Genomic DNA, 112424 nt, shown 5'->3' with positions numbered 1-112424 from the left:
GCCAGCCCGTCGTACCCGAACTTCGACCTCGCCTCCGTCTACAATGTGGCCCTGCAATACCAGGGCGTGCCGTACGTGTACGGCGGCGCCACCCCCGCCGGATTCGACTGTTCCGGGTTCGTGATGTACGTCTACGCGCAGTTCGGCATCAGCCTGCCCCACTCCGCCGCTGGACAGGGTGCCGCCGGTACCCGCATCTCGCAGGCCGATGCCCAGCCCGGTGACCTCGTCATCATGTCGGGGCACGACGGCTTCTACGCCGGGAACGGCAACATCCTGCACGCACCGTACGAAGGCGCATCCGTTCGAGTCCAGCCGCTGTGGACCAGTGACTACTACATTGTGCGGTTGGGCATCTGACCGCTGAATCGCTGCTGTACGGGCTGCGAATTCACAGCCATTTCGCGTGCGGGCTCTTCGCGACACGCCGATTGTGGGTTAACCTGATGCCCTGATGTTCTGCGAGTTGGAAGAGCCGATGCGTGACTCCCGCACGATCCACACCATGGATCCGCGGCGGGCCGTCACGTTGCGGCGGAGCAGCCAAACAATCCGGTGTCACGCGTTTCGCCATCCTGCGTGCCCGCGGGCGTTGTCCTTGTGACAGCGCCCTTTTTGTTTGCCCGCGCACTTCCTGCCCGCCGACCCAGGTAGCAGTTCGAATGGCTGGAAGCCGTCCAGCCTTCTTCGAAAGGGAGCGCATGCGCACACTGGTCCTCAACGCCGGGTACGAGCCACTCGCCGTGGTGTCCTTCAAAAGGGCGATCGTGCTGGTCATGAATCACAAGGCGACGATCGTGCAGGCCGATCCGGACCACCCGGTCTACGCGGCATCCGGCTCCTGGGAGCGTCCGAGCGTGATTCTCCTCACCCGGTACGTGCGCATTCCGCGCAGCCGCTCGAACCCGGTCAGCCGGCGCGGGGTGCTGCGCCGCGACGATCACCGCTGTTGCTACTGTGGCAAGTCGGCGACCACGATCGACCACGTGCTTCCGCGTTCCCGCGGCGGACGCGACACCTGGGACAATCTGGTCGCGTGCTGCCTGCGCTGCAACAACCTCAAGAGCGACCAGACCCCGGGCGAGATGGGCTGGGCGATGCGGTTCAGCCCCCGGGTTCCGAGGGGCACCGCGTGGGTCGTGCGCGGGGTCGAACAGCCGCTTCCGCAGTGGGACGAGTACCTGGAACCGGCGGCGTAATTCCGGCCGACTTTCGTGAATGTCACAGGAATGTAACGCTCGGCGTGACAACTGCAACCGGTTCCCGTAATGTGGGGGAGTCCGATTGACCAGCCCCGGCCTTCACGAGGATCAACTTTTGACCGAATCCGACCCATTCCCGTCGCGTCGTGCGTTACGCGAGCAACGGGTGTCGGAAACCTCGAAAAAGGCTGTCACAGCGGGCTCGACTCCGACCGAAGCGGATGCCGCCCAGTCCGCCGCCGCGGACCGCGTGCCCGATGCCGGCTCGGTCGCTGCCTCCGTTGATGCCACGTCCGCTGCAGGCTCGGTCGCCACTTCCGATGCCGCCACGGTCGCTCCTTCCGTCGCCACCGATTCGGCCGCACCGGACTTGGCCGCACCGGACATGGCCGCACCTGGCTTGGCCGCTCCTGACTCTGCCGCTGAGGCGTCGAGTGTCGCTTCCGCTGCCGTGATTGCTTCGGTTGTTGTGCCATCGGCCGCGACCGATCCCATCCCTCCCGCACCGCGACGGCTCCGGGCGCTGCCGGCTGGCGCAACCACTGCGCCGTCGACCGCACCACGCCCACCCCGCGCCACGAAAGGGAAGCGTCGCAATCCGTTCACCGTGGCCATCACGTTGATCGCGATCCCGGGCATCTTCCTCACCACGGCACTGCCGGCTTACGCGTTCGCACCCAATGGCATTGCCGGACAGACCGAGTCGGCGTCACACGCCTACGCCACTGCCGAGGCGCAGGGCGTCACTGTCGCCGCCAGCGCGGCCGGCATCGCCATCGCCCGGGACAGCTTCACGGCGACCAGCCCGGAGGAACTCGCCCAACGGGCGAAGGAAACGGCACGGGCAGCGGCAGCACAGAAAGCCGCGGAAACAGCCCGGGCGTCGGCCGCCGAGTGGGCCGTGTACGGCGTGCGAGCCGAAGGCGACGACTACCCGTGGCCGTACCAGGCCACCGACACGCAGGGTGGCGGGCTCTCACCGCTCGGCTACTACTACCGTGAGTGCGTCGACTTCGTTGCCTGGCGGTTGAACCGCGACGCCGGGTCGTCCGGTTCGCCGTGGCGCTGGACCTGGAGCAGCCTTACTCCCGGCGGCGGCAACGCCTCCAGCTGGGCCAGCGCCTGGAAGAGCCACGGCTGGGCCACCAGCACCACCCCGGTCGTCGGAGCGGTGGCCTGGTTCAACTACAACCATGTCGCCTATGTGCAGTCAGTGCCCGGCGACGGCACCGTCGTACTCGAGGAGTACAACTGGGTGGGCAGCCACGCGTACCACAAGCGCACTGTCTCGACCGGCGAGGTCCCGCTGTTCCTCTACCCGCCGGCGTAGCGCAGGCCGCCTCTCCCGCCCCCGCGCATCCGCTTATCCCGCGCCGTGCGCATCAGCTTTTCACGCGGGTGCGCCCAAAGTGCCGCCCGGCCGGCGTCCGGGGCGGCATTTTGACCGCACGCGTGGCGCCGGCGCACACGAGGAGACGCGGCGAGACGCGGCGCCCCTCGGCGCGGCGCGGCGCCCGTTCACCCACCAACGCGCGGTGCGACCGCGGCGACGGCACAACCGCTAAACTTTCTGAACCAGCCTCTGTAGCTCAACGGAAGAGCAGTTCCGTCCTAAGGAAACGGTTGGGGGTTCGAATCCCTCCAGGGGCACCGTCATGATCTCCCCCCGGATCCGGCATCCGTGACCGTGCGCTGCGGTCCGCCACCCAACAGGCCGCGATCAGCCACGCCTCGTAAGATGGGAGCGAACCGGGCACGACGCCGGGTCGCAGGAGGAAAGATGGGACGAGACGTGGCGGAGGAACCGGAAAACCCGCCCGCGCCCCCGAAACGCCGCCGGTCGAGGTACGCTGTCGCTGATGTCGTGCTCCGCCGTCTCGCGCTCGCGGCGTTCGTCGTCATCGCCCTCGTCGCCGCCATCATCGCAGCCGTCAGCCAGCGCTGAGCCGCCCCGCATTCGGAAGCGACAGCATGGACCAGCAGATCACCGCTCGCACGCTCCAGCCGGCGGGCATCACTGCGGATGACGAGACCTTCTACAAGGCGCTCAGCGGCCAGGTCGCGAAGGGGGTCGCCGTCATCTCGGCGGTCCACCGCGGCCGCGACCACGCCGCAACGGTGACCGACTTCCTCTCCGTCTCCTACGACCCGCCCACGATGGTGGTCAGCATCTATTCGCTCTCCCGGCTGGCCGAGGCGATCGAAACGTCCGGCCGCTGGTCGCTGAGCCTGCTCTCGGCCGAACAGGCATCCGTTGCCGACCGGCTGGGCGAGCCCGGTTCCCCGCTGATCGGCCTCCTCGACCAGACTCCGCACTTCCGCCCGGAGGCGGGTGCGCCGGCGCTGGTGACGGATGCCCTCGCCTGGTTCGAGCTGAAGACCGTCGCGTCGGCTCCGGCCGCCACTCATACCCTCTTCGTCGGCGAAGTGACCTGGATGGCGCGCCCCGACGCCCAGCCCGGTTCACCGCTGGTGCGATACCAGTCCGGGTACCATCGCTGAGGCGGCGCGGATACCAGCCGTGACGCCGGCCACTGGCACACTGGAGTGGCCAGACGAGGAGACCCCATGACGGTGATTGACAACGCGATCTACGTCGACGGGCGTCGCGTGGCGACCCCGGAGACCCTCGACGAGACGTTCGAGGCGATGAAGGCGCAGGGCGGCTTCGCCTGGATCGGCTTGTACCGGCCGTCCGACGATGAGATCCGGTTGGTCGCCACCGAGTTCAGCCTGCACCACCTCGCCGTGGAAGACGCCCTGAAAGGGCACCAGCGGGCCAAGCTGGAGCGCTACGACAACACACTGTTCCTGGTGCTCCGACCGGCGCGGTACATGGACGCCGACGAACGTGTTGAGTTCGGCGAGCTGCACCTGTTCGTCGGGCCGGACTTCGTGGTCACGATCCGCCACGCCGAAGCGCCGGACCTCTCCCGGGTGCGGCACCGGATGCAGGACGCGCGGACGCTCCTCGCGCTCGGCCCGGAGTCGGTGCTGTACGCGATCCTCGACCAGGTGGTCGACGAGTACGAGCCCGTCGTGAAGGGCCTCCAGAACGACATCGACGAGATCGAAGACCAGCTGTTCGACGGCGATCCGGAGGTCTCCCGCCGCATCTACGCCCTGTCCCGTGAGGTGATCGAGTTCCAGCGCGCCACCCAGCCGCTGATCGGCATGTTCGAGTCCCTGCAGAAGGGCTTCGAGAAGTACGGCGTCGACGTCGAGCTGCACCGGCACCTGCGCGATGTCCTTGACCACACGCTGCGGATCGTCGAGCGCGGCGACGCGTTCCGCCAACTGCTGCAGAACGCGCTCACCGTGCATTCCACCCTGGTCGGCCAGCGCCAGAATGACGAGATGCGGAGGCTCTCCGAAACGAGCCTCGCCCAGAGCGAAGAGGTCAAGAAGATCTCCAGCTGGGCGGCCATCTTCTTCGCGCCGACCCTGGTCGCCTCCATCTACGGCATGAATTTCCGGAACATGCCTGAGTTGCACTGGGCGCTGGGCTATCCGCTCGCGCTGGGCCTGATGGTCGCCGGGGCGGCGGCCCTCTACATCGCCTTCAAGAAACGCAACTGGCTCTGATTAGCCAATCCCGGCGGAAATGCCGCGAAACCCGGGCCGCCTAACGTGAAATGGGCCCGCCCCGAATTAGGGTGTGGTTGTGTGGCGCCTCGATAAGAAACAAGATGACGACGATGTACTGTCGCAGTACACGGATGCGCCTGCCCCCGAACCGCAAAACGTGACGTCTCCGCACGCCGTCAGTCTTGGCGATCCCGCGCTCGTCGCGGGCAACATCGCCGAACCGGTGTGGCAGCGCTGGCGCGATGAACTCGCGGAGGTCGGCGGCCGTTCACCGCTCCTGCATTTCAGTGACAGCCCGCGGACGCGGATCGAGCTGAGCGCGACCCACCCGGGTGGCCTGCCCCAGTTCATCACCGGCAAGACCACCCTGCTCTCCAACTTGATCCGCGACGAACTCGCGCTCCGCAACGCCAGGCTTGCGGCCGGCGAGATCACCCAGAAGGGCATCGAACTTCGGTCGATGCGCGGCATCGAGTCCGTGCATCTCGCCATCGGATTGGCAGAGTGGCGCCACGGCGAGGCTGAGTTCACCGCGCCGGTGCTGCTCCGCCCGGTCGCCATCCGCCGCTACGGTCGCGACTTCGAACTCAAGCTCAAGGGCCAGCCGTTCCTGAACCCCGAGCTTGCCCGTGCCCTGCACGACCAGTTCCAAATCACCCTCGACGCCGACGCGTTCGTCGCGCTGGCGATCACCAACGGCGCCTTCAAGCCCCAACCGGTGATCGACCGGCTGCGCGGCCTCACCTCGCACCTTCCATGGTTCAATGTGGTGCCGCGCCTGGTGGTGTCGTCGTTCGCCGACGTCGGCCGGGCGCTGGCGGCCGACGCGACCAAGCTGGAGCATCCGCTGCTCGACGCCGTCGCCGGCAACCCGGCAGCCCGCCGCGCCATCGAGACCGCCTATCACCCGGTCGTACCGATCGGGCAGGACGCCCGCCCGCCGGCCACTGACACGCTGCTGCTCGACGCCGACCCGGAGCAGGAGAACGTCGTCGCCCAGATCGCATCGGGCAACTCGCTCGTGGTGAAGACGTTGCCCGGAACCGGCGGCACCCAGACCATCGTCAACGCGATCGGCTCCCTGGTCTCCCAGCACAAGCGGGTGCTGGTGGTCAGCGCCCGCCGTTCCAGCCTCGACGGCATCTCCCACCGGCTCACCCAGGTCGGCCTGGCCGGAGTCGCGGTCACCCCGCGCACCCTGCGCCGCGACCTGGTCCAGGCGATCACCCGCAACGAAAAGGCCACCCAGCCCAAGGTCGGCGACGTCGACGACGCGCTCGTGCGACTGCGCAAAGTGCTGCTCGACTATCGCGGAGCGCTGACCCGGCGGGACCCGGCGCTTGGCGTCTCGGTGCTCGATGCGCTCGGTGAACTCGCGCGCCTGGCCCAGCTTCCGGCGCCCCCAGCCACTACCGCGCGGCTCGACCGGCACGCCATGGAGCGCCTCGCGCACGACCGCGCATCCGCCGCGGCGACGCTGATCAAGGCCGCGACGCTCGGTGAATTCCGCTACGGCCCGGGCGACTCGCCCTGGTACGGGGCCTCATTCACCTCAACCGCCGAGGCCACCAGCGCGCACCAGCTGGCCAAGCGGGTCAACCAGATCGAACTTCCACGCCTGCTGGAACGGGCATCCGGCCTGATCAACCAGACCAGGTTGCGCCCGTTCGAGACCATCACCGAACTGGGCATCTACCTGCGCCTGCTGCTGGACATCCGCGAGACGCTGGACAAGTTCCAGCCCGCTGTCTACGACCGGTCGCTGACCGAGTTGATCGCCGCGACATCGTCACGGCGTGACTCCTCGGAGATGTCGTCGACCAACCGGCGCCGGCTGCGCAAGCTGGCGGAGGAATACCTCCGCCCCGGCGTGCACGTCAGCGACATGAACGAGAGCCTCCGGCGCATCCAGCAGCAGCGTACGCTCTGGCAGCGGTATGTCGTGGCCGGGGTCAGTCCGGAGGTTCCGGTGGGAATCGCGGATGTGCACGTCGCCTTCCAGCGGGTGTACGAAGACCTCGCCGCGCTTGACGTGCCACTCGGCAACGCCGGCACCACCCGCCAGCTCGCCAACCGGCCGGTCAAGGAACTCATCTACACGGTGTCGGGCCTGGCCGCCGACAGCGAAGTGCTGGCCAACCTGCACGAACGCACTGCGCTGCTGGCCACCCTGCGGGAGCACAACCTCGACCCGCTGATGACCGACCTGTCCAGGCGCCACGTGTCGGAGAAGGACGTGGCAGCCGAGCTTGAACTGGCGTGGTGGCAGTCGGTGCTCGAATCGATGCTCGGCAGCGACAAGGCCCTCCTGAACGCGAACACGCAGGTGCTCGACCGGCTCGAAGCAGACTTCAAACTCGTCGACGAAGCGCACGCCTCCGCCGCCGGCCAGCTGCTGGCCTGGCTGCTCGCCGAAACCTGGAAGATCGGCATCGTCGACTACCCCGAGGAAGCCGACCAGCTGCGGCGCCTGTTGCGGGCCGACCGCGCGACACCGGACCGCATCCACGAGGGCGCCCCGCACCTCGGCCGGGTGCTGGCACCGGTCTGGCTCGCCTCGCCGTACGAGATCGCCGGCCTCACCGACCGGATGACCTTCGACGCCGTCCTGCTGGTGGACGCCGGCGCGACCACCTTCGCCGAGAACGTCGGCGCCATCCGCCGTGCCAAGCAGGTCGTCGCGTTCGGCGACCCCGTCACGCAGACCCCGTCCCCGTTCGAGACCGGCATCACAGAGGTCGGCGCGGAAGCGGATGCCGCCACCCCCGAAGTCAGCGTGGACGCGCTGCACGCAGACTCCGCGCTCGCCCGGCTCGGCGAACTCCTGCCGACGCTGACGCTCACCCGCAGCTACCGGGCCGGCGGCGAGGACCTGGCCGAGCTGGTCAACCACCGCTTCTACGGCGGCCGCATCGACTCGCTGCCCTGGGCTGGGAGCTTCCTCGGCCACGGCAGCCTGACCCTCAACTATGTCGCGGGCGGCCACGGCATGCCCGATCCGGAGAGCGGCGCCGTCGAGAGTGTGGACGCCGAAGTCGCCAAGGTGGTCGAACTGGTCATGGAGCACGCGGTCAAGCGCCCCCGTGAGTCGCTGATGGTCATCACGGCCAGCGCCCGGCACGCCGTGCGGGTGAACCAGGCCGTGCTCGCCGCCTTCGCCAAGCGCACCGATCTCTCGGACTTCATCCTCAAGGATCGCGCCGAACCGTTCACGGTGCTCACCCTCGAGCAGGCCGTCGCCCAGAGCCGCGACCGGGTGATCTTCTCCATCGGCTACGGCCGCACCCCGCACGGGCGACTGCTCTCCAACTTCGGTTCGCTCGGCGAGCCGGGCGGCGAACGCCTGCTGGCCATCGGAATGACCCGGGCCCGTCGGTCGATGGACATCGTCTCCTGCTTCCGGCCCGCCGACATCGACGCGGACCGCCAGCGGCACGGCATCCTCGCGCTGTCCCAGGTGCTCTCCGAGACGGAGGCTCGCGAAGCCGAGGTCGGTGTGCCCGATTCCAGCGAGTCGATGCTGGTCGACCTGGCCGGGCGCCTGGAGCGCCTCGGGCTCACCATTTCGCTCGGGCACCGCGGCAAGCTCGCCCTCGCCGTCTCCCACGCGGGGCGTGCCGTCGTGGTCGAAACGGATGCCGTCGTCGGCAGCGCGAGTCTCCGAGAGTCGCTCAGGCTCCGCCCTGAGGTTCTGCGCCGTCTCGGTTGGCATTACCTTCGAGTGCACAGCTTCGAGCTGTTCAGCTCACCCGATGTAGTGGCCGCGCGGGTCGCGGCGCTCCTCGGCAGGACTCGCACCGAGATCGTGAACACCGCCACCGCGCCGATCGCGGTGCAGCGCCCCGGCACGTAGAGCGGGCCCTGCCCTCACCTCGCGTCGTATCCCGGCGCTCCCGCCCGCTCATGGCCCGCGCTCCGCGCCGGAAACGTCACTCTCGACCGAAAAGGTCACTCTCGACGGGCTAGCCTGAGTAGATGGGCGTCGACAGCGAACCGGACGGACCGCGGCAGTCGGTCGTCAAGGCTCCGGGGCGGGTGCGTCGCGCGAAGCTGACGCCCGCGCCGCACACAGACCCGAGCCCGGAGGCGCCGCGGGAAACGCGCAACGGAACCTCGGCTGATGCCGCGGACGTGGCATCAGCTGCCGGCGCGGCGCACCAGCATGCGTCGAAGCCGGGCGAGAACGATGACCGCCTGCGGCGGGATCGCCCGCCGCACTGGTAGGTCGCGGGCGTTCGAGTGGGGCGGCAGTCAGAGCGTGTGCTTCGGGCCCTGGTTGTTCGAGGCGAGCAGGTCGCGGATCTCGCCCAGCAGGTCGAGCTCGCTGGCGGGGGCGTCGTCGACGACCTCCGACGGCAGGCCGGCGGTGCGGCGGCGCTCCTGGGCTTCCTTCATCCTGTTGATCGGCAGCACGAAGACGAAGTACACCACCGCGGCGATCAACAGGAAGTTGATGATCGCGGCCAGGACCAGGCCGAACGACATCGTCGCGTTCCCGATCTGGACCACCATGGAGTTCTTCAGGCTGTCGGCGTTGAAGATCGCCGCGATGAGCGGGTTGAAGATCCCCTCGACGATCGCGGTCACGACTGCCGTGAAGGCAGCGCCGATGACGACGGCGACCGCGAGATCGATCACGTTGCCGCGCATGATGAATTCTTTGAATCCCTGGATCATGACTGCTACCTCCTGACTAGGACGCGGCAGATGCGACCGCGCCGGTTGACGTGCTTGCCTTTGCGACACTAGTGGAAGGCGCGGTCGTTTTCGCGGCAGGCGCAGTGGCCGCCTTGTCGGTCGAGGACGTGGTCGAACGGGAATCGTTGCGGTAGAAGCCCGAGCCGTTGAACGTCACCCCGATCGACGAGAACACCTTGCGGAGCTTCCCGCCGCAGGTGGGGCAATCGGTGAGACTGTTGTCACTGAACGCCTGGTGGATGTCGAAAGCGGTGTCGCACTCGGTGCAACGGTATGAATAAGTGGGCACTGAATCTCCGTGCTTGGGGGGATCGGCAGGCGGGCGCCTGCCGCAAATCTAGAAGGAAATGATCCGTGTTGGTGTTACCGCGCCGTTCACCGGTTGGTCGTGCACCTCTCGGGGCACGTCGTCAACGACTTCGCTGTCGTACACAACGGCATAGACAGGCGGGCATTTCTCCATTGACCCCAACGTCTTGTCGTAGTAACCCATTCCCCAGCCCATCCGCAGCCCGGTTTTATCCACCGCGGCGGCGGGGACGATGATCAGGTCGACGTCGTTGATGGCGATGGGGCCGAGCAGTTCGCCGGCCGCTTCCGGTACGCCGGCGATGCCCTCCAACTCTTCGTCGCCCTCGCCGACGGTCCAGTCGAGAAGACCGTCGTCTCGGGAGACCGGGAACAGGACCCGGATGCCTTCTGCCTCCGCCCAGTTGAGGAATGGCCGAGTGTTCGGCTCATTCCGGCTGGACAGGTAACAGGAGATGGAGCGAGCGGACAGGTCGAGTGCGAGGCTCTGCAGGTTCTCGGTTATGCCGATCGTGGCCGCGTCCCGCTCGACCGAGGTTAGATTCTGTCGGCGCTCCCGCAGCTCTGCGCGAAGCGCCCGCTTTCGGTGAGCGGTGTCGGAATCCATACAACGATCATAGATGGCGGTCCCGGCCAGCCCTCCGCACGCGAAGGGATGCCGCTAACCTATGGCTCATGACTACTCGCATCTCGAAGGCCGTCATCCCCGCAGCCGGACTCGGCACCAGGTTCCTCCCCGCAACGAAGGCAATGCCCAAAGAGATGCTGCCGGTGGTCGATAAGCCGGCGATCCAGTATGTGGTAGAGGAAGCCGTCGCGGCCGGCCTGCACGACGTGCTGATGATCACCGGGCGCAACAAGAACGCGCTGGAGAATCATTTCGACCGCATGTTCGAGTTGGAGGCGTTGCTCGAACAGAAGGGTGACCGCAACAAGCTGGCCAAGGTGAACGAGTCCACCGACCTCGCCGACATGCACTACGTGCGGCAGGGTGATCCGCGCGGCCTCGGCCACGCCGTTCTCCGGGCGCGTATGCATGTCGGCGACGAGCCCTTCGCGGTGCTGCTCGGTGATGACATCATCGACGAACGCGATGTGCTCCTCGAGCGGATGCTGGAGGAGCAGGAGAAACGAGGCGCCAGCATTGTCGCCCTGCTCGAGGTCGACCCGTCGCAGATCTCGATGTACGGTGCCGCGGAGATCGAGACCACCGACGACCCGGATGTGGTGCGGATCACCGGCCTGGTCGAGAAGCCCGCTGTGGCGGATGCCCCGTCCAACCTGGCCATCATCGGCCGCTACGTGCTTCGCCCCGAAGTCTTCGACATCCTTGAACGCACCCCGCCGGGCAAGGGCAACGAGATCCAGCTCACTGACGCCCTCCAGGAGATGGCGGTGGATGTCGAGGGCACCGGCGGGGTGTTCGGGGTTATCTTCCGCGGACGTCGCTACGACACCGGCGACCGCCTCGACTACATCAAGGCAATCATCCAGTTGGCGGCCGATCGCAAGGACCTCGGGGCGGAACTGCGGCCGTGGCTGCACGATTTCGTCTCAACTCTCGACGCTGAACTCCCCGCCGGCGGCCTCCTCGACTAGATTGGTGAGCACCACCCGGGCCGTGGCCCACGAGTAGACAGGCGCGTTGTGCCGATCGCAATTCCGACGCTGCATGAAGACTCCGTCAGCCTTCGGCCCGTGCGCATCCGTGACGCCAAGGTGCTCGAGCGCGAGCTGATGGAGAACCGTTCCTGGTTGCGGAAATGGGAAGCCACCAGTCCGTACGCGCCGATGTCGTTCGACACGCGGGCCAGCATCCGCAACCTGCTCGCCCATTCGCGCTCCGGCAACGGCCTGCCGTTCGTCATTGAGTACGACGGCGAACTGGCCGGCCAGCTCAACGTCTCGTCGATCACGTGGGGATCGCTCTCCAGCGCGACCATCGGGTACTGGGTGAGTGAGAGGTTCGCCGGAAAGTCGATCACGCCGACGGCGGTTGCGATCGCGACCGACTACTGCTTCTACCAGCTGGGGCTCCACCGGATGGAAATCTGCATCCGCCCCGAGAACGCGCCGTCGTTGCGCGTGGTCGAAAAGCTCGGATTCCGGTATGAGGGGCTTCGGCGCCGGTACATCCACATCAACGGCGACTGGCGCGATCACTTCTGCTTCGGGCTGACTGCCGAAGAACTGCCGCACGGGGTGCTGCGCCGCTGGCGGGACGGCCATGTGCCGGCGGATGCCGCGCGCGTCAACGAAGCCGATCTGGAGGCGGCGTCGCATCCGTTGCCGGTGAACAACCCGCTGAACCGGTCATTCTAGGCGAAACCGGTCGTGACACACCCCCGGTAATGGGAGTGTCCGGGCGCTGTCGCTCCTACGGTAGTGAACATGAGCAGTGAAGCGCTGGGCGGGGGAGTCATGGTGGCGGTCGCCGCTGCCCTCTGGGTGGCGTATCTCATGCCGACATGGTCACGTCGACGGCAATATCTCGCCGTCGAACGGAACGCCGTGCGCCTGCAGCAGACGCTGAGGATTCTTGCCGAAACGGCGGAGGTGCCGGAGCCGGTGCGGCTCGAGGCAAACGCCCGCACGGTCCGCACCCAGCAGAAACTCCTCGCGGAGGCCGAAGAAGCAGCCCGGCTCGAGGCCAAGGCCGCAACGGATGCCGCCCGTGCGGCACGGCGGGCCGCCGCCGCGGCTCGTGCGCCGCTCGTTCTCACCCCCGCCGTCAAGCTGCGACGGCTTCGGAAGTGGCGTGCGCTGTCGTCGATCGTGCTGCTGGCCGGGATCGTGCTCGTGGTCGCCGGCGTGCTCCCCGTCATTCTCAGCGGTTCCTGGCCGATGCTCGCCGCCGGGGCCGTGTCGGCGGTCGCCGCGCTCGTGGCGCTGTCGCGGCTGGCGGTCGCTGCTCGTGCCGCGCGCGTCGTGGTCACCGCTCCGGTTGCCGCTCCCGCGGCCGCCGCACAGCGGTTCGAGCCCGTGCAACTGGAGGAGACGCCCGCTGCCGCCCAGACCTGGACGCCGCAGCCATTGCCGCGCCCGCTGTACCTTTCGCGCGGGTCGATCGCGCAGACCGCGATGGCATCCGTGGACGCCGCCGCGGAGCTCCGCAAGGCCGCCGCGGAGGCCGAGCTGGCCCGCCGCGCGGCGGACCTGGCGGCGCAGACTCCGGTCACGCCGATCGCGCGTCCCGCTGCCCGTGCGGCTGCTGGCGCTGGCGGTGCTGGCCGTGCTGGCGGCGCTGCCGCCGGGGGCGCTGCTCCGAGCCGGTTCGCCTCGATGGGAATCGTCGGCGATACCGAGCCCGGCATGACCGACCTCGACGCTGTGCTCCGCCGCCGTCGTGCCGTCGGATAGCACGAACCGTCCGCCAGCCATCGATCCGCCCGAGCGGGAAGGTGGGGATCCAGCGTGCTGGATCGCCAACGTCTGCCCGGAGTGCGGCGCATACGTCGATGACGTGGCCGTCGGCGTATGCCCCCGTTGCGGCGCTGAACTGCCGGTAGGGGAGTAGGGCCCGCTCGCTCAATGCGCGGCTCTCCGCCGCCGCTCCTGCTCGCGCTGCGGTTTCCTGCTCGCGCTGCGGTTTCCTGCTCGCGCCGCCGTTTCCTCCTCGCGCTGGGGATTTGGCCACCAGGCGTCCGTCGCCCGTCCGTTCGCGCTGGGGTTTCCTGCACGCGCTGAGGGCCTGCCCACCGCGCGTGGTCAGATCCTCAGCGTGAACGGATGCCGGTGCGGTGTCTCTCGGAGTATCTCGGTGCCGCCGGACGGTGCGGGTGCGGCATCCGTTGCCCCTCCGCGTAGCCCGTTGACGCTGAGGTTTCCTGCACGCGCTGAGGGCCTGCCGTCCGCGCGTGGTCAGATCCTCAGCGTGAACGGATGCCGCGGAAGGCGTTCGCGGAAAACTCGGGTCGCCGCGCATGATATTCTGCATAAGCAGTTTGGGGCTATGGCGCAGTTGGTAGCGCGTCTCGTTCGCAATGAGAAGGTCAGGGGTTCGAATCCCCTTAGCTCCACAAACGCAGCACGAACAGTAGGGACCGACCCGCCGGGGCCGGTCCCTACTGTGTTAAGTGTCAAGGCTCCAGGGAGTGTGCGCCCGTCCGAACGACAGGCCACTCAGCTCTCGATGACCGGCTGCTTCGGGAGCTTTCGCACCTTGGCGCGCCGGCGTCGGTTGGGGATCATCGAACGCATCTCCTCGAGCTTCCCGAAGCAGAGCAAGCGGTCGCCGGCCTGCAGGACCTGACTCTGGCGGGGGTTCGGGATGACAGTCGTTCCGCGGTGAAGCGTCAGCACGGTGATATCGCGCTCGGGGAGTCCGGATTCCCCCAGCGCCTTCCCGATGACATCCGCTCCGCCGTGCACCACCAGCTCAGCCACGCCGTAACCGGTCGAGACGGCGAGCCGCTGGCGCACGTCGATGTCGGGGAACGCGACCTCGTTCGAGATGTAGTCGATGATCGCGCCGGCGACGTCGAGTTTCGTAGCCGATTCAATGCCTTCCAACCCGGGAGACGAGTTCACCTCCATCACGAGCGGACCGTCATTGCCTTCGAGCATGTCGACGCCGGCGACCTTGAGCCCCATGATCTGGGCGGAGCGTACGGCAATCCGTTCATACTCCGGCGTCAAGTCGACCGGTTCGACCGAGCCACCGCGGTGCACGTTGGAGCGGAACTCGTCGCCGTTCGCCTTCCGTCGCATTGCGGCGACGACGCGATCCCCGACCACGAGGGCACGGATGTCGCGGCCCCGGCTTTCGGCGATGAACCGCTGGATGAGGACGTTCTGGTTGGTCGAGTGCAGTGTCTCGATGATCGCCTCGGCGACGTTCGCCTCGGGCGCGAGGATCACCCCGATGCCCTGGGTTCCCTCGAGCAGCTTGATGACCACGGGTGCGCCGCCGACGAGCTCGATCGCCGCACGCACATCGGCCCGGTTGCGCACGAAGGCCGTGGCCGGCATCCCGATGTTGTGCCGGGACAGGATCTGCGTGGCCCGGAGCTTGTCGCGGGCGTTACTGATGCCGTTGGCTGTGTTCGGGGTGTAGACATCCATCTGCTCGAACTGGCGCACCACCGCGGTTCCGAAGTACGTGATCGAGTTGCCGATCCGCGGCAGGATCGCGTCGTAGCTCGACAGCGGGCGCCCACGGAACTGCAGGTCAGGCTCCGGTCCGGCCAGGTCGATCGCGAAACGGAGCGTGTTGAGCACTTTCACCTCGTGTCCACGCTGCGCTGCCGCTGCGCGTAACCGCTGCGTCGAATACGAGTGCGGGGCGCGCGAAAGGATGGCAAGTTTCATGGGGTGCCCCTGAGAAGATGGTGGAATGACACAACCTTCCCATTCAATCACCATCGCCGGGTGGCGCGAGTGGGTGAGCCTCCCTGGGATCGAGGTGCCGTGGATCAAGGCGAAGCTGGACACCGGCGCGCGCACCTCTGCGATCCATGCGTTCGACATCGAGGAGTCCGGGGCCGCGGGCTCCGAGCGGGTGCGGTTCTGGGTGCATCCCTGGCAGGAATCGGCCGAGGATGCGGTCATGGTCGAGTGCTTGATCCACGACCGACGGACCGTGCGCAGTTCCTCCGGGCACGAGGAGGAGCGGATCGTCGTGCTCATGGATGTCGCCATCATGGGGCGCACCGTCCCAGCCGAGATGACGCTCAGCAACCGAGACTCGATGGGCTTCCGGATGCTCATCGGACGTGAAGCCCTGCGTCAGGGCTTCATCGTCGACCCCGCCCAGTCATTCCTCGGCGGACGCGCACCCCGACTGGTGAGCCGGGCCAACCGGGGCCGTTGAGCCCCTGCTGACTGCGGCGGGTGCCGGTATCCGGAGCGCCCGCGGGCACGCCCGACTCGCGCTTGCGCGCAACTCCTGCAATTCGGGCCAAGAGCTGTGGAAAGGGCCGGACTTTGCGGGGCACCTCTGCCCAGGTCGGAATTCCAGCAGGAGTTATGCGCGCGGGGCACAGCAGACCGCATTCGGGCAGACCGCATTCGCGGGGGAGTGTCAGAGGGCGCGCCTAGCCTGAAAACGTGACTGAGACAGACGGCAGCGACAACCGCACCGGCGGCGGCGGGGCAGTCGTGCGCTTCCGGTGCGGCCATGGCGCCGCACCGGAAGAGGCGCGTGTCACGCTGCAGCGGTCGTGTCCCCTCTGCATGCTGCTGGCCGAGACCAAGCGCAGCCGAGGGCAGCTGCTGCGGAAGGCGGCGCCCGCCAAGCGGGGCGCCCTCGCGGCCGAAACCCGGATCGGCGCCGAGTACGAGTGGATCTGTGAGCGCGGCCACTCCCGTTACGCGGCGAGCGTCATGGACGTGCTCACCGGTCCCGGCTGCCCGAAGTGCTGGGCAAACGCCCAGGCGCCGTCCGCTCGCCACGAGGGCGGCGTGGCCTTCATGAAGCCCGGGCTGAAGACCCGCACCTCCGCGACTGAGCAACGGCTTCGTGCGCTCCTCGGCGAACGGATCACACTCCCGCACCGGGTGAACGCGATCCGGATCAGTCGCACCTTCTACGGCAAGCCGGAGGTCTGGCCCGACATCATCATCGCCGCCCTGCGCATCGCGGTCGAATACGACGATCCCGGCCGGGACCGCACCGCTCACCGCGGCATGAAGGAAGTCTCCGACCTGGAGAAGGATGCCGCGCTCGCCGAGGTCGGCTGGGATGTCATCCGGGTGCGCGGCGGCGGCCTCGCCGAACTCGGCCCGCACAGCATCGTCTGCACCGCCATCACACCCGCGATCGTCGACGGGATCATGGGGATGTTGCGTGAACTCCGTGGCGACGACGCGGTCGACCGCATCCGCGTCGCCCCCACGACCCTTGAAGCCAGGTCCGAAACCACGAGCTTTGAAGGCAGGTCCGAAACCACGACCTTTGAAGGCAGGTCCGAAACCACGAGCTTTGAAGGCAGGTCCGAAACCACGAGCTTTGAAGGCAGGTCCGAAACCACAAGCTTTGAAGGCAGGTCCGACACCACGAGCTTTGAAGGCAGGTCCGACACCACGAGCTTTGAAGGCAGGTCCGACACCACGAGCCTTGAAGGCAGGTCCGACACCACGAGCTTTGAAGGCAGGTCCGAAACCACGAGCTTTGAAGGCAGGTCCGAAACCACCACTGGAAGGAGCCCCGACGACGATGCTACTTTTGAACCATGACCCCGGAAGGCCTCGCCAACCTTGCACACCTGCGCCGGGCACGTGATCTGATCGATCGGGACTACGCCCTGCCGCTCGACGTGCCGACCATGGCCAGTCGCGCGTTGATGTCGCCGGCGCACTTCTCCCGCCAGTTCCGTGCGGCCTATGGGGAATCGCCCTACAGCTACCTGATGACCCGCAGGATCGAGCGCGCGATGGCGCTGCTCCGCGCCGGCGTGAGCGTGACGGATGCCTGCATCGCTGTCGGATGTACCTCGCTCGGCTCGTTCAGTTCCCGCTTCACCGAGCTGGTGGGCCAGACCCCGAGCGCCTATCGGGCCGGAGAGCACCACGCCGTGTCCGCCATGCCGGCGTGCGTGGCCAAGCAGCACACCCGGCCGAGGCGAGCCGGGCCAGCCGTGCGACGGGAAGGCACCCCGGTCCACAATTCTCAGGCGACTCCCCACGGCGCGACTCCCCACGGCGCATCGCCCCACCTCGCACCGAGCAGGATCGAAGAAGCGACGCCCGACGCTGCTGCCTAGAGTTGCACCATGACAATCCAACTCCAGTACTGCAACATCACCGTGAACGACCCTGAGGAGTCACTGGGCTTCTATCGGGACGCGCTCGGCCTCGAGGTGACGAACGACGTGAAGTCAGGCGACGACCGATGGGTGACTCTCGGCAGCGCCAGCCAGCCGGGCGTGGAAATCGTGCTCTCCGCGCCGCACGCCGGCCGGTCCCAGGCCGATGGCGACGCCATGCAGGAGCTGCTCGCCAAGGGGTCGCTTCCGATGCTGGTCTTTCGCGCCGACGATCTGGACGGCACCTTCGACAAACTGCGGGAGTCAGGTGCCGAAGTGTTGCAAGAGCCGATCACACAGCCGTGGGGACCCCGCGATTGTGCCTTCCGCGACCCCTCCGGCAACACGGTGCGGATTTCCCAGAGTTAGGCGCTCGCGCCGACGGATGTGTCCATCGTCAGCACGGTCGTCCCGTCGGCGTCGGCCGTCGAGAGCACCACGGTGAGGCCGCCCTCCTCGCCCAATTCCCCGAGCGAGTTGAGGTGAGTGCCGCCGCACGGGATCCTCGCCGTCCCGTCCGGCAGTTCGCACACCCACTCGCGACGGTCTGTGAGCCCGTCAGCGGAGCGTTCCACGCGCACCGGGGCATTCGTCGCGAGCCAGGCCGCCAGCGTCGTGTTGATCGCCTGCTGGACCTGGGCCAGGGACTCGACGAGGCCGTCCGTGACGAACCCCTTCTTGCGCAGCGACTTGCCCAGCCGGTAGGTGTCGGTGGATCCGTTCTCGCGGATCAGCGAGACGTCGTTGGCGACGCCGTCGAAGTCGGGCTGGCCGAGCCCGTCGGCACGCACGTCCTTCTTCCACCGGTCGGCCACCGCCCGGTTGAGGGCGAGCGAGGCGAGGTGGCACGCGGTGTGGCCGGCCGAGGTGCGGTGCCGGAACAGCGGGTCGACGGTGACGACGACGGCGTCACCCTCCGCCAGCGACGCACTGTCGGCGACCACGTGCACGACCACGAACGCCCAGCCGTCGGTTCCCTTGGGCACCGGTACCTCGCGGCCGAGGTAGAGCGCCGATCCGTCCGTCGCAGCGACGAGGCAGTCCACGACCGGCAGTTCCAGCGGGCCGGACACGATGACGCCCCGATCGGGACCCTGGTCGGGCCAGCCGGCGTCGACCGGATGCGCACTGGTCGCGTCGAGCACAACGCCGACGCGGCCGTGGGGCAGGGGCTCCACGTGCAGCACGGTCGCCGCCGTCGTGACCGAACCGGCCGGGTAGTCAACGCGGGTGGCACGGGTGGGAAGGGTCATTCGGGCTCCTGACGAACGGCGGCGACAAACGGAGGGGCGACTGGCGGCATTAAACGAAGCGCTGCCCGCCACTTTATAGTGGCGGGCAGCGGTTTCGATCTGAGAAAGGGCAGCGGTCAGCGCTTCCGGGCCTTGACGGAGGTTTCGCTCTCCTTGGCCTTCTTCTCAGCGCGCTTTTCCTTCAGTGAACTGGCGGCAGCTTTCTTGGAAGCGTCCTTCTTGGGTGATTTGTCGGCCATGTGCACTCCTTCGTCCGAGCTGGACTAGATCCAGTCCCTCGACCATAGCTGGCTTCACTGGAAAGAGCATCTTCTCGTTTGGGCTCTGGTCACACGCGTGCCCCGGTCGTAGGCTGCTCTTGACGGGCGCCTCCCCGAATGGACCGCCGCGACCCACGAAAGGCAGGATGACTGTGAACGACAACGCCACCTACCGAGCGGTCCTCTTCGGGCCCGGCACGATCGGCTCTGGTCACGAAATGGAACTCCCGTACGTCGATGGTGCTTATCAAAAGGTCGTGGTGATCGATGCGGTCGAGAACGGTGAAACCATCAGCCGCACCTATCGGCTGGGTCACGTCACCGACGAGCCGATATCGTACCGATTCGTCGAGGAGGACGACACCGGCGGGGAAGCCGACGTTCCCAACTGATGCCGGCCGGTCCCGAGGTCGAGGACTTTGACCTGGTCATTGTCGGCGGCGGCAAGGCCGGGAAGACTCTCGCCATGGACCGTGCCAAGGCCGGCAGGCGCGTCGCCCTGGTCGAGCAGAAGTGGATCGGCGGCACCTGTATCAACGTCGCCTGCATCCCCACCAAGACGCTGGTCACGAGCGCCCGGCTGATCGGGGTCCTCCGGCGCGCCGCGACCCTCGGCGTCCGAGTGGATGGCGCAGAAGTGGATCTCGCGCTCCTCCGCGCCCACAAGGAGGGCGTGGTCTCCGACATGGTGACCATGAACCACGACCTTTTCGTCGCCAGCGGCATGGACTTCATCATGGGCGACGCCCGCTTCACCGGCCACCGGACGGTCCTGGTGACAACGGACGCCGGCGGCCAGCGTCTCTTGCGCGGCGTGCACGTGGTCCTGAACATCGGCACTCGGCCGAAGCTGCCGTCGATTCCCGGACTCGACACGATCACGCCCATGACAAGCGAGGACGTACTGCGGCTGGAATCGATCCCACAGCGGACCGCGCTGATCGGGGGCGGACCGGTGGGGTGCGAATTGGCCCAGATGCTGCAGGCGTTCGGCAGCCGGGTGACGATGCTGGTGCGTGGCGATCGGCTGCTGGCTTCCGAGGAGCCGGAGCTCTCCGCCGCGGTGTTGGCGTCGTTCCGCGCCGACGGGATCGACGTGCGCCTGGGCGCGGCAGCGGCATCCGTTGCCGCGGTCTCACCCGGTGTCGGCGTGGCACTGACACTCACCGACGGCACCACCCTCGAAGCGGATGAGCTCGTGGTCGCGACGGGACGCACACCGGTCACCACCGGGATCGGCCTCGAGCTGGCCGGCATCGACCTCGACGATCGTGGGTTCGTCGTCGTGGACGAAAGCCTGGCGACGACCGCGACGCACACCTGGGCCGTGGGTGACGTGACCGGCCACGTGGAATTCACCCACGCCTCGTACGACGACTACCGAATCGTCAAGGCGAACATGGCGGGCGGTGACCGAGTGACGACGGGGCGGCTGATTCCCGCGGTCACCTTCGTCGAACCGGAGCTGGCACGGGTCGGCCTCACCGAGGCCGAGGCGCTCGCCGCCGGACACCGGGTCAGCGTCACCGTCCAACCGGTGATCGCCGTTCCACGGTCCCGAACGCTCCGCCAGACCGAGGGACTGTGGAAGATCGTGGTCGACCAATCCACCGATCGCATCCTGGGCGCCTCGCTGGCCGGGGCCGGCTCGGGCGAGGTGATCGCAGTCATCCAGACCGCGATGCTCGCGGGCGCGCCGTACACACTCCTCCGCGACTCGATCTTCGCCCACCCGACCATGGCCGAAGGACTGAACACGGCATTCGGGGCGCTGACCCCCGTCACGTGACGGTCGGCCGAACAGCTAGATGCGCTTGGACGGCCCGCGGCCGAGTCGCACCGGCAGCGCCATCAGCGGGCCGATGAAGCGGCGCTGCAGCCGCCGCGCCGGACCCCACACATACTGGACGAGGTACTGGGCCAGGATGGCCCCGGCCGCCAGCGCACCGGCGACCGCGCCCGCGGTGAGCAGGCTGAGGAGGCCGGCGATGTTCCCCTCCGAGAGCTGCAGCAGCCCGCGGAACAGGATCAGCCCCGGCACCAGCGGCACCAGCGCCGACACCACGATCACCAGCGGCGGGGTGCGCACGATCCGAGCGGCGACCGCCGCCAGCAGGCCCACTCCGATGGCGCTCAGCGCCGACGCCCAGACCAGTCCGAACTCCGCGCCGATCCCGGCCAGGTAGAGGAACTCCGCCAGCGCCCCGAGCAGGCACACCACCCAGAACGCGCGCCACGGCACCTGGACGGCCAGTGCAAAGCCGGTCACAATGACAACGGATGCCGCCAGCAGCATGGGCAGGTCGGCGAGGGTCAGCAGCGCGGAGACATCCACCTTCAACCGGAGGCCGAACCGGCCGAGCAGCAGCCCGGAGCCGGCGACACCGGTGACCAGGCCCGCGGTGATCAGCACGGCCTCCATCATTCGTGCGGTCCCGGTGACGTAAAAGCCGGACAGGGTGTCGTGCACCGCGCCGAACGTTGTCACACCGGCCAGGAGCATGATGATGGTCGCGATCACGACGATGGACGGTGACGCAGTCGGATCGACCAGCTGCACCAGCGCCGCGACGATCGGGCCGATCGCCCCGCCGACCACCGTCTGGTAGAACACCGGAACCTTCCGGTTCGCCAGTGCCGACGTGACCAGGTCGACGAAGAAGGTGGCGATGAACGCCGCAACCACGACCACCGGCCCGCCGCCGATCAGCACCGCGGCACCAGCGCCGACCAGGCTCCAGCCGATGCGGCGCACGAGCGGCGGAACCGGCGGCTTGGAGCTGACGATCACCGCGAGCCGCTTGCGGGCATCCGCTACATCGATCGGTTCCTCGATCAGGTCGGCGATGAGCTCGCTGGTCGCGGTCAGCTTGGAGTAGTCGAGGGTGCGGTATTTCACGTTGCGGCTGCGGCTGATGACCTCGTGTGTGACCGGATCCTCCCAGGTCAGCGCGAGCAGGGTGTGGGTGATGTCGGCCTCGGTGCCCTTCAACCCGTAGGCGCGGGTGACGGCGAGCATCGCCGCGGTGGCGTCCTCGGCGCCCGCGCCGGCAGCGAAGATGACCTCGGCCATGCGCATGGTGAGGTCGAGGACGGAGCGGGTGTATGCGGGATCGATGACCGGGATCGAGCTGGTCGGTTCAGCCATCGAGCGGGCCCAGCCAGGCCGTGGCCACCGTGGAGTGCGCCGATTCGGCGTCGGAGGGGTGGAAGATCCCGGCCAGCACGTCCCGGTAGAGGCGTCCGAGCTCGTTGCCGGCGAAGTAAGACGACCCGCCGCTGACCCGCAGCGCCTGGTCGACCACGTACTTCGCGTTCTCGGTGGCGCGGTGCTTGAGCCCGGCCAGCAGGGCGAACCACTGCGAGCCGTGGTCGACGCCGGCATCGACGTCGCCGGCCAGGGTGCTGATCTGCGGGTAGATGCCGTCCATCGCCATGGCGGCGTCGGCGATCCGCCAGCGGATATCCGGATCCTGCGCCAGGGTTCGCCCGTCGTTCTTCATCGAGGTGCGCCGCCCCGCGGCCTCAACGGCCAGTTCCACTGCCCGCCGGCCGATCCCGGTGTACACAGCGGCGAGGAGGATCTCGAAGTTCGCGAAGATGGCGAAGATCAGGGGGTCCGGGTTGGGGCCGGGGTCGAGCCTGCGGAACACGCGTTCCGGTTGGGCATGGGCGCCGTCGAGAACGGTGGACTGGCTCTGGCTGGCCCGCATCCCGAGGGTGTTCCAGTCGTCCTTCGCGGTGACGCCGGGGTCGTCCCGGTCGACGAACGCCCAGACGATCTTCGGCGCGTCGGGTGAACTGCTGTCCAGGCCCATGGTGCCCAGCCGCGTCCAGGCCGGGGAGAGCGAGGTGAAGACCTTGGTACCCGTGAAGCGGTAACCGCCGTCGGGCTGCGGGGCGGCATCCGTTTTCGACCCGAAGAGCACCAGGTCGTTGCCGGGTTCGCTCACCCCGAAACCGAAGACCTCGCCGGTGCCGGCCTCGTGCAGCAGCCACGAGAGTGCGTTGTCGCCGCGGTCGTGCAGCGTGGTGGCGACGCCGGTCCAGACCAGGTGCATGTTGACGGCGAGGGCGGTTGCCGGGGCGGCGGACGCCAGGCGGGTCTGCTCGGCGGCGACCCGCTGCAGGCTGAGCCCGAGGCCGCCGTACTCGATCGGCACCAGCGCCCGGAGGTATCCGGCGGCGGCCAGTTCGGCGAGGTCCTCGTCGAAGAAGGCGTTGTCGGCGTCATACCCGGCGGCGCGCGAGCGGATGCGGCCGAGCAGTTCGTCGCTGAGCAGGTCGTGGTCGGGCAGTTCGAGACGGGGCAGCGGGTTGGCGGGCGGGAGGGAATTCACCCTTCCAGCCTAGGCTTTCGTGGACTCCGAGGCGGCGCGCCGTTCGGCGTTCCGCTTGCGGGTCGATGCCCAGACGATGGCGGCCACGATTAGGCCGGCCAGGGCCAGCGCCACGATCCACGGCAGTGCGTAGCCGAAGGCGACGGCGAACCCGCCGAGCGTCGCGACGAAGGCATTCCAGCCGGCGACGATGGCGGTCCAGAAGTTGTCGGGGGCCCCGGGAGCGATCGTCCCGGTGGAGTAGAGGTCGAGGCCGATCGTCGAATAGTCGATCTGGTCGCCGATCGCGGTGCGCTGTGACTGCATGCTTTCGAGGTTGGCTTGCCGCTCGGAGAGTGCGCTTTCGATGGCGATCAGGTCGGTGGTGCTGGTCGCCTTGGACATCAGGTCGAGCAGCCGGTCGACCGAGGTTTGCAGTGCGCTGATCCGGGCGTCCAGGTCCTGGGTCTGCTGGGTCACGTCTGACGCGTTCAGGGAGACGAAGTTGACGGTGCCGAGCTTCTTCAGTTCGGTCAGCGTTCGGTCGAGGCTGTCCGCCGGGATCCGGAGGGTGAGGTTGGCGCTCGCCGGCTGGTTCGGGGTTCCCGGGTTCTCGGTGCGACTGTCGATGCGGCCGCCGGCCCGTTCGGTGATCCTGACGGCGTCCTGTGCGGACCTGATCGGGTCGTCCACTGTGAGCGAGACCTGGCCGGTGGTGACCACGTCACGGTTCGCCGCCGGCAGGTCCGCCGCCTCACCCTGGACGACGCCGGGGGTGCCCTTGCCGCTGTCCGGGGCTTGGTACGGCGTGACGACCTGGCCACCCGAGGTGGCGGTCTGGGCCCCTGACGTGCATCCGCTGAGCAGCAGGGCGGAGAGCATGACCGCGGTGAGGGCAAGGGTTCGCTTCATGACGCAACCATAGGGCTCGGCCGGAGGCCAGAGTCTGGACGGAGTCTGGGAGTCGCATCACAATAGGGTCTCGGCTCGGGGTAGTCAACGTAGGGTCGGATCGCCGGCCATGCTCGCCCGGTCGGCGCCAATGGGAAGAATACTGGAGGACGATCATGGGATTCGCAGACGACGCCAAGGACGCACTCGACGCCACCGGAAAGAAGATCGGCCGCTCGCTCGATGACGCCAGGGAGCGCATCGAGGACAAGGTCGACGAGGTGAAGGCCGACGCCAAGGTGCGCCAGGCCGAGAGCGACGTGAAGCGCGCTGAAACCGAGCGCGATGTGACCTACGCCAAGAACGAGTTCAAGGAAGATCTCCGCGACGATAATTGACGCATGAGCTGGTGGGTGGAGCGGATGGCGTGGGTGCGCCGCCTGCGCCGCCGCCCGCTCCTGCTGCATGTCGCGACGGATGCCGGGACCGGCCCGGTGGTGATCCTCGTCCACGGCATCGCGTCGTCGTCGGTCACGTTCGCCCAACTCATCCCCAGGCTGACGCCGCACCACCGCGTGATCGCCGTCGACATTCTCGGCTTCGGCAACTCACCGGCACCGGCCGATTGTGAGTACACGCTCGAGGACCACGTCGCGTCGCTGACCGCGACCATCCACTCATTGAACCTGGCTGAGCCGTTCACCCTGGTCGGCCATTCACTCGGCAGCCTGATCGTGAGCCGGTTCGCGGCCATGCGGCGCACCCGCGGGTCGCGGCGCACCCGGGTCTCACACCTCGTGTTGGTCGGGCCGCCGATCTACCTCTCGCCGGCCGATGTCGGGGACCGACGGGTGCGGGCCGGGATCACGGCGTACCTGCGCGCGTATAACTTCATCCGGGCGAATAAGGAATTCACGCTCAGCAACGCGGCGATCATCGCCCGGTTGCTGCCGAAGGGCATCTTCGAGATCACCGAACGCAACTGGACGCCGTTCGTGAAGTCGATGGAGCACTGCATCGAGTCCCAGACCGTCATCTCCGACATCGCCGTAGTGCAGGTTCCGGTCGACGTCGTCTACGGCGCGCTCGACGCGTTCATCGTGCCGGGCAGTATGTCGGTGATCGAACGGATGCGTCACGTCACCATGCACCGGGTGGAGGCCAACGACCACTTGGTGCGCAAGCGGCTGGCGAAGGTGGTCGCCCGCGTGATCGACGGCCCGCCGCCCCCGCCCTCTCTTCCTTCCCCTTCCCCCTCCGCCGAAAACGCAGTAGATGGGGTTATGCGCGACGTTTAGGCCCAACTACTGCGTTCTCGCGCGCGGTTTTCGTGAGCGGATGCCCGTGGCTAGGCTGGGCGGATGCAACAGCGCACCTTGGGCCGTACCGGCCGCACCGTATCCGTGATCGGCCTCGGCACCTGGCAGTTGGGAGCGGACTGGGGCGACGTCAGCGAGGGCGCCGCGGAGGCGGTCCTCGCCGAGGCCGCCGAGTCCGGCATCACCTTCTTCGACACCGCAGACGTCTACGGCGACGGCCGGAGTGAGCGGGTGATCGGGCATTTCCTAGGCCACCACACCGACGCGGAGATCACCGTCGCGACCAAGATGGGCCGCCGCGTCGACCAGCTGGCGGAGAACTACGTGCTGGCGAACTTCCGCGCGTGGACCGACCGCTCCCGCCGGAACCTCGACACCCAGACCCTCGACCTCGTGCAACTGCACTGCCCGCCGACGGCCGTGGTGGAGTCGGGCGAGGTGTACGACGCCCTCGACACGCTGGTCGACGAAGGCGTGATTGCCAACTACGGTCTCAGCGTCGAAACCGCCGACCAGGCGCTCGCAGCTATCGCCCGCCCGAACGTGGCGACGGTGCAGATCATCCTGAACGCGTTCCGGCTGAAGCCGCTGGACGCCGTCCTGCCGGCCGCGATCGGAGCCGGCGTGGGCATCATCGCCCGGGTGCCGCTGGCCAGCGGGCTGCTCACCGGTAAGTACACCCGGGACACCACCTTCGCGGCCAACGACCACCGCAACTTCAACCGGGATGGCAGCCACTTCGACGTCGGCGAGACGTTCTCTGGCGTCGACTATGAGACGGGTCTGGCTGCTGCAGCCGAGTTCGGGGCCCTCGTCGACCGCGAAGCCCCTGGTCTCACACCGGCGCGTGCCGCCCTGGCCTGGGTGGCGCAGCTCGACGGGGTGAGCTCGGTCATCCCCGGGGCGCGTTCGGTGGAGCAGGCCCGCGCCAATGCCGAAGCCGGCGCGGTGGAAGCGCTGAGCCCCGCGTTCACCGTCGGCGTGCGCGACATCTACGACCGGCTGCTGCGGGAGCAGATCCATCCGCGCTGGTAGCCGTCGCCCCTCCGCCGAGAACGCACTTGTTGGGTTTATGAGCGTCGTTTAGACCCAACAAGTGCGTTCTCGACGAGGTGGGGCGAGCCTGTGGGGCGGGCCTGTGAGGCGGGGAGATGCGGGCGGGGGAGGTCAGTCGAGGTCGTCGGGGTCGCGGCCGGTGCGCTCGTCGGACTCCAAGGCGGCGATCATAGCCATGTCGTCGCCGTCCAGGCTGAAGCCGAAGACGTCGAAATTCTCGCGGATGCGACTCGGCGTCACCGATTTGGGGATCACGATGTTGCCGAGCTCGAGGTGCCAGCGGATCACCACCTGCGCCGCCGACTTGCCGTGCTTTGCGCCGAGTGCATCGAGGATCGGGTTGCCGATCGCCCGCCCGCGCGCCAGGGGCGACCAGGCTTCGGTACGGATGCCGTGGGCCGCGTCGTAGGCGCGGGTCTCGGACTGCTGCAACCACGGGTGCAGTTCCACCTGGTTGAGCACCGGCACGACGTCGGTCTCGTCGAGCAGCCGGTCGAGGTGGTGCGGATGGAAGTTCGACACCCCGATCGAGCGCACCAGCCCGTCGGCGCGCAGCTTCTCCAAGGCACGATAGGTTTCCACATAGCGGTCCTGCTGCGGTGCCGGCCAATGGATGAGGTAGAGGTCCACGTAGTCGAGGCCCAGCTTGCGGCGGCTCACCTCGAAGGCGCGAAGGGTGTTCTCGTAGCCCTGGTCGCTGTTCCACACCTTGGTGGTCACGTACACGGCGTCGCGGGGGAGTCCGACGCGGGCGATGCCGCGCCCAACACCGGCCTCGTTCTCGTACAGTGCCGCAGTGTCGATGTGGCGGTAACCGGCGTCCAACGCGACCTGCACGGCCTCAGCGGCCGCAGCATCCGCGATCTTGTAAACACCCAGCCCGAGCTGGGGAATCGTGTGTCCGTCGTTGAGGCTGAGCGAAGTCATGTCCCCATCTAACCCGCCTCTGTCCGCCGAAAACGCACTTGTTGGGGTTATCCGCGACTCTTAGACCCAACTACTGCGGTTTCGGCGAGGAGAACAAGGAGGGGGAAGGAGGGGAAGGAGGGGGAGCGGGTCAGGAAGGCTGCACCTGCACGGGCTCGGTGTCGGCGATCGGGCTGGCATCGCGGCCGCGCAGGTCCGGGTGCCACCGGCGCCCGAGGGTGGGGATGATGCAGCCGAGGGCGGCGAAGCCGGCCGCGACCAGGATGGCCGCAGACGGGCCGTAGTTGTCGATCATGAACCCGGCGACGGCGGAGCCGAGCGCCGCACCGATGAGCTGGCCCGTGCCCACCCACCCGTAGGCCTCGGCGGTGTCGCTGAACTTCACGCTCGCCGACACAATCCCGAACAGCACGGCCAGGGCCGGGGCGATGCCGATGCCGGCCACGAACAGTGTCACCGAGAGCCACCAGAAGCTCGACGAGAGGGCGGCGAATGCGATGCCGACGGTCACGATGAGCATCCGGCTGGCCAGCGCCCACGGTCCGATCGGCACGTGCCCGAGCGCCAGGCCGCCGACCAGTGAGCCGACCGAGAAGATGGCCAGCACCCAGCCGGAGTCCGCACTGCCGTGGCCGAAGCTGGCGACCACACCCGCCTCGACCGCGGCACATGCCGCAATCAGCATGAATCCGACGATCGTGCTGAGCAGCACGGCCGGGCGGGTGAGCACCACACCGAGCTTGCGCCGGCTGCGAGGGATGCGCACCCGGCCGAGCTCCGGGGAGGCCACGAACCAGATTCCGCCGCCGACGATGAAGGCCGCCGCGAGCAGGATCCCGGCGACCGAACTGACCTGCGTGGCCACGAGCGTCGCCACCACCGGACCGACCACCCAGATGATCTCCTGGGCCGACGCGTCGAGCGAGAACAAGGGGGTGAGCTGGCGGGAGTTGACCATCTTCGGGTAGATCGTGCGAACGGCGGGCTGGATCGGCGGGGTCGACAGTCCGGCGAGGAACCCGATCACAATCAGCCCGATGATCGGGAGGGGCAGGAGCGCCATCACCACGACGGATGCCGCACAGACCGCGATGGTTGCGATGATGACCGGGCGCATCCCCAGCCGCCCCATCAGCCGGCTGGTGAGCGGCCCGGCGATCGCCTGCCCGATGCTCATCGCGCCGAGGACGATCCCGGCCGTGGCGTAGGAGTTGTACGCGTGCTCGATGTGGATCAGGAACGCCAGCGAAAGCATCCCGAACGGGAACCGGGCGACAAGCTGGGCTGCGATGATACGGGCAACGCCGGGCGTTCTCAGAAGGCTCCAGTAGCTGCTCACAATCCACCAAGTCTAAGGGAGCCGACGGTGCCCTGGCGGGTACCGTTGAGTTGTGCAGACACTCATCGAAGCGCCCGAATTGGCCTCCTGGCGCGCCGGGCGGAACGACGTCAGGCTGGTCGATGTGCGTTGGGCGCTCGGCGGCCCGCCGGGGCGCATCGCATACCTCGCGGGGCATATCCCAGGCGCCGCGTATGCCGATCTCGAGACGGAGCTCGCCGGGCCGGCGGTCCCGGCCGAGGGGCGGCATCCGGTTCCCGCGATCGGTGTGCTCCAGGCGGCGGCCCGACACTGGGGGATCGACGACGGCGACACCGTTGTGGTCTACGACGACCTCGGCAACCAGTCCGCCGCGCGCGCCTGGTGGTTGCTCAGGCACGCCGGGGTGCGCAACGTTCTGCTGCTCGACGGCGGCCTCGGCGCCTGGGTCGCTGCCGGTCTCCAGGTGTCCACAGCCGAGGAGACGATCACGCCCGGCCGGGTCAGCCTCGACTACGGCCACCTCACCACCCTCGACGCCGATGCCGCCGGCAGGCTCCCCGGGGAGGGCGTGCTCCTCGACGCCCGCGCCGGCGCCCGTTTCCGCGGTGAGACCGAACCGGTCGACCCGCAGGCCGGCCACATCCCCGGCGCGGTGAGTGCCCCGTCCGCCGGGAACCTCGCGCCCGACGGCCGGTTCCTCCCCGCCGGTGAACTGCGCGCCCGCTTCGAGGCGTTGGGGGTGACGGATGCCGCACCGGTCGGCGTCTACTGCGGTTCAGGGGTCACCGCGGCGCACGAGGTGGCGGCGCTCGGCATCGCCGGTTTCGAAGCCGCCCTCTATCCCGGGTCCTGGTCGCAGTGGTCGAACTTCCCGGGTCGGGCGGTGGAAACCGGCGCGGGACGCCAGACCGGCGCGGGACGCCAAACCGGCGGGGGACGCCAGACCGGCGCAGAACCCCAGCAGGGCGCGGAACCCCCGCGCTGAGCCCGACACCCGGGCTGACCTAGTCGGGCATCTCCTCGTCGGCTCCCGCGGCAGTGCCCGGTGCCCCCGGGATGCCCGTGGCCTCGCGGTCGTTGTCGATCGCGGTATCCTCCTCCACGGCCTCCCGCCTGTCGAGATCGCGCTGCTTGTTGATTCCCGGTTCCTCCGGCGGGCCGCCGTCGATCAGCCCACTGGGGTGCGGCGCGGTATCCTCCAGGAACTCTTCGGGCCGGTTGCCGAATCCGACCGAACTGTCATCCGTTGCGCTGGTGGTCGCGTCGTCGTCGTTCACCGGGCCGGTGTCGTCGTTGGGGTCGCGCATGTCTCCACACCCTCTCTGCTTTGCCTCGATGCTAGGCACGCTCCGGCGCTTCGGCAAGGGTGTGGGCGCCGGCGTAACAGAGTGACACCGGCATGAGCCCGCACCGTTCCGAGACCTACCATTAGCGGATGACCACGATCGACTGGGCTGCTGCGGGCGCCACTTCGCCGGCCACCGATGTGCGGGAAGACGTGCTGGCATCCGCTGCGGGGTTGATCGGCAACACCCCGCTGGTCGAACTCCGCACCCTCGCCGCTGGGCTGCCCGGACGGGTGCTGGTCAAGCTCGAGGGACGCAACCCCGGCGGGTCGGCCAAGGACCGCGCGGCGCTGAACATCATCCGGCGGGCCGAGGAGAGCGGCGAGCTCGCACCCGGCGCTACGATCGTGGAATCCTCCTCCGGGAACACCGGCATCGGCCTGGCCCTGGTCGGGCGGCTGACCGGCCACCCGGTCGTCATCGTGCACACCGCGCACATCTCCGCCGAGAAGCGGCAGCTGCTCGCGGCGTACGGCGCCACCCTGGTCGAAGCGGACTGGGACGCCCCGCCGGACGACCCGCGGAACCCGCGCGCCGTCGCCGAACGCATCGCGGCGAGCATCCCCGGCGCGTGGTTGTCGCGCCAGTTCGAGAACCGCAACAACCCCGGTGCCCACTACAGCGGCACCGGCCCTGAGGTGTGGCGGCAGACGGCTCACCGGATCACCCACTTCGTGGCGTCCATCGGCACCGGCGGCACGGTCAGCGGGGCCGGCCGCTTCCTCCGGGAAGCCTCACAGGGGCGCCCGGGCGGGCCGGTGCGGGTCATCGGAGCGAACCCGGCCGGGTCCACCTATGCCGGGGAGGCGGAGGGCCCGATCCTGGTCGACGGGGTCGGCACCCGCTGGCCGCGCGACTGGTGGCCGCACACCTTCGACCGCGACGTGCTCGATGACGTGGTCACGGTGGACAACCGCACCGTGTACGACACGGTGCAAGCCCTCGCCCGCGAGGAGTCGCTGCTGCTCGGGCCGTCATCCGGCCTGGCGGTCGCGGTGGCACTGGCCGTGGCGCGGACCGCCGAGCCCGGCTCCGTCGTGGTCGCCATCTCCCCGGACTCGGGAACCAACTACCTCACCAAAGCGTTCAACCCGGATTGGCTGGCCGGCAACGGCCTCGGCCCGCAGGCGGAGGACCGGCTCCCGGCCGAGCACCCCTTCAGGCAAGGAGACAAGGCGTGACGCTGCAGCACTTCGGCTGGTTCCTCGGCGCCGGATTCGGTGTGCAGGGCTGGGGGGACCCCAGCTACGGCATCGGCTACGACTGGAAACAGCCGCCGGTCTACCAGGACGCCGCCCGGCTGTTCGAAGCCAGCGGCCTCGACCTCTTCATCGTCGAGGACGGCGTCGCCGTCCCCGACACCTACGGCGGCACCGCCGAAGTCAACCTCGCCAACGCGCGCTTCGTGCCCAAGCACGACCCGCTCCCGCTGGTGCCGTACCTGCTCGGCGCGACCAGCAAGATCGGCATCGTGCCGACCCTGTCCGCCAGCTTCTACGAACCCTTCACCGCGGCGCGACTGCTGGCCACCCTGCAGCACTTCGCCGGCGGCCGGCTCGGCTTCAACGTGGTCACCAGCGGCAGTGACCTCGCCGCCCAGAATTACAACCTCGACCGCCAGGTGGAACATGACCTCCGCTACGACCGGGCCGATGAATGGGTCGACGTGGTCCGGCAGCTGTGGCGCAGCTGGGATGCCGACGCCGTGCTCGAAGACACCGCGGGCGGCGTCTTCGCCGACCACACCAAGGTGCGCCCGATCAACCACCAGGGCCGTTTCTTCCAGGTGCGTGGCCCGCTGAACGCCGTGCCGCCGGCCGACGAGCCGGTGATGGTGCAGGCCGGCGCGTCCGGCCGCGGCCGCGACTTCGCCGGGAAGAACTCCGACGTCATCCTCGCCCTCGCGTCCACTCCCGAGCGGATGCGCGATTATCGCGAGTCCATCCGCCGGGTGGCCGCCGCCAACGGCCGGAACCCCGACCAGGTCAAGGTCTTGTTCGTCGTGAACCCGATCCTCACCGCCAATGCCGAGGAGACCGCATCCGTTCGCGCCCGGCGGTCCGAACTCACCCAGGCCGCGATCGACGAACAACTGCAGGCCGTGTCCTACCTGTCGGGGATCGACTTCAAGCGCTTCGACCTCGACGCGCCGCTGCAGGGTCTCAGCACCAACAGCAACCAAGGCACACTCGACAACTTCGTGAAGTCGGCCCCGGCCGGGTCGACCCTCCGCGAGATCCTGCAGGCGCGCGCCAACAAGGACGGCCTGGCCGTCATCGGCACCGCCGACGAGGTCGCCGAGCACCTCGGTGAGCTGGCCGACGCGGTGGGCGGCGATGGATTCCTGTTCACCGGGCAGGTGCACCCCGCGCACGTGCACCGCACCCTCGACCCGCTGGTGCCGGCGCTCCGCCGACGGGGCCTCCTGCGCACCGAACTCGGCGACGGCGGCCTCCGCGCGAACCTGCAGGACTTCTGATGGCCCAGACCCGCTCCGACACCGTGACGCTCGGCTCGTCCGCTGCGACGGTAGCGGATGTCGTCGCCGCGGCATCAGGCGCCCGCGTCGTTCTCGACGCCGGTGCGGTCGAGAACATCGGCCGATCCCGCGGCGTCGTCGAGGCGGCGTTGGCCGGTGGCAGCGCCGTCTACGGACTGAACACCCGGCTGGGCGCCGGCCGGGACACGGTGCTCACCACCGATGAGCTCGCCGACTTCCAGCGCCGGGTCATCGCGAACCACGTGGGCGGTATCGGACCGGCCCTGCCGGCCGGCGAGGTGCGTGCGCTGGTCTTCGCGCGGCTGGCCGGCTTCAGCCGCGGCGGCTCCGGGGTGCGCCCGGACGTGGCCGACGCCTACGCCGCGCTCCTCAACGCCGGAGTTGTGCCGGTCGTCCCGGCGCGCGGGTCGGTCGGGGCCGGGGACCTCACCCATCTCGCGGCCGTCGCCGCAGTACTGACCGGTGCGGGGGAGGCGTTCGTCGACACCGCGGCCGGCCCGGCAGTGGTCACCGGCGCCGCGGCCCTGGCTGCGGCAGGCCTGGCTCCGGTCGAACTCGAAGCCGGCGAGGCCCTCGCCACCCTCAGCGGCAACTCCTACAGCGTCGGCGTTGGCGCCCTCACGGTGGACGAACTTGAAACGCTCAGTGTGGGAGCCGACCTCGCGGTCGCCCTGTCCCTCGAGGCTGTCGGTCAGCACGGTACCGGCGGCAATCTCAGCCCGTTCGACCCGGCGGTCCAGCGCGCCGCCGGACGGACCGGACAAGCGGATGCCGCGGCATCCGTCCTGGAGATGCTCACCGGAAGCCCGTTGGAACGCGCTGGCCGCACGGTGACCGTGCAGGACCCACTGTCTTTCCGCACGGTTCCGCAGCTGCACGGCGCCTGGCGGAGTTCCATCGCGGCGACTCGTACGCTCGTCGAGACCGAGCTGAACGCCCGCGCGGAGAATCCGCTGGTCGACGTGGAATCGGGGCGGATGATCTCCGGCGGCAACTTCGAAGTGATCGCCCTCGCGCTCGTATTCGAGGCGATGCGGGTGACCCTGGCCCATGTCGCGTCGGCCAGCGAACGGCGGATCGCGGCGCTCTCGGAACTCTCCCTGCCGATGCGTGCCGCGGGCACCGCGCGGATCCCGGGCCTGCTCTGGTACGCCGCGTCGGCGAACCTGGCCGAACTCCGGCAGCTGGCCGCACCGGCGACGGTCGGCTTCGCCACCCTCTCCGGAGTCGAGGACCAGGCCACCCAGGCCCCCCTCGCCCTGCAGCTGCTGCAGCGGGGTGTGGGTCTCCTCCGGGAAGTCCTCGCGATCGAGGTGCTGCACGCTGCCCAGCTGCTTCCGCACGGCGCCCAGCTCGGCGCTGCGGCGGCCCACGTCATGCCGCGCCTGGAGGCGCTGCTCGGGGCCGGGCTTCCGGCATCCGCCCTGGTCGCGGGCGCGGCCGACGTGCTCGCCGGCCGGTCGTAAGTCCGGGTCACGCTTGACGCTGTGTCGGTATCCACGCCGAGTCGCCCGCTTCTGCTGCTGGGGCCGGGTTCTCACAGCAGAACTGGGCGACTCGGGGTTGCCGCGTGGTGGCCTGTCGCCAGCTGCGGCACGGCGTCCGGTCAGAGTGACTTGCTGAACCCCAGGTAGGAAATCTCCTCCAGGTCACCGGTGAGATCGAACAGGGGCTGGTAGCCGAGCGACAGGTACAGCGCCACCGCCTCTGGTTGCCGGGCGCCCGTGGTCAAGACCACTGTGCGGTTGCCGCGGCGGGCCGCCTCGATCTCCAGCTCGGCCATCACCAGCCGGGCATAGCCACGGCGGCGGTGCTCGGAGTGCGTCCAGACCCGTTTCACCTCCACCGTGTCATCGTCGACACGCTTGAAAGCGCCGCCGGCCACCGCCTGGCCGTCGACCAGGAGCAGCAGGAAGGCACCGCCATGGGACGGCTGGAACAGCTCTGCCGGGTATCGGCTCAACTCCGCCGATGACGGGATCCCATCGTTCAACCCGTATCGCTCGTCATATTCGCGGCCCAGTTCCTCGACCAGCGGCGCCGCGAGCGGGTCGTCCGGCGACGTGTAGTGGAGGGTGGGAAGAACGGATGCCACACCACGACCCTAAAACAGGGGCATCCGCTCGCCATTCCGTACCGACACTGTCGGTAACATGCCCGTCCCCACGCACGATTTGCGGTGTTCAAAACGTTACCGGTGCACGTAATCAGCGTCGGGAGGGTGTAATAAGCTCGCCTTGTCGCACCGTTATGGCTTTCAAGGATGAAAGAGCGACCCAGCAGCACTGCCCAACAACGAAGGACCCACACATGCGCGCACGATACGCACTTCCGGCACTCGCTGCCGTTGCAGCCCTGATGCTCACCGGCTGCGTCGACAACTCCACTCCATCCACCGGGGGATCCTCAGGCAGCGGCGCGGCGAGCGATGTGCAGAAGGACGACGCCGCGGCGGCCATGCTGCCCGACAAGATCGCCAAGTCCGGCAAGCTCATCATCGGCACCGACCCGACCTACGCACCCAACGAATACAAGGACGAATCCGGCAACCCGATCGGCTGGGGGATTGAGATCTCCAACGCCATCGCCGCGAAGCTCGGACTGAAGCCCGAATACCAGGTTTCGAAGTTCGACAACATCATCCCGAGTGTCACCGGTGGCAAGGCAGACATGGGCGAATCCTCCTTCACCGACACGGTCGAGCGTGAGAAGCAGGTCGACTTCGTCAACTACTACACCGCTGGAATCCAGTGGGCATCGGCGAAGGGCAAGGACGTCGACCCCGAGAACGCCTGCGGGCTGAAGGTCGCCGTGCAGGCCACCACGTTCGAGGACACCGATGAGGTGCCCGCCAAGAGCGACGCGTGCGTTGCCGCCGGCAAGGCACCGATCGACAAGGTTCCGTTCGACACCCAGGACGCCGCCACCAACGCCGTCGCCCTCGGCCAGGTCGATGCGATGAGCGCCGACTCCCCGGTCACCCTCTACGCGATCTCACAGACCAAGGGCAAGCTGCAGCCCGCGGGCAAGACCTTCGACGTCGCACCGTACGGCATGGTGGTGGCCAAGGGATCCGACCTGACCAAAGCCGTCCAGGCCGCGCTGCAGTCGATGGTCGACGACGGTTCATACGGCAAGATCCTCGACAAGTGGGGTGTCGCCGACGGCGGCATCGACAAGATCACGATCAACGCAGCCGCGAACGGCTAGATCATGACCTCGGCAGACCTGAACCGGCCGGCAGCGGGGGCCACCCCGCCGCCGGCCGGCGCCGCAGAACCGGCCGCCATCAAGGCCATCCGGCTCAGGCACCCCTGGCGAATCGTTTTCGCCGTCGTGCTGATCCTCGCGTTCGCGGTCTTCGTGCTCGACGCCGCCCAGCGCGAGGCCTACGACTGGCCGTCCGTGGCGAAGTACCTCTTCGACCGCCGCATCACGATGGCCGCATTCGTCACCCTCCAGCTGACCGTCTACTCGATGGTGATCGCGATCATCCTCGGCGTCACCCTCGCGGTGATGCGCCTCTCGCCGAACCCGGTCGTGAAAGCCGTGGCCTGGTTCTACCTCTGGGTGTTCCGCGGCACCCCGGTCTACGTGCAGCTGGTGTTCTGGGGCCTGATCTCGATCATCTACCAGACCATCGACATCGGCATCCCGTTCACCGAACCCTGGTTCCAGATGGACACCAAGGTGGCGCTCAACACGTTCACCCTTGCCGTGATCGGCCTGGCGTTGAACGAGGCGGCCTACATGGCGGAGATCGTGCGAGCCGGGCTGCTCTCGGTGGACCGGGGCCAGGAAGAGGCCGCGACGGCGCTCGGCATGAGCTGGTTCCAGACCATGCGCCGTGTGATCATCCCGCAGTCGATGCGGATCATCATCCCGCCGACCGGCAACGAGGTGATCTCGATGCTGAAGACCACGTCGCTGGTGACCGCCGTGCCCTTCAGCTTCGACCTGTACACCCGGTCGCGTGACATCGCGGCAGAGACGTTCAATCCAATACCTACCCTGATCGTCGCCTCGATGTGGTACTTGTTCTTCACCTCCATCCTGATGGTGGGACAGTACTTCCTGGAGAAGCGCTTCGCCCGCGGCGTCGGCGACCGCCGGCCCGACCGCAAGGGAACCGAACCCGGCGAAGTGACCGGCACGCTGCCGGTCGTCGGGGCCGGCCAGCCGACCGTGATCGTCCCGCCGCAACAACGCGAAAGCGGAGGCCACTGATGACCGAGGCGACAACCGACATCCCACCCATGGTGCTGGCCGACTGCGTGTCGAAGAGCTTCGGCACCAACCAGGTGCTCAAGAGCATCTCGCTCGAGGTCAAGCGCGGCGAGGTGATGTGCCTGGTCGGGCCCTCCGGGTCGGGCAAGTCCACCTTCCTCCGCTGCATCAACCACCTCGAAGTGGTCTCCGCCGGCCGGCTGAGCGTGGACGGCGAGCTGATCGGCTACCGCGAGGCGAACGGCAAACTGTACGAACTGCACCCGAAGGAAGCCGCGAAGCAGCGGCGTGACATCGGCATGGTGTTCCAACGGTTCAACCTGTTCCCACACATGACCGCGTTGGAGAACGTGATGGAAGCCCCGATGCAGGTCAAAGGCCTCTCGAAGGCCGAGGTCAAGCAGAAGGCGCTCGGCCTGCTGACCCGGGTGGGCCTGGCCGACCGCGCCAGTTACTACCCCGCGCACCTCTCCGGCGGCCAGCAGCAGCGGGTGGCGATTGCGCGGGCGCTGGCGATGGAGCCGAAGCTGATGCTCTTCGACGAGCCGACGAGCGCGCTCGACCCCGAGCTGGTCGGTGAGGTCCTCGATGTGATGAAGGGCCTGGCCAAGGATGGCATGACCATGATCGTGGTCACGCATGAAATGGGCTTCGCTCGCGAAGTCGCCGACTCGCTCGTGTTCATGGACGGCGGCGTCGTCGTGGAGTCCGGCGACCCGACCGAGGTCCTGGCCAACCCGCAGCACCAGCGCACCCAGGCCTTCCTGTCCAAGGTGCTCTAGACCGTGTCAGGCACGAAGAAGCCGAAGAAGAACAAGACCAACCGCGGCCACGACAAGCGGATACCGAAAGAGCTCTACGAAGCGGAGCTCGAGCGGCTGCAGATCGAGCTGGTCAGCATGCAGCAGTGGATCATCGCGACCGGCGCGCGCGTCGTCGTGATCTTCGAGGGACGCGATGCAGCGGGCAAAGGCGGTGTGATCAAGCGGATCGTGCAGTACCTGAATCCACGATCGGCGCGAGTGGTCGCCCTGCCGGTTCCGAATGAGCGCGAAAAAGGGCAGTGGTACTTCCAGCGGTACATCGAACGGCTGCCCACCGCGGGCGAGATCGTCCTGATGGACCGTTCCTGGTACAACCGCGCCGGCGTCGAGCACGTGCTCGGATATTGCACGGATGAGCAGTACCAGCGTTTTCTTGACCAGGCGCCTGTGGTTGAGCGGATGCTCGTCGATGACGGCATCATCCTGGTCAAGTACTGGTTCTCCGTGTCGGACGATGTGCAGCAAGCGCGGTTCCGTTCACGCCTGCTCGACCCGATGCGACGGTGGAAGCTGTCCGAGACCGACCTGCTGTCGATCCTGAAGTGGGAGGACTACTCCCGGGCCAAGGACGCGATGTTCGAGGTCACGGACACGCCTGAGGCCCCGTGGTGGACCATCGAGAGCGACGACAAGCGTGCCGCCCGGCTCAACACGATCCGGCACCTGCTCTCGCAGGTTCCGTACGAACGCCTCGAGCCGGAGGACGTGACGATCCCCGATCGCCCGAAAGCGAACGACTATGAGCGGCCGCCGCGGGAGAAATTCAGGTACGTCCCCGACCACGCGAAGGACATCGTCGCCGGCTGAACGGGCAGGATCACCCCGCACGGATGAGGAAATTCCGCGGCGCCGGCGGCCGATCCGCTGGAGCAGCTTAAGACCCTGGCCGAACTGAAAGCACAGGGCGTGCTGACCGAGGAGGAATTCGCGACTCAGAAGGCAAGGATCCTGGGCGGCTGAACTCGGGCGGTTCAGCCGGTCAGGTTCAGCCGGCGAGGACCTTCTGGATCCGCTGCAACGAGACCGACTCCGCAGCCTTCAGTTCCTGGGCGAACAAGCTGATCCGCAGGTCTTCGATCATCCACCGCGCCCGCACCAGGTTTGCCGCCGAGTGCGGCTCGAGTGGAATGTGGCCGCCCGCGCTGGAGAATGCGGCCGTCGCGGACAGCACCTCGTTCATCCAGACCCGATCGCGGCCGGGATTGTCGGCCAGCTTCGAGATGCGCGCCGTGATGCCGGCGATGTAGCGCGGCAGGTGCCGCAGGTGCACAAGCCCGGTCGCGCTCACGAAACCCGGAAAGACGAGCCCGTCGAGTTGCACACGGGCATCCGACAGCGCCGGCAGCAACGCCATGCTGGTGGCGCCCTTGAGCGCCTTGTCCGCGGCGCGGGACGCGGCCAGGACGCGAGCGGCCAGGCCGACGGTGTCGAACATCGAGTCCATGACAACCCCCGACACCCGGTCACGGAGGGTGTCGAACTCGGCCTTCATGAACACCAGCCCGTCCGGCTTGACCCGGTACAGCACCTCATCGACGCACGCGGCGAGGCAGTCGTCGAACAGCGCCGGCGTCGACGGGTACGGACTGGTCGCGAGGCTCAGCTTCTCCGCGCCGGTCAGGTGCTGCTGCACGTACGCGACCGGCGACGGAGTGGCGAGCAACAGCAGCCGGCGCACTCCACCGGGCAGGGTGCGGGCCTGGTCGGCCTCTGTGCTCATCAGACGGATCGACACGGATGCCCCGTCGTCGATCAGGGTCGGGTAGGCGCGGATCACGTTACCGGCCTGCTGCGTGTCGAGGTGGCGGGGCAGCTCCGAGAAATCCCAGGTGGTCAGTCCGCTGCGTTCGATCGCGTTGGGGGTGTGTGCAACGGATGCCGCGGCCACGCTCTCGCGGGCTCGCGCCCCCAGCCGGCGTTGCAGGTCACCGAGGTCTTTCCCCTCCGCCACGGTTCGCCCGCGCTCATCCACCACCCGGAAGGTCATTCGGAGATGCCCGGGGACCCGGTCGAGGTCGAAGTCGGCCGCCGTGACCGGCACGTGGGTGAGCCGCTGGATGAGTGCCGCAAGGGTCGCCGGGAAGGACTCGACAGGCTCGACCACCGCGGTGGTCGAGCCTGCGCCGCCCTGAGGAGGCCGCTCGCGGCCGTCTCGAAGGGTCGAGACCACAGGCAGTTCGCCCAGCAGTCGCGCCGCCCAGTCGGCCGCTGGAACCACGTTCCGCCGGATCACCTTGGGCAACGACTTGATCAGGGCCGTGACGAGGTCGGCGCGAAGCCCGGGCACCTGCCAGTCGAAGCCGGAAGGGGAGAGCCGGGCAAGCAGTGGCAGCGGAACCTGCACCGTCACACCATCGTCGTCTGCACCGGGTTCGAAGCGGTAACTGAGTGCGAACCGCTGGTCGGCCTGCCGCCACTCGGGTGGGAACAGCGACTCGTCGACGTCGGGGGCGTCCTCGGGCACCAGCGCCTCGGCCGTCATCGTCAGCAGGTTCGGGGTCTCCTGCCGGGCCTTCCTCCACCACGTCTCGAAGGTGCGCGTTGACGACACATCGGCCGGCAGCCGCCTGTCGTAGAAGTCGAAAACGGCCTCGTCGTCGAACAGGATGTCGCGTCGGCGGGTGCGTTCCTCCAGCGCCGCAAGCTCGGTGCGGAGCTTCTCGTTCTCCCGGGCGAAGGCGGTGACCCGCCGGTCCAGCCGGTCGATGTCCCACTCTCCGTCGATGAGGGCGGAACGGATGAACAGGTCGCGCGCGTAGGCAGGATCAATGCGCGAGAACTGGATCCGGCGGCGGGCAATGATCGGGACTCCGTAGAGCGTGACGCGTTCCCAGGCGACGACGGCGCCCTGCTTCTTCTCCCAGTGCGGTTCGGAGTAGCTGCGCTTCACCAGGTCGCCAGCCAGCGGCTCAGCCCAGGCGGGGTCGATGGCGGCGTTCATCCGGGCGAACAGGCGGCTGGTCTCGACCAGCTCGGCGCTCATCACGGCGTTCGGCTGCTTCTTCGCCAGCGCAGAGCCGGGGAACAGCACGAACCGCTGCTGTCGGGCGCCGATGTAGTCGCGTTTTGCGGTGTCCTTGAGACCGAGGTGCGACAGGAGGCCGGCCAGCAGGGAGCGGTGGATTCCGTCGGGGTTCACGCTCGAGTCGCCGCCAGCCTTGGAGTCGAACACAGCCAGTCCGAGCGGCTTGGCAAGCTGGCGGAGCTGCCGGTACACGTCCTGCCATTCGCGCACCCGCAGGTAGTTGAGGTACTCGTTCTTGCAGAGGCGTCGGAACGCGCTCGAGCCGAGCTCCTTCTGCTTCTCTTCCAGGTAGTTCCAGAGGTTCAGCAGGGTGAGGAAGTCGCTGGTGGGGTCGGCGAACCGCGCGTGCTGGGAGTCGGCCTGTGCGCGGCGTTCGAGCGGGCGCTCGCGCGGATCCTGGATGGTGAGGCCGGCGACGATGGCCATCACCTCGCGGCTGGTGCCCTGCGTCTTGGACTCGACCACCATCCGGGCGAAACGAGGGTCGATCGGGAGCTTCGCGAGCTGCTCGCCCACCCGGGTGAGGCGTGCGGTCTTGTCTTCACCGGCATCCGTCGTGTCGACACGGCGGGAAGCACGCCCGGAGGCAGGCCGGTTCTCGATGGCGCCGAGCTCGCCCAGCAGGTCGAGGCCGTCCTTGATGCCGCGGGAGTCCGGCGGGGTGAGGAACGGGAAAGCGGCGATGTCGCCGAGGCCGAGCGAGATCATTTGCAGGATGACGGCGGCCAGGTTGGTGCGGAGGATCTCAGGCTCGGTGTACTCCGGCCGGCGGGTGAAGTCCTCCTCGGAGTACAACCGGATCGCGATGCCGTCGCTGGTGCGACCGCTCCGGCCGGAGCGCTGGTTCGCCGAGGCCTGGGAGATCGCCTCGATCGGCAGCCGCTGCACCTTGGACCGCACGCTGTAGCGGCTGATCCGGGCGGTCCCGGCATCGATCACGTACCGGATGCCGGGCACGGTCAGGCTGGTCTCGGCGACGTTGGTGGCCAGCACGATCCGGCGGCGCACTCCCGCGACGGTCGACGGCTGGAACACCTTGTGCTGGTCGGCGGAGGAGAGCCGGCCGTAGAGCGGCAGCACCTCGGTCGGTGCGGTCCTCCCGCCGGCGCCGAACTTGCCGTTCAACGCGTCCGCAGCGTCGCGGATCTCGTTCTCGCCGGAGAGGAAGACCAGCACGTCGCCGTTCGACTCCCGTTCGAGTTCGTCGAGCGCGGCGCTGATGCCTTCGATGTAGTCACGGTCGACGGATGCCGCGCCGGGGCCGATGTCGCTGTCGTCGTCGGCATCCGTTTCGATCGGTGCCTCGGCGACCAGCGGGCGGTAACGGATCTCGACCGGGTAGGTACGTCCGGAGACCTCGACGATCGGCGCGGGGGTGCCGTCGGGCTTCGCGAAGTGCGCGGCGAAGCTCTGCGGGTCGATCGTCGCGGAGGTGATGATGAGCTTGAGGTCCGGGCGCTTCGGGAGAAGCTGGCGGAGGTAGCCGAGCAGGAAGTCGATGTTGAGGCTGCGCTCGTGCGCCTCGTCGATGATGATGGTGTCGTACTTGCGCAGCAGCTTGTCGCGGTGCATTTCGTTGAGCAGGATGCCGTCGGTCATCAGCTTGATGCGCGTGTCGGAGCCGACCTTGTCGGTGAAGCGCACCTGGTAGCCGACGAGTTGGCCGACCTCCTGGCCGAGTTCCTCGGCGATTCGCTCGGCGATGGTGCGGGCGGCCAGGCGCCGGGGCTGGGTGTGGCCGATACTCTCACGGCCGAGCTCGATGCAGATCTTGGGCAGCTGGGTGGTCTTGCCCGACCCGGTCGCGCCCGCGACGATGACCACCTGGTTGTCGCGGATGGCGCGGGCGATGTCGTCCCGCCTCTGGCTGACGGGCAGCTCCGGGGGGAAGGTGATCTGGACGGGAATCATGAGCCCTCCATCCTATTCGGCCCGACCCGCCACTCTCGCCGCCGACTCGTCCCGCGCGCGCATCGGAGTGCTGAGGCGCGTATATAACACCTTCGTGTGCACGACGAAGGTGTTATATACGTACTTCAGCGGACGGGGCCGGAACTCAGGCGAGCACGGTTCGGCACTGCTGCACAGGCCGGAGCACGGCGACGATTCGGGCGGTGCTCTCGCCGGGGAGAACAGCCGGAGGCGGCGCGGCGGCCGCGGCGGGCATGGCCGGGAACGACCCGTTCGTGTTCTGGCCGACAAAGCGTTGCAACTGTGAGACGACGAGGAATCCCGTCGCATCGACCGGGTATCGCCGCCGCCTGACCGTGTTCCCGACGTTTCCGCCGATCGTCTCAACGAATGTGGGCTGCACGTCGACGACGATGTCCGCGTGCATCTCCAATCCCGTCAGTCCCGGGATGTGATCGAATGTGAGCAACGCCGCCGCGGAGTTCGCGTTCCGGTCCTGCACGATGATGTCGCCGGTCTGGGGTACATGTTCCGTGGTGCGGAACGCGTGGTAGGTGCCGTTCCGACGGCAACTGGCATCGAACGTCGTCGGTGAGGTCTGGCAGCCGAACCTGCGTCGATGGGCCTCGAGCAGGTACTCCCAGTGACGCCCGAGCGGCGACAGTTTGAGCAGGGTTTCCTCGCCCCCGCCGGTGAGGCCCTGGAGGTTCAGCTGCATTCCCGCCCGGCGCACGCAACTGTTGATGAACGCGGCGCTCCAGGCGATGGCGTCGAGCTTGCTGCGGCGCGCGGCCAGGATGGCCTCCACGACCAGGTTTTCGAGGTTTGCCGGGGTGCCGGGCAACGGCAACGATCGGATGAGGAGCCGGGCGATCCGCCGCGCCGCAGCGTTGACCGCCGCAGGGGCGATCGTGGCCGCACCGAGGAGCGTCGCCCCATAGGTGGTGTTCGGGGTCCGGGCCGCGATGACGACGAGATTTGCGGCCGGGATCCCCGACTGCTCAGACAGCCAGTAGCGGATCAGGTGCCCGAACGTCGACGAGCCGGACTCCGGCAGCAGAGCGGATGCGGAGCTGGTCCACAGCGCCTGCTCCGCGCGGGCGGCGGCCACGACCTTCTGTCGGATAGTCGTCTCGGAGACCACGGGCACCGTCGGGGCGAAGAAGCCGCAGACCGTCTTCACCGGTTTGTCCTCGAATTCGTACCCGGCGAGCTCATCGTTCTCGTTGCCCTCAGTCTCGTTGCCCTCGGTCTCGTATCCTTCGGTCTCGTATTCCTGGGTCTCGTATCCCTCGGCTTGGTAGCCCGGGGTCTCGTACCCCTCGGCTTGGTAGCCCGGGGTCTCGAATCCCTCGGCTTGGTAGCCCGGGGTCTCGTATCCCTCGGGCTGGTAGCCAGGGGTCTCGTACCCCTGAGCTTCGTACCCCTGAGCCTCGTAGCCTTGTGCTTCATAGCCCTGTGCCTCGTCGGCCTCGCTGTCGTAACCTTCCCCTTCGGTGACGTAGCCTTCAGCTTCGTACCCTTCCGGTTCCAGCCACGCCTCGGACTCGCCCGTCTGTTCGGCGGATGCCTCAAGCCACTCCCCGCCGACCTCGGTTTCGCGGGCGGGGGAGCCGCCGCAACGGAACCGGGTCGTGCCAGGGACATCCGCTCCGGCGTCCCCGAGCAACAGCCCGCCGTACGCGCCGGGAATGTCATCGTGCTTGGTCGTGGTCAGCTCGACCCGGAAGCGGGCCCGCAGCCGATCGGGTACGGACGCAGCACCAAGCGGCGCGCAGAGTGAGCCTCCGACCGCCTCGCTGTTGCGCTGGGTCCCGGGGCGCTTGGCCGTCCCGGCGCGATAGAACACCCGCAGTGCCGGCGGCACCGCGGACGGCTGGGCGAGTTCCCGGGTGAGGCGCCCAAGCGCCCAGGTGCTCACCGCCGCGCCGGAGTTGTACAGGCCGTCGAAGATGTACACCTCGTCCGGGTCGGTGTGGGCGAGGATCGCGGTCAGGGGCGCCCCGCCGCCCGAATGCGCGGTGAGGATGAGCCGCCCCGCCGGCGCGCTCACCCCGGTCTGGGCGGTGAACCGGGCCAGGGCGTCAGCGCACAATCGTGCGAGGGCCCCGGGCTTCACGAGCGCGGGGAACGAGTAGCCCCGCCCGCTGTCTCCGCCGTAGAAGTTCCCGCGCGGAAGCACCGTCAGTGTCGGCCGGGAGCGCCCGGCCAGGTCCAGACCGCTGGCCGGTGCCTTTTCCCGCGCCAGATCCATCGCCCGCCCGCTCGGTGAGAAGCCGTGCAGGTGCACCACGACGTCGATTGCGGCCGGACGTGACATCCCGTTCCACCCCAGCATCAGGTCAGGGTGAGTTCCGGCGTGCCCGGCCAGCAACGGATGCTCGCGCACGACCAGTTGCCCGGCTCCCGTCGTGTCCGTCGACCCGGCAGGAACCACCGGCTGGGGGAGTGGCACCGGCGCGACCGGTGGAATCTGCCCGGTCGCCGGGCGGAGCTGGGCACGATAGGCGGCAATCGCTTCCTTCGCCCGGCGTCCGGCGTCGCCGGACAGGTAGGTCCAGTAGGCCCAGCTGCCACGCACATCGACGTGCGCGTAGGTGCCGCCGATTCCGACTCCCAGGTTGCGGCCCCCGACGTCGAGCGCGAGTTTGGCGATCTCCAGTCCACTCATCCCAGCGATGCGGACGTCCGCCGCCTGCCCGGAGCAATGCCGGCTGAGCGTCGCCGTCTTGCCGTATCCGGCGTAGACCTGCTTGTTCCTGGCCCACGACCGGTATCCGGAGGTGATGGTCACGGCTTTGCCGCTGCGAACCCGCATCGCCTCCAGAAGCCGCACCAACGCGGGCGAGATGCGCGCGACATCCGCGAACCGTCCTCCGCTTCTCACGAGTTCCCCGACCGTGAAATGGTCGGAGAGTCTCTGCGAGCGCACGGCCGGCCCCGTGGCCAGCAGCGGCAGACCGGTGTTGTGCGGGTCCCAGTGCTCCGCCCGCTCGCCGGTGGCGCCCGTTCCCGACGGGAGGACGAGACCGGAGGGGAATCCCTCCCCTTCGAACGCCGGCCCTTCGAACGCCGCTCCGGCCTGGCCCCGCCACTCGGAGCCGAGCGCCTCGAACACCTCCGAATCCTCGACCTCGCCGGATTCCTCCAGGGACTCCCGGGGCTCCGGGGTCGCGCCCGCCCCCGGCCCGACGACTGCCTCGTTGAACGGCGATTCAAACCCGGACTCCGTCCATCCGGCCTCTCCGGTGCGTGTGTCGTACATGCTGGATTCCCGCCCTTCCTCAGTCCACTGGCTGTGCCGGTTCCCGCGCTATCGCGTGAGCACCGGCGACCGACCCTGCACGGCGACCGGCGCCTTCCTGGCTTTCATGTCGCGACCTGTCGCGGACGACCACTCCGTGATCACCCGGCGGCTGGTGGGCCCGAGCGGGACCACGGTCGAGTTGAGGGGTGGGGTCGACGCGTACAACACCCAGGCGAATTCCGGGCCGGTGACGATGTCGGCCTCGAGGGTGCGCAGCAGGAGCGATAGGTCGTCGGCCATCGAGATCAGCGCCGCCGACCGGCTGTGCGGGGCCATCCCCACCCGTTCACCGATGATGCGCAGGCGGTCGGCCGGACTCGTGGCCTGCGCCCGCAGGTCCACGACGACCGGGGTGTTGGTGTCCAGGCTGAGACTGAGCCAGCCGAGCACCAGGCACGCGATCAGCTCCTCCCGGGCGAGCATGGCCTTCTGGCGCCGGGACCGCAGCAGGAACTTCAGCTGCTCGGCGAGGCGGAAGATCCTGTCGTCGTCAGCGGAGTTCACACCGGACTGGTTGCGGAGGTTGGTGATGGCCTGCCACAGCTCGTACAGGAGCTCCTCGAACAGGCCGACGAAGGTCGTATTCGCGGCGAGCGCCTTGTCATAGACGAACGGCTTGTTGTCGTCGTATCCGAACGCGAGATCCATGCCGAACAGGCGCCAATAAGCGTTCCGCCGCACGGCCTCAGGGTCCGGTCGCACCGCGCTCGTCGACAGCCACGCGGGCACCGGGTTGGGCGCCTGGAACAGGATGGTCTCGGTCGCGTCCAGCCACCGCTGCGTCGCCACCGACGGCACTCCCAGCCCCTCGCCGGACCGGAACTCCCGCACGACACGGCGCATGATCTGCACCATCCGCGTGTTCTCGAGAACGTAGGCGTAGCCGAGATGGTCCCACGCCGGGTTCACCAGCGGGTCGTACGCCGCGAACGCGCCCGTTGCAAAGAGGCCGCGGCGCGCCGGGCCGGCGGGCGGCCCGTTCGGCGCCCACACGTCGGCGGCGTTCCAAACCTGCTCCAGGTAGAGCACGAGGTCGAACGGGTCCGCACCGATGACCGCGGCGGCCGCGTCAGCGGGCGAGAGCGGCGGAATGGCGCCCGGAGGGTTGACCAGGCGATTGACGAGCTGCGGAATCATGATAATTCTCCCGTTCCGGTGGTTTCGTACAGGATGGGGCCGCACGGGTATGGACCGCCCGGTGTGTCGTGGAGGAATCCGACATCCCGCTCGTCGAGCGCGATGTCGTAGCTGTCGCTCTTCACCCGGTCCAACGACACCCGGAGAGTGTTCAACCGGTTCGAGGCGCACGCGTCGAGCGGGGTGCCGGCCTGGGTGTTTCCCGGCGCTGACGCGGCGAGGTCCCGCAGCGGCTGCAACTCGCCGACGACATCCGTCAAACCGTTTTGGAGCACGTTGATCAGGGTGCCGAAGCCGCCCAGCAGCTGCAGCTCCTCGAACAGGCGTTCGTTGCTCTCCTTGAGCTTGTCGATTTCGGCGTAGGCGGCGGCAAGCGTCCTCGCGGACTGCTTCGCTGCGCCGGAACCGCTCGTGTCAGACATTTCTACTCCGATCCAGGTTTCTTACGCCGCCCGGGCACTCGGCGGCTCGGCGGTCATCCAGTCGCGCGCCCGTGCGATCCACAGGGCCGCGTCCAACGGGCGCTCTGCTTCGCGCAGGCCCGCCAGTGCGATCAAACGGATGCCCTCGGTGCGTCGCCAATGCGGTGACACCCACAGGGACGCACCGGCGTCATGCTCGAGGTCCGCGAGCGCGCTGGGCGAGACCCGGGTCGGATCGACCACGCTGGTCATCGGCCGGCCGCCGAGGCCCGGAACGGGCGAGCCCAGGCAGGCCAGGGCGATGGCGTTCAGCCGAGAACGCGACCGCGCCACGAGCGCCCGCACCGTCGGGTCCGCCCGCTCGACCGGGTGGGACACCGCGACGGCTTGCTCCAGTGCGTCCCAGGAGCCGGGGCCGAACACGCACCGGCACAGGGCGCAGCCGAGAAGGGTGCGGAGGTAACCGATCGGATGAGGGTCGCCGACCGGCCAGCGCAGGATGCTCCGGGCGTCGCCGACCACGTCGTACAACGCGGTGACGGAGGCGAAACCGGTGTGCACGAACGCGAACACGTCGGCCGCGATCTCCGAGCTCCACGGCGCCCACATCGATTGCAGCTCAGGGTCGCCGTCGAGGGCGGCGGTGATCGACGCTCGAACGGAGGGCACCCAGCCGGTGAGGAAGGCAACCTGGTGGCCGGACTCGTGGAACAACGAGGTGGGCCGGTAGAGGTTGTGCCGCACGATCTTGATCGCCGCGACCGGGTTCACGCTCCCGGGCGCCCACAGCCTGATCCCGGCCCGGAGAATCGATGCGCCCATGCCCTTGTCGAGGTACACCAGCACCGGCACCGGCAGTTGCCCGGCTTGGGCCAGAACCGGTGCCATGCTGTCCTCGGCGAGCCGGTCGAGGGTCTGCAGGGCCGCGCGAAGCTGTCCGCTGGTGCGCGAGTTGACGGCGTCACCGAAGAAGTCCAGCGTCACCTCCACCTGCGCGTAACGCCGGCGGAAAGACTGCACGGCCCGGGCGGCGGCATCGAGTCGGCGCGGGTCCAGCCGCGCGGCCCGGATCAGTGCGGTGGCCGACCGGCCGGACGCGATGAGGTCGGTGACGATGTGTGCCAGCTGCCGTCGAAGCGGCAGGCCGACCTGGGCCTCCACTGAGCGCCAGGCGGGTTCGGCGGCGAACTCTTCAGCGTCGAGGAAGGTGGTCGCTGCGGCGAGCCAGTGCGCCGTCTGGCGCTCGAGGTCATCGACGGCGAGGCGAGCGGATGCCGCGGGGAGCGTGATCACGGTCGGTGCTTTCCCGCTTGCACCGTGACTGCGCCGCTCGGCGTGCCGCGGAAGGCGCTGCCGGAGGTGACGGACTGGAGTGACGTGCCGGGCAGCGTGCCGCGCAGCGCATCCCGCACCACGCCGAGCCCTGGTACCCCGGACAGGGTGATCGTGACGGTGACTCCGCTGGCCGGGTTCGCGGCAGCCTGCACGAATTCCGCGGCGCGTGACCTGGTCCACTCCGCCAGCACCGGCAACAGCCAGGACCGGAGCGCTCGTCGGAGCGCGGTCGCGACCGGCGGCATCAGCCGGCTGAGGGCATCGCCGGCCGACGCCTCGCTCTCGTCCCGTTCGGTGAGGATCCGCACCCGGCCGTCCCCGGAACCGAAGGAGCGCGCGGCGCTGTCGTAGGCGGTGGTGAGGGCGGGGAGCAGCGTCGCTGCCGGTCGCCCGGTGCGCACGCCCCCGGCGACCTGTTGGGCATCGGTCTCGGAGAAATACAGCGCGACCGCGATGCGGGACCCCGCGGTGTCCACCAGGATCCAGCCCTGACTCGGGGCGGTGCGCTGCGCGGCCGACCCGCCCATGGGCCCGGGGGTGGGCGTGCCGGCGGCGGTGAGCGGCTCGAGGTAGAAGAATCGCTGGCCGGCTGCGACACGCTGGCGGCTGCGCAGGAACGCTGCAGCCACGGACACGCCCAGCCCTGGCTCGCGCAGCAGAAGCCCGGCCGCCGCGGGCGTGAGCGGGTGCAGCTGGGTCGATGAGATCCGGCTGCCCGTGCGCCGGCCCCGCTCGATCGCCGCGATCCGGCGCAGCGATGTTCCGACTGTCGCCTCGAAGATCTGCAGTCGCGCCTTCATCGGTAACGAGACTCCTGCAGCGCGCAGGGTGGCCGCGAGGGTGACCCCGCCGAAGGTGGGAATGCGGTCGGCGATCGCCGCGGTCAACTCGACCTCCGGCATCCGGTTGTAGCGCCGGTAGGGCCGCGCGCTCCGGGGGCGCCGGGTCACGAACCTGCCGCCGAGCGTCGGGGCCCGGCGCAGGTTGGGCCGCACGTAGGTGTGCGGGAAGTTGGTGGCGACCGCGCGTTCGAACGCCTCGGCGGTGGCCAGCTGCATGAGGTCTTCGTCCTCGAGCACGTAGTCCTCGGTCTCGGCCAGGCGGCGCGCCGTGTCTTCGATGGTGGCGGCGAGCATGGCGGGCACGGCTTCGCGGTCTGGTTCGGCCTCGGGCTGCTCGAGCGAGACCAGGCGGAGGCCGGTATCGACGATGGCCGTGGAGAGCGGCGCGGCCACCTGGGGTCCCACCCAGCGCCCGACGAGCTTCGCGAGGTAGCCGGCCAGGAAACCGACGACACGGGGCCGGCCGACGAGGTTGATGCCCACCCTCAGGGCCCCGAGGAGCGCCGGAACGAACTGTTCGACCGCCGGGGCGATGTCTTCACCGTCGCCCGCCCGTTCGAGGGTGTCGATGAGCTGGCCGCGCGCCTCGGCCAGGGCCTCGAGCTCCCGGCTTTCGGGGGCCTCGCCGCCCTCGCCGCCGTCGCGTTCGGTGTCACCGGCGAAGGACTCGAGTTCGCCTGGTGCCCCGTCACCCACTATGCCCTCAGCGAGGGCCGCGTCGAAGGATTCGGCCAGGGATTCGACATCGGTCGCCTGGGCGGGCGAGAACGCGTAGTCCTCGCCCTCGCCCTCGGACAGGGCGTCGCGTTCGCCGGTGAGCTTGCCCGCGACCAGTCGGGCCGGAGCTCGCAGCGGTTCGGGGAGCCTCCCGATGGCGAAGGAGAGCACCCGCTTCAGAAGCGGTCGGATCAGCGCGCGCAGGCGCTGGAGTGCGATGCCGACCAGTCGTCCGGCCACGCCGCTCGCGGCCTGGGCCGCCGTCTTCACCGCGAAACTCGCGACGCTCTTCGCCTTCTTGATCAGGGAGCCGAGGAACTGCTCGCCGGCCGGCGACCCGGGTGCGGTCGCCGGGTCGAATCGGTCCAGGACCTCGTTGAGGTGATCCTGGTCGAGGGAGGCAAGATCCAGGCCGGACAGCCCGTCGACGAGCCGGTCGAGATAGTTCTCGGCCTCGAACTGGATCGGCGACAGGTGGGCGCTCGCGAGCTGCTCCTTCGCCGCTCCGGCTGACGCTGACGACTCGTCCGAGAACCGTTGTCCGACCACGTCCTCGGTTTCGGCGACGAGATCACTGAGCGCCTCGTCGAAGGCCTCGTCCCGCAGCTCGGCGAACGCCTCGCCCAGGGCGCGGTCGGTCTCGTCTGCACGATCCTCCTGGAACTCCCCTTCGTTGAAGGGGCTCAGGCTCTCCGTCCAGGGCAGGAAGCCGAGCGCTGCAGGAATGCGTGGTTCCGATACCGTCTCGGTCTCGGCGAACGGTCCCTCACCGAATGGTTGGGTCTCCCACTCCGCCTCTGCGGCCGGCTCCTGGATCGTGGACATCAGAACGCTCCGTTCCACAGCCCGGTCGACCGCCGTGCCAGGCGGCCGGGTCATCGGCTGCACGTCCAGTGCACCACCGCGGCCGTCCTCCGCCGTGTCCGGCGGCGACGTGCTGCCGTCCCTGGAGCGTCCGCAGGGCATCCGCTCGCCGTCGCCCGCGCGTCCGCGTAGCGTCGTGTCACGCGGGACCAGTGGGCCTCGTGGCCGCGTCGCCCAGCGCCGCGACCAGGGCGGCGTTCGGCGCCACCCCCAGCTCGGAGTGAAGCACCCGGCAGAAGTCGTGGAACCGGCGAGCTGCAGCGTACCGGTTGCCCTCCAGGAGATGCGCGCGGATCAGAGCGGCAGCGGCGGATTCCCGGAGCGGCTCGGCGGTCAGGGCGGCCATGCCGGCCTGTGTTGCCAGCGCATGCTGGCCGGCCGTCGCCATCGACAGGCAGGCGGCCTCGAGCGCCTGCACCCGCAGCAGATGGAAGGTCTCTTGCGCGCTGACCACCCATTCCTCGTGCCATCCGGGGAGCAGATCCACGGACAGGAGCTCGATCTCGGCGAGCGTCAGTGCGCTCCCGTCGAGCGCCCGGACGGCGATGCCGCGCGCGACCGGAAGGTCCACGACGGCGTCAATCATGAGGTCATCCGCACTGGAGAGGACCCACCCCGGAGGGGACTGCCAGAGGGCCCGGCGCAGATTCGCGCGGGCATGCGCCTCCGGCTGGTCCGGCCACAATTCGCCGGCGGCGACACCCCGCGACACCGAATCGGAGTGCAGGGCCAGGAAGACGAGGATGCGCCGGGCGGGGAGCGTCAGCGAGACAAGCGGGGAGACGCCCAGCCTTCCCACGATCGAAATGTGTCGCCTGGTGTCCGTCATCCCCGATGTCGCAGCCGGTGTTGTGCGGTGTCGGAGGACCGGGTGGTTCAGCCGGCGCTCAATCGGCTCAGTCGCGACAATCCCAACTTTGGCCAGTGGCATCCGCTACGTCAAGCACCATCTTTGGACGCAGCCTAGGCTGGGGCGATGACGAAACCGGTTCCCACCCTCACCCTCAACGACGGCCACACGATCCCGCAGCTGGGCTTCGGGGTATTCAAGGTCGACCCGCCGGCGACCACGCGCATTGTGACCGATGCGCTCGAGGTGGGCTACCGCCACATCGACACGGCGGCGGCGTACGGCAACGAGGCCGGAGTCGGCGACGCGCTGGCCAACTCGGGTATCGACCGCGCGGAACTTTTCGTCACGACGAAGTTGTACAACGACCGCCAGGGCACGCAATCCGCCTTCGACGCGTTCGACGAGAGCCTGGAGAAACTAGGCCTCGACTATGTGGACCTCTACCTGATCCACTGGCCGTCGCCCGCGCAGGACCGCTACGTCGAAAGCTGGAAGGCGCTGGAGCAGATCCAGGCCTCCGGCCGCGCCCGGTCGATCGGCGTCTCGAACTTCCTGGTGCCGCACTTGAAACGCCTCTTCGGCGAGACGGATGTCGTACCGGCCGTCAACCAGATCGAGCTCCACCCCGCCCACCAGCAGCCAGAGGTCACCGCCTTTTCCCGTGCGCACGGTATCCAGGTCGAAGCGTGGGGGCCGCTCGGCCAGGGCAAGTACCCGCTATTCGAGGCGACGGCGGTCGCCGTTGCCGCTGAGGCGCACGGCGCGACGCCAGCCCAGGTGATCATCCGCTGGCACCTGCAGACCGGCAATATCGTCTTCCCGAAGTCGAACCGGCGGGAGCGGATGGCGGAGAACTTCGACGTGCTCGGATTCGAGTTGAGCCCGTCCGAGGTGGCAGCAATCAGCGCGCTCGAGCGCGCGGGACGGGTCGGTGGCGACCCCAACACGGTCGAGTAGACGCCGACTCTTACGTCGTGTGTCGACGCGGGTGGCAACATCCGCGGGGCACGCCTAGCGTCGAACTATGTCGTACACCCTGAACGTCGTCGCCGTCTCCGGAAGCCTGCACGCGCCGTCGAAGACCACCGCGCTCGTGCGCGAGATTCTGGACGCGCTCGCCCTGGAGCTCGCGATCGACGTGCACCTGATCGAACTCAGCCAGGTCGGCCGCGACTTCTCCGGCGCACTGAACCGCGGCGAACTCTCCGCTCTGGCCGAGAACGAGCTGCAGAAGATCGAGGGAGCCGACCTCCTGATCGTGGCATCCCCGGTCTATCGGGCCTCGTTCACCGGGCTGTTCAAGCACGTGTTCGATTTCGTGGACCAGTACGCCCTCGTCGACAAGCCGGTGCTGCTGGCGGCCACCGGCGGCAGCGACCGGCACGCGCTGATCCTGGAACACCAGTTCCGCCCGCTGTTCAGCTTCTTCCAGGCGCTCACCCTCCCGCTCGGGGTCTACGCCAAGGACTCCGAATTCACCGACTACCGGGTGAGTGACGACGCGCTCCGGGGACGGATCAGCCTGGCGATCTCACGCGGGCTGCCGCTGGTGCGTGCGAGCCTCCCCACCGGCCTGTTCGCCGATTCCTCCGCCGTCGTCTGGTAGCAATCACGCCGCCCGGCGTGGGGGCAGGCGAGGGGCCGACCTGTGAAGGCTTAGATTTGAGGTGACGGATGCGCCGACGCGCGTCGGACAGCGGACCAGGCAGGAGCGCGGATGAACCCGATCGAGTGGTTGTTCGATGCGCAGCTGCACATCGGCGGCCAGGTCATCCTGTGGCGTGAGGTGATCGGCAACCTGTTCGGGCTGGCCAGCGCACTTGGCGGGATGCGCCGCAAGGTGTGGGCCTGGCCGGTGGGCATCATCGGCAATGCGCTGTTGTTCACGGTTTTCCTGGGCGCGGTGTTCCACACGCCGAACCCGATCAACCTCTACGGGCAGGCGGGCCGACAGCTGATGTTCATCGCCGTCTCGGTGTACGGCTGGTGCCAGTGGCGCTCGTCCCGGAACTCAAGCGTCCAGGTCGCTGTCGCGCCGCACTGGGCCGGCGGGCGCAACCGTCTCTTCCTGGTGCTCGGCATGGTCGCCGGCACCCTGATCCTCACCCCGATCTTCCGGGGTCTCGGCTCGTTCGAACCGGTCTGGGCGGATGCCTGGATCTTCACCGGGTCGCTGCTGGCCACCTACGGCATGGCGAAGGGCTGGACCGAATTCTGGCTGATCTGGATCGCCGTTGACATCGTCGGCGTGCCCCTGCTGGTCAGCGCCGGATACTATGCCTCGGCCCTCTTGTACCTGTTCTACGGCGGGTTCACCCTGGTCGGCTTCCTGGTCTGGATGCGCGTGCAACGCCGGCGCACAACGCTGGTGGCGCAGGAACTCACAGGCGGTTGATCGGCGGCGGTTGGTCACGCCGGGCCAGAGGCGGGTAGGTCTGGGCGCGGAAGCTCCCGTCCCGATCCCAGGTCACCCGCACGGTGACCGTGGAGGACAGTTCGTCGGCGTCGTTCGTCACCCCGCGAAGCGTGCTCTGCACCCACGCACCGTGCTGCACGAGTTGCGGCAGGTCGCTGCAGGTGCTGACGGTCAGTTCCGAACCAGACCTCAGGAACAGGCAATACTCGCCCGCGGCGTTGCGCGCGACATACACCTGGTAGCCCACGTGGTAGGCGTCCAGGGCGATCGGTCGGATGCTCCCCGGCTCGATACCCGGTCCAAGATTCGGCACCACGCCCTCGGGGAATATCGACGGCCGGAGGAACACCTGGAGCACAGTGCCCGTGGGACCGGACTCGCCCGTCCCGCCGGCGCCCGAACCGGCGTGGGCGCCGCGGGTCTGGGGGTAGCCGGCCGGGGCCTCGGAGCCGGCGGACGCATCCGTCGATTCCGGCTCACCCTGGAGCGCCTGGATTCCGAGCGCCGCCAGGATGCCGAGGATCGCCCCGGCGGCGGCCAGGAGCAGCGAATGAGCGTGGTGCCGGGGAGGGTCGGGTTGACCGGGCTGGCCGTCGTCCGGGTATCCGGCGGAGGGATCGGCGACAGGATGCGCGGAGGGTCGGTCGGCGTGCCGTCCGACCGGCGGCTCCGCAGGGTCTGTGGCCCAGTCGCCGAACCGGTCAAGGACCGCGTCCAGGTCGGCGCCGTCACGGGCGAGTTCCTCGGCGAGGGCGATCAGCTCCGCGGCTTTGCCTGCCCGCTGACCTGACGCGGCTGAATCGGCGGATTTCGAGAACACGGCGTCCTGCAGCGGGCGAAGCGCAACGGCGGGGTCCGGCACGCCGGCCGGGGTCGGCGCCAGCGGATGGGCGCGCCACCAGAGGGCGTCCCCCAGGTCATGCCGCCCGCGATACGCGGCGCGGAGGTTCATGAGCACGGTGGCATCCGTTTGCGCGGTCTCCCAGAGGCGACGTGCGAGACGGGCCTGCGCCGTGGTTCCGCGAGTCACGTCCTCTCCGTCGCCTGGTTGAACGCTCACGGGAAGAGGGGTTCGAAATGGGCGGTGAAGACGCCGTTACGGTTCCACTCGATGCTCGCGCTGAGGGGATTGAAGGGTTGCGGGTACGCGCTTCCCGGGTCTTCCGGCACGACGACAGCTTGTAGGCGCAAGCCGCGGCGCTCGATGCTGGCCCGGGACGCGCAGGCCACGTCGGTTTCATCCTTGGGCTGCTGCAGGACGAGGCAGTAGGTGCCGTTGGCGCGCTGCGCCGCGAACAGGTGGAATCCCACCCGTGCTGCGGCAACGTGCGGGATGCTCCGAATCGTGAGCGGCCGGAATTCCGGCCCGAGCACGGGAGCGACCCCGGTCGTGAACTCGGCTGGTGCGTCGAAGATCCGGAACGGATCCTCGTGAACGGCCGGTATGGAGTCGGCCCCGGCCCGGCCCGCCGCGGCGGAGGGGTTGGAATTCGGGGGACCGGGACTCAGGGCGCCGCCCATCCCGCCGGTCATCGCGAGGATGCCTGTCATGACCATTCCGCCGACGAGGGCTCCTCCGGCCATCAATTTCGCGGCCGCGCGCCTGCCTTGCGCACCCGCGCGTGCCACGCCCCGGCGACGAGGACGCCGATCCACCGACCGCCCTGGCGCACTCGAGTGCCCGGGCTGACCGTAGTGTTGGAAGAGCCGGAGGACCGTGTCGAGTGCGGCGGCGTCGCCGGCCAGGTCGCTGGTGAGGGCACGGAGCTCCTGGCCGTGTGGGGGAGCGCGCACCGCACGGCGGCTGACCGGGTCAAGGAACTCGATGAGCGGTTCGCTCAGCGAACGGCGGGAGTAGACCTCGGCCAAAAGCTCGGGCAGGACGGTCGCCGGATCCGGTCGACCACCCGGGGAACGGGTCGACGGATGTGCTCGCCACCAGAGGGCGTCGAGCACGTCATGTCGCCCGCGATAGGAGGCGCGCAACTCGCCCCGCAGATGCACATCAGTTTGCGCGTCTGTCCACAAGCGCTGCGCCAACTCTGTCCCGGGCACGAGCCGGTACTCTCCTGACCTGCAGCATAGTCCCCCGGCGGAATCGACGGTAGGAGCAGAATGGGACCATGCCGAATCGCCTCGCTGATGCGATCAGTCCCTACCTGCGCTCCCATGCTGACAATCCGGTCGACTGGCACCAGTGGGGCACCGAGGCGTTCGCGGAGGCGGCCGAGCGAGACGTCCCAGTCCTCGTGTCCATCGGGTACTCGACGTGCCACTGGTGCCATGTGATGGCGAGGGAGAGCTTCAGCGATCCGGCGCTCGCCGCATACCTGAACGAGCGGTTCGTGAGCATCAAGGTGGACCGCGAGGAGCACCCGGACGTCGACTCCAGCTACCTCGCCGCCGCCGGCGCATTCACCGAGAACCTGGGCTGGCCGTTGAACGTCTTCGTGACCCCGGAGGGTAAGGCCTTCTACGCCGGCACCTACTTCGCTCCGCAACCGCTGGTGGGACGCCCGTCGTTCGGCCAGGTGCTCGAGGCTGTGACGGACGCCTGGACCAGCCGCCGCGGGGAGGTCACGGAGATCGCCGACCGGCTGGCGACGGCACTCGTCGCCGTGGGCCGCGCTCCGGTTGACGCCGCGGAACACGCCGGCGTCGCCCCGCCGGCCGTTGCCCTGCCGGACGACGCCGCACTGGCGCGCACGGTGGCCGAACTGTGGGCCTACGAAGACACGACCTACGGTGGTTTCGGTGGAGCACCCAAGTTCCCGGCGGCGCCGACGCTCGGCTTCCTGCTCGAGCGGCCTGACGGCCGGGAGCTCGCCCTGCGCACACTCAAGCGGATGGGCGCCTCGCCGCTGCGCGACCCGGTCGAAGGCGGGTTCTTCCGCTACGCGGTCAACCGGGATTGGAGCGACCCGCACTACGAACGGATGCTATACGACAACGCCCAACTCCTCGGCCTGTACACGCGCGCCTGGGTCTACAGCGGTGAACAATGGGCTCGTGCGGTCGCCGAGGGCATCGCCGGTTTCCTGACCGACGTGATGCGCATGCCTGGCGGCGGCTTTGCGAGCGCCCAGGACTCGGAGAGCACGGTCGACGGACGTCGCACCGAAGGCGGCTACTACGCGCTCGAGGAAGAGGACCGGGCCGCCCAGGCGCCACCGGCGCGCGACGAGAAGATCCTCACCGGCTGGAACGGACTGGCCGTCCAGGCCCTGGCCCGCGCGGGTTTCACCTTCGACGCGCCAGAACTCACGGCGGCAGCCCGTCGAGCGGCCGACTTCCTGCTCCACCAGCACCAGGGGCCAGACGGGACCCTGGTCCGCGCCTCGATCGGGGACCGCACGTCCGCCGCGCAGGCCACCCTGGAGGACTACGGCATGTTCGCATCGGGCCTCCTCGAACTTGCCCTGGCCACCGGCGACGCCGGTTACGCCACCGCGGCGCGCCGGTTGGTTGACAGCACACTAGCGGCAGCCACCGACACGGCGCCCCGGGTCACACCGCCGTTCGGAACGCCGAACGGCGCCGACCCGGTGCTCGCCGCGCAGGGCCTGGCGATCGCGCTCGACCCGTCAGAGGGTGCGTATCCGTCGGGGCTCACGGCGACGGCCGATGCCGCCCACACGCTGTTCCTCCTGACCGCCGACCACCGGTACCTGGCCGCTGCCCACACGGCGATGGGGTTGCTCGGTCCGCTCGCACCCACGAGACCACTGGCTTTCGGTGCCGCCCTGCGACTGATGGCACGGCTGGCCGCACCGATCGAGCAGCTGGTCGTCGTCTCGCCCGACGGGGCCGGCGACCACCCGCCTGACCCGGTCGGGCTGGTCGCGGTCGCCCGCCAGTATGCCGGCAGCGTGGTCGCATCCGTCACCGCTGAACAGGCCCGCATGTTCGCCGACGCGGGATTCGAGCTGTTCGCCGAGCGTCCCAGCCGCGACCACGTGCCGACCGCCTACCTCTGTCACGATTTCGTGTGCCGACTGCCCGTCACAGACCCGGCGAGCCTCCGCGAGGCAGCCGCCACCGCCTAGCAGGGCGACCACTCGCGGCCTTCTGGCCGTGCCCCAATCGGCTCGAGTGTCGACTTCCCGCCCGCGCAAGGCCACACTGGCGTCATGGTGGTCGAGATCAAGCGCGTGTATGAGCCGGCAGTACCGGGCGACGGATGCCGCATCCTCGTCGACCGGATCTGGCCGCGAGGCATCTCCAGAACCAACGCGCACGTCGAGGAATGGCTGAAGGACGTCGCGCCGAGCACCGAACTGCGCACCCGGTTCGGCCACATCCCCGACCGGTTCGACGACTTTGCCGACCGCTACCGCGCCGAGCTCCAGGAGAAGCCGGCCACCGTGGACGCGCTCGCCCACCTGCGCGAGCGCGTCGCCGAGAACAACGCCTCGAACACTCCCACCACTTTGGTCTACAGCGCCAAGGACACCCGGCACAACCAGGCGCGGGTGCTCGCGGACTACCTCAACGACACGGCGAACACGCCTCGCTGACCGGCGGCTGGTCCCCACGATGGAGCCGGGGAACAGTAGCATCGAGCCACACGACCTGCCTCCCCTGAAAGGACGAACCATGGTTCCCGAGATCAACATCTGGGCCGTTCTGCTCGCCACCGTGTCCAGTATGGTTGTCGGCGCGATCTGGTATGCCAAGCCGGTCTTCGGCAGCTATTGGATGCGCGCCGTCGGGCACGACGAGGAGAGCATGCGCAGGGGTGCGGCGTTGCCGCTCATCGTAACCGTCGTCGTGAGCCTCATCACCGCCTGGGTGCTCGCCGGCTCCGCCGCCATCGCACAGAACTTTTACCATGGCAGCTTCCTGGCCAACACACTGCTGACCGCGCTGATCCTCTGGGGCGGCTTCACCGCTGCCCGAATGATCACGCACGATGCGTTCGACCGCCGGCCGAGTGGTCTCACCGTGCTCAACATCGCGCACGAACTGGTGACGTTGCTGATCATGGCCCTGATCATCGGCCTGTTCGGGATCAGCGCACTCTGACCTCGCCGCGTCGCACCCCTCGCTCGCGACACCTGCAATACGACGCCCCTCGGAGTACACAGCAAAGCGACGTACACTGAAGCAAGCGCCTCTCACCTTCGGCCAGCTGACCAGCCCTCAGCGCCGAAAGCACAAGCAGCGCGGGCGTCCGCGAAAGCGGACGCACTCACCGGGGTCCGACGTGGTTACCTCACGAACAGGTGACCCGATTTCCCGAGGAGGATCATGGCAATAATCGATCGATCGAACGCATCAGGCGAACTCCGTCCCGAATCCATCGCCGGCGCCCCGCAGACGGCGGACGGCGAGGCGTACGACCCGACCGGTGACCGGCAGGCGGATGCCTCCATCACCCTGGACACCGCCGCGATGCCGCTCCTGTCGTTGAGCCGCGAACCGGAGCTCGTCCTGGTCACCCCGGATGCCCGCACTCGCCGCTTCGACCGCGACGACGTCGTCGTGCGTAAAGGCGAGATCGCGCTGATCAACGGTCACTTCACGCCGCAGGAGTCCATGATCAAGGACCTGCTGGCGGTGCGAGGCGCCCTGGAACGTGCCGACATAGACTTCCTCCTGGTCCGCGGCGACGGCGGCCGGCCGGTCATCGCGGTCGACCGGAAGGGCCGCAAGAAGCTCTCCAAAGTCCTGGCCGAAGCGTTCGCGAATGAGCCGTTCTACCTGCGCCCCCTCGATCTAGCCACCGGCAAGCCCGGCCAGCCGGCCCTCCTCGCCGACGGTGGCCTGCAGTTGCACCGGAAGGCATCCGTTTTCCGGGTCTACCGGCCCCGGATCGAACCGATCGGCCGGCTGCGCTATGGCGCGGAGACGGCGTTCCAACTGGAGCTCTGGCGTTTCGGCGACGAGGAGATCATCGCCCCCGTCGTCAACGCGCTCATGCGCACCCGGCTGCCGCGTTCGGAGGCCCGTGAAACCTCGGTCGAGCTCTACGGCCACTCCTGGCGCACACTGCAGAACATGTTCGACGACCTGGCCAGCGACATCAGCTTCGACATCGACCTCGTGTTCTCCTGGGTCGACGGGTCGTCCACCGACTTCCAGCGCGAGCGCGCCAAGCGCATGGAGGCCTACGTCGTGGGCGAGGGCGACGAGTCGGAGGCGCGGTTCCGTCAGATCGACGAACTCAAATACGCGCTGCGCAGCGTGTACCTGTTCGCGCCGTGGGTGCGGCGGATTTTCATCGCCACCGACTCGCCGGCCCCGGCCTGGCTGGCCGACCACCCGCGGGTCACGCTGATGCGGAGCGCCGACTTCTTCACCGACACCAGCGCTCTGCCGACGCACAATTCGCACGCCGTCGAAAGCCAGCTGCACCACATCCCGGGACTGGCCGAGCACTTCCTGTATTCCAACGACGACATGTTCTTCGGGCGTCCCGTTGGACCTGAGCTGTTCTTCTCGCCGGGCGGCGTGACGAAATTCATCGAGGCATCCACTCGCATCGGGCTGGGCGAGAACGACCCGTCGCGGAGCGGTTTCGAGAACGCGGCCCGGGTGAACCGGGCCCTGCTGCGGCAGCGGTTCGGGAAGGTCACCACCCGTCACCTCGAGCACACCGCGGCTCCGCTGCGGAAGAGTGTGCTCCAGGAGATGGAGCGTGAGTTCCCCGAGGACTTCGCCCGCACCGCGGCGAGCCGCTTCCGCTCCGCGACCGACATCTCGGTCACGAACTCGTTCTACCACTACTACGCGCTGATGACCGGCCGAGCGGTCGCCCAGACCCAGGCGCGCTCGATGTACGTCGAAACCACCCTGCGGGTGGCGCTGCGGCAGATGAAACGGCTCGGCAAGCGTCGTGACCAGGACATGTTCTGCCTCAACGACGGCAGCTTCCCCGAGATCTCCGACGACGTGCGCCGCACCGCGGTCACCGAGTTCCTCGAGCGATACTTCCCGTTCCCGGCGCCGTGGGAGCACGAGTTCCAGGACCAGCGCAACCAAGCCCTGGCCGAACGCCAATTCGCCAGGCAGGCGTCGATCTCGGGTTCGGTCAGTGCAGAACTCGGATCGGGCGGGTCATGGGTGGCTCCCGGTATGCCGGAAGCGTACCCGCCGGCCTGATTTGCGTGCCCGCGGCCGCGAGGCGGCGCTGGCTCTCATCCGGATCGATGTAGTCGAGCGCCGGGTAGGAGCCGAGCGGCACCACGGAGTGCAGCACCGTGTCAGGGTAGACGTGCACGAGGTTGAATGCGCGGGCGCCGTCACGGCCGCGGGTGCCGCCGACCGGCACGTTCAGGTCCTGGGTGTAGCAGGTCGCCGAGGCGACCGACACGGGAATCCCGGCGAATGTCGCGGTCGACGAGTAGTGCAGGTGCCCGGCGATGATGCTGCGCACATCGGTGCCGCGCAGGACCTGGGCCAGTTGAGCCTGGTCGCGCAACTCAACGGATGCCGCCAGGTCAAGCACGCTCGGCACCGGCGGGTGGTGCATGGCGAGGATGGTCCCATCCGGGGCCGGCACGGCCAGTTCGCTCGCCAGCCAGTCCAGTTGTTCCGGACTGACCTCGCCATGGTGGTGGCCGGGTACGGAAGAGTCCAGCGTGATGACGCGCAAGCCGTTGATGTCCTGCACGTCGTCGATGGGGTTCGTCGTCGGCAACTCGTCGAGCAGGTTCGCGCGGAACGCCGCCCGGTCGTCGTGGTTGCCCATCACCCAGATCACCTGGGCGCCCAGCCTCTCCGCGGCCGGCTCGACGATCTCGCGCAAGCGGTCGTAGGCGCCCGGCTCACCACGGTCCGCGAGGTCGCCGGTGAAGACGATGGCCTCGGGGCGCCCGCCGGAGGCTTCGAGCTCGTCGAACAATTCGGCGAGGTGCCTGGTGCTGTCCACGGCACCGTACAGCCGGTTTTCACCAGCGAGGAGGTGCGTGTCACTGAGGTGGAGAAGGAAATGGTCCGGCCGGGGATACTCGGCCGTTCGGTTGCTCACGGAGCTTCCATTCGTTGGTAAGTACGCACTCTGCGGCGCGCGCACTAACGGTACTAACCATTATTCGATCATGCCTTTATGAACATTGAGTGTACGCCACGCCCCACTACGGGGGCTGGCAGGTGTCGAGCCTGCCGCGACGCATCGCGGCAGGCTCGCTGGCGGCACCCGGTCTACTTCGTGATCTGGTGCTCGCCCTCCTTCACCGTCACCGTGTTCGCTTCAGCGCTTGAGGTGACCTCGATCTTGCGCGGCTTGGCCTTCTCGGTCACCGGGATCGAGACGCTGAGCACGCCGTTGTCGTAGCTCGCGGCGATCTTCTCGATGTCGATTCCCTGGCCCAGGTTCAGCTGGCGCAGGAACGACCCGGCCTGGCGTTCCCGGGTGAGCCACTTCACACCCTCATGGTTCGCGAGGGTGCGCTCGGCACGGATGGTCAGCAGCTGGCCGTCCACATCGATGTCGACGGAACCCGGGTCGATGCCGGGGAGGTCTGCGCTCAGGATGTAGACGTCGCCCTCTCGGTAGAGATCCATCGGCATCAGGCGGGGCCCACGCGAGTCCATCAACGCGCCGGCGATGCGGTCGAGGTCACGGAACGGGTCGAAATTCATGGCCATTGTTGTACTCGCTTTCTTCGGGCCGACCGGCCCGACTCGCACTCGTTTAGAGAGTTGAGTCGAGGTGACTCAACTGTGATTAATTTAGCACTCGTCGATCGAGAGTGCCAAGTATGCTTGCACAACACACCGTTAGCCCTGAGCGAACACCAGAGCCGGGTCCTCGCTGGCCCCGCCCGCGACCGGCACGACCTGGAAAACTGGAGGAGCGGCATCCGCTCGCACCTGTCTAGGCTGGGCGCATGGCACGCTACGTTCGCTTCGACAAGTTCGGTGGCACCGAGGTTCTGCGCGTCGTCGACGATGAGCCGATCCAGGCCGGTCCGGGTGAGGTCCGGGTACGGGTGCACAGTGCCGGCCTGAACATCGTCGACTGGAAGATCATGAACGGCGGCCCGGCTGCCGCGCGGTACAACGCCACACCGCCATGCGGGAACGGGAACGACTTCGCCGGGGTGGTGGACCAGGTGGGCAACGGCGTCACAGGCATCGACGCCGGCGATCGGGTGTTCGGCGGCAAGCGGATGTGCGCGCAGGCCGACTTCGTGGTGACGGACCCCGACACGCTCCTCCGGATGCCGGACGCACTCGATTTCGACACCGCAGGATGCCTCGACATCGCCGGGCGCACGGCATGGGCCAGCGTGCACTCGCTGGGACTCGGCAGTCACGACACTGTGCTGGTGAGCGCGGCGGCCGGCGGCGTCGGCGTGCTCGCTGCCCAGCTGGCGCTCCGCACCGGCGCCCGGGTCATCGGCACGGCGAGCCCGGCCAACCACGAATTCCTGCGCAGCATCGGGGTGATCCCGGTGGAATACGGCGAGGGCCTCGTCGACCGGCTTCGGAAGGTCGCGCCGCGCCTCACCGCGGCACTCGACAACCACGGTCCGGCGACGATCGACGCCGCCCTGAAACTGGGCGTGCCAGGGAACCGGATCAACACCATCGCCGCCCGCGGCCACAAAGAGGACGCCGGGATCACCAACATCGGCGGTGCGGACGCGACCTCAGGCGACCTGGGCGTCGTTGCCGCGTTGGTCGCCTCTGGCGAGATCGTGCTCCCGATCGACACCGTGTATCCGCTGGAGCGCGTGCGAGACGCGTACGGCCACCTTGCTCGTGGACATCTTCGCGGGAAGATAGTTCTCGCCCTGGTCTGAAACAACCCCTTGCGATCGACGCGAATCGGCGTAGATTAACGATCAACACCGGATGCGAATCCGATGAGAAGGGCCCGGGAGCCGATGAAGCTGCCGGGTCCTTCGCTATGTCGGGAGGGTCTCCCAGCAGCCTGTGCGAAGGTGGAAGGGTGCGTGCCCACCCGATGATCCGTCCTCTTGTCTTCCTCCTGGCCGCATCCGCTTCGGTCGCGGTGTTCATCGTGCTCTACCTGTTCTTTGTTCGCACGCACGACGGACAGCTCGTGGACCAGCTCGCGTACGACGGCGCCGAGTTCGGCCGGCGCAGCGTGGCGCCCTTTGCGCAGCAGTTGCTCGACGCCCTGCCGACGGTGTCCGGCGTCATCGGAGTCGTGCTGACCATCGTCGTCGCGCTCGTCCGCCGCAACTGGCTGGGACTCCTGATCGCTTTCGGAGCCGCGGGCGCGGCGGCGGCGACCACCCAGCTGCTGAAATATGTGATCCTCAGCCGTCCCGACTTCGGCGTCGAGGGCTATGCAGGCAACTCATTCCCGTCCGGGCATACAACGGTCGCGGCCGCGTCGGCGCTCGCGGTGTTCCTCGTCTCGAGCCCCCGATCACGACCGACTGTCGCGGCCTGGGGGACAGCGTTCACCGTCCTGGCCGGAGTCTCGACGCTGGCCAACCAGTGGCACCGCCCCAGCGATGTGGTCGCGGCGCTGCTGGTGGTGGCCTTCTGGGGCTGCGCCGGCGGCCTCGCCTTGAGCCTGTTCGGCCGACAGGCTGCGGGCGCCGCGCCCCGTCGCACGGGCGTCGTCCGGTGGTGGATCGCCGTGCCCTTCCTCTTGGTCTCCCTGGTGGCATTCCTGATCACCTTCCAGAGCGCCTCCACCGCGAACGATTCGCCGAACACAGTGATCGCCTACGTCGGCGGCGCGACGGCGATCATCGCGTCGGGATTCACCCTGGCCCTGCTGGCGACCCGCACCTTTTCGCGGCTGCCATAACCGCCGTCACTGTCCGTGCGATGCGCCGACGCGGCATCCGTCGTTGCGCCTGCACGTTGAATGAGAATAGGTGTTGTCAGACGAGGGTGCGTGCAACACTGGCCCTATGGCCGTCACGTTGCGAGCGCTCCAGACCGTAGTTCCTCCGACAATTCTGATCCAGGACCAGGTGCGCGACGTGTTCGCCGCCCAGCCAGACCTCAGTCGCCTCGCCCAGCGACTGGTCTCCACGTCGTTCAACATGTCCGGCATCGAGAAGCGTCATACGGTGATCGAGGAACTGACCCTCGATGCCGACGGCGCCCACCCGCAGTTCTTTGATCCGGTGAGCCGGCTGCTGCTCATACCGAGCACTCGGGTGCGGAACGAGTTGTACATCGTCGAGGCGACGAAGCTGTTCGTCGAAGCCGGGCGTCGGGCCCTCGCCGCCTGCCCGGGCGTTGACGCGGCGGACATCACCCACGTGGTGACGGTGTCCTGCACCGGTTTCTACGCTCCCGGGCCGGACTACATGCTGGTGCGGGAGCTCGGGCTGAACCCCTCGACGCAGCGCTACCACCTCGGATTCATGGGCTGCTACGCGTCGATGCCGGCGCTCCGCATGGCCAAGCAGTTCGTCGAGGGCGACCCGAACGCGGTCGTCCTCATCGTTAGCGCAGAGTTGTGCTCACTGCACCTGCGCACCTCCAGCGACCCGGACACCATCGTTGCGTCGTCGCTGTTCGCCGACGGGGCGGCCGCTGGGATTGTGAGCGGCCGCGCGCTGGCGCCGGGCGAGACAGCGCTGAGCCTGGATCACTTCGAGACCGTGATCACCCCGGTCGGCGAGGGCGACATGGCCTGGAAGATCGGCGATGAAGGCTTCGAGATGGTGCTGAGCAGCTACGTTCCGCACATCATCGACGACCACATCGAAGGGGCCCTGGCCCCGTTGTTGGCCCGTGACCGCCAACTGTGCGAGCTGCTCGACCGGGACGGAACCCTGCCGGCGTCGCGACACGCGCCGCCGGAGCCGGGGGAGGAGCCGGGACTGGGGTCAGGGCTGGAGCCAGGGTCGGAGTCAGACCCGGTGTCGCTGCCGGTGTCAGTGGGTGCGGATACCGTGAGCGGTGATGGACCGAATGACGGAACACTCACCGGGTCCCTCGCGGCGGACGCGGGGGCATCCGTTGCCCTGCTCGCGAAGCCCCTGAACGTGGCGATCGAGCATTGGGCGATTCACCCGGGCGGGCGCAGCATCCTCGACAAGACCGAGGCGAAGCTGCGGCTGAGCGAAGAGCAATTGCTGCCCTCGCGGGAGACGCTGCGGCAGTACGGCAACATGTCCAGTGCCACCGTGCTGTTCGTGCTCAAGGCGATACTCGACGGGACGGCGACCGAAGCCGACCAGCGCGTCTGTGCGATGGCCTTCGGACCGGGCCTGACGGTCGAGACCGCGCTGATGACCGTCACCGCCGGGTAGGACCGCATGGTGCGCGCCGCTGCGCGGCCGGAGGTGTGGCGGCCGCTGGCGTCGGGCTCGCTGGTGTCGCGTGACGCCATGCTCACCGAAAGCATGGACAGCCCGGATTGCGACCCGGAGCTGTTGCGCCGCACCTACGCGCAATTCCGCTTCGTGAATCCGTTCGTGTCGGGCTGGCGGGCCATCTACCGTCGGGATATCCGGGCGCGGCTGTCGACGACACGGCCGTCCACCCTGCTCGATGTCGGCTCCGGCGGCGGTGACGTGTCCCGGGCGCTGGCCCGCTGGGCGGCCCGCGACGGCCTGCGCCTCACGGTGATCGGCATCGATCCGGATGCCAGGGCCCACGAGTACGCGACCAGTGGGCCGCCGATGCGTGGCCTGTCGTTTCGTCGGGCGTTCAGCTCGGAGCTCGTCGCCGAGGGAGCACGCTTCGACTTCGTGGTGTCGAATCACGTCCTGCATCACCTCACCGCCGCCGACCTTGGCGGCCTGCTCTTCGATTCGGAACGCCTGTGCGCGCAGGGGGGTCGGGCGCTGCACGCCGACATCGCCCGCAGTCGTTTCGCCTACCTCGGGTTCGCGCTCGTAACCTGGCCGTTCTTCCATCGCTCCTACATCCGCGCAGACGGGCTCTCGTCCATCCGCCGGAGCTACACGGTTGCCGAACTGCGGGCGGCAGCACCCCGAGGGTGGCAGGTGACCCCCGGGTTGCCGTCGCGGCTGGTGCTGCGCTGGTCGGCGGTGACGTCGGCAGCGACTTCGGCAGCGACGTCGGCAGCGACGTCGGCAGCGACTGCGGTGGCTACGGCGGCGCCATCAGCCGCGACGTCGGCGGCGGCAGACTCGGCGCGGGATGCTTGACGTCGCGATCGTCGGGGGCGGCCCGGTGGGCATGTTCCTCGGCTGCCTCCTCGCGACCCGGGGCCTGGACGTGCGCGTGTTCGAGCAGCGCACCGAGCCGTCGATGCGCTCGCGGGCCATCGGCATCCACCCGCCGTCGCTGGCTGCCCTGGACCAGATCGGTGTCGCGGAGCAATTGCTGGGGCGGGCAGTGCAGATCCGCGACGGTGAAGTCTGGTGCGACGGCCACCGCATGGGCCGTCTTTCCTTCGAGAAGGCGGCCCCGCGGTTCCCGTTCGTCGTCGCCCTGCCGCAATTCGTGACCGAGGCCTTGCTTGTGGAGCGGTTCGAGGAGCTGGTGCCCGACGGACTTCGCCGCGGGGTCGCCGTGACGCACGTGAGGGAGCTCGACGGCGGGGCGGAGCTCGTCACCGCGGATGGTGGAACCATCGAGGCACGTTTCGTGGTGGCCGCGGATGGCGCGCGAAGTGTGATTCGCCAGGCGGTCGGCATCCGGTGGCGCCAGCTCGGGCGCCGGGAAACATACCTCATGGCCGACTTCCCCGATGTCGCCGGGCTCGTCGATCCCGCCCCCGGCCCCGCCCGCGCAGGGACTGGGGTCGCCGCTGCCGCTGCCGCTGCCGCTGCCGCTGCCGCTGCCGCTGCCGCTGCCGCTGCCGCTGCCGACGCCGACTCGGCCGGACGCCCAGCCGCGGCCACCCGGTCCGAATCCGTTCCGGCGGACCCCGCCTCCGGCGCGAAGACTGGAGTCACCGACCCCGCTGCCGGCGCCGACTCGGCCAGACGCCCAGCCGCGCCCACCCGGTCCGGATCCGTTCCGGCGGACCCCACCCCCGGCGCGAAGCGGGTCACCACCGCGGTCCTGTACTTCGAACGCGGCGGGGTAGTCGAGTCGTTTCCGCTTCCCTCCGGTCGCCGCCGGTGGGTGGCCATGACCGACGAGCTGCTGACGGAGGCGGGCCCGGACGACCTGGCCGACATCATCCGTGCGCGCACTGGCATCGACCTGCCGCCGTCCGTCGACGTGCCCAGCCCGTTCGTGGTGCAGCAGCGGCTGGCGGAGCGGATGGTGGCGGGACGGGTCGCCCTCATCGGCGATGCCGCACATGAGATCAGCCCGATCGGCGGCCAGGGAATGAACCTCGGCTGGCTTGATGCCGTCGCCCTGGCTCCGGCGCTGGCCGCAGCGCTGGCCGACCCGACCGTGGCAGACTCCGCGCTCGGTGAGTTCGAGCGGCGGCGACGGCGAGCCGCATGGATGGCCTCCCGGCAGGCTGCGTTCAACATGACGATGGGCCGGCCGTACCGAGGCGGGAGGCTGCGGGCCCGCAACGGACTCGTGCGTACCCTCGCCCTACCGCCCACCCGGTCTGTGCTCGCCCGAGCCTTCACCATGCGCTGGCTGTAGGGTCCAGGCGGACCACGGGAACCGGCTCTCGCCGACCGCCCGTGGCCAGGAGCGACGGGGCCGGGAGCTACGGTGGCCAAGTCAGGAGATTCTTGAGCGGCGACGCCCGGTGCCCGCCCCGAAGGCCTCATCTGTGCCGGTCGTCGCCCCGACACTCCGTAAATCCCCTGAGCTGGCCCCGGAGTGCTGCGCATAACTCCTGCTATTGGGGTCGGCCCGAGCCCGCCTTCCGCCATTTGCCGCGGAATTGGGCCGGGCAGCCGAGCAAAGAGCAGGAGTTATGCGTCGCGGTGGGGGTATCCCTCACGCAGCCGTGTGGATCGGTCAACGAGATCGGTGCAGTTGAATGGATCAGTGACCTCCACCCTGATCGACCAGCTCCGCACCGACCTGACCGCCGCGAACTACTCGGTGGCGGCGCTCACCGGGCTTTGGGGCGTCGACGCGGATGCCGCCCTGCACCGCAACCAGCGGGTCCCGGCACTGCGGGCGCTCGCGGCGCTTCGCGAGCGCCGCGGAGGCGCGGAACCGACGGCGACCCTCGCCCAGCTGTTTGTGCTCGGACTTCCGGCCGCCCGGAGCGATCTCGAAGCCGCCCTTCCCACGCTGGGAGCGGCGGGCGCGGAGCGCCTCGGGCTCGTATCGCCCGACGTCACCTGCTCCGCGGACCTCAGCCGCTCGGCCGACCCCACCCGCTCTGCCGACCCCAGCCGCTCTGCCGAACCCACCAACTCCGCATCCGTGCGCCCGCTGCTCGACCTGCGCCCCTACAGCTTCATCGATGCGCACGGGGCCGGCAGCTGGTGGATCGCCTCCGACCTCGGCGAACTGGCGCTCGGCCATCCCCTCGGCGAAAGCCACGTCCTCGGCGTCGGCGGTGCTTCCCTCACGCTGTCCGGGCTGATGATTCCGACACCGGTGAGATCGGCCCTCGACCTCGGCACCGGATGCGGCATCCAGGCCATGCACGCCGCCCGCCACGCCGACCGGGTCGTCGCCACCGACATCTCCGAGCGCGCCCTCGAGCTGGCAGCCCTCAACGCCGAGCTGAACGGCATCCGCAACATCGAGTTCCGCCTCGGCAGCCTGTACGAACCGGTCGCGGGGGAGCGCTTCGACCACATCATCTCCAACCCGCCGTTCGTGATCACCCCGCGCGCCGAGGGTGTGCCGAGCTACGAGTACCGCGACGGCGGCATGGTCGGCGACGCGCTCGTTGAGGCCGTGGTGCGGGATGCCGGTGCCCACCTCACGCCCGGCGGCATCGCCCAGCTGCTTGGCAATTGGGAGTACACAACGGATGTCTCGGGCCGGCCCGTCGACGCCTTCGGCCGCTTGCGTGGCTGGTTGGACGCCTCTCCGACTGGACCGCTTGACGCGTGGATCATCGAACGTGAGGTGGAGCTGCCGACCGAGTACGCCGAGACGTGGATCCGCGACGGCGGTACCCGCCCGGACACGCCCGACTTCGATCGGATGTACAACGCCTGGCTCGACGATTTTTCCGCCCGAGGGGTGCGCGAGGTCGGCTTCGGCTACATGTTGCTGCGTCGTCCCTTCGTGGTCGCCTCCGCCCTGGACGGCGGCACCGCCCTGGACGGCACCCCCGCAGACGGCACCGGCCGGGCGGCCGCCACGACCCTCCCTGCCGGTCCCGCACGGCACGCCGCCGCACCGCTTCGCCGTTTGGAACGGCTCCACGGCGCCCTCGGCACCAACGGTTCGGGCCTCGGCACCCACTTCGCCGCGTGCCTCGCCGCGCACGACTGGCAGGCGGCCACCAGCGACACAGACCTTGCGGCCGCCCGGATCACGGTCGCCCCGGACGTCACCGAGGAGCGCCACTACTGGCCCGGCGCCGAAGACCCGACCCTGATGACCCTGCACCAGGGCGGCGGGTTCGGGCGGTCGGTCCAACTGGACACCGCGCTCGCCGCACTGGTCGGCGCCTGCGACGGCGAACTGCCCGTCGGCGCCATCGTGAGCGCCCTCGGGGAGTTGCTCGACGTGTCCGTCGCCGATCTCACGGCAGAGGTGCTGCCGCAGGTGCGGCACCTGATCGACGACGGATTCCTGCTCGTGCCCGACGAGTAGCGCCACCAATTCAGGAAGAACCGCGGGAGTGTGGGCCTGACGGCCGAACTCCCGCGGTTCGTCCTTGATTTTTCCGGGCAGGGCCTCAGTTCTTCGGCGTCGCCTTCCGCAGGGCCAGGTACCCGCCGACCCCGGCGAGCGCGGTCGGCACCAGCAGCCAGAGGAACACCCCGGCGGTGCCCTGCGCCGCGAACCAGACGCCGACGGCAGGCCAGCTGTTCGTGTAGGTGATCAGGGCCACCGACCCCACCAGCAGCGCCGCGAATGACACCCAGAACACGAGCATGCCGGGCATCCGCCAGCGCATGTAGATCGTGGCGACGGATGCGCCCACGAAGAGGACGAGCAACTGCACCACGAAGAACGCGAGCAGGTCCACCCACCAGCCCTCGATGCCGAACCAGAGGGCGTTGAACATGTAGGTGCCCATGAACCAGCCGTGGGTGAGCTTCTCGATCTGGGTCAGCAGGGTGAATGCCACGGCGTTGAACGCCGAGATCAGCACGAACAGCAGTGAGGTCCCGAGGTAGAACTCCCGCCGGGTGACGCTGTAGCCCAGGGCGAACGGGAAGCTGAAGGCGATCGACTGCACCGCAACCACGATCAGGTACCACTGCGGGGCGAGCACAGCCCAGCTGTAGCGCTGGCTTGCGGTCGCCTCCGCGCCGCCGAGCCCGTTGCCGGTGGCGTACCCGATGATGTTCGAGATCACGACTGAGACCAGGAAGGCCCCGGCGACGATGATCCACGGGATTCCGACGTAGGTGCGCTTGTCCACAAGGTGCATCCGCACCACGTTCCAGATGCGGCCGAGCGAGATGCGCACGCGGCCGGTGAGCTCCGAGCCCGGCGAGGCCGTCGCGGCCGACGGCTGGTTTGCAATCAGTGTGGTGGTCATGCGCTGGCGCTCCAATCTTCTGCCGTGGCGCCGGACGCCGTGGTCTTTCGCACAATCAATTGCTGGAGTGACACCGGTGCCAGCTCCAGGCCGGATTCGGCGGCCGCCTGCCGCTCCGCGTCGGTCAGTCCGCTCACCGTGACGGATGCGAGCCCACCGATGCCTTCTCGGTGCAGTACTTCGCGTCCCGAGACGAACGCGTCGACATCCGCTCTCCGGCCGACGACGGTGCTGGCGCTCTCGCGCAGCTCCTCGGCGTCTTCGTTCATCAAGATCCGGCCCTCGTCGATCACCAGCACATGCTCGAGCAGGTTGCTCACCTCGTCGATCAGGTGGGTGGAGAGGATGACCGTGCGCGGATGCTCCGAGTAGTCCTCGAGGAGGCGGTCGTAGAAGATCTGCCGCGCCACCGCGTCCAGGCCGAGGTACGGCTCGTCGAAGAACGTCAGCGGTGCGCGTGAGGCGAGCCCGACGATCACTCCGACGGCGGAGAGCTGGCCGCGGGAGACCTTCTTGATGTCTCGCCCCACCGGCACCCGGAAGTCCTCGACCAGCCGGGCGGCGAAGTCGGCGTCCCAGTTCTCGAAGAACCATGGTGCGCTGGCCAGGACATGCTTCACCTTGAAGGTGTCGGGGTACTTCTGCGCCTCGGCGATGAAGCAGATCTGCCGCAGCACGCTCGCGTTCTCGAGCGGGTTCTCGCCGAATACCGTCACCCGTCCAGACGTCGGAAACTGCTGCCCGGTGAGCATCTGCATGATGGTCGTCTTGCCGGCGCCGTTCCGGCCGAGCAGGCCGTGGATCTTGTTCCGCTCGATGCTGAACGACACGTCGTCGATCGCGGTGAAGCGGCCGAATCGCTTGGTGAGGCCGTCCACGCGCACAGCGGGGCTGGGGGCGGTGTTGGTCATGAGGATACCGTCGCTTCCTGGGATGCCTGGGGGAGGGGGGTGGTCTGGATCATCTGCGCGACCTGCTCGGGCTCGATGCCGAGCTTGGCCGCTTCAACCAGCAGCGGGGCCACGAACCGGTCGCGGAACTGGTCGGTGCGATTGCCGACGAGCCGTCGCCGGGCGCCTGTCGCTACGAACATGCCGATGCCTCGCTTCTTGTAAAGGATTCCGTCTTCCACCAGGCGGTTCACGCCCTTGCCCGCCGTGGCGGGGTTGATCCGGTAGAAGGCGGCAAACTCATTGGTCGACGGAACTTGCGTCTCCTCACCGATCACGCCGTCGAGAATGTCGTTCTCGATCTGCTCCGCGATCTGTACGAAGATCGGCCGTCCTTCTTCGATCAAGAGAGTCCTGCTTCCGCCAGGTTCACTGGTTAGTTGGTTGTGTAACTAACCAACCATGTATGGGGCCGGATGTCAACCCGCGATGCGGAAATCCTTCCCGCCCATCGGGGGCACATCGGAGACGTCGACCGAGTCGACCTTGGCGAACATCGGCCCGTGGGCCAGCCAGGCCAGCATCCGCTCAACGGATGCCGCGTCGCCCTCGATCTCGACCTCCACGGCGCCGTCAGCCCGGTTGAGCGCGTATCCGCCAAGGCCGAGCCGCATCGCCTCGGCCCGCGCGTTGTAGCGGAATCCCACGCCCTGCACCATGCCACGCACGATCGCGCGCCTGCGTATCACGGCCCTATTCCTGCGCCGGCACCCGTCGAACCGGACGTGCTTCGGCTGGTCCAATCGGCGCGAGCGGCAGGTACGGCACGACCGCCGGGTCGGAGTTGCCGGGGCCGGGCGCAATCTCGACCTCGTCGCCCTCGACCACCTCACCGGATGCCGTGACGAACGCCACGCGCACCGGCTCGCCGGTCTCCGCCCGCCGGTAGAGCCGCGAGGGCCCGTACCCGCTGGGGCGGTGCGCGTCGCCCCATTGCGCAAGCGAACCGAGCACCGGCAGCAGGTCCTCGCCGGCCGGAGTGAGGTGGTAGCCGAAGCGCTCGCGAGCGCCGGCCTCACGGTACGGACGGCGTTGCAGGATGCCGGCCTCGACGAGGTTGGACAGCCGGGCGGTGAGAATGTCGCTGGGGATGCCGAGGATGTCGCGGAAATCGCTGAACTTGTTCCGGCCGCGGAAGGCCTCCCGCACGATCAGCGTGGACCAGCGGTCGCCCAGGATCTGCATGGTGCGCGCGATGGAGCAGCGCACCTCACCCGGCAAGTCCTTCGGCATGGCCCGATCCTATCACAGTTTGATTTTCCAACTCAGGGGTGTAGCGTTCACGGATACCACCGAGAGCAGTGCCGAGGAGCCCATCACCATGTCAGATTTCCGCCGCCGAACCAGTTTCTGGTCTGCCGCGTCCGTTGCAATGCTCGCCCTGTGGGCCAGCGGGGCGCCCTCGATCGTCTACCCGGTCTATGCGCACGACTGGGGCCTCACGCCCACCGTGATCACCTCGATCTTCGCGGTCTACCCGGCCGCGCTGGTGGTGGTGATGATCGTATTCGGCACCGTCTCCGACTACATCGGCCGCCGCGCCACGTTGCTCCTCGGCACGGCGGCAATCGGGGTGGGGGTGTTGCTGTTCGCGGTCGCCCCCGACGTCGGCTGGCTGTTCGCCGGCCGCATCCTGCAGGGCGTCGGTGTCGGGCTCGCCATGGCACCGGCCAGCGCCGCGATGGTCGAATTCAACGGGCGCGGCGGCACCGCCAGGGCCAGCTCGGTGAACACGATGGCCACCGCGCTCGGCCTCACTCTCGCCACCGTGGTGGCCGGTGCGCTGGTGCAGTACGCTCCGGGCCCGCGGCAGCTAAGCTACTGGGTTGTGTTCGGCGTCGCGATTCTGGTGCTGGTCGGCGTCGCGTGCATGCCACGCCACGAGCGCGGTACTGAGGGCCTCGGCCGGTGGCGGCCACGACCGATCACGGTGCCGCGGACCCTGCGCCCGATCGTCGCGTCCGCAGCGCTGGCCATCACCACCGGTTTCGCGGTCGGGGCCGTGCTTCTCTCCCTCGGCGCCCAGATCGCCAAAGACCTCATCCACTCGGAGAATGCGCTGGTCAGCGGACTGATCCTGGCGATCACGTCCGTCGTGATCGGTGTGACCGCGCTGCTGGCTCGACGGATGCCCGCCCGCACCAGCATCGCGGTCGGCGGTATCGTCGCCGCGGTTGCGGTCGGGTTGCTGGCGGTCAGTGCGACGACGTCATCCATCGTGGTCTTCATCACCACCTCGGTGGTTGCCGGCGTCGGGTACGGGATGTTGTTCCTCGGCGGCCTGGGGCTGGTCAACAAGCACGCCCCGGCGCATCACCGCGCCGGCACCCTCTCGATGGTCTACCTGGTGGCGTACCTGGCACAGGGGCTCACCGCCGTCGCGGTCGGCGCCACAGCGACATCGCTGGGCTTGCGGGTTGCCCTCGACGTTGCCGCGCCGGTGCTGATCGCGCTGGCAGTTGCCACGTCGGCGGTCGCACTGGTGGTCGCGCGACAGCCCCGATCGCTCGGCGCCGGGCCCGCGCTGGCGAGCCCGGAAGGCGCCTGAACGCCGGCGCGGCAGCTGGCCACACCCGGGGCTTAGACTCCCGCGCCCTCCAGTTCGTCGTCGAGTGCGTCGGTGGCGGGGATGTCTCCGGCGAACGCAGGCGTCTGGGAGGGAAGCCGCGCCGGCGCGGAGCCGGGCCCGCCAGCTGCTCCAGCCCGGCCGGCAGAGGCGCCGCGCGCGAAGGCCGCGCCCCCGGCTGTTCCGCCGATCAGCCCGCCGAGCAGGTCCTTGATGCCGACGCCCATCGTCGACGTGAGCACCGCGTCCACCTCACTGAAGCCCGACGCGACGTTCTTCGAGAGCTGGGACGCGCCATCCGTTGAGATCACCGTGAGCTGGTCGATGTTGCCGACCGGCGCCGCCAGCTCGTGGGCGATCTGGGGGAGCGTCTCGATCATGCGCAGCTGGATCAGCGCCTCAGACTGCTCGGCGAGGGCCTGGGCAGAAAGCCGGGTCGCCTCGGCCTCCGCGGCTCCCCGGGCACGGATCGCGTCGGCTTGCGCCTCACCCTCGGCACGGATGGCGTCGGCTGCGGCGACGCGCGCATCACGATCACCGGCGGCCGCGGTCACTGCGGCTTCGGCGGCGGCGGTCGCGGTGACCCGCACCCGGTAGGCCTCGGCGTCGGCGACGGCGTTCACCTCGGATTCCAACTCGGCCTTGCGCAGTTGGGCGCGGCGCACGGCGGTGGCTTCCTGCTCGGTGACGACGGCCTGCTGGGCCTTGGCCTCGGCGAGCGGGCGGGCCGCAGCTGCCTCGGCGGCGGCCTTGTCGGTGTCGAGCTGGAGCGCGGCCCGGCGGAGCGCGAGCGTGTTCTCGGCTTCGGCGACGGCCTGTTCGGCGGCGATCGCGGCCTCCCTGGCCTCTCGGGTGGCGAGGTGCTCGGCGACCTCCGCCTGGCGGCGCACCTTGGCCTGCTCGGCCCGGCCGATGTCGCGGATGTAGTCGTTCTCGTCGGTGATGCCCTTGATCTCGAACGAGTCGACGTCGAGGCCCTGGTTGGCGAGGGACTCCCGTGCCGTGGCCAGCACCGACACACCCAGTTCGTCGCGCTTCTGAATGATGGTCATCACATCCGTCGCGCCGATCGAGGAGCGCAGGGAACCGGAGAGCACCTCCTGGGCGAAACTGTCGATGTTCTTGTCCTGGCCGAGGAATCGCTGGGCGGCCGCGCGGATCGCGGCGGGGTCGTCGCCGACCTTGACGATGGCGACGGCGTCGACGGTGAGGGTGATGCCGTTCTTGTCCTGGGCGATGGCGGTGATCTCGATGGCCCGGCTGCGGAGGCTGATCTTGTGCGCCTTCTGGAAGAACGGGGTGAGGAAGACGCCCTGGCCGTGCACGATCCGCTGCCCGGACTGCTCCGTCGCGGCGCCGTCGACCATGGTCTTGCGGGACTTCTTACCGGTGATCACGAGCGCTTCGTCCGGGCCGGCGTTCTTGTACACACTCTTCGCGTAGACCAGCCCCACCAGGAGGACGACCACCGCCAGGGCGATCAGTCCGGGGACAGGGCTGAAGATGAAGTCGAGCATGAGTTCCTTCCGGTGCACTGATGCACAGGGGTCGCGCGAGCAGGCAGCAAGCGAACGATGACGGAGCGTCCCGGCGCCGGCGGCGCGGAGGTGTGCCTCCAGTCTTTCAGAGCACCAGTGGGAAAGCCATGCCTGGTCGTGGCCGTATTCGGGGGTGGTGGCCGCTACGGCACGAGCAGGATCTTGCCCACGTGCTCCGAGCTCTCCATGCGGCGGTGCGCGTCCGCGGCGTCGGCGAAGGAATATCGGCTGTCGATCACCGGCCGGAACCGGCCGTCGGCGACCCAGGGCAGGGCATCCGCTCGAACGGCCTCGATGATCGCCGCCTTCTCCTCGAACGGGCGGTAGCGGAGGGTCGTGGCCCAGATGCGGCCACGCTTCGCCATCAGCTTCCCCATAGCGAAGGTCGCCTCCTCACCGCCCTGGTCGGCGATCACCATGATGCGGCCGTTCGTCGCGAGGGCCGCGATGTTGCGAGCCAGGTAGGCGCCGCCGACGATGTCGAGGATGACATCGGCGCCCTGCCCGTCGGTCGCCTCGAGCAGGGCGGCGGCGAAGTCCTGTTCCCGGTAGTTGATCAGGATGTCGGCGCCGAGCTCGCGGCACACATCGAGTTTTGCGGCCGATCCGGCCGTGACGGCGACCCGAGCGCCGGCCAGCCGGGCCAGCTGGATGGCGGTCGTGCCGATGCCGCTGGACCCGCCGTGCACCAGCAGGGTCTCGCCGGTCTGGAGGCCGGCGTTCAGGAACACGTTCGACCACACGGTCGCCAGCGTCTCGATCAGGCCGGCGGCGTCGACCAGGTCGAGCGTGTCCGGAACGGGCAGGGCGAGGTCCTCGTGCACCACAGCCTCGTCGGCGTAGCCGCCGCCCGCGAGGAGAGCGCATACCGGGTCGCCGACGGCGAAGCGGCTCACGTCGGAGCCGGTCTCCGACACCACGCCGGACACCTCCAGTCCCGGCCACTGCGCCGTGCCAGGTGGGGAGGGGTAGCGTCCCAACCGCTGGGAGATGTCTGCCCGGTTCACCCCGGCGGCGGCAACCTCGAGACGGATGTCGCGGGGTCCGACCGGCAGGGTGGCGACCGTCGAGAGGCTGAGGGCGTCAGGGCCGCCCGGGGTGTTCACGAGAATTGCGCGCATGGCCTCATGCTAGCTATCCGGCGGGGATGCGGGACGGCCGGGCGAAGCGGCGGGGGCTACCCGAATGGCTTGTTGCGCCCGCGCATCCACAGCAGGTGCGCCCGCACCGACATGAACCCGCCCACGACGAGGGCCACCACCGCCAGCGGCAGCAGGACGGAGAGGAACTGGCTGCCGGAGAGCGCATTGACGATGAGCAGGATCACGGCGACGGCGCTGCCGGCGAAGCCGGCGATGGCGAAGGTGTTGAAGCTCCAGCGTTTCACGGGTGTGGGTCCAATCGGTCGTGCGGTCAGCTTCGAGGGTATCCGCCCCGGCAGGGAACTGCCCCCACGAGGACGGATCGGAACGCCATCGCCGCACCGAACCGCGTAGCGTATGACTTCACGGCACCGTCAATGCGCGACACCGGCACTGCGCGGCACCGTCACTGCGCGACACCCAGGAGGCACGGATGAGTGACCAGACCGACGCCAACGCTTTCCTCGCCCTGCTGCTCGAGCAGGAGCGCACCATCCAGTTCGACTCATTCGACCACTCCGACGCGTGGACGCTCGGCTGCGAACTGGTGCGACTGGCCACGGAGCGCGAGCTCCCCATCGCGATCGCGATCGCGTTGGGCGACCAGCGCGCCTTCCACGCCGGGCTGGCCGGCGCGTCCGCTGACAACGACGACTGGCTGGAACGCAAATTCCGGGTGGTGCGGCGGTTCGCGCATTCCTCGCTCGCGGTCGGGACTGACTTCAAGTCGCGTGGCAAGAACTTCGACGTCGACTCGCGGTTGAGTGGCTCCGAATACGCCGCCCACGGCGGGGCGTTCCCGATCCTGGTGCGCGGGTCGATGGTGGGCATCGCCGGCGTCTCCGGCCTGCCGCAGCGAGACGACCACGCGCTCGTCGTCGAGGCACTCACCGCTCACCGGGATGCTGCCGGTTCTCGTTCCGGTACCGGCGACTAGCGTCCGCCCCCAGACCCGCGCACGATCCGGACCGCCGCCCGGGCCGGGCGCAGACCCGGGCACGGTCCCGCTGCGTTGCTAACTCCTGCTTTTTCGTGAAACGAGCCCCGGCAGGGCCCGGAATTCCGCGGTTCGCCTACGCCCGTCGCGCGTTCAGCAGGAGTTAGCCACACGGCCCGACGCCATAACGCTCGACAACACCAGAATCCCGTTGACAGTCACCTCCGGGCCGGCGTATCTTTCGTGCTCAGGAGCGCCCGTGCCACGCTGGCACCCAGGGCCGGATCACCCGACACGAGCCAGACAATGCACAGGGAGAGTGCCATGTCCAGCAACGTTATTGATGACATCCGGAGCAATTTCCACGGACGCGTGGTGATGCCGGGCGAGGGCGAGTACGACGAGGCCCGCTCGGTCTTCAACGCGATGATCGACAAACGGCCCGCCGCCGTGATCCGCGTCGCAGACGTCAGCGATGTCGTGGAAGGCGTGAAGCTCGCGAGGGAGCACGGATTCGACCTCGCGATCCGCGGCGGCGGTCACAGCGGGCCCGGGTTCGGCACTGTGGACAACGGAATCGTGCTCGACTTCTCGGAGCGCACCCGGGTAGACGTCGACCCGACCGCCAAGCGTGCCAAGGCCGAGGCCGGCACGACGTGGGCCATGTTCAACCGTGCCACCCACGAGCATGGGCTGGCGACCCCGGGAGGCATCATCGGTACCACCGGCATTGCCGGACTCACGCTCGGGGGAGGGATCGGCTACCTGTCCCGAAAGTACGGGCTGACGTGCGACAACCTGATCTCCGCCGAAGTCGTCACCGCCGACGGCAGTGTACGGATGGCCAGCGAGAGCGAGAATCCCGACTTGTTGTGGGCGCTGCGCGGCGGCGGCGGGAACTTCGGCGTCGTCACCTCGTTCGAGTACCAGATGCATCCGGTGGACAACGTGTACGCAGGTATCCTGATCTACCCACTGGAGCACGCCCGGACCGTGGCTGAGTTCTACCGCGAACAGGTCAAGACCGCTCCGGAAGGATTCGGCATGTTCATGGGATTCCACCAGGGACCCCCGGTTCCATTCCTTCCCGCGGAATGGGTGGGGAAGCCGGTCTGCGTGATCGTCGGCATGTGGACGGGAGATCCCGCGGAGGGCCCGGGTATCTGGCAGCCGTATCTCGACGTCGCGCCCGTGGCCGGGTCGATGGTGGGGGAGATGCCGTACCCGGCTCTCAACGAGGCGTTCGATGAACTCATCCACAAGGGACTGCAGGATTACTGGAAGGCGAACTTCATCTCGGAGCTGAGCGACGGCGCTATCGACGCGTACATTCGGTTCGGCCAGACGGTGCCCAGCCTGCAGACCAGCGTTCACCTGTACCCGATCAACGGCGCCGTGCAGCGGGTGGCTCCCGATGCCACCGCGTTCGCCTACCGGCACGCGAACTTCTCACCGGTGATCGCCGGCTTCTGGGACGATCCAGCCGACAACGACGCGAACATCAAGTGGGTGCGTGACTTCTCGGAGGCGCTCGCACCCTTCGCTGAAACGGGCGGCTACATCAACTTCATGGACGCCGACGACCAGGGCCGCATCACCGACAACTACGGGCTGAATTACGCGCGACTCGCTGACATCAAGGCGAAGTATGACCCGGACAACCTGTTCCATGTGAACCAGAACATCAAGCCGGCCTAGTCGGTCATCGGTCACATTCCAGGCGACGGATGCTGGGGAACACGAACAAGCGGAGAATGGTTGCAGGTGTAGGTTGACCGGCGGTGCCGGGCAGCCACCTTCGCAACGAAAGGCAGTATGTGTCCCACACCACAGCATCCGTCAGCACTGGCTGGGACGGCGGCGCCCTGACGGAGCCCGACGTCGCCGCTCTCCGCCGCGATTTCCCGGCGCTCGCCGCCACCGTGAACGGTGAACCGCTCGCCTACCTCGACTCTGGGGCGACGGCGCAACGACCGCAGCAGGTGCTCGACGCTGAACGCGACTTCCTCGTGCATTCCAATTCGGCGGTGCACCGCGGCGCGCACACCCTGGCCGGCCTGGCCACCGAGGCCTACGAAGACGCCAGGGCCACCGTTGCCGGGTTCATCAACGCGAACCCCGACGAGGTGGTCTGGACCTCCAACGCGACCGACGCGCTCAACCTCGTCGCCTACGGCATGGCCAACGCCAGCCACGGTCGCGGCGGGGAGGCGGCCCGCCGCTTCGCGCTCACCCCGGGGGACGAGATCGTCGTCACCGAAGCCGAACACCACGCCAACCTCATCCCCTGGCAGGAACTGGCCGCCGTCACCGGCGCCACCCTGCGTTACATTCCGGTCGACGACACCGGGACCTGGGACGTGACCGGAGCCGCCGAGGTCATCACCGAGAAGACCCGGGTCGTCGCGTTCGCCCACGTCTCCAACGTCACCGGTTACGTCGCCCCGGTCGCCGAGATGGTGCAGCTCGCACACTCCCGCGGCGCGCTGGTGGTGCTCGACGCCTGCCAGTCCGCGCCTCATCGGACCCTCGACGTCGCCGCGCTCGGCGTGGACTTCGCCGCCTTCTCCGGCCACAAGATGCTCGGCCCCACCGGAATCGGCGTGCTCTACGGCCGCACCGAGTTGCTGAACGCGCTGCCGCCGTTCCGCACCGGCGGCTCCATGATCACCACCGTCACCATGGACGAAGCCTCGTACCTGCCCGCCCCGCAACGCTTCGAAGCCGGCACCCAGCCGGTCTCCCAGGCCGTCGCCCTCGCCGAAGCCGTGCGCTACCTCGACCGGGTGGGGCTCGATCGCATCGAGGCGCACGAAGAAGAGCTTGCCGAACGGATGCTGGCGGGCCTGTCCCGGATCGACGGTATCCGTCCCATCGGTCCGGCGTTGGGGGTCGCTCGTGCCGGGCTGGTGAGCTTCGACGTGGCCGGGGTGCACGCCCACGATGTGGGGCAGTACCTCGACGCGCGAGGGATCGCCGTGCGGGTGGGCCACCACTGCGCGCAGCCGCTGCACCGCCGGCTCGGCCTCACCGCCACCACCCGCGCCAGCGCCTACCTGTACACGACCACGGATGAGGTCGACCGCTTCCTCGCCGCCGTCGCCGAGGTGCGCCCCTACTTCGGTGTGGCCGACGACGTCACCGCGAACGTCACCGCAGGCGCAGCCGAAGGACCGAACGCATGAGCGACCCGCTCGCCGGCCTGTACCAGCAGGTCATCCTCGACCATTCCAAGCAGCGCACCGGCTTCGGCGCGCTCCCGCACCCCGGGGCCCAGCGGTTCGAACGGAACCCCACCTGCGGCGACGAGATCACCCTGCAGGTCACGCTCGAACCCGGCACCGACCGGATCGCGGCGCTCGGCTGGACCGGCTCAGGGTGCAGTATCTCGCAGGCGTCGGCATCCGTTTTGGCGGGACTCGCCCCCGGGCAGACCATCGCCGAGCTGCAGGCGACCATCGACGTGTTCCGCGCAATGATGCGATCGCGCGGAGTTGGCGAACCCGACGAAGACGTGCTCGGCGACGCGATCGCGTTCCAGGGTGTCTCGAAGTTCGTGATGCGGGTGAAGTGCGCGATGCTCGCCTGGGTCGCCGCGGAAGGCTGCCTGGCCGACCTGGCTTGAAGCCGGCACCGGAAGCCGGCACCGGAAGCCGGCACCGGAAACCAGGACGGCCTGCCATTGGTCGCGCCTTCCGCGTTGTACGTCTGTGGGCTCTGCCCTTCTCCGTGCCGCCGAACGGGCCTACGCTCGTGCCAGGAGGTCTGGCCCACATGACAGCGTTCGGATTCCACGCCTCACACGAGCAAGTCCACCCCAGCGCCCTCATCGCGGCTGTCGAACGCGCCGAGCAGGCCGGCTTCGACGTGGCCATGTGTTCCGACCACCTGGTCCCGTGGAGCAAGCGGCAGGGCCAGTCATCGTTCACCTGGACCTGGCTGGGCGCCGCCCTGCAGGCCACGACGCTGGGCTTCGGCACGGTCAGCGCACCAGGGCAGAGGTACCACCCGGTCATCCTCGCCCAGGCGATCGCCACCGTCTCGGCGATGTTTCCCGGTCGACTGTGGGTGGCACTGGGCAGCGGTGAGGCCGCCAACGAGCACGTCACCGGGCAGGGGTGGCCGCGAAAAGATGTGCGGAACGCCCGGCTCCGGGAGTGCGTGGACATCATTCGCGCCCTCCTGCGCGGCGACGAAGTGAGCCACGACGGACTGGTCACCGTCGACCGGGCCCGGGTGTGGACCCTGCCCGAGGAACTTCCGCCGCTGTTCTCCCCGGCCGTCAGCACCGAGACCGCTGCCTGGGCAGCCGACTGGGCGGACGGCCTGGTCACGATCGGGCAGCCGGTCCCGGTGCTGCAGCGGATCGTCGACGCCTACCGCGGCAACGGCGGCCGCGGTGAACTGGCCCTGCAGGTGCACGTCAGCTACGCCGAAACGGATGCCGAGGCGCTGGCCGTCGCGCACGACCAGTGGCGGACGAACGTGTTCTCACCCCCACTCTGCTGGGACCTCGACTCCGTCGCCGGTTTCGACGAGGCGGCCAAGCATGTGACGCCGGAGGACATGCGCTCCTCGGTGTTCGTGTCCGCCGACCCGGAGGAATACGTGAACCTGCTGCGCGGCTACGCCGACCTCGGATTCGACCGCATCTACCTGCACCACGTCGGCACGGAGCAGTCCCGGTTCATCGACACCATGGGCGAACGAGTACTCCCACAGCTCAGGAAGGTTTAGCCATGGAGAACCCCGCATGAGCATCGTCGATACCGGAGACCTGTGGTGGAAGTCCGCGGTCGTCTATTGCCTGGATGTGGAGACCTACCTGGACTGGAACGGCGACGGTGTCGGCGATTTCGCGGGCCTCGCCCACCGGATCGACTACCTCGCCGAACTCGGCGTCACCTGCCTGTGGCTGATGCCGTTCTACCCGACGGCCGGGCGTGACGACGGCTACGACATCGTCGACTTCTACGCGGTGGATCCCCGGTTCGGGCACTTCGGGGACTTCGTCGAACTCATCCGGCTGGCCCGCTCGAGCGGCCTCCGGGTGATCGTCGACCTGGTGATCAATCACACCTCTGACCAGCATCCGTGGTTCGAAGCGTCGCGGTCGAGCCGGGATTCGCCGTTCCGTGACTACTACGTCTGGCGTGACAAGCCGCCGAAGAAGCAGCCGAAGCCGGTGTTCCCCGACCAGGAGTCGAGCAACTGGGAACTCGACACGAAGACCGGCCAGTACTACCAGCACATGTTCTACAAGGCCCAACCCGACCTGAACGTCGCCAATCCGGCCGTACGTGATGAGATCGCGAAGATCATGGGTTTCTGGGTCGAATTGGGGGTGAACGACTTCCGGGTGGACGCGGTCCCCTTCCTGCTCGAGACCGTCGACATCATCGGCGGAGACGGCGCGCTGCCCGACCCGCACGCCTACCTGAAGTCGCTTCGTTCGTTCCTCAGCCGCCGAATCGGCGACGGAATCCTGCTGGGCGAGGTGAACCTTCCCCGCGCGGAACAGCTGACCTTCTTCGGCGGGCCGGACGGGGATGAACTGAACATGCAGTTCGACTTCATCTCGATGCAGAAGATGTACCTGTCGCTGGCCAGGGGGGACACGGCGCCGCTCGTCGAAGCGTTGCAGTCCCGCCCGGACGGGACCCACGACGTGCAGTGGGCCAACTTTGCCCGTAACCACGACGAGCTCACCCTCGACAAGCTCACCGACGACGAACGGGCCGAGGTGTTCGCTGCTTTCGGCCCGGAAGAGCGGATGCAGGTGTTCGGCCGGGGGATCGTGCGCCGACTCCCGACCATGCTGAGCGGTGACCAGCGTCGCATCCGCATGGTCTACAGCTTGCTGTTCGCGATGCCGGGCACCCCGGTGCTGTTCTACGGCGAGGAGATCGGGATGGGGGAGAACCTCGCCCGGGAGGGCCGGATGGCGGTGCGCACGCCGATGCAGTGGAACGCCGGGCGCAACGGGGGGTTCTCCAACGCCGAGAAGTCGCCGCTCATCGACGCCATGGTCGACGGGGTGTTCGGGCCAGACCGCGTGAACGTCGAGGACCAGTTGCGTGACCCCGGCTCCCAGCTCGGTTTCATCAAGAAGCTGATCGAGCACTACCGTGCCTCGCCGGAACTCGGCTGGGGAACCTTCGAGCTGCTGAAGCAGCAGCATCCGTCGGTGCTCGCGCACACGCTGGCCTGGGACGGTGGGCGGGTGCTGTTGCTGCACAATTTCGCCGACGAACCGCTCGACGTGCACCTGGCCGTGCCGGATGGAGACGGCGGGACCAGCCTCAGCGACCTCTTCAGCGACGAGACCACTGCGCTCGCCGACGACGGCACGGTGGACCTGCCGCTGGAGGGTTACGGGTTCCGGTGGCTGCGGCTGGTCAGTGAAACGGATGTGCGCCGCTACTGACCCGCAGGTGTCGTCGCGCTGGGGCCAGCGGATGCCTACCCTCCGCTGCGCTCCACCGTCACGGCGCCGTTGGTGGTCTGCGCCGTGATCTCGCGGTCGGCGCGGCGGTCGCTGGGGACGGCATCCGTGTTGATGTTGCCGTTCGTGGTGTCGGCCTGGACGAAGTAGTCCTCGCCATCGTCGGGGACCCGGATGGTGATGGCGCCGTTGGTGCTGCGGGCCGTGACGGTGTCCGGCGCGTCGGCGAACGTGATCTCGATGGCGCCGTTGGTCGTCTCCGCGCGCACGTCGCGGGACTCGGCCCCGCGCACGTCGATCGCCCCGTTGGTGGTGTGGAGGTCGAGCCGGCCGGTGGTCCGGGCGGCCTGGATGCCGCCGTTCTTGGTGCCCAGGTCAAGGGCGCCGATGAGGTTGTCTGCCCTGATCCGCCCGTTCATCCCCTCGGCGGTGAGGTCGAGGTCGGCGGGGAGGCTGACCACCACGGACACCTCGCAGCGCGACAGGAAATTCCAACCGTTCGGGCAGCCCCCGCTGACGTGGGCCTCTCCGCCCGTTGTGCGGGCGCTGATGGTGGGCTTTGCCCCCGAGTAGCGACCGGTCATGGTTACGTGCACCTGGTCGTCGGTGCTCGGCCGGAACCTGAGGTCCGCATTCGGAACCTGGACGGAGACGCTGGAGCCGGCATCCGTTGCGGCGTTCAGGCTCACCCGGTCGCCGCGGAACAGGCCGAGCGTCACCAGGACGACGGCGACCAGGATCACGATGGCCAGGATCGGTAGTCCGACGAACAGGAGAACCTTCCCAACCGGGGAGAGGCCGTGGTGTTCAGTGGTGGCATTCGGGGGTGCGGTCATGAGCTCGACTTTCGCCGGATGAACTGATTTCAGCGATACGTCTAGGGTACGGGGCGGCACCCGCGCGGGCGAGGCCGAATCCGCATCTGTGAACGCTCCGGTGTAACGCCGCTGAAGCCCGGGCACCCGGTAATGCGCCGGGCACCCGAAATCGCGCGCGCCCACCGCTTTTTCGCGCGCCGGGGAGGCAACCCGCAGCTCGCAGGCGGTGGCTGGGCCGACACTCGCATTCACTGGCGGGCATCCGTTGCCCGGCCCGGTCCGCCAGTTGGGGCTGTCTGGAATGACCGGATGCTCGCTACCATGTTGGTCACCGGGCGAGAGCCGGAGGAGACGAAGGAGTTTCGCATGCAGAAAATCACGCCCTGCCTGTGGTTCGACAGCCAGGCAGAGGAAGCCGCAAAATTCTACGTGTCGGTGTTCAAGAACTCGAAGATCCTGGACGTGTCCCGGTACGGCGAGGGCGGACCGATGCCCGCCGGCACGGTGCTCGTGGTGAACTTCGAACTCGACGGCGTGCGGATGCAGGCGCTGAACGGCGGGCCCGCGTTCAACTTCACCGAGGCGATCTCACTCTCCGTCGATACGCCGACGCAGGAGGAGGTCGACCGCCTCTGGGAGACGCTGACCGCCGACGGCGGGGAGGAGGGCCAGTGCGGCTGGTTGAAAGACAAGTACGGCCTGTCCTGGCAGATCGTGCCGTCGGTGATGGCCGAGTTGCTCGCCGACCCCGACCCGGTCAAGGCCGCCAACACGATGCAGGCGATGATGCCGATGCGCAAGCTCGACATTGCCGCGCTGCAGGCCGCGCACGACGCCTGAACGTGAGGGGTCGCGTTGTCCTAGTGTGGAGGTCGCCGCACTGGGACAAGTTGGCCCCTCACCGGTGATTCGCGCCGACGCAGCACCCCCAAGGAGGAACCAGCAATGGGCAAAGTGATTGCCGTGGAATACCTGTCGCTCGACGGTGTGATGGAGGAGCCGGCTTGGAGCGGGCCGTTCTTCAACGACGAGGTGGCCGCGTTCCAGCAGGACAACCTGTTCGGCAGCGACGCCATGCTGCTCGGACGGAAGACTTACGAGGGCTTCAAGCAGGCGTGGCCGGCCATGGAGGCCGAGACGGGCGAGTTCGGCGTGAAGATGAACAGCATGCCCAAGTACGTCGCCACCACGACCCTCACCCAGCCGGAATGGAACGCGACCTTCATCGCCGGTGACGTGGCGGATGCCGTGCAGAAGCTCAAGGAGAAGCCGGAGACGCTCCTGATCAACGGCAGCGGCGAACTCTTCGACTACCTGACGAACCGCGATCTCATCGACGAGTACCGGTTGATGATCTACCCGGTCGTCGTGGGTGCGGGTAAGCGGCTGTTCGCCGATGCCATACCGAAGACCTGGGCGCTGACGAAGAGCCAGATCACCAGTTCAGGCGTGGCGATTCTTACCTACGTCCCCGCGGGGCGCGAGTAGCCGGTTACTTGATGCGGCCGAGCTCGGTGAGCTTGGCGCGCAACTCGGCGTCGGTCGGCTCGACCACGTGGCTGTCGTCGGGGAAGTGGATGACCGGGATGCTGGTGCGTCCGCTGATCGCGCGCGCCCGGTCGGCGCCGTCCTCGACCGCTTCGAGGTCCACATAGTCGTAGTCCACGTCGAGTCCGTCGAGCAGCGACTTGGAGCGCCGGCAGTCGCCGCACCACTCTGCGCCGTACATGGTGATGCGGTCGGTGGCGGGCGGGGCAGCGAGATCAGTCATCCCCCTATCATATGCATCTGCATGCGACAGGTTAGTGTGTGACGGATGCCGGGCCATCGGCGGCTCGCGCCGGCCGCGCCCTCGGTGAGGTACGTATAAAGCGCCTTCAGATCGCCAACGAGGGTGCGATATACGTACTTCACGGCGCCGCAGCGACGCGGTGGGCCGGCGCTACGCAGGCCGGGCCGTGGGCGACACTGTCTTCGCGGGGTCCGTCTCGGCGATTCCTCCGACGGCCGCGTCGATCCGCGCCAGCACGTCAGCGGACAGTTTCACGCCGCTGGCGCGCACATTGTCTGCCACCTGCTCTGGCCGGGACGCCCCGATGATCGCCGAGGCCACGTTGGTGTTCTGCAGCACCCACGCGATCGCCAGCTGCGCCATGGTCAGGCCGACGTCCGCCGCGACCGGCGCCAGCTCCTGGACCGCGGTGAGCACGTCGTCGCGCAGCAGCCGCTTCACGGTGTTGGCGCCGCCTTTCTCGTCCCGCGCCCGGGAACCGGCGGGCGCCTCCTCACCCGGCTTGTACTTGCCGGTCAGCACCCCCTGCGCCACCGGCGACCAGACGATCTGCGAGATGCCCAGGTCAACGGATGCCGGCACGACCTCGGGCTCGATCACCCGCCACAACATCGAGTACTGCGGCTGGTTCGAGATCAGCTGGATGCCGAGCTCCTGTGCCAGCGCATGCCCCGCCCGCAGCTGGTCGGCGTTCCACTCTGACACGCCGATGTACAGCGCCTTGCCGGAGCGCACCACGTCGGCGAAGGCCTGCATTGTCTCCTCGAGCGGGGTGTCGGCGTCGTAACGGTGGGCCTGGTAAAGGTCGACGTAGTCGGTCTGTAGCCGTCGCAGCGACCCGTTGATGGAGTCGAGGATGTGCTTGCGGGAGAGGCCGACATCGTTGTGCCCCTGCGGCCCGGTCGGCCAGTACACCTTGGTGAAGATTTCGAGGGATTCCCGCCGTTCCCGCCTGAGCGCCTCACCGAGCACGGTCTCCGCGGCGGTGTTGGCATAGGCATCCGCTGTGTCGAAGGTGGAGATGCCGGCGTCCAGTGCCGCCCGGACGCACGTCTTCGCGACGTCGTTCTCCACTTGGGAGCCGTGGGTGAGCCAGTTGCCGTAGGTGATCTCTGAGACTTTGAATCCGCTATTGCCGAGGTATCGAAATTCCATGCTCGCCACGTTACGCCCGGCTCGTCGTTATGAGGAGCCGGATGCCCGCGACGCCACCCAGGCGTACCGCCGTTGCGGCCGGCCGGTCTGGCCGTACCGGAGCGTGACCACGGCCTTGCCCACCCGCACGAAGTGCTCGAGGTACTTGCGCGCCACCACGCGGGAGAGGCCGAGCGCGTCCCCGCACTCCGACGCCGCGATGTCGGTCTGGCTCGCGATGAGCGCGCGTTCGACGAGGGCGGCCGTCTCCTTGCTCAGACCCTTGGGCAGCTCGGGCGTGGTGCCCGCCACACCGCGCAGGGCCTGGTCGAGCGCCTCCTGGTCGAGGTCGCCCTGCCGGTCAAGAACCCGGCGGCGTTCCGCGTAGCCGGCCAGCCGAGCCTGCAGCTCCGACACCTTGAACGGCTTCAGCAGATACCCGACGATGCCGCCCTGCAGTGCGGCGCTGACCATGGTCGACTCCCGGGCTGCGCTGAGCACCAGGAAGTCAAGTCCGTGGCCATTGGCCCGGGAGCGCCGGATCACCTCCAGCCCGGTCATGTCGGGCAGGTACATGTCGAGCAGCACCAGTTGCGGCGCGAGCGATTCGATCAGCTCGAGCGCCTGCGCCCCGGACTGCGCCGTGCCCACCACCGTGAATCCGGGCTGCTGCCCGACGATACGCTCGTGCGCCCTGGCCACCATGAAGTCGTCCTCGACGATCAGCACGTCACACATGGGCGGCCGCCTTCACCGGCAGCGTGGCCGTGAACACGGCACCGTCGTCGTTGCGGAACGCCGCCTGGCCTCCGCGCCGGGTCGCCACCAGGCGCACGATCGCCAGGCCGAACCCGTGGTCCGCGCCGGCGCCGGCCCGCGGCTTCGACGTCACCCCGGCCTCGAACACGTGGTCGGTGAGGGTGGCGTCCACGCCCGGGCCCGAGTCGCGTACCGACACCCGCACCTCCGAGAGCAGCGCCGGCGATGGGCCGTCTGCCTCGGTGGTGACCGCACGGATGTCCACCTCCACCAGCCGGGTCTCGGTAGCGGTCACCGCGTCGATGGCGTTGTCGACGAGGTTGCCGATCACCGTGACCAGGTCCATCGACAACGTCTCGTCGACCCGGGGCAGGCTGGACTCGGCGCTGAGGGTGAGGTCGGCGCCGCGCTCGCGGGCCAGCGACGTCTTGGCGATCAGGAGGGCGGCGACGGCGGGTTCATTGATTCGGGTGAGCACCGTGCTGTCGAGCTGCGACCGGTCCCGCGACACCGCGTCGATGTAGTCGACGGCTGCATCGGTGTCTCCCAACTGGATCAGCATGGACACGGTGTGCAGCCGGTTCGCGAAATCGTGAGTCTGCGCGCGCAGGGTGTCGGTGGCCTGCATGCTGCTGCCGAGGTCGTGCTGGAGGGTCACCAGCTCGGTGCGGTCGCGGAGCGTGGTGACGACCTCCGGCGTGGAGCGCGGCGGATGGATCGTGGTCTGGTTCAGCACGAGCAGCATGCCGCGGTTGACCAGGCCGGTGTCCACGTCGCCGGCACGGTGGCCGCGCAGCACCCGCACCGCCTCCGGGTCCAGGCCCACGTCGTCGATTCGCCGGCCCACGGCATCCGCCGGCAGGTTCAGCAGCGTGCGCGCACTGTCGTTGGCGAGTGTGATCAGGTCATCGGTGTCCACCGAGACAACTCCTTCACGGATGCCGTGCAGCATGGCCTCGCGATGCTCCACCAGCTTCGCGATCTGGTCGGGTTCGAGCCCCAGGGTCTGGCGTTTCACCCGGGCGGCGAGCCACATCGACCCGGCCGTCCCGAGCACGCCGGCCACGCCGAGATAGGTCAGCAGGTTCGGGGCGGCGTCGGTGAGCAGGCCGACGAACGGGCGGAACTCGCGGGCGGCGATCACGGTCCCGACCAGCCGGCCGGCGTTGGAAAGAACCGGCACCCGGGCGACGATGTGACCGACCATGTCGATGTCGGCCGACCCTGACCAGGCGCCCTGGGAGTCGGCGCCGGTCGGGCCGACGGCGAGCGTGCTGCCCACGAGCCTCGGATCGGCGGGGGAGGCGAGAACCCGGCCGGAGGCATCCGTCACGATCAACTGGTCAACGCCGCTCGTGGTGCGGAGCGCCTCCACCGGCGCCGCCAGTTGCTGCGGATGCGGGGCTTCGGAGAGGAGGCTGCGCACCAGCGGCACAGCGGCTGAGTATTCGGCGACGGTGAGCATGCGGCGCATCTGCCCGCTCGCGAAGATGCCGCGGGTCTGCTCGAGCGTGATGGCGGTGACGGCGACCAGGACGATGGCGATCAGGCAGAGTTGGAAGATGAGCAGCTGCCGGGTCAGGCTGAGACGTGAGCGTGCGGGAGGCTGCATGGGCATCCTCCTCCGGTCGTCGTTGGCCACAGCACATGATGCACCACGATCGCACCGGGCGGAAATCCCGCGGGAACACAAGCTACACAACGTTCGCTAACACCAGAAGTTGCCCCGGCGAGGCGGCGTTCTGCACCATGAACACGGCCGGCGACGAGGTCGGCCCACAATCAAAGAGGATTGCAATGATCACAGCGACCACGAGCACCGCGACCACACGGCGCCTGATCGGCACCGCGGTGCTGGCGTCCGCCCTCGCCCTCGCGCTCAGCGCCTGCGGCGTCACGGGCGGCGCCACCGACAAGGCCACCTCGAGCGGGCCGATCAAGAACCTGCAGATGATGATCCCCAACGCCCCGGGCAGCGGATACGACGTCACCGGCCGTGCAGCGGTGAAGGTGATGGACGAAATCGGCGTCAGCCAGGGCACCGAGGTCACCAACCTCGCGGGCGCCGGCGGCACGGTGGGCCTCGCCCGCACCCTCACCGAGAAGGGCAACGGGGACTTCATGATGATGATGGGGCTCGGCGTCGTGGGAGCCGCATACACCAACGAGGGCGACGCCAAGGTGTCCGACGCCACCCCGATCGCCCGCCTGATCGAGGAAGCCGGCGCCATCTTCGTGCCCGCGAACTCCCCGTACAAGACCCTCGACGACATGGTCACGGCGTGGAAAGCCGACCCGGCCGGTTTCGCCGTCGGCGGCGGTTCGTCGCCCGGCGGCCCAGACCACCTGCTGCCGATGCAGCTGGCGGATGCCGTGGGCATCGATCCGAGCACGGTCAACTACGTCGCCTACGACGGCGGCGGTGAGCTGCTCCCGGCGATCCTCGGCGGCAAGCTGCAGTTCGCTGCGTCCGGCTACGGCGAATTCCTCGAACAGGTCAAGTCCGGCGACCTGCGCGTGCTCGCCGTCACCAGCGAGAAGCGGGTGCCGGTCATCGACGCCCCCACCCTCAAGGAGCAGGACGTCGACCTGGTCTTCACCAACTGGCGCGGGATCCTCGCGGCTCCCGGCCTCAGCAAGGCCGACAAGGCCCGCCTGGTCGACGCCGTCACCACCATGCACGACAGTGACGAGTGGGCGAAGGTCCTCAAGGAAAACGGTTGGACCGACGCGTTCATCACCGGTGACAAGTTCGGTGACTACCTCACCGAACAGGACGACCGGGTTGCGACCGTGCTGAAGAGCCTGGGACTGGTGTGAACAACGCCCGTTCCCTGATGCGTGGTCGCTCCGAGCTGGGTGTCGCAGCCCTGCTCGGGGCGATCGCCATCGTCGTTGCCATCGACACCGCCAACATCCGTCACACCGCGGTCAACGCCGGGGTGATGGGTCCGCAGGTAGTGCCGACACTGATCGCGATCGGCCTCGGAATCTGCGCGATCGCGCTCGCCGTCGACGTGCTCCGCGGCGGCCACGCCGACCCGGAGGAGGGGGAGGACATCGACCTCTCGGGGGGTGCGCACTGGCCCACCCTGCTGGGCCTGGCCGGGATCATCCTGGTCGGGGCGCTGCTGCTCGACTTCCTCGGCTTCGTGATCGCCTCAAGCCTGATGTTCTACGGCTCGGCGCTGATGCTCGGCTCCAGGCGGTACGTCTGGGCGCTCGTGATCGGCGTGGTCCTGGCCGTGCTCACCTTCTACGGCTTCGTCCTGGGCCTCGGCATCCCGTTGCCCGCCGGACTCCTGACTGGAATTCTCTAATGGAAAACCTCACCCTGCTGCTCGATGGGTTCGCCAACGCGCTGACCCTGCAGAACCTGCTGTTCGCCCTGGTGGGCGTGCTGCTTGGCACCGCCGTCGGCGTGCTGCCCGGCATCGGTCCGGCGATGACCGTCGCCCTGCTGCTACCGCTCACCTACGCCCTGGACGTCACCGGGTCGCTGATCATGTTCGCCGGAATCTATTACGGCGGTATGTACGGCGGTTCGACCACGTCGATCCTGCTCAACACCCCGGGCGAATCGTCGTCGGTGGTCACCGCACTCGAGGGCAACAAGATGGCCAAGGCCGGCCGCGGCGCGCAAGCGCTCGCGACAGCAGCCATCGGTTCGTTCGTCGCCGGCACCATCGCCACCGGCGCCCTGGTCTTCGTGGCTCCGTTCATCGTCTCGATCGCGATCAGCCTGGGCGCGCCGTCGTATTTCGCGATGATGGTGTTCGCGTTCATCGCCGTGAGCACCGTGCTCGGGTCGTCACGCATCCGCGGCCTGGCCGCTCTGTTCATCGGCCTGACCATCGGGCTGATAGGCATGGACGCCACCACCGGGCAGCCCCGGCTGACGTTCGGCCAGCCGCTGCTCTCGGGTGGCGTCGACGTGGTCGTCATCGCGGTCGGACTGTTCGCCGTCGGCGAGGCGCTCTGGATCGCCGCCCACCTGCGGCAGGCCAAGGCCGCGACCATTCCGGTCGGGGTGCCGTGGATGGGCAAGGACGACTGGAAGCGCAGTTGGAAGCCCTGGCTGCGTGGCACCGTGATCGGCTTCCCGTTCGGCGCTATCCCCGCCGGCGGCGCTGAAATCCCCACCTTCCTGTCGTACGTGACGGAGAAGAAGCTGTCGAAGCATCCGGAGCAGTTCGGGCACGGTGCCATCGAGGGCGTCGCCGGGCCGGAGGCCGCCAACAACGCGTCCGCCGCAGGCACGCTGGTGCCGCTGCTGACGCTGGGGCTCCCCACCACGGCGACTGCGGCGGTGATGATCGCCGCGTTCAACCAGTACGGCATCCACCCGGGGCCGCTGCTGTTCAAGACCGAGCCGCTGCTGGTGTGGACGCTGATTGCCAGCCTGTTCATCGGCAACACCCTGCTGCTCGCCCTGAACCTGCCGCTGGCGCCGTTCTGGGCCAAGCTGCTGCGGGTGCCACGGCCCTACCTCTACGCCGGGATCCTCTTCTTCGCGACCCTCGGCGCCTACGCGGTGGGCCTGCAGGCCTTCAACATCGTCATCCTGCTGCTGGTCGGTGCGCTCGGCTACATGGCCCGGCGTTACGGCTTCCCGGTGCTGCCGATCATTGTCGGCGCGATCCTCGGCCCGGAGATGGAGCGCCAGCTGCGGCGGGCGCTGCAGATCAGCGCCGGAGACCCGTCGGCCCTGGTCAGCGAACCGTTGGCCGTGGTGCTGTACACCGTGATCGCGGTGTTCCTGGTGGTGCCGCCGATCGTGCGGGTGGTCCGCCGCCGGCGTCGCCCGTTGTCGCCGCCCCCGCCCCCGCCGCCTCCGACGAAGCACGACACGCTGGTCCCGTAGCGCCCACTGTCCCCTTCGGTGAGGGGCCAACTTCTCCTCGTGCAACGCCTCGCGCACCAGGACAAGTTGGCCCCTCACGTGTGCGCTACTGGCGGAGGCGCACCAGGACCGGGCTCGAGGGGCTCTTCTGGTCGAGCTCGACCGTGTTGTTGCGGGACTTCAGGAAGTCGGAGAACTGCCGGTAGCCGAAGTTGCGTTCCTGGAACGACGGGTCCATCCGCCGCATCTGGTTCTTCACCGCGGACGCGTGCTGCCACTCCAGGTCGTTGTTGGCGAGCAACTCCAGTGCCCGGGTCAGCAGGGATGTCGCGGCCTTGCGGGCCCGGGGGCCGACGGCAGCTTCGGGTTCTGCCTCGGCGGCGGTGCCAGTCCCGGACGGAGCGGCCGGCTCGGCTGATCGCGCGTGCTGCGCTGACGCGGCCGGCTCCGCAGGGGCATCCGTTGCCTGGTCCACCGGCACGGCCGCGGGCTCGGCGGCCGGTGACTGCGCCCGGCGGCCGCGGCCGGAGCGCACGGCCGCGGGAGCGGGGGTGACGCTGATAATGCCCGGCAGGTTGTCGTAGTCAGCGAACTCGTCGCACGCTGCGGCCAGTGAACTGCTGGTGGCGCCGGACACGCCGATGCCCACCACGTAGCTGCCGAGCCGCTTGCAGCGCTGCGCGAGCGGGATGTAGTCGGAGTCGCCCGCCACGATCACGATGTGGGTGAGGTCGGGCAGACGGAAGATGTCCTCCACCACGTCGACGGCCAAGCGGATGTCCGCGCCGTTTTTCAGGGACAGCACCGTCGGGAACAACTGGGTGAGGTCGACAGCCCGGTCGATGAGTTGCTTCTGGTAGTGCGCGTTCGCAGCCACGGACCAGTCAGCGTAGGCCTTGCTGATCACGATCGAACCGAACGACGACGCGTAGTCGAGAACCGCCCCGATGTCGACGGTGGCCTGTTTGATGCGGTCGCTGATGGCGGGGTCCGCATCGGCGCTGGACGCAACGTGGTTGCGTACCTTGTCCTTAGCGAACGCGCCCTTGCCGTGCAGCTGGTTGTAGCGGGAGATGACGATGTTGTCGAAGTCGATGTAGACGCCGACTCGTTCGCGGGACTGCTCGGCCATTCGGTCTCCTCGGTTGGTGCTGGTCAGTGCTGATTTGGCGCGGGTTGGTGCAGGTTGGTGCAGGTTGGTGGCGCGGGCTCAGCGGCTCAGTAGGCCGGCGCGCTCGGGATGCGACTGGAACCAGTCGGACACGTACCAGCAACTCGGCACGATCCGCCGGGTGCCGGAGGTCTCGATGTCGTTCACGGCGTACTCGACCAGTTCGGCGGCGTATCCGTGGCCCCGGTGCGGCGGCTGGGTGTAGGCCCGGGTGAGCGCGATCGCATTGCCGTTGACGGCGTAATCGAGCACGCCGACCAGGTCGTTGCCGATCCGCATGGCGTACCGGTTGGCGTCGGTTTCATTCGCGAATTCGTGGGCCATGGGTCCAGCGTACTCAGGCACGCCGCCATAAGCGTGAGAGGGGCGGTCCCGCCGCGACCGGCCCGACCGGGCGTATAAAGGGCACATGGAGTTCCGCGATGTGATCGAGTTCGTCGGCAAGGTCATCGACGGTGCCGGGGTCGCGGCCATTCTCGTGGGCGCCGTTGTGGCAAGTTTGATCGCGCTGCTGCGGCTGGTCCGCAAACAGAGGCCCGTGTACCGCCCGTATCGCAGCCAACTCGGTCGTTCGATCCTGCTCGGCCTGGAACTCCTGGTCGCCGCCGACATCATCCGCACGGTCGCGATCACCCCGACCCTGGAGAGCGTCGCGGTCCTCGCCGGCATCGTGCTGATCCGGACCTTCCTCTCCTTTTCGCTGGAGTTGGAGATCACCGGGCGCTGGCCCTGGCAGACCCGCGGCGGAAAACCGGGAGCCGCAGAGGTCGACAGCTAGGGCCGCGCGCGACGCGGCCCGATCGTCCGCGCGAGCGCGTCGTGAGACAGCCGAGTCGCCCACATCTGCTGTCCGCCGGCCATACAATCAGCAGAAGTGGGCGACTGGGCGCGGTGGGGCCGTCGCGCACTCTTGACGGCGGTGCGCCGGGTTTCTACGCTGAGAGTCACGGCTACTGGCACGGCCTTCGGAGGCGGCCATCGTGAAGATTCTCATTGCCACCATGCCATTCCCCGGACACTTCGATCCGTTGACGTCGATCGCGGTTCGGCTGAAGGATCTCGGGCACGACGTGCGCTGGTACGCACCCGGCGAGTACGCGCCAACGATCGAGCGGCTCGGGATCGGTGTGCTCCGATTCCAGCGGGCGCGGGCGGTCACCGCAGAGAACATCAGCGCGCTGTTTCCCGAGCGAGCGCGCTATCGGGGCCCCAAACGCCTGGACTTCGACTTCGACAAGGTCTTCGCGGCACCGGCTCGCGACCATTACCTCGACATCCGGGACATCCGCCGGGACTTCAACTTCGAGCTGCTGGCCTGTGACATCGCGTTCTTCGCGGCCAAGCTGGTGCACGACGCGATGCGGGTGCCGGTGTACGCGGTGAACCCGGGGCCGGCAGTGGCGACATCCGTTGACGTGCCGCCGCCATTTTTCGGACTGAAGCCCGCTCGCAATTCACTCGAGCGGATGCGCGACCGGGTGGTCAGGTCGATTGTCAACAATGCGACCAGGACTGGACTCGCCAGCTTCAACGCCGCGCTCGACGCCGCTGGACTTCCTCCGATCACCAAGAGCGAGGTCATCGACTGCATGTACGGGGCGGTCGACCGCGTGTTCCAGACCGGCATCCCGGAAATGGACTTCCCGCGCTCCGACATGCCTCGGAACGTGCGCTACGTCGGGGCACTGCTGCCCGCCCGCCCGGCGTCGTTCGCAGACGTTGGCCCCCGGATCCGTGACTGGCCGGGGCCGGTCGTCGCGGTGTCGCAGGGGACAGTGGACAACCGCGACCCGTCCAAGCTGGTCATCCCGACGATGCAGGCCCTCGCCGGCACGGAGACCCTCGTCGTCGCGCTGACCGCGGGGCAGAACACCGAGCGCTTGCGGGCCGAGTATCCGGAATCGAACGTGATGGTCGAGGACTTCCTCGCGTTCGACGCGCTGTTCCCCCACACGGACGCCTTTGTCACGAATGGCGGCCACGGCAGCGTCATGCTCGCACTGCACCATCGCGTGCCGATGCTCGTCGCCGGCACCCGAGAGGGCAAGAACGACATCAACGCCCGGCTGGCCTACAACGGCCTGGCCGTCGATCTCCGCACCGAGAAGCCCTCGACCCGGCAGGTTCGTTCGGGTCTCGAACACGTGATGACGGATGCCGCCCAGCACGAACGCATCCGTCACGTGGGGTCAGTACTGGACTCGTATGACGCCCTCGCCCTCCTCGAAGAAGCCCTCGCCACCGACTTCGTGGCCCGATGAGGAGCGGGGCGAGCCGAAGGAGCCGATCATGTCCACACCATCCCGCGATGCGGTGACCGCGGGAATCGCGTTCGCGCTTGCCGCGGTCACCCTGTTCTCCGCGGCGACGTTGATGGTCATGTATATCGTGGAGGTGCCCACGAACGGCCCCTTCTATTTCGGTGCGGCCAACGACACGCTCGCCGGCATCGGCAGCCTTCTGTTCGCCTTCCTGGTGCTGCGATTCGGTCGGGAGGCCGCAGACACGAGCGTGCGCCGGTTGTTCCACCGCGCGGTGATCGTCGCGTCCCTGGCGAGTGCGCTGTCGTCGTTCCTGCTGGTCGCCAAGGTGCTTGAATTCGAGGTTTCCACCGCTCTCTCGATCGTCGCGATCATCGTACAGGCGGTGTGGCTGCTGTGGGTCTGCCAACGCTACCTCGCCCATACCGACTTCAGCCGCGGCGTCTGCCGTTTCGGGATGGTGATCGGTGCGGGGCTCTGCATCGGCCTGGCGCTTGTGAGTGCGGCCGTGCTTCTGCCGTGGCTGTCATGGCCTCAACTCACGGTCGGCGGACTCGGCCTCGTGCTCGGCGGCGCCGTCTGGCTGGCCTGGCCGGCCTGGTACTTCGTGCTGGGGCTGCGGATGAGGACTCATCGTCAGACCCGGCCGGGGGTTGCCCCGCCGGTCGCGGTCGGCTGAGCGTCGGCGCCGGGTGTCAGGGGCTGGGGGTCTGCGCTGGCCGGCGGCTCCGGTCCTGTCCTATCCGTACGGCCGGGTGACGTTGCGGCCGTCCCACGCCGGGCGGTCGACATGCTGTTCGAGCTCGAGCGTGTCCTTCTCCTCGGTGCCGTACTTCGCGGGGTCCGGTGGGTTCAGGGCCTGGTCGACGGTGAGCAGGCCGTCCGGGTCCTTGGGGTCGTAGATGCCGGTCAATCGCTCACCTATCGTTGGCCGGTGTTTGTCGTGGGACATGCTGTCAGCCTACGAAGGTTGGCCGTCGCGCGGTACAGTCGGTCAGATACTTCCGGGAGATCGGTCTCAATGTCGATGACTTCAGCTTCAGAGAGCGCGGACCGATGATCGCCATCATCGGACAGGGCACGATGGGCCGCGCGCATGCACTGGCCTGGTCAGAGCTCGGCCTCGGCGACACGATCAAGTACATCTGCACCCCTCGGCCGGGACCCGCGCTGGCGGGGGCACCGGCGGCCCGGTTCGTGACAGACCTCGACACGGTGCTGCACGATGACGAGGTCGAGATCGTGTCGGTGTGCACGCCGACTCCCTCGCACCCGGCGATTGCGATCCAGGCGTTGCGGGCCGGCAGGAGCGTGCTGCTCGAGAAACCGATCGCGCTCACCCGCTCGGAGGCGTTGAGCATCGCGGAGGTCGCGGCGGAGTGCCAGGGCACGTTCATGGTCGCCCACGTCGTCCGGTTCTTCGAGGGGTACCGGATGCTGCGAGAGAAGGCCGAGGCCGGTGGATTCGGCGACGTCCAATCGGTGCTGGCCAGCCGGGAGACCACGCCGCCCAGGGTCCCGTGGTTCCTGGACGAGTCGGTGTCGGGCGGTCCCCTGGTCGACTTCGCCATTCACGACTTCGACCAGCTGAACCTCTTCCTCGGAACCCCGCACGCGGTCACCGCCGTCAGGGGTGACCAGCCCGGGGAGATCGTGACCACGGTGGCCTACGCCGGCGGAGGCGTTGGCCGGGTGGTGACCCGCACCGAGCTCCCGCCGGGTTCGCCGTTTTCCAGCTCGATTCGAATCGATGGTTCCAGCGGCGACGGTTCCTTCACACATCACGCATCGGACGCCGATTCTCCGTACACCCGCCAGGCGGAATACTTCCTCGACTGCGTCACCCGACGGATTCCGCCCGACTTCTGCCCGACGGATGCCGCCCTGCTGGCACTCGAGGTCTCGCTGGCCGCCCGCGACTCGCTTCGAACCGGGGGAACGGTAGAGATCGCATAGAGGGAACGAGGAGGTTCCTGCGCGACTACCCGCGCGCCTCGGGGATGTAGGCGACGGCCTGTACCTCGACCAGGAACTCCGGCGCCAGCAACGGCGCGATCACCGTTGCCCGTGACGGGCGATTGTCGCCGAAGGCGCTCCGCCACGCAGCGTTGAAGTCAGCCGCCAGGGTGACGTCGGTGAGGAACACCGTTGCCGACACGACGTCGGCGAGGGTGCCGTTGCAGGCGGCAAGCACCGTCGTCAGCCGGGCGATCGCCTGGGTGGTCTGCGCTCCCATGTCGCCCGGAGCGACCACGCCATTGGCGTCCTCAGAGACCTGCCCGCTCACGTAGACGAAGTCGCCGGCGCGAGAAGCCGACGGGAAGTTCGACTCCGGAGTGGTGATCCCGTCGACGTGGAGGCGTTCAACGCGGGTTGCAGTCATGATGTGGTCCCAATCTGTGGCGCGGATGTGGCGGTGAGCGGATGCGACGTGGTCGGTCCGGCCTCATCCTATGAGGGGATGGCGGGCCGTACCCATCCCGCCCTGTTTCGCTCTGGCGCTTCGCTCTGGCGCACTTCGTGCTGGCGCGCGAAATTGCACGGGGCGCGCGGTACATCGGGTGCCCGGAGCGTTCTTGCGCGCCGGGGCGGGACGCCGGTCCACGAGGAGCCGGGCGACGCAATCGGGTGCCATGGGGATTCGCGCGCCGGTTCCCGTGGCGCCGGTGGCCGGTTCCCGGGAGCGGGGCGCGGGACCTCGGGCAGGGCGCTGGACGTCGGGCAGGGCACGCGATATGTGGGGGAGCCGGGGGCGCGACATCGTGCGGTGTCCGACATCTCGGGGCGCGCGAAATTGCGCCGGGCGCGCGGTATATCGGGTGCCGGGTGCGTTTTCGCGCGCCCGCACGGGAATGTCGGGTGGCGGAAGCGTTCTTGCGCGCCGGGGCGGGGGAGCGGGCGACGGAACCGCGAGCCATGAGGATTGGCGTGCAGCTCCCGGGAGCGCGGAGCGGGGGCGCGCTACATCGCGCCTGGCGCGCGGTATCGGCCGAGGCGCGGGACTTCAGATGGGGCGCGGGACATCGGGTGGGGCGCGCGGTATACCGGGTGCCGGGCGGGGTTTCGCGCGCCCGGGCGGGATTCGGTGCGGGGCGCGCGGTATCGGCCGGGGCGCGGGACTTCAGGTGGGGCGGGACTTCAGATGGGGCGCGGGACATCGGGTGGGGCGCGCGGTATACCGGGTGCCGGGCGGGGTTTCGCGCGCCCGGGCGGGATTCGGGTGCGGGGCGCGCGGTATCTGCCGCGGCGCGGGACATCGGGTGGGGCGCGGGGTATGTCGGGTGCCGGGAGGGGTTTCGCGCGCCCGGGCGGGATTCGGGTGCGGGGGGCGCGGTTTCACGCGCCAGAGCTGGCATGAGGGGGTGCCGGAGCGTTTCCGCGCGCCTGCGCGAGGGGGGAGGAGCGCACTCTCCCTGGTCGCCAATACCGGCGCACATCTGGCGGTTGCACCCGGTGCGGGGGCAAGCTGTAGTGCGCGGCCGAACAGCCGCGCGGGGGAATCCCGCGGGCGCCCGACCGGCGCCCAGCCGAACCGCTTGGAGGCTGGCATGACCACTCACTACGACCTCGTGATCCTCGGGGCCGGTCCCGGCGGGTATGTTGCGGCAGTGCGCGCAGCCCAGCTCGGCCTGAACATCGCCATAGTGGAAGAGAAGTACTGGGGCGGAGTCTGCCTCAACGTCGGCTGCGTGCCGACGAAGGCGTTGCTGCGGAACGCGGAGCTCGCGCACACCTTCACCCACGATGCCGCGCTCTTCGGCATCAGTGGCGACGTCAGCTTCGACTACGGCATCGCCTTCGATCGGAGCCGCAAGGTTGCCGACGCCCGCGCCAAGGGCGTGCACTTCCTGATGCGCAAGAACAAGGTGACCGAGTACGACGGCCGTGGAACCCTCACCGGCCCCACCAGCATGGACGTCGCCTTGAGCAATGGTGAAGCGGATGCCCTCACGTTCGACAACCTGATCATCGCGACCGGCTCGACAGTGCGGTCCCTGCCCGGCGTCGAGCTCGGAGCGAACATCGTCACCTACGAAACCCTGATCCTCGAGCGCACCCTCCCGGAGTCCCTGGTGATCGTGGGCGCCGGGGCGATCGGGGTCGAGTTCGCCTATGTGATGAAGAACTACGGCGTCGACGTCACCATCCTCGAGTACCTCGACCGAGCCCTGCCCAACGAAGACGTCGACGTCTCCAAGGAGGTTGAGAAGCAACTGAAGAAGCTCGGCGTGGCCCTGCTCACCTCCGTGCGTGTGGGCGAGGTCGTCGACAATGGCACGGATGTCACGGTCAGCTACGCAGGCACGGCCGGAGGCACCCACAGCGTCACCGGTGCCAAAGTGCTGATGTCGGTCGGCTTCGGAGCCAACGTGACCGGCTTCGGGCTGGAGAGCACCGGCGTCGAACTGACCGACCGCGGGGGGATCTCGATCGATGACTACATGCGCACCAACGTCGCCGGAATCTACGCGATCGGCGACGTCACGCTGAAGCTGCAGCTCGCGCACGTTGCGGAGGCCCAGGGTATCGTGGCCGCCGAGACCATCGCGGGTGCCGAGACAATGGAGCTCGGCGACTATCGGATGATGCCCCGCGCCACCTACCTGCAGCCGCAGGTGGCGAGCTTCGGTCTCACCGAGCAGCAGGCCCGGGACGAGGGATACGACGTCAGGGTGTCGACTGCGCCGTTCCTGGCCAACGCCAAGGCGCATGCGCTCGGCGATTCCAGTGGCTTCGTGAAGCTGGTCGCCGACGCTAAATACGGCGAGCTTCTCGGCGGGCACCTGGTGGGGCACGACGTGTCAGAGTTGCTTCCCGAACTCACCCTCGCCCAGAAGTGGGACCTCACCGCGACCGAGCTGGCGCGGAATGTGCACGCGCATCCGTCGTTGAGCGAGTCGCTGCAGGATGCCTTCCACGGCCTGACCGGCCACATGATCAACATGTAGCGAAACCCGGGTGACTGGCCACTCGCGGCCGGTCACCCGGGTTTCGACCATCAGCGTGCCGCGACCAGGGTCCTGGATTCGGTGGTGCCGCTGGTGAGCTCCGCGCCGCGGGTCTCCGGCAGGAAGAAGAAGACCACGATGGCGGCGATCAGGTAGAAGCCGGCCGTGCTGCCCAGGGCGATGACCGGCCCGAACTGCAGCGAGAGGAAGCCGACCAGGGCCGGCGCGATGGCGCTGACCGCGCGCCCGGTGTTGTAGATGAAGCCCTGCGCGAAAGCACGAATCTCGGTGGGGAACAGCTCGGCGAAGGTGGGGCCGAATCCGCTGTAGAAGCCGGTTCCGACGAATGCCATGACCGCGCCGAACAGCATCAGTGCGACGTCGCCCTTGATCGTCACGAAGAGGGGGACGCAGACGACAGCGGCGAGGAAGAAGAGCATGAAGGTTTTACGGCGGCCGATCTTATCGGCGATGTAGCCGAAGCAGATGAACCCGGCGCCGGCGCCGACCTGCATGACGATGATCCAGGTCATCGACTTCACCAGGCTGAGCCCCTGCCCGCCGTCGGCGACCGGCGTGGCCAGGTAGGTGGGAATCCAGGTGAACAGCCCCCAGTAGCCGCAGGACGCGGCGGCGGTGAACGCGAGGCAGACGATCGCCGACTTCTTGTGGTCGATGAAGAGGCGCTTGATCGCCTGGCGGAGGTTGACGCGTTCGGCCTTCTTCCACACCTCTGATTCCTCGGTGTTGTGACGGATCCAGAAAGCCAGGATCGCCGGGATGACGCCGAAGAAGAAGGCCCAGCGCCAGCCGGCGATCGGGATGATCACCGCTGCGACGATTGCCGCCAGCGCGTATCCGCTGGCGAAGGCGCTCTGCACCCAGGCGAGCACCTTGCCGCGGTGGCGGGCCGGCCAGGTTTCGGACACGAGCGCCGAGCCGGCAGACCACTCGCCGCCGACGCCGAGGCCAACGATGATCCGGAACACCATCAGCACGGCGATGTTCGGCGCGAAGCCGCAGAGCACCGTGCCCAGTGAATAGCAGATGATGCTGGCCATCATCGATTTGGTGCGCCCGATGCGGTCGGCGAGGAACCCGAAGACGAATCCACCGAAAGCGGATGCGACCAGGGTCAGTGAGGCGACAAGTCCCGCGATCCCGGCATCCGAGCGGAATTCGGTGATCACGTAGCCGATGACGAAGGAGAAGATGATGAGATCCATCACGTCGAGCATCCAGCCCAGGTAGGCGCCGGTGAAGGCCCGCCACTGGTTCTTGGTCGCTCCGCGGTACCAGGGGGCGTCAGCCACTTCGGTAGAACTCTCCGTTGCCATGGAATCTCCTTTGATGTCCTTGTCCGGCATGCGATACCAGGGCGACTGTTGTGCGGCGCGCCGGTCGGCGCTGGGATCCTCCGTCAGGAATGGCGGGGGCACTGCAGTAGCGTGCAGCACTCCGCACAAAATGTCAATTTTGTATCGCCTAACGAGAGTTGTATATTGGCCAGCGATACAAAACAACCGAGCGTGAGGAAAGAACGCATGTCGACGACGACGATGTTCCTGTATGAAGACGTGCTCCCCGCCGGCGCGCTTCCGGTCTACCTGCCAGCCGCGCCACGAGCGATCTACCTGCGGACGGGCGGCGCTCACTTCGTCTCCGATGATTACAGCCAGTACCTCGACGACGGCAACGGCATCACCACCGACGGCCAGCTCACGATCCGAGCCGGGGCGACCGAGACGACGCTGTGGCGCTGGGAACTCGCGGCGGGCGACAGCAGCGCCCACCGGGACCACGCCCTGCGCGCGGCGCCGAGCACCTCGTCGCAGGAGAAGCTCCGCGCGGAGCTCGACCTCGACCCCGGTTTCCGGTGGTTGATCCGATTGGACAGCGTGACCTTCCCGCCCGGTGGAACAGCGTGGACCCACATGCACCAGGGGCCGGGCGTGCGCATCTGCCTCGACGGGGAGATCACGATCGACACCGATGGCGTGGCCAGCGTGTACCGGCCGGGGGAGGCCTGGGCTGAGAAGGGCGTCGTGCCGGTGCTGGCGCCGACGACGACGGTGTCCTCAACCACCTTCATCCGCTGTTTCATGCTGCCGCAGCACAACCGCGGCGTCTCATCGTTCCGCACGGTGCTTCCGGAGGATCGGGCGAAACCCAACACCCAGAGCTACCACATCTTCAGCGAACGCCTCATCGAACCGGTCGGGTGACGATCTCGAGTGCGTCTGGGACGGCTAGTGTCAGTCGCAGTGTCGCGGTGACAACGCCAGAACTGTGCCGCATGAAGGAGAGCGCGTAATGGAAGGTGGCAAGCCCGGAGCCGGGGTCCCTCCCGCCGAGGAACCGTCGACGTCGCTGATCTCACTCAAGATCATCGAGACCATGCTGGAGGCCCCCGGTCCCTGGGGCGTTTCCGAGCTCGCCGTTCGTCTCGGTATTCCGAAGGCACGGGTGCACCGCCACCTCACCCAGCTGCGGTCGGCGGCCTACGTGCGGCATGATCCCGCGACCCGGCGGTACGAGGTCGGATGGCGGCTGGTGCTTCTCGGCGAGCGGATCGCCGCGCAGAGCAGTGCCTCCACCATCGCGCGGCCGCTGATGGACGACCTTCGAAACCGGGTACGCCAGACCATCGTCTTCGCTCAGGTCTCCGATCTGGGTGTGGTGGTCACCGAGGTGCTTCCCGGCGGTTCGCCGATCGACGTGGTGCTCTCGCCCGGCACCACCTTCGGCTTCAACGCTGCCGCACAGGGCAAGATCGCGCTGGCCTTCGGCTCTCCCGAACAGGTCGAGAGCTGGTCGGCCATCGCCCCGGAGACACGCACCGACCACACGATCGTCGACGAGGAGCTGTTGGCGGTCGAGATCGCCGAGGCGCGTGAACGGGGATGGGCATCCGCTCCAGAAGAGACGTACGTGGGGGTGAATGCGCTCGCCGCGCCCATTCTGGGCCACAGCGGCCAGCTCATCGGCACCCTCGCCATCGTCGGCTCCGTGCACTACCTGCCGGACCCGCCCCCCGCCGTCATGACCAACGCTTTGCTTGACACCGCCGCCCGGCTTTCAGCCGACTTCGGCTACGACCCGGAATCACCCGCCACACCGTCGAACGTCACACCGTCGAACAATACCGAGGAGTCTTAATGCCCATCGTCCAAATCAGTGTCGTGAAGGGGAGAGACCGCGCGTCGATCTCCCGGTGCGTGCAGGAAGTGGCCAGGACCGTGTCCGAGACCCTTGGGGCGCCGCTGGCGTCGGTTCGCGTCATGGTGACCGAAATCGAACCCGAGTTCTTCTCCGTCGGGGCAACGCTCAAGAGCGAGAGCGCAGCATCCGTTTCGACCGGTACCGACGACACGGTGGGCGCAGAGTGAGCGCCCTGGTCGAGGATTCGGCTCGTGCCCTGCTCGGCGCCTATGCCGACCGGGTGCCGATCCAACCCATCTTCGGGTCCGCCGGCGACGCGCAGCTCCGCGACGCCTACGCGATCCAGCGTGCGCAGGTCGACACCTGGACGGCCGACGGCCGTCTCGTGAAGGGACACAAGGTCGGCCTCACCTCCCGCGCGATGCAGCTGCAGCTCGGCGTGGACCAGCCCGACTACGGTGTGCTTCTTGACGACATGTTCTACCTCGACTCGGAATCGATTCCGGCCGGTCGGTTCCTGCAGCCGAAAATCGAGCCGGAAATCTCGTTCGTGCTGAAGAAGAGCCTGCGGGGCCCGGGCGTCACGGTGGCCGAGGCCATCCAGGCCGTTGATTTCGCCATCGCGTCGCTGGAGATCATCGACTCGCGCATCGCCGACTGGAAGATCTCCCTCGCGGACACCATCGCCGACAACGCGAGCTCCGGCGGCGTGGTGCTGGGAAGCACGCCGGTGCGGCTGGAGAACATCGACCTGGTGCGCAGCGGATGCGTCCTGTACAAGAACGGGGAACTGGTGGGGACCGGGGCCGGCGGTGCCGTGCTCGGCTCACCGATCAACGCGCTGGTGTGGTTGGCGAACACCGTCGGTCGTCAGGGCGTCACCCTCGAGGCGGGGGCCGTCGTCATGCCGGGCTCGCTGTGCGCGGCAGTCGCCGTCGCCCCGGGCGACACCGTGTCGGCCACCTTCGCCGGACTCGGCACCGTCACCACGAACTTCGCAAAGGACTAGCCATGACTATCTGGAACATCGACAGCGCCGCCCGACACCTCCTCGACGCCGAAGCCGACCGTCGTGACATCACGCCCATCACCGACGACTGGGCGGAACTGGACATCGCGACCGGCTACCGGGTGCAGGACGCCCTGATCACGGACAAGATCGCGAACGGTCACACCGTCGTCGGGGTCAAGCTCGGCCTCACCTCTCGGGCGAAACAGCAGCGCATGGGGATCGACTCGCCCCTCACCGCGGTGCTGACCGACAAGATGTACCTGGAGGCGGGCGTTCCGGTCGACTTCAGCCGCTTCATCCACCCGCGCATCGAGCCCGAAATCGTGTTCGTTATGGGCGAGGACCTGGCCGGACCCGGCATCACCTCCGCGCGGGCGCTTGCCGCCGTGCGATCGGTGCACGCCGGTTTCGAAGTCATCGACAGCCGCTACCGGGACTTCAAGTTCACCCTGCCGGACGTCATCGCCGACAATGCGTCGTCAGCCGGCTTCTACCTCGGGGGGATCGCGCGGGGCCCGTTCGATCTGGACCTGCAGATGGAAGCCTGCCTCGTGCGGGTGAACGGGCAGGTGGTGTACTCGGCCACCGGCGCGGCAGTGCAGGGGCATCCGGCCGAGGCGCTGGCGCTGGCCGCCAACTCCCTGGCGGCTCGTGGGCGATCCATCCACGCCGGGGACATCGTTCTCACCGGGGGCATGACCGACGCGGTTTTCGTCAACCCGGGCGACCAGATCTCCGCCGAATTCACGTCGCTGGGCAGCATCGTCGTCGCCGGAGGCGCAGCCGCCCCGAGATGTTGAAATAATAGACGGTCGGGCAATCAGCCGGACAGGCGCAGGCCAGGTCAGGAGCAGGATGCCGAAAGCAACGCGAGACGTACGAGACCGGCGGATGTCATGGGTGGCATTCGCCGTCGCCGCCGTCAACCTCGTGGCCAGCGTGATGTTCGTTGTGATGTTCCTGGCGGAGGTGCCGCTGAACGGACCGTACATCTTCGGCCGCACCTATGACGTGCTGTTTGCGGTCAGCAGCGTGCTGGCGGTATTCCTCATCGCCCACCTCGACGGCAAGGTGAAAGGCTCCGCGGGCCTGCGCATCGTCGGCCTGCTCGCCAGCGTGGTCCTGCTCGCCGCCGCGGTGGCGCTGGTGCTGCTGGCCCTCGGCGTGGTCGGCGTCTGGGTTTCCGTTCCCCTCGCCGTCGCCGCCATGTTCCTGCACGGGGTGTGGATGTTCTGGGTGAATCGCAGGCTGGGCGCCGACGGCATCTTCTCGCGTCTGCTCAGCACCTGGGGCCGGCTCACCGGCGCCGGCCTCATGATCGGTCTGGTCATCGGAGCGGTGGGAATCATCCTTCCGCCGCTCACCATTCCCCAGCTGCTCGTGCTCGGTCTCGGCATCTTCGTCGCCGGCGGCGTCTGGGCGGCCTGGCCGGTCTGGTACCTGATGCTCGGTGCCCGGCTGCGCAAAGCGGATGCCGCCCCCCGCGCCCGGGGACGCCGCAAGGCTCCCGTCGGCTGAGCCCCATCTCCCTCGCGTCCTTGTCGACCGGTGGGCCGCGGTTTTACCATGGGTGGCGTGGGCGCACGCGTCGTTGACCGCACCGGCCGCACAAACGAAACCTCCTCGCTTGGGCTGATCGGGCGTGGGCCGTGACGGCGCTGGACACCGGCGGAAGCGGCAGGATTGCAGCCGACGAGCCCGCGATACGCGCCTTGGAGCACGCCTTCCGAGGCGAACTGGTTCGCCCCGGCGACCACACCTACGATCGAGCGCGCCGCGTCTGGAACGGCTCGATCGACCGCCGTCCGGGCATGATCGCCCGGGCCGCACATGCCGACGACGTGGTGGCGGCGGTGCGTTTCGCCCGGCGCAGCAACGCCATGGTCGCCGTGCGAGGAGGGGGCCACAGCTTTCCGGGGTACTCCGTGTGCGACGACGGACTGGTGATCGACCTCTCGGCGATGAACGGCATCCGTGTCGATCCGGAGGCTCGCACCGCGCGGGTGCAGGCCGGTGCGCTGCTCGGCGACCTCGACCGGGCCACCCAGCAGTACGGGCTCGCCGTGCCGTCGGGCATCGTCACCCACACCGGCGTCGCGGGGCTCACCCTGGGCGGCGGCCTGGGCTGGCTGATGCGGAAGTACGGGCTCAGCATCGACCAGCTGCTCGCGGTGCAACTCGTCACCGCCGATGCCGAGGCCGTGGCGGCGAGCGCCACCGAGAACCCGGACCTGTTCTGGGGCGTGCGTGGTGGAGGTGGCAACTTCGGCATCGTCACTGAGTTCGAGTTCCGGCTCAACCCGGTCGGGCCGATCGTCGTGGCCGGACCGATCTTCTGGCCGATGTCCGAGTCACCGAAACTCCTGCGCTTCTACCGCGACTGGTCAAACGAGGCGCCCGACGAGCTGATGACTCTGGTGGTGCACCGCCGGGCTCCCGCGGTTCCGTACCTTCCGAGCGGGGTGCACGGCCAGCCTGTGGTCGCCGTCATCAGCTGCTATGCGGGCCCGGTCGACGACGCCGAGACGGTGCTGCAGCCGCTGCGGCGGTTCGGTTCCCCGATCCTCGACCTCTGCGCGCCCAGGCCGTTCATCGAGCACCAGGCCATGTTCGACCTGAGCTATCCGCCCGGCTGGTTGTACTACGTGCGCTCCAGCGATGTCGCCTCCCTCAGCGATGAGGTGATCGACATCACCGTCGACCACGCCGCCCGGATCGTGTCGCCGCTCACCGCCTTCCCGATTTGGCAGGGCGGCGGTGCGGCGGCCCGCATCGCCGACGAGGACACCGCGTTCAGCGGGCGGACCAAGGGCAACACCTTCAACATCACCGGCATCGCAGCGGACGTGTCCGGCTTCGCCCTGGAACGCGAGTGGGTGCGCGGCTTCTGGGGCGAGCTGGCGCCCTTCCACACCGGCGTGTACACGAACTTCCTGATGGACGAGGGCGACGACCGCGTGCGGCAGGCGTACGGCGAACAGAAGTACCAGCGGCTCCGGGCGCTGAAACGGACCTGGGACCCGGACAACTTCTTCCGCCTCAACCAGAACATCTCCCCGCTCCCCGCGTAGGGTCGTCCCCTCGGTTCCACGAATGCCGAAGCGGCACTCGAAGAGGGGGGAGTCCATGAACGGATGCCCCGTGGTTCGCTGCTAGGTTCAAGACCAAGCAGAATCCCGTGGGGGAGCCGTACCCGTGACTACAGTCGATCTGATCGCCGAACCGGAGCTGTCGGTGCCCGCGCCGGCCGCTGTCGCCGTGCCGTCGATCGACGAGTTGCTCGCTGAATCCGAAGCGCACGTCGTGAGCGGGCAGCACCGCGTCGGCGCGAATCGCGCGGAAAGGGTGCTGCAACGCAGCGATGCCACCGAAACTGAGAAAGCGAACGCGCGGGCGATCCTGGCACTGCACCGGCTGCGACTGGGCGACTTCGAGGCATCCGTTCACAACGGTCTCCTGGCGCTGGACTACCTCACCGACAGCGGAGACCTGCTGCGGCAATCCAAAGTGCACTCCACCCTCGCGTTGGCCTTCACCGAGACGGCCCTGAACGAGGCCGCGCTTCGCCACGTGCTTGCGGCCCTCGAGGCGGCGCGCGCCTGCGGAGACGCCACAGCCGAATTCTGGGCGTTGAGCCGGTCCTCCATGGTGCACGAGGCCATGGGAGACACGCACCGCGGACTGGAACTGGGCAGGCAGGCCCTCGCCCTTGCTCGCACCCGGGAAGACGCGGAAGCGGGATTCGCGGCGCTGAACAACCTCGGCGACACCTGCCAGGTCGTCGCGCGGGAGCAGCGCGCGCAGGGGCTGGACGCCGGAGCGGCACTGTCGGAAGCCCGCGACCACATGCGGGAGGCCGTGGCCCTGGCCAACGCCCAGGGCCATGCGTACTGGGAGACCGTCGCCCGGAACAACATGGTCGGTATCCTTACCGACCTGGGCGAGTACGCGGAGGCGCGCGAGCAGGCCGCTCGCGCCAAGGTGCTGGCGAAGACGAACGGGTACCGCAACCTCGAGGTCAGCATCGACGTGCAGCTTGCCGAGGTGGTGCGGGCCGAGGGCAGCTTCGCCCTGGCCACGTCGATGATGGACTCACAGCTGGCTGACCCGGACCTCGACGAATATCCCGTGCTGCTGACCCGGTTGCACCGGTCGCTCTACGAAATGCACAAGGCCGCCGGCCGGTTCGAAGAGGCCCTTGCTCATCACGAGGCGCTGCACACCCTGGTTCTGAACGGCACCACGGAGGCGGCCGGCCTCCAGTCGCAGATGCTGATCAACACCCTCGAGATCGAGCAGGCCAGACACGAGGCGGAACGTTCGCAGCACGAGGCGGAGCTGCAGCGGGTGCGGGCTGAGGAGGCCGATCTTGAGGCGCACACGGACCCGCTCACCCGGTTGCCGAACCGTCGCGCCCTCGACCGGCACCTTCCGGCGCTGATGGTTCGCGCCGTCGACATCCAGCAGCCGCTGTGCGTGGCGATGGTCGACTTCGACCACTTCAAGAACGTGAACGACGTGCACGGGCACGCCACGGGTGACCTGGTGCTCACCGCGATGGCGGGGATGCTGCGCGCGGCCACTCGGGACAGCGACCTGGCGGTGCGGGTCGGCGGCGAGGAGTTCCTGCTGGTCTTCGGCAACACCACCCTCGATGCGGCAACCCGGGCCTGCGAACGACTCGTCACCGCGGTCCGCGACCACCCGTGGGATGGCCTGGCCACCGGGCTGGCCTGTACCGTCAGCGTCGGCCTGGCCGAACTGCAGGCGGACGAGTCACCGGAAGACTGGCTGGCGCGGGCTGACGCGGCGCTGTTCGCCGCCAAGCACGCCGGCCGCGACCGGGTCTGCCTGGCCACGGCCTGAC

At 68.4% G+C, this 112424-nt stretch carries 108 protein-coding genes, 2 tRNA genes and 1 pseudogene (1 of these 111 running past the window's edge); 69 read left to right on the top strand and 42 right to left on the bottom strand.

Going from position 1 to position 112424, the window contains the following annotated elements; translation table 11 throughout:
* The 9 genes from AB4Y94_RS08205 to AB4Y94_RS08165 all read left to right on the top strand — a co-directional run.
* Positions 1–360, top strand: partial view of a C40 family peptidase gene (locus tag AB4Y94_RS08205; protein ID WP_441727179.1) — the 3' portion only. The gene continues 321 nt to the left of window position 1, outside the view; only the last 360 of its 681 coding nucleotides appear in the window; its start codon lies beyond the left edge, outside the window; it ends in the stop codon at positions 358–360.
* 341 nt (positions 361–701) lie between these two features.
* Positions 702–1199 (top strand): HNH endonuclease, encoded by a 498-nt coding sequence (locus AB4Y94_RS08200; protein WP_441727177.1) that lies wholly within the window; start codon positions 702–704, stop codon positions 1197–1199.
* A gap of 118 nt (positions 1200–1317) precedes the next feature.
* A complete protein-coding gene (locus AB4Y94_RS08195) occupies positions 1318–2532 on the top strand; it encodes a CHAP domain-containing protein (RefSeq protein WP_441727175.1) in 1215 nt (404 codons plus the stop codon).
* A 248-nt stretch (positions 2533–2780) separates the two neighbouring features.
* A tRNA-Arg gene (locus AB4Y94_RS08190) sits at positions 2781–2852 on the top strand.
* A gap of 130 nt (positions 2853–2982) precedes the next feature.
* Entirely contained in the window at positions 2983–3147 is a 165-nt protein-coding gene (locus tag AB4Y94_RS08185; RefSeq protein ID WP_441727173.1) for a hypothetical protein, read from the top strand.
* 26 nt (positions 3148–3173) lie between these two features.
* Entirely contained in the window at positions 3174–3704 is a 531-nt protein-coding gene (locus tag AB4Y94_RS08180) for a flavin reductase family protein (RefSeq protein WP_441727171.1), read from the top strand.
* Positions 3705–3770: 66 nt separating this feature from the next.
* Positions 3771–4787, top strand: a complete 1017-nt coding sequence (locus AB4Y94_RS08175; protein ID WP_441727169.1) for a magnesium and cobalt transport protein CorA — start codon at positions 3771–3773, stop codon at positions 4785–4787.
* A gap of 79 nt (positions 4788–4866) precedes the next feature.
* Positions 4867–8643 carry a DUF4011 domain-containing protein gene (locus tag AB4Y94_RS08170; RefSeq protein ID WP_441727167.1) on the top strand — a complete coding sequence of 1259 codons (3777 nt, stop codon included), beginning with the start codon at positions 4867–4869 and terminating at the stop codon, positions 8641–8643.
* A 122-nt stretch (positions 8644–8765) separates the two neighbouring features.
* Entirely contained in the window at positions 8766–9014 is a 249-nt protein-coding gene (locus AB4Y94_RS08165; protein ID WP_441727165.1) for a hypothetical protein, read from the top strand.
* Between the two features lie 27 nt (positions 9015–9041).
* Here AB4Y94_RS08165 and mscL read toward each other — a convergent pair whose 3' ends face one another.
* Genes mscL through AB4Y94_RS08150 form a run of 3 tightly spaced genes read right to left on the bottom strand, consistent with a single transcriptional unit; the run spans position 9042 to position 10404 of the window.
* Positions 9042–9467, bottom strand: coding sequence for a large conductance mechanosensitive channel protein MscL (mscL, locus tag AB4Y94_RS08160; protein ID WP_441727163.1), 426 nt, complete (start codon positions 9465–9467; stop codon positions 9042–9044).
* 16 nt (positions 9468–9483) lie between these two features.
* Complete coding sequence (locus tag AB4Y94_RS08155; protein ID WP_441727161.1) at positions 9484–9777, bottom strand: FmdB family zinc ribbon protein; 294 nt, start codon at positions 9775–9777, stop codon at positions 9484–9486.
* Positions 9778–9825: 48 nt separating this feature from the next.
* The gene (locus AB4Y94_RS08150; protein ID WP_441727160.1) at positions 9826–10404 is read right to left on the bottom strand and encodes a 5-formyltetrahydrofolate cyclo-ligase; all 579 of its coding nucleotides are present in this window, start codon (positions 10402–10404) and stop codon (positions 9826–9828) included.
* A gap of 68 nt (positions 10405–10472) precedes the next feature.
* On the opposite strand from AB4Y94_RS08150, the gene galU reads away from it, so the two are divergent.
* The 4 genes from galU to AB4Y94_RS08130 all read left to right on the top strand — a co-directional run bounded on the left by galU (position 10473) and on the right by AB4Y94_RS08130 (position 13816).
* Positions 10473–11396 (top strand): UTP--glucose-1-phosphate uridylyltransferase GalU, encoded by a 924-nt coding sequence (gene galU / locus AB4Y94_RS08145; protein ID WP_441727158.1) that lies wholly within the window; start codon positions 10473–10475, stop codon positions 11394–11396.
* Positions 11397–11444: 48 nt separating this feature from the next.
* Positions 11445–12119 (top strand): GNAT family N-acetyltransferase, encoded by a 675-nt coding sequence (locus AB4Y94_RS08140; RefSeq protein ID WP_441727156.1) that lies wholly within the window; start codon positions 11445–11447, stop codon positions 12117–12119.
* Positions 12120–12188: 69 nt separating this feature from the next.
* Positions 12189–13157: a hypothetical protein gene (locus AB4Y94_RS08135; RefSeq protein WP_441727154.1), complete on the top strand. Its 969-nt coding sequence runs from the start codon at positions 12189–12191 to the stop codon at positions 13155–13157.
* A gap of 586 nt (positions 13158–13743) precedes the next feature.
* Positions 13744–13816, top strand: a tRNA-Ala gene (locus tag AB4Y94_RS08130).
* Between the two features lie 103 nt (positions 13817–13919).
* Here AB4Y94_RS08130 and rimK read toward each other — a convergent pair.
* Positions 13920–15107 carry a 30S ribosomal protein S6--L-glutamate ligase gene (rimK, locus tag AB4Y94_RS08125; protein WP_441727152.1) on the bottom strand — a complete coding sequence of 396 codons (1188 nt, stop codon included), beginning with the start codon at positions 15105–15107 and terminating at the stop codon, positions 13920–13922.
* Between the two features lie 25 nt (positions 15108–15132).
* On the opposite strand from rimK, the gene AB4Y94_RS08120 reads away from it, so the two are divergent.
* From AB4Y94_RS08120 to AB4Y94_RS08105, 4 genes and pseudogenes are all read left to right on the top strand, one after another.
* Positions 15133–15609: an ATP-dependent zinc protease family protein gene (locus AB4Y94_RS08120; RefSeq protein ID WP_441727150.1), complete on the top strand. Its 477-nt coding sequence runs from the start codon at positions 15133–15135 to the stop codon at positions 15607–15609.
* 236 nt (positions 15610–15845) lie between these two features.
* Positions 15846–16973: a hypothetical protein gene (locus tag AB4Y94_RS08115; RefSeq protein ID WP_441727148.1), complete on the top strand. Its 1128-nt coding sequence runs from the start codon at positions 15846–15848 to the stop codon at positions 16971–16973.
* Positions 16970–17368 (top strand): annotated as a pseudogene (locus AB4Y94_RS08110) (helix-turn-helix transcriptional regulator); the annotation flags it as partial. The gene AB4Y94_RS08115 and the pseudogene AB4Y94_RS08110, both read left to right, overlap by 4 nt.
* A 141-nt stretch (positions 17369–17509) precedes the next feature.
* Positions 17510–17911, top strand: a complete 402-nt coding sequence (locus AB4Y94_RS08105) for a VOC family protein (protein WP_441727146.1) — start codon at positions 17510–17512, stop codon at positions 17909–17911.
* Here the strand turns inward: AB4Y94_RS08105 and AB4Y94_RS08100 are convergent.
* A complete protein-coding gene (locus tag AB4Y94_RS08100; protein WP_441727144.1) occupies positions 17908–18795 on the bottom strand; it encodes a metal-dependent hydrolase in 888 nt (295 codons plus the stop codon). The genes AB4Y94_RS08105 and AB4Y94_RS08100 overlap by 4 nt on opposite strands.
* A gap of 116 nt (positions 18796–18911) precedes the next feature.
* On the bottom strand, positions 18912–19034 hold the full coding sequence (locus AB4Y94_RS08095; protein WP_441727142.1) for a hypothetical protein: 123 nt from the start codon (positions 19032–19034) through the stop codon (positions 18912–18914).
* Positions 19035–19207: 173 nt separating this feature from the next.
* Between AB4Y94_RS08095 and AB4Y94_RS08090 the strand changes: the two genes are divergently transcribed.
* On the top strand, positions 19208–19447 hold the full coding sequence (locus tag AB4Y94_RS08090; protein ID WP_441727140.1) for a hypothetical protein: 240 nt from the start codon (positions 19208–19210) through the stop codon (positions 19445–19447).
* Positions 19447–20844 carry a dihydrolipoyl dehydrogenase family protein gene (locus AB4Y94_RS08085; protein WP_441727139.1) on the top strand — a complete coding sequence of 466 codons (1398 nt, stop codon included), beginning with the start codon at positions 19447–19449 and terminating at the stop codon, positions 20842–20844. The genes AB4Y94_RS08090 and AB4Y94_RS08085 overlap by 1 nt, the downstream gene beginning before the upstream one ends.
* A gap of 15 nt (positions 20845–20859) precedes the next feature.
* Here AB4Y94_RS08085 and AB4Y94_RS08080 read toward each other — a convergent pair whose 3' ends face one another.
* The 3 genes from AB4Y94_RS08080 to AB4Y94_RS08070 are packed head-to-tail and all read right to left on the bottom strand — an operon-like array spanning position 20860 to position 24286.
* Entirely contained in the window at positions 20860–22203 is a 1344-nt protein-coding gene (locus AB4Y94_RS08080) for a threonine/serine ThrE exporter family protein (RefSeq protein WP_441727137.1), read from the bottom strand.
* Complete coding sequence (locus AB4Y94_RS08075) at positions 22196–23395, bottom strand: acyl-CoA dehydrogenase family protein (RefSeq protein ID WP_441727135.1); 1200 nt, start codon at positions 23393–23395, stop codon at positions 22196–22198. The genes AB4Y94_RS08080 and AB4Y94_RS08075 overlap by 8 nt, the downstream gene beginning before the upstream one ends.
* Positions 23396–23404: 9 nt before the next feature.
* A complete protein-coding gene (locus tag AB4Y94_RS08070; RefSeq protein ID WP_441727133.1) occupies positions 23405–24286 on the bottom strand; it encodes a DUF4349 domain-containing protein in 882 nt (293 codons plus the stop codon).
* A 155-nt stretch (positions 24287–24441) separates the two neighbouring features.
* Here AB4Y94_RS08070 and AB4Y94_RS08065 point away from each other — a divergent pair, with 155 nt between their 5' ends.
* The 3 genes from AB4Y94_RS08065 (at position 24442) to AB4Y94_RS08055 (ending at position 26619) form a co-directional block, all read left to right on the top strand.
* Positions 24442–24663, top strand: coding sequence for a hypothetical protein (locus AB4Y94_RS08065; RefSeq protein ID WP_441727132.1), 222 nt, complete (start codon positions 24442–24444; stop codon positions 24661–24663).
* A gap of 3 nt (positions 24664–24666) precedes the next feature.
* Complete coding sequence (locus AB4Y94_RS08060) at positions 24667–25563, top strand: alpha/beta fold hydrolase (protein ID WP_441727130.1); 897 nt, start codon at positions 24667–24669, stop codon at positions 25561–25563.
* Positions 25564–25626: 63 nt separating this feature from the next.
* Positions 25627–26619, top strand: a complete 993-nt coding sequence (locus tag AB4Y94_RS08055; RefSeq protein ID WP_441727129.1) for an aldo/keto reductase — start codon at positions 25627–25629, stop codon at positions 26617–26619.
* A 132-nt stretch (positions 26620–26751) separates the two neighbouring features.
* Here the strand turns inward: AB4Y94_RS08055 and AB4Y94_RS08050 are convergent, their stop codons facing one another.
* Together AB4Y94_RS08050 and AB4Y94_RS08045 are read right to left on the bottom strand one after the other, a co-directional pair.
* Positions 26752–27567 (bottom strand): aldo/keto reductase, encoded by an 816-nt coding sequence (locus tag AB4Y94_RS08050; RefSeq protein WP_441727127.1) that lies wholly within the window; start codon positions 27565–27567, stop codon positions 26752–26754.
* 130 nt (positions 27568–27697) lie between these two features.
* Complete coding sequence (locus AB4Y94_RS08045) at positions 27698–28906, bottom strand: MFS transporter (protein ID WP_441727125.1); 1209 nt, start codon at positions 28904–28906, stop codon at positions 27698–27700.
* A 52-nt stretch (positions 28907–28958) separates the two neighbouring features.
* On the opposite strand from AB4Y94_RS08045, the gene AB4Y94_RS08040 reads away from it, so the two are divergent.
* Complete coding sequence (locus AB4Y94_RS08040; protein ID WP_441727123.1) at positions 28959–29873, top strand: sulfurtransferase; 915 nt, start codon at positions 28959–28961, stop codon at positions 29871–29873.
* Positions 29874–29892: 19 nt separating this feature from the next.
* On the opposite strand, the gene AB4Y94_RS08035 is transcribed toward AB4Y94_RS08040, so the two are convergent.
* Complete coding sequence (locus AB4Y94_RS08035) at positions 29893–30195, bottom strand: hypothetical protein (RefSeq protein WP_441727121.1); 303 nt, start codon at positions 30193–30195, stop codon at positions 29893–29895.
* A 128-nt stretch (positions 30196–30323) separates the two neighbouring features.
* Between AB4Y94_RS08035 and AB4Y94_RS08030 the strand changes: the two genes are divergently transcribed.
* From AB4Y94_RS08030 to AB4Y94_RS08020, 3 genes are read left to right on the top strand one after another with little or no spacing between them, the layout of a single operon-like run.
* The gene (locus tag AB4Y94_RS08030) at positions 30324–31415 is read left to right on the top strand and encodes a PLP-dependent cysteine synthase family protein (protein ID WP_441727119.1); all 1092 of its coding nucleotides are present in this window, start codon (positions 30324–30326) and stop codon (positions 31413–31415) included.
* A complete protein-coding gene (locus AB4Y94_RS08025; RefSeq protein ID WP_441727117.1) occupies positions 31412–32713 on the top strand; it encodes an NtaA/DmoA family FMN-dependent monooxygenase in 1302 nt (433 codons plus the stop codon). Before AB4Y94_RS08030 ends, AB4Y94_RS08025 begins: the two co-directional genes overlap by 4 nt.
* Positions 32713–34200, top strand: a complete 1488-nt coding sequence (locus AB4Y94_RS08020) for an aromatic amino acid ammonia-lyase (RefSeq protein ID WP_441727115.1) — start codon at positions 32713–32715, stop codon at positions 34198–34200. Before AB4Y94_RS08025 ends, AB4Y94_RS08020 begins: the two co-directional genes overlap by 1 nt.
* A 140-nt stretch (positions 34201–34340) precedes the next feature.
* Here the strand turns inward: AB4Y94_RS08020 and AB4Y94_RS08015 are convergent, their stop codons facing one another.
* A complete protein-coding gene (locus AB4Y94_RS08015; RefSeq protein ID WP_441727113.1) occupies positions 34341–34829 on the bottom strand; it encodes a GNAT family N-acetyltransferase in 489 nt (162 codons plus the stop codon).
* Between the two features lie 215 nt (positions 34830–35044).
* Between AB4Y94_RS08015 and AB4Y94_RS08010 the strand changes: the two genes are divergently transcribed.
* From AB4Y94_RS08010 to AB4Y94_RS07990, 5 genes are read left to right on the top strand one after another with little or no spacing between them, the layout of a single operon-like run.
* A complete protein-coding gene (locus AB4Y94_RS08010; RefSeq protein ID WP_441727111.1) occupies positions 35045–35944 on the top strand; it encodes an ABC transporter substrate-binding protein in 900 nt (299 codons plus the stop codon).
* Positions 35945–35947: 3 nt separating this feature from the next.
* A complete protein-coding gene (locus AB4Y94_RS08005) occupies positions 35948–36961 on the top strand; it encodes an amino acid ABC transporter permease (RefSeq protein WP_441727109.1) in 1014 nt (337 codons plus the stop codon).
* Positions 36961–37743, top strand: a complete 783-nt coding sequence (locus AB4Y94_RS08000; protein WP_441727107.1) for an amino acid ABC transporter ATP-binding protein — start codon at positions 36961–36963, stop codon at positions 37741–37743. Before AB4Y94_RS08005 ends, AB4Y94_RS08000 begins: the two co-directional genes overlap by 1 nt.
* A 60-nt stretch (positions 37744–37803) precedes the next feature.
* Positions 37804–38592, top strand: coding sequence for a polyphosphate kinase 2 (ppk2, locus tag AB4Y94_RS07995; protein WP_441727201.1), 789 nt, complete (start codon positions 37804–37806; stop codon positions 38590–38592).
* A gap of 57 nt (positions 38593–38649) precedes the next feature.
* Positions 38650–38745 carry an SHOCT domain-containing protein gene (locus AB4Y94_RS07990; RefSeq protein ID WP_441727199.1) on the top strand — a complete coding sequence of 32 codons (96 nt, stop codon included), beginning with the start codon at positions 38650–38652 and terminating at the stop codon, positions 38743–38745.
* Positions 38746–38770: 25 nt separating this feature from the next.
* Here AB4Y94_RS07990 and hrpA read toward each other — a convergent pair whose 3' ends face one another.
* From hrpA to AB4Y94_RS07955, 7 genes are all read right to left on the bottom strand, one after another.
* Positions 38771–42721: an ATP-dependent RNA helicase HrpA gene (gene hrpA / locus AB4Y94_RS07985; protein WP_441727105.1), complete on the bottom strand. Its 3951-nt coding sequence runs from the start codon at positions 42719–42721 to the stop codon at positions 38771–38773.
* 145 nt (positions 42722–42866) lie between these two features.
* The gene (locus AB4Y94_RS07980) at positions 42867–45986 is read right to left on the bottom strand and encodes a DUF2272 domain-containing protein (protein ID WP_441727103.1); all 3120 of its coding nucleotides are present in this window, start codon (positions 45984–45986) and stop codon (positions 42867–42869) included.
* A 48-nt stretch (positions 45987–46034) separates the two neighbouring features.
* Complete coding sequence (locus AB4Y94_RS07975; RefSeq protein WP_441727101.1) at positions 46035–47165, bottom strand: hypothetical protein; 1131 nt, start codon at positions 47163–47165, stop codon at positions 46035–46037.
* Positions 47162–47587, bottom strand: a complete 426-nt coding sequence (locus tag AB4Y94_RS07970; RefSeq protein WP_441727099.1) for a hypothetical protein — start codon at positions 47585–47587, stop codon at positions 47162–47164. Before AB4Y94_RS07970 ends, AB4Y94_RS07975 begins: the two co-directional genes overlap by 4 nt.
* A 21-nt stretch (positions 47588–47608) precedes the next feature.
* Entirely contained in the window at positions 47609–48880 is a 1272-nt protein-coding gene (locus tag AB4Y94_RS07965) for a hypothetical protein (protein ID WP_441727097.1), read from the bottom strand.
* Positions 48877–51306 carry a hypothetical protein gene (locus AB4Y94_RS07960; RefSeq protein WP_441727095.1) on the bottom strand — a complete coding sequence of 810 codons (2430 nt, stop codon included), beginning with the start codon at positions 51304–51306 and terminating at the stop codon, positions 48877–48879. The genes AB4Y94_RS07965 and AB4Y94_RS07960 overlap by 4 nt, the downstream gene beginning before the upstream one ends.
* Positions 51307–51484: 178 nt before the next feature.
* Positions 51485–52144, bottom strand: a complete 660-nt coding sequence (locus AB4Y94_RS07955; protein ID WP_441727093.1) for an AfsR/SARP family transcriptional regulator — start codon at positions 52142–52144, stop codon at positions 51485–51487.
* Between the two features lie 177 nt (positions 52145–52321).
* Between AB4Y94_RS07955 and AB4Y94_RS07950 the strand changes: the two genes are divergently transcribed.
* The 3 genes from AB4Y94_RS07950 to pnuC all read left to right on the top strand — a co-directional run bounded on the left by AB4Y94_RS07950 (position 52322) and on the right by pnuC (position 54593).
* Positions 52322–53155: an aldo/keto reductase gene (locus tag AB4Y94_RS07950; protein WP_441727092.1), complete on the top strand. Its 834-nt coding sequence runs from the start codon at positions 52322–52324 to the stop codon at positions 53153–53155.
* A 67-nt stretch (positions 53156–53222) separates the two neighbouring features.
* Positions 53223–53804 (top strand): FMN reductase, encoded by a 582-nt coding sequence (msuE, locus tag AB4Y94_RS07945; protein WP_441727090.1) that lies wholly within the window; start codon positions 53223–53225, stop codon positions 53802–53804.
* Positions 53805–53915: 111 nt separating this feature from the next.
* Positions 53916–54593 (top strand): nicotinamide riboside transporter PnuC, encoded by a 678-nt coding sequence (pnuC, locus tag AB4Y94_RS07940; RefSeq protein WP_441727088.1) that lies wholly within the window; start codon positions 53916–53918, stop codon positions 54591–54593.
* Here the strand turns inward: pnuC and AB4Y94_RS07935 are convergent.
* Both AB4Y94_RS07935 and AB4Y94_RS07930 read right to left on the bottom strand, forming a co-directional pair.
* A complete protein-coding gene (locus AB4Y94_RS07935; RefSeq protein WP_441727086.1) occupies positions 54580–55644 on the bottom strand; it encodes a hypothetical protein in 1065 nt (354 codons plus the stop codon). The genes pnuC and AB4Y94_RS07935 overlap by 14 nt on opposite strands.
* A gap of 26 nt (positions 55645–55670) precedes the next feature.
* Positions 55671–56570: a hypothetical protein gene (locus tag AB4Y94_RS07930; RefSeq protein WP_441727084.1), complete on the bottom strand. Its 900-nt coding sequence runs from the start codon at positions 56568–56570 to the stop codon at positions 55671–55673.
* 167 nt (positions 56571–56737) lie between these two features.
* Here AB4Y94_RS07930 and AB4Y94_RS07925 point away from each other — a divergent pair, with 167 nt between their 5' ends.
* From AB4Y94_RS07925 to AB4Y94_RS07910, 4 genes are all read left to right on the top strand, one after another.
* The gene (locus tag AB4Y94_RS07925; RefSeq protein WP_441727082.1) at positions 56738–58660 is read left to right on the top strand and encodes a thioredoxin domain-containing protein; all 1923 of its coding nucleotides are present in this window, start codon (positions 56738–56740) and stop codon (positions 58658–58660) included.
* Between the two features lie 84 nt (positions 58661–58744).
* Positions 58745–59131 (top strand): DUF488 domain-containing protein, encoded by a 387-nt coding sequence (locus tag AB4Y94_RS07920; protein ID WP_441727081.1) that lies wholly within the window; start codon positions 58745–58747, stop codon positions 59129–59131.
* A gap of 79 nt (positions 59132–59210) precedes the next feature.
* Positions 59211–59639 (top strand): DUF1761 domain-containing protein, encoded by a 429-nt coding sequence (locus AB4Y94_RS07915; RefSeq protein WP_441727079.1) that lies wholly within the window; start codon positions 59211–59213, stop codon positions 59637–59639.
* A gap of 369 nt (positions 59640–60008) precedes the next feature.
* Positions 60009–61718, top strand: a complete 1710-nt coding sequence (locus AB4Y94_RS07910) for a stealth family protein (RefSeq protein ID WP_441727197.1) — start codon at positions 60009–60011, stop codon at positions 61716–61718.
* Here AB4Y94_RS07910 and AB4Y94_RS07905 read toward each other — a convergent pair.
* Together AB4Y94_RS07905 and AB4Y94_RS07900 are read right to left on the bottom strand one after the other, a co-directional pair.
* The gene (locus tag AB4Y94_RS07905; RefSeq protein ID WP_441727077.1) at positions 61648–62586 is read right to left on the bottom strand and encodes a phosphodiesterase; all 939 of its coding nucleotides are present in this window, start codon (positions 62584–62586) and stop codon (positions 61648–61650) included. The two genes, AB4Y94_RS07910 and AB4Y94_RS07905, sit on opposite strands and share 71 nt — an antisense overlap.
* A 173-nt stretch (positions 62587–62759) precedes the next feature.
* Positions 62760–63206, bottom strand: coding sequence for an Hsp20/alpha crystallin family protein (locus tag AB4Y94_RS07900; RefSeq protein ID WP_441727075.1), 447 nt, complete (start codon positions 63204–63206; stop codon positions 62760–62762).
* A gap of 242 nt (positions 63207–63448) precedes the next feature.
* On the opposite strand from AB4Y94_RS07900, the gene AB4Y94_RS07895 reads away from it, so the two are divergent.
* From AB4Y94_RS07895 to AB4Y94_RS07870, 6 genes are all read left to right on the top strand, one after another.
* Positions 63449–64366 (top strand): NADP-dependent oxidoreductase, encoded by a 918-nt coding sequence (locus tag AB4Y94_RS07895; protein ID WP_441727073.1) that lies wholly within the window; start codon positions 63449–63451, stop codon positions 64364–64366.
* 164 nt (positions 64367–64530) lie between these two features.
* Positions 64531–65352: a phosphatase PAP2 family protein gene (locus AB4Y94_RS07890; protein ID WP_441727071.1), complete on the top strand. Its 822-nt coding sequence runs from the start codon at positions 64531–64533 to the stop codon at positions 65350–65352.
* A gap of 106 nt (positions 65353–65458) precedes the next feature.
* Positions 65459–66814: a type III polyketide synthase gene (locus AB4Y94_RS07885; protein WP_441727069.1), complete on the top strand. Its 1356-nt coding sequence runs from the start codon at positions 65459–65461 to the stop codon at positions 66812–66814.
* Between the two features lie 9 nt (positions 66815–66823).
* Entirely contained in the window at positions 66824–67678 is an 855-nt protein-coding gene (locus AB4Y94_RS07880; protein WP_441727067.1) for a class I SAM-dependent methyltransferase, read from the top strand.
* Complete coding sequence (locus tag AB4Y94_RS07875) at positions 67671–69086, top strand: FAD-dependent monooxygenase (protein WP_441727065.1); 1416 nt, start codon at positions 67671–67673, stop codon at positions 69084–69086. The genes AB4Y94_RS07880 and AB4Y94_RS07875 overlap by 8 nt, the downstream gene beginning before the upstream one ends.
* A gap of 354 nt (positions 69087–69440) precedes the next feature.
* Positions 69441–71180 (top strand): DUF7059 domain-containing protein, encoded by a 1740-nt coding sequence (locus AB4Y94_RS07870; protein WP_441727063.1) that lies wholly within the window; start codon positions 69441–69443, stop codon positions 71178–71180.
* Between the two features lie 85 nt (positions 71181–71265).
* On the opposite strand, the gene AB4Y94_RS07865 is transcribed toward AB4Y94_RS07870, so the two are convergent.
* The 5 genes from AB4Y94_RS07865 to AB4Y94_RS07845 form a co-directional block, all read right to left on the bottom strand.
* On the bottom strand, positions 71266–72078 hold the full coding sequence (locus AB4Y94_RS07865; RefSeq protein ID WP_441727061.1) for a hypothetical protein: 813 nt from the start codon (positions 72076–72078) through the stop codon (positions 71266–71268).
* The gene (locus AB4Y94_RS07860) at positions 72075–72989 is read right to left on the bottom strand and encodes an ABC transporter ATP-binding protein (protein WP_441727059.1); all 915 of its coding nucleotides are present in this window, start codon (positions 72987–72989) and stop codon (positions 72075–72077) included. The genes AB4Y94_RS07865 and AB4Y94_RS07860 overlap by 4 nt, the downstream gene beginning before the upstream one ends.
* A complete protein-coding gene (locus AB4Y94_RS07855; RefSeq protein WP_441727057.1) occupies positions 72986–73375 on the bottom strand; it encodes a GntR family transcriptional regulator in 390 nt (129 codons plus the stop codon). Before AB4Y94_RS07855 ends, AB4Y94_RS07860 begins: the two co-directional genes overlap by 4 nt.
* A 72-nt stretch (positions 73376–73447) precedes the next feature.
* Positions 73448–73717 (bottom strand): acylphosphatase, encoded by a 270-nt coding sequence (locus AB4Y94_RS07850; protein ID WP_441727055.1) that lies wholly within the window; start codon positions 73715–73717, stop codon positions 73448–73450.
* A 4-nt stretch (positions 73718–73721) separates the two neighbouring features.
* Positions 73722–74261: a winged helix-turn-helix transcriptional regulator gene (locus AB4Y94_RS07845; protein ID WP_441727053.1), complete on the bottom strand. Its 540-nt coding sequence runs from the start codon at positions 74259–74261 to the stop codon at positions 73722–73724.
* 88 nt (positions 74262–74349) lie between these two features.
* Here AB4Y94_RS07845 and AB4Y94_RS07840 point away from each other — a divergent pair, with 88 nt between their 5' ends.
* Entirely contained in the window at positions 74350–75576 is a 1227-nt protein-coding gene (locus AB4Y94_RS07840; protein WP_441727051.1) for an MFS transporter, read from the top strand.
* Positions 75577–75608: 32 nt separating this feature from the next.
* Here AB4Y94_RS07840 and AB4Y94_RS07835 read toward each other — a convergent pair whose 3' ends face one another.
* From AB4Y94_RS07835 to AB4Y94_RS07825, 3 genes are all read right to left on the bottom strand, one after another.
* A complete protein-coding gene (locus AB4Y94_RS07835; protein ID WP_441727050.1) occupies positions 75609–77111 on the bottom strand; it encodes an SPFH domain-containing protein in 1503 nt (500 codons plus the stop codon).
* 164 nt (positions 77112–77275) lie between these two features.
* Positions 77276–78253 carry an NAD(P)H-quinone oxidoreductase gene (locus tag AB4Y94_RS07830; RefSeq protein WP_441727048.1) on the bottom strand — a complete coding sequence of 326 codons (978 nt, stop codon included), beginning with the start codon at positions 78251–78253 and terminating at the stop codon, positions 77276–77278.
* Positions 78254–78309: 56 nt separating this feature from the next.
* On the bottom strand, positions 78310–78519 hold the full coding sequence (locus tag AB4Y94_RS07825) for a hypothetical protein (protein ID WP_441727047.1): 210 nt from the start codon (positions 78517–78519) through the stop codon (positions 78310–78312).
* A 188-nt stretch (positions 78520–78707) separates the two neighbouring features.
* Between AB4Y94_RS07825 and AB4Y94_RS07820 the strand changes: the two genes are divergently transcribed.
* The 6 genes from AB4Y94_RS07820 to AB4Y94_RS07795 all read left to right on the top strand — a co-directional run bounded on the left by AB4Y94_RS07820 (position 78708) and on the right by AB4Y94_RS07795 (position 85638).
* Positions 78708–79211 carry a heme-degrading domain-containing protein gene (locus AB4Y94_RS07820; protein WP_441727045.1) on the top strand — a complete coding sequence of 168 codons (504 nt, stop codon included), beginning with the start codon at positions 78708–78710 and terminating at the stop codon, positions 79209–79211.
* 324 nt (positions 79212–79535) lie between these two features.
* Positions 79536–80909 (top strand): FAD-binding oxidoreductase, encoded by a 1374-nt coding sequence (locus AB4Y94_RS07815; protein WP_441727044.1) that lies wholly within the window; start codon positions 79536–79538, stop codon positions 80907–80909.
* A 119-nt stretch (positions 80910–81028) separates the two neighbouring features.
* Positions 81029–82396, top strand: a complete 1368-nt coding sequence (locus AB4Y94_RS07810; protein WP_441727043.1) for an aminotransferase class V-fold PLP-dependent enzyme — start codon at positions 81029–81031, stop codon at positions 82394–82396.
* Positions 82393–82836: a Fe-S cluster assembly sulfur transfer protein SufU gene (sufU, locus tag AB4Y94_RS07805; RefSeq protein ID WP_441727041.1), complete on the top strand. Its 444-nt coding sequence runs from the start codon at positions 82393–82395 to the stop codon at positions 82834–82836. Before AB4Y94_RS07810 ends, sufU begins: the two co-directional genes overlap by 4 nt.
* Before the next feature lie 149 nt (positions 82837–82985).
* Positions 82986–83948: a TIGR03885 family FMN-dependent LLM class oxidoreductase gene (locus AB4Y94_RS07800; RefSeq protein WP_441727039.1), complete on the top strand. Its 963-nt coding sequence runs from the start codon at positions 82986–82988 to the stop codon at positions 83946–83948.
* Between the two features lie 16 nt (positions 83949–83964).
* Entirely contained in the window at positions 83965–85638 is a 1674-nt protein-coding gene (locus tag AB4Y94_RS07795; protein WP_441727037.1) for an alpha-amylase family protein, read from the top strand.
* A gap of 35 nt (positions 85639–85673) precedes the next feature.
* On the opposite strand, the gene AB4Y94_RS07790 is transcribed toward AB4Y94_RS07795, so the two are convergent.
* Complete coding sequence (locus AB4Y94_RS07790; RefSeq protein ID WP_441727035.1) at positions 85674–86492, bottom strand: DUF4097 family beta strand repeat-containing protein; 819 nt, start codon at positions 86490–86492, stop codon at positions 85674–85676.
* A 348-nt stretch (positions 86493–86840) separates the two neighbouring features.
* On the opposite strand from AB4Y94_RS07790, the gene AB4Y94_RS07785 reads away from it, so the two are divergent.
* Both AB4Y94_RS07785 and AB4Y94_RS07780 read left to right on the top strand, forming a co-directional pair.
* On the top strand, positions 86841–87314 hold the full coding sequence (locus tag AB4Y94_RS07785) for a VOC family protein (RefSeq protein WP_441727033.1): 474 nt from the start codon (positions 86841–86843) through the stop codon (positions 87312–87314).
* Between the two features lie 105 nt (positions 87315–87419).
* Positions 87420–87962: a dihydrofolate reductase family protein gene (locus AB4Y94_RS07780; protein ID WP_441727031.1), complete on the top strand. Its 543-nt coding sequence runs from the start codon at positions 87420–87422 to the stop codon at positions 87960–87962.
* 4 nt (positions 87963–87966) lie between these two features.
* Here AB4Y94_RS07780 and AB4Y94_RS07775 read toward each other — a convergent pair whose 3' ends face one another.
* From AB4Y94_RS07775 to AB4Y94_RS07760, 4 genes are all read right to left on the bottom strand, one after another.
* Positions 87967–88245 carry a glutaredoxin family protein gene (locus AB4Y94_RS07775; protein ID WP_441727029.1) on the bottom strand — a complete coding sequence of 93 codons (279 nt, stop codon included), beginning with the start codon at positions 88243–88245 and terminating at the stop codon, positions 87967–87969.
* 171 nt (positions 88246–88416) lie between these two features.
* Positions 88417–89421, bottom strand: a complete 1005-nt coding sequence (locus AB4Y94_RS07770; protein WP_441727027.1) for an aldo/keto reductase family protein — start codon at positions 89419–89421, stop codon at positions 88417–88419.
* A 27-nt stretch (positions 89422–89448) separates the two neighbouring features.
* A complete protein-coding gene (locus AB4Y94_RS07765) occupies positions 89449–90138 on the bottom strand; it encodes a response regulator (protein ID WP_441727025.1) in 690 nt (229 codons plus the stop codon).
* Positions 90131–91771, bottom strand: a complete 1641-nt coding sequence (locus AB4Y94_RS07760; protein WP_441727023.1) for an ATP-binding protein — start codon at positions 91769–91771, stop codon at positions 90131–90133. Before AB4Y94_RS07760 ends, AB4Y94_RS07765 begins: the two co-directional genes overlap by 8 nt.
* A gap of 185 nt (positions 91772–91956) precedes the next feature.
* On the opposite strand from AB4Y94_RS07760, the gene AB4Y94_RS07755 reads away from it, so the two are divergent.
* Genes AB4Y94_RS07755 through AB4Y94_RS07745 form a run of 3 tightly spaced genes read left to right on the top strand, consistent with a single transcriptional unit; the run spans position 91957 to position 95023 of the window.
* The gene (locus tag AB4Y94_RS07755) at positions 91957–92979 is read left to right on the top strand and encodes a Bug family tripartite tricarboxylate transporter substrate binding protein (RefSeq protein WP_441727021.1); all 1023 of its coding nucleotides are present in this window, start codon (positions 91957–91959) and stop codon (positions 92977–92979) included.
* Positions 92976–93479: a tripartite tricarboxylate transporter TctB family protein gene (locus AB4Y94_RS07750; RefSeq protein WP_441727019.1), complete on the top strand. Its 504-nt coding sequence runs from the start codon at positions 92976–92978 to the stop codon at positions 93477–93479. The genes AB4Y94_RS07755 and AB4Y94_RS07750 overlap by 4 nt, the downstream gene beginning before the upstream one ends.
* Positions 93479–95023: a tripartite tricarboxylate transporter permease gene (locus AB4Y94_RS07745; RefSeq protein ID WP_441727017.1), complete on the top strand. Its 1545-nt coding sequence runs from the start codon at positions 93479–93481 to the stop codon at positions 95021–95023. Before AB4Y94_RS07750 ends, AB4Y94_RS07745 begins: the two co-directional genes overlap by 1 nt.
* A gap of 85 nt (positions 95024–95108) precedes the next feature.
* Here the strand turns inward: AB4Y94_RS07745 and AB4Y94_RS07740 are convergent, their stop codons facing one another.
* Both AB4Y94_RS07740 and AB4Y94_RS07735 read right to left on the bottom strand, forming a co-directional pair.
* A complete protein-coding gene (locus tag AB4Y94_RS07740; RefSeq protein WP_441727015.1) occupies positions 95109–96134 on the bottom strand; it encodes an NYN domain-containing protein in 1026 nt (341 codons plus the stop codon).
* Positions 96135–96212: 78 nt separating this feature from the next.
* Positions 96213–96497: a GNAT family N-acetyltransferase gene (locus AB4Y94_RS07735; protein WP_441727013.1), complete on the bottom strand. Its 285-nt coding sequence runs from the start codon at positions 96495–96497 to the stop codon at positions 96213–96215.
* A gap of 85 nt (positions 96498–96582) precedes the next feature.
* Between AB4Y94_RS07735 and AB4Y94_RS07730 the strand changes: the two genes are divergently transcribed.
* The 3 genes from AB4Y94_RS07730 to AB4Y94_RS07720 all read left to right on the top strand — a co-directional run bounded on the left by AB4Y94_RS07730 (position 96583) and on the right by AB4Y94_RS07720 (position 99113).
* Positions 96583–96951 carry a DUF1622 domain-containing protein gene (locus AB4Y94_RS07730; protein ID WP_441727011.1) on the top strand — a complete coding sequence of 123 codons (369 nt, stop codon included), beginning with the start codon at positions 96583–96585 and terminating at the stop codon, positions 96949–96951.
* A 202-nt stretch (positions 96952–97153) separates the two neighbouring features.
* A complete protein-coding gene (locus tag AB4Y94_RS07725) occupies positions 97154–98434 on the top strand; it encodes a glycosyltransferase (RefSeq protein ID WP_441727009.1) in 1281 nt (426 codons plus the stop codon).
* A gap of 28 nt (positions 98435–98462) precedes the next feature.
* A complete protein-coding gene (locus AB4Y94_RS07720) occupies positions 98463–99113 on the top strand; it encodes a hypothetical protein (RefSeq protein ID WP_441727007.1) in 651 nt (216 codons plus the stop codon).
* Between the two features lie 60 nt (positions 99114–99173).
* Here the strand turns inward: AB4Y94_RS07720 and AB4Y94_RS07715 are convergent, their stop codons facing one another.
* Positions 99174–99386: a hypothetical protein gene (locus AB4Y94_RS07715; RefSeq protein ID WP_441727005.1), complete on the bottom strand. Its 213-nt coding sequence runs from the start codon at positions 99384–99386 to the stop codon at positions 99174–99176.
* Between the two features lie 104 nt (positions 99387–99490).
* Between AB4Y94_RS07715 and AB4Y94_RS07710 the strand changes: the two genes are divergently transcribed.
* Positions 99491–100390 carry a Gfo/Idh/MocA family protein gene (locus AB4Y94_RS07710; RefSeq protein WP_441727003.1) on the top strand — a complete coding sequence of 300 codons (900 nt, stop codon included), beginning with the start codon at positions 99491–99493 and terminating at the stop codon, positions 100388–100390.
* Between the two features lie 25 nt (positions 100391–100415).
* Here the strand turns inward: AB4Y94_RS07710 and AB4Y94_RS07705 are convergent, their stop codons facing one another.
* Positions 100416–100817, bottom strand: a complete 402-nt coding sequence (locus AB4Y94_RS07705; RefSeq protein WP_441727001.1) for a RidA family protein — start codon at positions 100815–100817, stop codon at positions 100416–100418.
* A 1165-nt stretch (positions 100818–101982) separates the two neighbouring features.
* Here AB4Y94_RS07705 and lpdA point away from each other — a divergent pair.
* Positions 101983–103383 carry a dihydrolipoyl dehydrogenase gene (gene lpdA / locus AB4Y94_RS07700; RefSeq protein WP_441726999.1) on the top strand — a complete coding sequence of 467 codons (1401 nt, stop codon included), beginning with the start codon at positions 101983–101985 and terminating at the stop codon, positions 103381–103383.
* 50 nt (positions 103384–103433) lie between these two features.
* Here the strand turns inward: lpdA and AB4Y94_RS07695 are convergent, their stop codons facing one another.
* A complete protein-coding gene (locus tag AB4Y94_RS07695; RefSeq protein ID WP_441726998.1) occupies positions 103434–104720 on the bottom strand; it encodes an MFS transporter in 1287 nt (428 codons plus the stop codon).
* Positions 104721–104927: 207 nt separating this feature from the next.
* On the opposite strand from AB4Y94_RS07695, the gene AB4Y94_RS07690 reads away from it, so the two are divergent.
* The 8 genes from AB4Y94_RS07690 (at position 104928) to AB4Y94_RS07655 (ending at position 112423) form a co-directional block, all read left to right on the top strand.
* A complete protein-coding gene (locus tag AB4Y94_RS07690; RefSeq protein WP_441726997.1) occupies positions 104928–105608 on the top strand; it encodes a cupin domain-containing protein in 681 nt (226 codons plus the stop codon).
* A gap of 88 nt (positions 105609–105696) precedes the next feature.
* Entirely contained in the window at positions 105697–106542 is an 846-nt protein-coding gene (locus tag AB4Y94_RS07685) for an IclR family transcriptional regulator (RefSeq protein ID WP_441726996.1), read from the top strand.
* Positions 106542–106772 (top strand): tautomerase family protein, encoded by a 231-nt coding sequence (locus AB4Y94_RS07680; protein WP_441726994.1) that lies wholly within the window; start codon positions 106542–106544, stop codon positions 106770–106772. Before AB4Y94_RS07685 ends, AB4Y94_RS07680 begins: the two co-directional genes overlap by 1 nt.
* Positions 106769–107554: a 2-keto-4-pentenoate hydratase gene (locus tag AB4Y94_RS07675; protein ID WP_441726992.1), complete on the top strand. Its 786-nt coding sequence runs from the start codon at positions 106769–106771 to the stop codon at positions 107552–107554. Before AB4Y94_RS07680 ends, AB4Y94_RS07675 begins: the two co-directional genes overlap by 4 nt.
* Before the next feature lie 2 nt (positions 107555–107556).
* Positions 107557–108357, top strand: a complete 801-nt coding sequence (locus AB4Y94_RS07670; protein WP_441726991.1) for a 2-keto-4-pentenoate hydratase — start codon at positions 107557–107559, stop codon at positions 108355–108357.
* 91 nt (positions 108358–108448) lie between these two features.
* On the top strand, positions 108449–109075 hold the full coding sequence (locus tag AB4Y94_RS07665) for a hypothetical protein (protein WP_441726990.1): 627 nt from the start codon (positions 108449–108451) through the stop codon (positions 109073–109075).
* 131 nt (positions 109076–109206) lie between these two features.
* Positions 109207–110628, top strand: a complete 1422-nt coding sequence (locus tag AB4Y94_RS07660; protein WP_441726989.1) for an FAD-binding oxidoreductase — start codon at positions 109207–109209, stop codon at positions 110626–110628.
* Positions 110629–110752: 124 nt separating this feature from the next.
* The gene (locus tag AB4Y94_RS07655; RefSeq protein WP_441726987.1) at positions 110753–112423 is read left to right on the top strand and encodes a diguanylate cyclase; all 1671 of its coding nucleotides are present in this window, start codon (positions 110753–110755) and stop codon (positions 112421–112423) included.
* Position 112424: the final 1 nt, after the last annotated feature.

The sequence above is a fragment of the Glaciibacter sp. 2TAF33 genome (assembly GCF_052114945.1).
Taxonomy (GTDB): Bacteria; Actinomycetota; Actinomycetes; order Actinomycetales; family Microbacteriaceae; genus Cryobacterium.
The sequence above is the reverse complement of the archived record's forward strand: the minus strand, read 5'-3'. Positions and strand labels throughout refer to the sequence as shown.

Excerpts from the sequence above, each read along its gene's own strand:
- AB4Y94_RS08200 (WP_441727177.1), top strand. The coding sequence starts at position 702 with ATGCGCACACTGGTCCTCAACGCCGGGTACGAGCCACTCGCCGTGGTG.
- AB4Y94_RS08185 (WP_441727173.1), top strand. The coding sequence starts at position 2,983 with ATGGGACGAGACGTGGCGGAGGAACCGGAAAACCCGCCCGCGCCCCCG.
- AB4Y94_RS08180 (WP_441727171.1), top strand. The coding sequence starts at position 3,174 with ATGGACCAGCAGATCACCGCTCGCACGCTCCAGCCGGCGGGCATCACT.
- AB4Y94_RS08175 (WP_441727169.1), top strand. The coding sequence starts at position 3,771 with ATGACGGTGATTGACAACGCGATCTACGTCGACGGGCGTCGCGTGGCG.
- AB4Y94_RS08165 (WP_441727165.1), top strand. The coding sequence starts at position 8,766 with ATGGGCGTCGACAGCGAACCGGACGGACCGCGGCAGTCGGTCGTCAAG.
- mscL (WP_441727163.1), bottom strand. The coding sequence starts at position 9,467 with ATGATCCAGGGATTCAAAGAATTCATCATGCGCGGCAACGTGATCGAT.
- AB4Y94_RS08150 (WP_441727160.1), bottom strand. The coding sequence starts at position 10,404 with ATGGATTCCGACACCGCTCACCGAAAGCGGGCGCTTCGCGCAGAGCTG.
- galU (WP_441727158.1), top strand. The coding sequence starts at position 10,473 with ATGACTACTCGCATCTCGAAGGCCGTCATCCCCGCAGCCGGACTCGGC.
- AB4Y94_RS08135 (WP_441727154.1), top strand. The coding sequence starts at position 12,189 with ATGAGCAGTGAAGCGCTGGGCGGGGGAGTCATGGTGGCGGTCGCCGCT.
- rimK (WP_441727152.1), bottom strand. The coding sequence starts at position 15,107 with ATGAAACTTGCCATCCTTTCGCGCGCCCCGCACTCGTATTCGACGCAG.
- AB4Y94_RS08120 (WP_441727150.1), top strand. The coding sequence starts at position 15,133 with ATGACACAACCTTCCCATTCAATCACCATCGCCGGGTGGCGCGAGTGG.
- AB4Y94_RS08105 (WP_441727146.1), top strand. The coding sequence starts at position 17,510 with ATGACAATCCAACTCCAGTACTGCAACATCACCGTGAACGACCCTGAG.
- AB4Y94_RS08100 (WP_441727144.1), bottom strand. The coding sequence starts at position 18,795 with ATGACCCTTCCCACCCGTGCCACCCGCGTTGACTACCCGGCCGGTTCG.
- AB4Y94_RS08095 (WP_441727142.1), bottom strand. The coding sequence starts at position 19,034 with ATGGCCGACAAATCACCCAAGAAGGACGCTTCCAAGAAAGCTGCCGCC.
- AB4Y94_RS08085 (WP_441727139.1), top strand. The coding sequence starts at position 19,447 with ATGCCGGCCGGTCCCGAGGTCGAGGACTTTGACCTGGTCATTGTCGGC.
- AB4Y94_RS08080 (WP_441727137.1), bottom strand. The coding sequence starts at position 22,203 with ATGGCTGAACCGACCAGCTCGATCCCGGTCATCGATCCCGCATACACC.
- AB4Y94_RS08070 (WP_441727133.1), bottom strand. The coding sequence starts at position 24,286 with ATGAAGCGAACCCTTGCCCTCACCGCGGTCATGCTCTCCGCCCTGCTG.
- AB4Y94_RS08065 (WP_441727132.1), top strand. The coding sequence starts at position 24,442 with ATGGGATTCGCAGACGACGCCAAGGACGCACTCGACGCCACCGGAAAG.
- AB4Y94_RS08060 (WP_441727130.1), top strand. The coding sequence starts at position 24,667 with ATGAGCTGGTGGGTGGAGCGGATGGCGTGGGTGCGCCGCCTGCGCCGC.
- AB4Y94_RS08055 (WP_441727129.1), top strand. The coding sequence starts at position 25,627 with ATGCAACAGCGCACCTTGGGCCGTACCGGCCGCACCGTATCCGTGATC.
- AB4Y94_RS08050 (WP_441727127.1), bottom strand. The coding sequence starts at position 27,567 with ATGACTTCGCTCAGCCTCAACGACGGACACACGATTCCCCAGCTCGGG.
- AB4Y94_RS08035 (WP_441727121.1), bottom strand. The coding sequence starts at position 30,195 with ATGCGCGACCCCAACGACGACACCGGCCCGGTGAACGACGACGACGCG.
- AB4Y94_RS08030 (WP_441727119.1), top strand. The coding sequence starts at position 30,324 with ATGACCACGATCGACTGGGCTGCTGCGGGCGCCACTTCGCCGGCCACC.
- AB4Y94_RS08020 (WP_441727115.1), top strand. The coding sequence starts at position 32,713 with ATGGCCCAGACCCGCTCCGACACCGTGACGCTCGGCTCGTCCGCTGCG.
- AB4Y94_RS08010 (WP_441727111.1), top strand. The coding sequence starts at position 35,045 with ATGCGCGCACGATACGCACTTCCGGCACTCGCTGCCGTTGCAGCCCTG.
- AB4Y94_RS08005 (WP_441727109.1), top strand. The coding sequence starts at position 35,948 with ATGACCTCGGCAGACCTGAACCGGCCGGCAGCGGGGGCCACCCCGCCG.
- AB4Y94_RS08000 (WP_441727107.1), top strand. The coding sequence starts at position 36,961 with ATGACCGAGGCGACAACCGACATCCCACCCATGGTGCTGGCCGACTGC.
- hrpA (WP_441727105.1), bottom strand. The coding sequence starts at position 42,721 with ATGATTCCCGTCCAGATCACCTTCCCCCCGGAGCTGCCCGTCAGCCAG.
- AB4Y94_RS07980 (WP_441727103.1), bottom strand. The coding sequence starts at position 45,986 with ATGTACGACACACGCACCGGAGAGGCCGGATGGACGGAGTCCGGGTTT.
- AB4Y94_RS07975 (WP_441727101.1), bottom strand. The coding sequence starts at position 47,165 with ATGATTCCGCAGCTCGTCAATCGCCTGGTCAACCCTCCGGGCGCCATT.
- AB4Y94_RS07970 (WP_441727099.1), bottom strand. The coding sequence starts at position 47,587 with ATGTCTGACACGAGCGGTTCCGGCGCAGCGAAGCAGTCCGCGAGGACG.
- AB4Y94_RS07960 (WP_441727095.1), bottom strand. The coding sequence starts at position 51,306 with ATGTCCACGATCCAGGAGCCGGCCGCAGAGGCGGAGTGGGAGACCCAA.
- AB4Y94_RS07950 (WP_441727092.1), top strand. The coding sequence starts at position 52,322 with ATGACGAAACCGGTTCCCACCCTCACCCTCAACGACGGCCACACGATC.
- msuE (WP_441727090.1), top strand. The coding sequence starts at position 53,223 with ATGTCGTACACCCTGAACGTCGTCGCCGTCTCCGGAAGCCTGCACGCG.
- pnuC (WP_441727088.1), top strand. The coding sequence starts at position 53,916 with ATGAACCCGATCGAGTGGTTGTTCGATGCGCAGCTGCACATCGGCGGC.
- AB4Y94_RS07925 (WP_441727082.1), top strand. The coding sequence starts at position 56,738 with ATGCCGAATCGCCTCGCTGATGCGATCAGTCCCTACCTGCGCTCCCAT.
- AB4Y94_RS07920 (WP_441727081.1), top strand. The coding sequence starts at position 58,745 with ATGGTGGTCGAGATCAAGCGCGTGTATGAGCCGGCAGTACCGGGCGAC.
- AB4Y94_RS07915 (WP_441727079.1), top strand. The coding sequence starts at position 59,211 with ATGGTTCCCGAGATCAACATCTGGGCCGTTCTGCTCGCCACCGTGTCC.
- AB4Y94_RS07910 (WP_441727197.1), top strand. The coding sequence starts at position 60,009 with ATGCCGCTCCTGTCGTTGAGCCGCGAACCGGAGCTCGTCCTGGTCACC.
- AB4Y94_RS07900 (WP_441727075.1), bottom strand. The coding sequence starts at position 63,206 with ATGGCCATGAATTTCGACCCGTTCCGTGACCTCGACCGCATCGCCGGC.
- AB4Y94_RS07895 (WP_441727073.1), top strand. The coding sequence starts at position 63,449 with ATGGCACGCTACGTTCGCTTCGACAAGTTCGGTGGCACCGAGGTTCTG.
- AB4Y94_RS07890 (WP_441727071.1), top strand. The coding sequence starts at position 64,531 with ATGATCCGTCCTCTTGTCTTCCTCCTGGCCGCATCCGCTTCGGTCGCG.
- AB4Y94_RS07885 (WP_441727069.1), top strand. The coding sequence starts at position 65,459 with ATGGCCGTCACGTTGCGAGCGCTCCAGACCGTAGTTCCTCCGACAATT.
- AB4Y94_RS07875 (WP_441727065.1), top strand. The coding sequence starts at position 67,671 with ATGCTTGACGTCGCGATCGTCGGGGGCGGCCCGGTGGGCATGTTCCTC.
- AB4Y94_RS07865 (WP_441727061.1), bottom strand. The coding sequence starts at position 72,078 with ATGACCACCACACTGATTGCAAACCAGCCGTCGGCCGCGACGGCCTCG.
- AB4Y94_RS07860 (WP_441727059.1), bottom strand. The coding sequence starts at position 72,989 with ATGACCAACACCGCCCCCAGCCCCGCTGTGCGCGTGGACGGCCTCACC.
- AB4Y94_RS07845 (WP_441727053.1), bottom strand. The coding sequence starts at position 74,261 with ATGCCGAAGGACTTGCCGGGTGAGGTGCGCTGCTCCATCGCGCGCACC.
- AB4Y94_RS07840 (WP_441727051.1), top strand. The coding sequence starts at position 74,350 with ATGTCAGATTTCCGCCGCCGAACCAGTTTCTGGTCTGCCGCGTCCGTT.
- AB4Y94_RS07835 (WP_441727050.1), bottom strand. The coding sequence starts at position 77,111 with ATGCTCGACTTCATCTTCAGCCCTGTCCCCGGACTGATCGCCCTGGCG.
- AB4Y94_RS07830 (WP_441727048.1), bottom strand. The coding sequence starts at position 78,253 with ATGCGCGCAATTCTCGTGAACACCCCGGGCGGCCCTGACGCCCTCAGC.
- AB4Y94_RS07820 (WP_441727045.1), top strand. The coding sequence starts at position 78,708 with ATGAGTGACCAGACCGACGCCAACGCTTTCCTCGCCCTGCTGCTCGAG.
- AB4Y94_RS07815 (WP_441727044.1), top strand. The coding sequence starts at position 79,536 with ATGTCCAGCAACGTTATTGATGACATCCGGAGCAATTTCCACGGACGC.
- sufU (WP_441727041.1), top strand. The coding sequence starts at position 82,393 with ATGAGCGACCCGCTCGCCGGCCTGTACCAGCAGGTCATCCTCGACCAT.
- AB4Y94_RS07800 (WP_441727039.1), top strand. The coding sequence starts at position 82,986 with ATGACAGCGTTCGGATTCCACGCCTCACACGAGCAAGTCCACCCCAGC.
- AB4Y94_RS07795 (WP_441727037.1), top strand. The coding sequence starts at position 83,965 with ATGAGCATCGTCGATACCGGAGACCTGTGGTGGAAGTCCGCGGTCGTC.
- AB4Y94_RS07790 (WP_441727035.1), bottom strand. The coding sequence starts at position 86,492 with ATGACCGCACCCCCGAATGCCACCACTGAACACCACGGCCTCTCCCCG.
- AB4Y94_RS07785 (WP_441727033.1), top strand. The coding sequence starts at position 86,841 with ATGCAGAAAATCACGCCCTGCCTGTGGTTCGACAGCCAGGCAGAGGAA.
- AB4Y94_RS07780 (WP_441727031.1), top strand. The coding sequence starts at position 87,420 with ATGGGCAAAGTGATTGCCGTGGAATACCTGTCGCTCGACGGTGTGATG.
- AB4Y94_RS07775 (WP_441727029.1), bottom strand. The coding sequence starts at position 88,245 with ATGACTGATCTCGCTGCCCCGCCCGCCACCGACCGCATCACCATGTAC.
- AB4Y94_RS07770 (WP_441727027.1), bottom strand. The coding sequence starts at position 89,421 with ATGGAATTTCGATACCTCGGCAATAGCGGATTCAAAGTCTCAGAGATC.
- AB4Y94_RS07765 (WP_441727025.1), bottom strand. The coding sequence starts at position 90,138 with ATGTGTGACGTGCTGATCGTCGAGGACGACTTCATGGTGGCCAGGGCG.
- AB4Y94_RS07760 (WP_441727023.1), bottom strand. The coding sequence starts at position 91,771 with ATGCAGCCTCCCGCACGCTCACGTCTCAGCCTGACCCGGCAGCTGCTC.
- AB4Y94_RS07755 (WP_441727021.1), top strand. The coding sequence starts at position 91,957 with ATGATCACAGCGACCACGAGCACCGCGACCACACGGCGCCTGATCGGC.
- AB4Y94_RS07745 (WP_441727017.1), top strand. The coding sequence starts at position 93,479 with ATGGAAAACCTCACCCTGCTGCTCGATGGGTTCGCCAACGCGCTGACC.
- AB4Y94_RS07740 (WP_441727015.1), bottom strand. The coding sequence starts at position 96,134 with ATGGCCGAGCAGTCCCGCGAACGAGTCGGCGTCTACATCGACTTCGAC.
- AB4Y94_RS07735 (WP_441727013.1), bottom strand. The coding sequence starts at position 96,497 with ATGGCCCACGAATTCGCGAATGAAACCGACGCCAACCGGTACGCCATG.
- AB4Y94_RS07730 (WP_441727011.1), top strand. The coding sequence starts at position 96,583 with ATGGAGTTCCGCGATGTGATCGAGTTCGTCGGCAAGGTCATCGACGGT.
- AB4Y94_RS07720 (WP_441727007.1), top strand. The coding sequence starts at position 98,463 with ATGTCCACACCATCCCGCGATGCGGTGACCGCGGGAATCGCGTTCGCG.
- AB4Y94_RS07715 (WP_441727005.1), bottom strand. The coding sequence starts at position 99,386 with ATGTCCCACGACAAACACCGGCCAACGATAGGTGAGCGATTGACCGGC.
- AB4Y94_RS07710 (WP_441727003.1), top strand. The coding sequence starts at position 99,491 with ATGATCGCCATCATCGGACAGGGCACGATGGGCCGCGCGCATGCACTG.
- AB4Y94_RS07705 (WP_441727001.1), bottom strand. The coding sequence starts at position 100,817 with ATGACTGCAACCCGCGTTGAACGCCTCCACGTCGACGGGATCACCACT.
- lpdA (WP_441726999.1), top strand. The coding sequence starts at position 101,983 with ATGACCACTCACTACGACCTCGTGATCCTCGGGGCCGGTCCCGGCGGG.
- AB4Y94_RS07695 (WP_441726998.1), bottom strand. The coding sequence starts at position 104,720 with ATGGCAACGGAGAGTTCTACCGAAGTGGCTGACGCCCCCTGGTACCGC.
- AB4Y94_RS07690 (WP_441726997.1), top strand. The coding sequence starts at position 104,928 with ATGTCGACGACGACGATGTTCCTGTATGAAGACGTGCTCCCCGCCGGC.
- AB4Y94_RS07685 (WP_441726996.1), top strand. The coding sequence starts at position 105,697 with ATGGAAGGTGGCAAGCCCGGAGCCGGGGTCCCTCCCGCCGAGGAACCG.
- AB4Y94_RS07680 (WP_441726994.1), top strand. The coding sequence starts at position 106,542 with ATGCCCATCGTCCAAATCAGTGTCGTGAAGGGGAGAGACCGCGCGTCG.
- AB4Y94_RS07670 (WP_441726991.1), top strand. The coding sequence starts at position 107,557 with ATGACTATCTGGAACATCGACAGCGCCGCCCGACACCTCCTCGACGCC.
- AB4Y94_RS07665 (WP_441726990.1), top strand. The coding sequence starts at position 108,449 with ATGTCATGGGTGGCATTCGCCGTCGCCGCCGTCAACCTCGTGGCCAGC.